The following is a 115,343-nucleotide window of genomic DNA, read 5'->3' as shown; positions in this document are numbered from 1 at the left end:
TGAAACCGCGTACGTCTTCGTCCTGGGCCAGCTCGGCGAGCGCCACTTGCTGGGGTGACGGGGCGATGCCTTCGATGAGGGAACTGGCGATCGCTTCGGAGCGCAGGAGGAAGCGGGCGAGCCCTTCGAGGGCTCGCGCTCCTCGCCCCTTGTCCAGCTCTCGAACCGCTCGTTCGGCCACCGTCGCGGCGTGAGTGGCCTCGCGCGACATGCGCAGGGGGCGGGCGGTGACGCCGTCAGGCCCGTACGTGCAGTAGGGGCCGGACAGCCGGTCGGCGCGCGGCACCATGGTCACGTCGGAGTGCTCCCAGACGGCGTCGAGCCAGCGTGCCATGCGGGAAACCTTTCATGACCGGGATCGCCATTGAACTTTGACACGCGATCCTTTGGTCGGCGGTGTCGCGATTCAAGGATGTGCCGACCCGCGGTCGACGATCGCGGCACCGTGCTCGACGTCGTCGGACCTGCGATCGAGGCGCGCCCCGGTCAGCTCGGCCAGCGGCGCAGACCTCGTCCAGTGCGCGTAGGGGCGCAGAAGGCGTCGGCGGACGCAGCGACCGCCGCGAGGGCGTCGTCCGTGAGTCCTCGCCCGAGGCCGTGCTCGGTATGGCCGTAGCGGATCAGGTCGCAGAGCCGGTCCGGTGCGGGGTCCAGGTGCGGTGTCATGCCGTCGAGGTGCCAGAGCTGGGGGTCAAGCAACGGGCCGGACGTTGTACCGGCTCCGGAGAAGCGGATCGCCGATGCCGTTGGCGCTGCCTGCGGCCAGCACCTTGCTGCGGCAGCTGACCCTCGACGCCTCGCTGGTCGACGTGGCCTGTGCTGGCATCGGGTCGAGCAAGGTCGGCGGGTTCGGGCTGAACCTGACCGAGGACGACTACGTCTTCGTGCTCGACCCGTGGTGGAACCCGGTGGCGGATGCGCAGGCCGTCGACCGCACACACCGGATCGGGCAGGACAAGACCGTGATGGTCTACCGGCTGGTCGCCGCGGACACCATCGAGCAGAAGGTGCTGGCGCTGCAGGAGCGCAAGCGCGACCTGTTCGCCCGGGTGCTGGACGACGACGACGGCGGCGCGCTGTCCGGTGCACTGACGGCCGAGGACATCCGCGGCCTGTTCGCCTGACGCCAACGCCGGCGCGACCGTCGAGGTGGACCCGGCCCGCTCCGGCGTGGGTGCCGATCCTCTGCTGACCTTCGACGGGACCCGCTGCCTCCCTGCCTCTCGGGTCGAGGAGGACTGGGCACCGAGCAGGACGCGCTCGAGCTGACCTCGTTCTCCCCTCGAGGCGCGACCCGGGCGTGCTGGCCGAGCTGGTGAACGGGCAGAGCACCCTGCTGCCGCAGGCCCGGCTCACCTCGCGTCGGACCGCCGCCCTCTCCCTGTGCGGGTCGACACAGCAGCGGCGCTCGGGGCTCCTGAGGCACGTGCGCCCGGTCCGGAGGACTGCTCCGCGCAGGTTGCGTCACAGTGGCGTTCCGCTCGGGCAGAGTGCATCGCAACGCGTGCCAGCCGCCAGTGAGTGCCTGGCCGGCGCCTGTGAGGAGCCCGACTCGCTGCCTCCTTCGCAGGGCGTTCCCCTACCCGCGTTCGAGGAGCCCACGGTGGATGCCGACGTTCAGCTGATCAGTGACGGCGATGGCTTGGCGGTCATCGGGAATCCGACTGCCGTCGACCTCTTCCTCGCCGCTGAGCGACTGGCGTCGAAGGATCTCGGACTGCCTCGTCTCGGAGCCGTCTTCAAGGCGGGTGCCCAGGTCGCCCAGGTGTATCCCGAGATCGCGGAGATGGCGGGTCGCTGGGTGGAGCTGACCAAGGAGTCCAAGCACCTGCTCGAGAAGCACGGGCTGAAGAAGAGCCCGGCGTCCGGTGTCAGCACCGCCGTGGTGAAGGCCGGCAAGGGCAACGGGCAGGCCGGTGGACTCGTCGGCTTCGCGAAGGACTCCGTGTCGCAGCTGTCCAAGAACCCGGCTGTGCTCTCCGGTGCGGCGGGGCTCATGGCGCAGCTCGCGATGCAGCAGACCATGGACGAGATCACCGACTACCTCGCCACGATCGACGCCAAGCTCGACGACGTGCTCCGCGCCCAGGAGGACGCCGTCCTGGCGGACATGATCGGCGTGGGCTTCGACATCGACGAGGCGATGACCCTGCGCGAGCACGGGGGCCGGGTCAACGAGGTCACATGGTCGAAGGTGCAGGGGTCTTCGGCGACCATCGCGCGCACCCAGGCGTACGCGCTGCGTCAGCTCGACGCGCTCGCCGAGAAGCTGGAGCGCACGACCAAGGTCGGTGACCTCGCCGAGACGGCGAAGAAGGCCGAGGCCAAGACTCAGGACTGGCTCGCCGTCCTGGCCCGGTGCTTCCAGCTGCAGGACGCGATCGCCGTGCTCGAACTCGACCGGGTGCTGGAGGTGGCCCCCGACGATCTCGACGGACATCGTCTCGGGCTCAAGGCCGTCCGGCAGAAGCGTCTCGAGACCATCACGCAGTCGACCCAGGAGCTGCTGGCCCGCATGGATGCGGCAGCGGGCACGGCGAACGCCAAGGTGCTGCTGAACCCCCTCCAGTCGCCGGCCATCGTGCGGGCGAGGGAGCAGGTCGCGCTCGCCGTCACCGACTTCCACGGTCGGCTCGGGATCGAGTCCGGTGGGCAGTCGGTGGAGGCGAGGGCCTGGACGTCGGCCGCCACGGAGTTCCGGGACAGGGTGTTCGAGACCGGCGCCGAGGGCGTCGATGCCTCCATGCGCCTGGGGAGCGAGACCCTCGGCCGAGCGAAGTCGGTGACGGACAAGCTCTCCAGCGGCATCGCTGGGCGCGCGCTCCGCTGGCGCGGCAACGATGAGGAGCCCGCGCAGGCGGCGGACTAAGCGACGTCGCCTGTCCGGGTGACCCTTCTGCCACCGGGGCTCGCGCCCACCGACTCGTGTCGGAGGCGTCCGCTGTCCCTGGGTCGGCAGAGGCGGGCTGCCGGGCGACGGTGATCGAGATGCACGGAGCTGTGCAGCGACTCGACGGACGGCTGGTGCCCAGCCCGACCTACCTGACCTCCCACCCACCATGTCGCACCTGACCCGGCTCGACCTCGGGGTGGCGGCGGGGAGTGGGTGGCGCCGGACATGGAGACGACGGAGCGCCGCAGTTCGTCTTCGACAGCGGCCTGCTCACGCGCAAGCTGAAGGTCGCCGCGTTGCTGCAGCCGGCCACGTACGCCGAGCGGCTGACTGCCGTCCCGGGCCCGGGACGGGCGTTCGTCAGACGTGGACGACGCGGAGCCCGGCGAGGTCGGCGAGGACGTCGAAGTCGGCGTCCTGGCTGACGACCGGGACATCGTGGGCGAGCGCAGTGGCAGCGATCCAGGTGTCGTTGACGTTCATCCGCCTGCCCGATCCGGCGAGGCGCAGACGGAGCTCGGCCCAGGCGTCGGCGACCGGTAACGGGTTCAGGTCGCCGACGGTCTGCAGGGTGGGAAGCCCACGGGATCGCACCGACAGGTCCGAGGCGGCGAGGACGCCGGCCCGCAGCTCCGCGTAGGTGATCACCGAGACGGCGACCTCGTCGGGCATGCGTGCGACGTCGAGTCCACGACCCTCGCGGGCGATGAACACGCTGGTGTCCAGCAGGCCGCGGGTCACTCGATCGGTCCGAGCTCGTCCGTTCCGCCGGAGAGGGCCCGCAGCTCCTCGCCGAGAGCGGGATCGGCCTGGATGTTCGCGAGTCGCTCGACCAGGAGCGAACTGGCGGTCCAGTGCGACCGGTGGGTGCGGAGCGGCCCGAGCTCGGCGACCGGCTCGCCGTTGACGGTGATCTGCACGGACTCGCCCGCGGCGGCGCGGCGCAGCACGCCGGCGGTGTCGTTCCGCAACTGGCGCGAGGTGACCTCCACGGCTACGAGCGTGGCACTTCCGCAGCACACGGTGCGCTGCTGCTGAGCGGGTGATGCCACGAGCACCCGGGGGGTGACACCGGGGCGCTGTCGCCGCGCTGCGTCACCCGACGACGAAGGCGGTGGTCCGGCGGCCGGCCGTGCCGAGACAGGCGCCCGCGACGGTGAGGCTGCCGTCGGCGGACGGGGCGACCGCGCCGAAGACGCCCGCGCCTCCGCACAGCGAGACGACCCCCGTCCGCTCGCCGGTGTCCAGGTCGACCGCGGTCAGCTCGGCCGGGGAGTAGCTGGCCGACAGCACGACGTAGGCGACGCGGCCGCCGGTGTCGACGGCGAGGTCGAGCGCGGTGTCGTCGGTGCCCTCCAGGTCGACCGCGGTGCGCACCCGGCCGTCGACGACGGTGACCAACCGTCCGTCCTCGAGCGCCTCGCCGACGTAGACGGTGGCCACGGCGGTGCCGTCGGCGGTGACCTGGAGCGCCGTGGGGGTACTGACCCGCTCGGGAACGAGTTCCACCGGGGCGCCGTCCGGGCGGAGGTCGGGGGTGAGGCGGGCGAGGGCGGCTCCGGTGCCGCCGCCCACCCTCGGCTCGACGACGAGCGCGACGAGGCCGTCGTCCGGCGCCGTGGCGAGGTGGGTGACGGGCGCCGCGGTGACAGCGGTGGTCCGGACGGCCCCGGTGGTGGCGTCGACGGCGGCCAGGCGGGTGTCGCGGGCGACGTAGAGGGTGTCGCCGTCGAGGGTGACCGCGGTGGGCGGGCCGCCGAGGGGGAGCGGGACGGCGGTGGCGGTGTCGGTGACCCTGGTCAGCTCTGTGCTCACGATGAGGGCCGCGCCGTCGTCGTCGATCACGAGCCGGCTGTCCGGGGCCACCGCGGGGACGGCGTCGACCGTGGGGGCGGCGGTGCCGGCCAGCCGGACCAGCCAGCTCCGCTCAGCGTCCTCGGCGCCGACCAGGGCGACCGGTGGGCCGTCGGGGCTGGGCGCGAGGTCGTAGTAGACGACGTCGGTGCCGACCGCGTCGTCCAGGTCGACCGTGGCGAGCACGGTCCGGGGAAGGGGAGGGGTGTCGTCCGGCCGCACGTCGTCTCCGGCAGTGCAGGCGGCCGTGAGGAGGATGGCGAGCACCGCCGCCGGGGTGCGGGACACGGGAGCTCCAAGGGCGAGCTGCGGTCGAGGTGGACGACTCCGGCCGAGGGCTCGCGGTCGCCGCGACCTCCCGGCGGCGCCCAGGCACGGTCGGTGTCCGGCGGGCGACCGGTAGGGAGGATCGCCGGGACCGGCTGCCCGCCGCATCGATCGGGCTTGAGGGCGGGGACCCGCGGCGGGACGCTCCCGGGTGCTCCGCGCCGTCGCCCGGGGCCCCGGCCGGCACCAGCGGCCGGGTCTCGAGTGGACCGGCAGGAGCCCTGTCCACCGAGGGAGGCTCGCGATGAAGTACCTGTTGGAGTGGAAGAGCCGTAGTGGCGCGTCCGCGCAGGAGAACCTGGTGTCGCTCAAGCGCTCGCTCGAGGTGTTCAGCAAGTGGACGCCCGCCACGACCGTCCACCAGTTCCTCAGCCGGGTCGACGGGTCGGGCGGCTTCGCCGTGCTCGAGTCCGATGACCCGACCGCGGTCGGGAAGGACTGCGCGATCTTCTCGCCGTACCTGGAGTTCACCCTGCACCCGGTCGTCGACGTCCGGGAGGGGGCCGCGCTGCTCCAGCAGGCGGTCGACTTCAACGAGACCGTCTGAGACACCCGGCTGAGGGGTCCGGCGCCGGCCGGGCCCCTCGGGCGCGCGGGGGTTCGACGGGGTCAGACGGTCTCGGGCACCCGCAGGTGGGCGAAGACCAGCTCCATCTCCGCGACGTCGAGGATGTCGACGCCCATGACGTTGACGCTCTCCTCCCGCAGCATGCGGGCCTGCTCCCGGGACCCCTCGAGGGCGGCGCGGCTCTCGAACACCGTCGTGCCGACGGCGCGGCCGCTGTCGCGGTCGACCAGCATGCTGAGGCTGCAGAAGCCGCGCATCTCCTGGATCCGCGGCATCAGCCTGGTGCGGTACACGTCGAGCAGCTGGTCGACCCGGCTGGGGTCGGTGCGGACCCAGGTGATCCGGCAACAGGCGCCGTCGGGGGCCTGGTGCTCGCGGTGCAGGACGGCGATCTCCCACTCGCGGACCTCCGGCTCGGCGACGCCGGCGCCGAAGCGGTCGACCATCGCCTCGCGCATGGGATGGACGTGCTGGTCGCTGGCCTGCATGGCCTGCCGGTCCTCCCAGGCCGAGGTGGCGATGTACTTGCCGCTCTCGCGGTCGCACATCATGGACAGGCCGATGCAGCCGTCCATGTCGCGCATCGCCGGCCAGACCTCGTCGCCCATGTAGGCGATGGCCTCGTCCATCGACGCGGGGAAGATCATCAGGGTGGTGGAACGGGCGTACATCTCCCGGCTCCTCTCGTGCCGTGCGGCCGTGGTGTCGTCGCATGCGTGAGCGTCCTCGTGCTGGACGGCGGACGACGGTGCCGAACGTCCCGCGCTACGTGCTCGCGGCGACGTAGCCGGGCAGCCAGCGCCGGGCCTCGGCGTCCACGGCCACCGTGGCGGCGAGCGAGCAGAGGACGCCGACCAGTTCGGCGGCCACCCGCTGCAGCAGCAGCTAGGCCCTGTTCGATAAGTCGCGGAGATAGGAGATAGATGTTGATGTTGGTGATCTCGACGGTGGCGTCGTAGCGGACGGCGAGCTTGTCGTATCGGGTGGCGAAGGCGCGGTTCTGCTTGTGCCGGTTGATGCCGCATTCGACGGCGTGCCGCTGTCGGTAGCGGTCCCGGTCAAACGCCGGTAGCCGGCCGCCGGCCGAGCCCTTCGCCCGGCGGTGGGCCAGCTGATCGACCTTGTTCGGGATGGTCGCCGGGACCCCGCGTCGACGCAGGTAGGCGCGGTTGCCGCGGCTGGAGTACGCGCGATCGGCCAGCACTCGGTCCGGCCGAGTCCGGGGCCGTCCGGGCCCGGATCGTCGCGGTACTCGGATCCGGCCGAGGACCACGGTGAACTGCGGGCTGTCGGCGGCCTGGCCGGCGGTGAGCGCCGTGGCCAACGGCTTGCGGCCGGCCTCGACGGCCAGGTGCACCTTGGTCGTCAAGCCGCCGCGGGAGCGGCCCAGCGCATGGTCGGCCGGTTCGCCGACCGGCGGCTGGACTTGCCCTTCGGGATGGCGGCGAGCACCGGCGGCGTGCTGGTGGGCCCGGTTGACGGTGGAGTCCACCGACACCGTCCAGTCGATCAGCCCGAGCTCGTTGGCCACCGCCTGCAGCGCGGTCTCGATCGCTGCCCAGCGGCCGGCCAGCTGCCAGGCGCGGAACAGCCCGTAGACGCACTGCCAGGTGCCGTAGCGCTCGGGCAGGTCCCGCCACGGGCAACCGGTGCGGGTGCGGAAGCGGATGCCGTTGATCAGCTGGCGCAACGTCCAGCGACGAGGTCGGCCCGTCCGTGGCCTGCCCGGGAGCAGTGCCGCCAGGATCATCCACTGCTCGTCGGTCAGGTCGTGGCGGGCACCGGCCGGTAGGGTGCCGTCCACGAGGTCTCCGTGGTGAGGGTCTTCTTGGTCGTTGATCCCTCTACCGGAAACCTCGCCTACTTCCCGGCACCAACACGCCCGATCGGCGCGGCGAGCGACTTCTCAAACACGGCCTAGACGCCGGCGTGCCGAGGTCCGGTGGCCGACAGTTGGGCGCCGAGCAGTCCCACGGACTCGGCCACAACCCCCATGACCTGGCTCCGCAGCTCGGCGGAGTCGAGGGACTCGAAGTCGACTACGGCTCCCAGTCGGGAGAGGCGCTTGAGGACGTCGACGAGAACCTCACGCTCGGGAACTCCGCCACGATCGACGGAGGGCCAGACCTCCGCGATTATTCGGACCATGGCGCGGCTCCCGCCGATGGACCGCCGGCGCGCGAAGATCTGGTCGAACGCGGCCTCGCCGAAGGTGTCCAGCAAGCGGTACCGCCTGTACTGCTGAGGGACGGCCAGCAAATGCGCGCGCCACCACAGCCGGCCCCAGACGTGACGGGTGATGTCGGTGCCGAGCACACGGTCCCCGGGAGGACGCGGGTATCGCCAGTACGAGACGTCGGGCAGCAGGACAAGCGCCAGGAAGGCCCAGATCGGCCTCACGGCGGCTTCGCCCGCGACCAACCCACACCGCTCGTGCAGGAGTTGAGCGATCTCCAGGTCGAAGGTGACGCGGTCCTGTCGGCGTACTCCCTGGGGGAAGCCTGCTCGTGTGGCGACCTCGAGGACGTCGTTGCGGAGGCGGTCCAGCTCCTCGGGGGTGACGCGCCGACCGCCTGTCGCGGCGAACACCGCCGACGGGTGGCGCAAGGCGTGCCGGCTGCTGAGCTCTGTCACCGATGCCTCGAGGTGTTGCTGGTGCAGCTCACGAGCCGCGTCGCCAAGCAGTCGGGGATAGAGGACGCTCACGGGTCCACCAACAGCTGTGACGTCTCCTGCAGTCGGCTGCCGAAGAGCGCGGGCGCCGTCTGTCGCTCCCGGCGCAGCGCCTCCATCGAGAAGGCAGGAAAGGCGTTCCGCACGACAGTCGTGAGCAGCGCCCCGAGCGAACCGACTGAGTAGTCGGTCTCCTCCTTCAGGTCCTCGTCGGTGAGCGCTCGTTCCACCAGCAGTCTCAGGACGTCGGCCCGCAGGACCGAGAGGACGCGACGGTCCGCCTCCGTCGGTGACCCGGCGGCCTCCACGGCGCGCATGACCACCTCGTGGCGCTCGTTGACCAGCAGGAGGATCGAACCGAGAGCTGCGCCGTCGAGGTCCTCGTCGATGTGCAGGTACCACCCCGCGCCGGTCGGATAGGGCAGGTCGTGGAAGTCGGCGGTCGCGATGGGGAAGAGGGTGTTCTCACCCTCGAGGAGCACGCGCTGTCGGTCCGACCAGAGCACGCTCCCGGGCCGGCTCGCGGCTGCCCGTGACCGCCCGGACCCTGGCGTCCGCAGCGTGATGTTGGTGATCAGTTCCAGGGTGCCGCCGAGGTCGTCGCCGGGCAGCCGGAAGTCGATCGGGGCCTCGAATCCGTCCTCGGCGGGCAGTGGCATCCGCCATGCGAGACCGCGCAGGAGGGAACTGGTCGCGTGCCACTGGACGCTCAAGTCGACCTCCGCGTCCTCGGTCAGGCCGCTCAGCCGTCGGAGCCGGAGGCCGTCCACCGACGTTGGCCGGTGGAGGGACAACGTGGTGCTGTAGTCCCAGTCGAGGAGCGTGTCCGGCAGGAGCTCGCTCCCGTCCGGCGTGAGACGCGACCACGGGCCGGCCGTGACGACGTCGTCCGGTGGCCGCAGGAACGGGAACACCCGCGTCACGGTGAACTCGCGGTACTGACGTCCGTCAACGAGGTGGCGACGACGCTGACGTCGGTCGCCGTGTCCGGCACGGGGAGCACCACGAGTTCGACCTCGGCGGGTCCATCGACGGTGCAAGCCTCCTCGGCGATCGTGCTCTGCGCGGTCCGCCAGTGCACGACCCGTGGCCGAGCGGCGCCGGCAGGAGGATCGTCCTCGCGGCCCTCCCAGGTCACAATCGCCAGGCGCGCCTCCAACCGGACGGGACCTTCGGCCGCGACACCGTAGCGCGCGACCAGGACGATCGCTCCTTCCGACTCCTGGATGCGAGGTTCGCTCAACACCGTGACCCGCGCTCTGGGCGACGGACCCGAGGTGGTGCCGTCGGATCCGCCCGTCCCGCTGCCGCCGTCGCGGTGTCCCGCGGTCCTGGTCCCTGACGCACCCGGACGGCCGTTGACCGCCAGGCTCCCTCCGCTGCCGTCGGAGCCGGCGAACGCCGCAGCGACCAGTCCACCCAGGTAGTTGCTGGCGGCCCCCAAGGCCGCCCGTGACGTGGTCGACACCGCTCCCTGCACCGGTGCGCGGAAGACGGCCAACTGCTCCCTGAGGCGCGTGAACGTGACTCTGACGAAGGTGCGCGCGTGTCCCGTCAGCTGCTCGTAGACCCAGTGGTCGTGGGTGGGCGGTTCCGAGGCCGCATAGACAGCGTCCATCTCGTCGTCGGCCCGGAAGACACCCGCATAGACGCTGTGGACGGAGCTCGTGGTGGGGCCTTCGTGGTAGCGGACGACGAGCTCCGGTGCCCGCATCAGGCAGACGTGGTGGGGGTCGCCCTCGACTCCCGCGTAACTCGCGGCGGCGGACGCGTCACCCGGGGACATCGGGACGACGACCGCTCGCTCGAGGGCGAAGCGGCCCAGGCGCTTCTTCGGGTTGCCGCTCTCCAGCGTCGTCGCGGAGTCGGTCGGCAACCGGCGGTAGGCGTTGACGAACATCCGCAGTGGGTAGAGCCGGGCGGGGTCCGGGACGGGGAACGAACGACCGGCCGCGGTGACGTCGGGGAGAAGCCGCTCGGTGCCTCGCTCGGGCAGCATGATCGGCCACAGCTGCCACGCGATGGTCTCGGCCAGGTGCCGGGCGGCGTGTTCCACGTCGTCGAAGTCGTCCAGGTCGGGGTCGAGGACGACCAGGGTGGTCCCCGACTCCTCCGGGCCGAAGGGAGTCAGCCCCAGTGCCCGTGCGATGTCGTCCGCCTCGCTACCTACCAGGGGCTCGACGTGGTCGTCGCGGACGTCGCCCCACCAGTGACGTCCGGTGAAGGGCCTGCTCTCCGCGTCGACCCGCTCGTGGCTGTCGAAGGAACTGCCCAGGGCGATGCCGATCAGCCGGGAGGAGAGGACGCCGGTCTCCTCGTCCAGCGTCCTCGTGTAGACAAGGATCGTCCCCACACGGGACAGGCGGTACAGCACGGCCTTGCCGTAGCCGTAGGTGCCGCCTCCCATCGCCGTGTCCCGCTTCTCCCCGACGTTGAGGACGAAGGAGATCCAGTCGCGGCGGCCGGCGGCGAGCTGGTCGGCCCGAGTGGGTCCACCGAGCCCCTTTGTGCCCCGGTCGACCACCGACAGCAAACGCAGGTTCGGCGTCCGGACGGCGCGCCCGACGCCCAGGTGCTCCTGTGCGCCCGCGGGCGGGGTGAGCAGCCGCTCCCAGGTCGGCCGGTGGGTCGGCGCGACGGTGGTCAGCTCGAGGCGGTAGACCGTCTCCATCCCCGGAAGGCGGGCGTCCCACGAGTTCTGCGCCGTCTCCCGGACGAACACGGTGAGCGGGTCGACCGGAGGGCGACCCAGCTGGTTACGGATGCCTTCGGAGGCGATTGCTCCGGTCGGCGGAAATGGCTGGGACCACCATCGCGGCGTCGTCACGAGCGCTCCAGCAGGAAGACCGCCGGGTCCATGTCGGTGCGGTGCCCCTCCGCCGCGGCGGCGTCGAGGTCCACCGTGTACCCGATGGGCCCGACCCCGCCGAGAACCGCGTCCCCGGACAGCCCGGCGGGCACGATGCGGGGGAAGCCCGGACCGACGAGGTACGTACGTTGCTCGACCACCTCGAAGCGATGACGGCCGTACAGCTCGCTGTCGGCCTCGTCGTAACCGACGGTGCGCAGCAGTCCCCGAAGTCGACCGGCGTCGTCCGTGCGCCCGAGCAGCTCCGCCACGAGCTCGGGGAGCGAGACCCCCTCGCCCGACTGCAGTCGCGACCAGTGCAGGACCAGACGACCGGGCGGCGCGACGTCGAGTTGGTCCGCGCCGTGGACGGTGACGACCCTGCCCTCGGGGGACGTCGTCGTCTTGACCTCCACGGCACGGAGACCACGGTGGAAGTCCTGCGCCGAACCGGTGGGTCCGGTCCAGAAGGCGACGGCGCCCGGGTTCTGTTCGAGCAGCGACCGCAGGAGCTGGAGCTCGCCGAAGAGGCCGGCCAGGGCGGACGGGCCGAGGACCTCACGGTTGCCGGCGAGCAGGGCCTTCCAGTCCTTGAGTACCTCACGCAGTGCCCCGACCGCGCGCTCGGGTTCAGCGGCGACGCGATCCGACACCTCGACGCAGAGGGCGGTGAAGAGCTCGTCCAGGCGCTCGTCGACGAGCTCGAGCGAGGCGTACTCCTGGTAGCGCCGTTCGTCCTCGAGGGCGCGCCGTCGGAGAACGACGGCCTTTCCGCCCAGTTCCTCCCGCAGCGTGTGCCGGCCGGCGATCGGGACGAGCAGGTGTCGGCGCCCGTGTGCGTCGACACCGGCGAGGAGCGGGCCCTGTGCGGTGTCCACCCCGACGGCGGCTGTCCGGAACGCCGAGACGACCGGCCGTCCGGCCGCCGCCGTCCAGAGGCGATCGAGTTGTTCGCCGTCGACCGTCACGCGGCCTCGTCGTCGTAGTCCAGTACCGAGGTGTCCTCTTCCTCGACGGCGACACCGGACAGGTCGGCGCTCCAGTACTCGACGTCCGAGTCCGACGTCCCGGGCAGGGGCCGCGGGAAGACGAGCGCGACACCGACCACGACGTCGTCGGTCGGCGCGTTCAACGGAAGGCGTCCCTGCGTGCCGGTCCGCGACTCCGGTTCGATCGGGTAGAGGAGCAGCAGGCCCTGGTCGGGTCGCTGCTCGGCACGCAGGCCGAGGATGTCGTCGCGGTTGCCCACGTCCCTGCCGTCGACGTCCAGGTCGATCGTCTCGTCCCGCCGGCTGCTGAGCGTCTTGATGTCCGCGACCCCGTCGAAGACGACCTCAGACTCCTGACCGAGTCGAGCGCGCTTCACCATCCGCACCTGCACGCCGCTGCCGAGGTCGCAGCGCTCCGTCTTGGCGGCGGGGGACGAGTTCCCCACCACGGCCACGCTCCAGTGCTTCAGCGCGCCGCTCCGGACCCGCTTGCCGATGTAGTCCAGGAGGCGTCCGCGGTCGCCGTCCTCGGAGCGCTCGTGGAAGGAGTACGTACCCAGAAACGCGGTGATGTCCTCGTGCGGGACCCGGGTGAAGACGGCGGTCTCGGAGCGCGGCGCGGTCTCCCGGAGGCCGTGTCGTTCCGCGTTGCCGATCAGGGCCCGAGCGGCGGCGGCATTGGCCTGCAGGGCCGCCTTTCCGCCCGGTGTCACGTCGAAGAAGCGGGTTTCCACCAGAGTCCCGCCGTAGGCGGCGTGGGCGAGGACCGCCGACTTCATCTTCGCCTTGGAGGTGATGCTCATCTTCGGGTGCGAGCGCAGCCGGACCGCGAAGGTCAACGGCGTCTCTGCCGGATTGTGCATGTACCGGTCGATGTCCCGGCGCATGTCGGCCTCGACCGTCGCGAGGTGGCTGAACCACTCGGCCAGCTCCTCGGTCATCCAGATCCGCGGCAGGTCGGCATATCCACTGCGGTAGCCAAACCACCGACCCATCTGCAGAAGCGTGTCGTAGGCCGACACGGCACGCACGAAGAGGCTGGACACCAGGCCCTCGAGGGTCAGCCCGCGCGAGAGGGTGTTCCCGCCCACCGCGATCGCGGTGACCGGACCGGACTCGTAGTTCAGCCGGTCCGTGCTGCGGTAGTTGTCGATCACCACCTTGGTCTCACGAACGACGGCCGGCAGGTGCTGCGCCACCACCTCGAACGGGACCTTCTCCTCGCCGAAGTCCGCAGCGCGCACCAGCTCCGTCTCACGGTCCCAGGTGGCGCGCAGACGGTCGAGCGTTCTCTCGTCTCCCTCACCGAGTCGGCGCATCACCGTGGTGCGGAGGTGGAGCAGCGGCTCCTTGAACGCCTCGTGCACGGCCGTCTCGGTCGTCGTGTGCACCAGCATCGTCGAGTGCGGGTTCCCACTGCCTCGCGCCCGCCGAGCCGCGGTCGCCAGCCAGAACCACTCCACCGCTGCCTGCAGGGAGTGCGTCACCGCCGGCTGGAAGGTCCCGGCCTCCTTCTTGTTGCGCGGCTTGAGGTCGTCCACCTCGTCGTCCGGGACGGTCCGGACCATGTCGTAACCGCCGGGCAGGTCGGCGGCGTCCTCACCGTCGAGGAGATCTCGTCCGAACAGGACCTCCGTGCCGTGGTACCCGTGCGGCTGGGGGAGGTTGACGATGAAGTCCCGGGGATAGAAGTCCTCCTCGACGGACGGGTCGATCAGCAGGTTGGCGAACGGCGTCGCCGTGTAGCCCACGTAGCCGACCTTGGGGAACTTGTCGAGGACGTCGAAGAGGAGGGGATTGATCTTCGTGGTCGCCACCGTCGACTGATCCGCCTCGTCGTCGATGATCAGCGTGGGGCAGTTCTCGAGGTACTCGCCCGCCTTCGCGAGCCACGTGCGCAGCTTGCGCAGGACGGCGGCGTTCTTCTTCACCACCAGGAGGAGGGACTGGTCGCTGGAGGCGAAGAAGGCCTTGGGGTTCGGCGGCGGCACGAAGTCATGGGTCTCGTTCGTGACCTGGTGCCACTGCGCCGGATTGGCCTCGACGAGGTCCTTGACGAGGCGGATCTGGGTCTGCCGCCGGAGGGTGTTGTGGATGCCCGAGAGGACGATGAACAGCTTGTAGCCACGATCTGCTGCCTTCGCCATGACCGCGGTGAAGTTCGTGGTCTTGCCCGACTGGACGAAGCCGACCACCAACCCGCGGGTGCGGAAGCTGTCCTGCTTCGGGTGGTCGAGCAGGGCCACGATCTTGGTGGAGGACTTGTCGATCGAGGCGATGTTCTCCTCGCCGAACCCCTTGCGCCGCATCGAGGACGCCAGCGCCGGCCAGTTGCGGTCGTTGTCCATGTCGGGGCCCGTGTACCACGTCCGCCGACCGTCCAGGAACACTGACGTCGGTTCGTCGAGGTTGCGGATCTTGAGGCTCTCCGCCTCATGTCGCTCGCGGACCGCCCGGATGATCGACTCGTCCGCCCCGAACAGTTGGAGGTTCTTCACGGCGTCATGCGGCGTCATCGACTGCGTGAACTGCAGAAAGACCTTGTAGAGTTGGTCGACCTGTTCCGCTGAGCTGGTTGTCACGGGGTTCCCTCCGTTGGCGTGCCCCGAGAAGGGTAGTAACGCGAGTCAATCACGCTGCGTCTCGGGTCCGAACGCCTGCGTGATGCTGGCCGCCTGAAGATGTTCGTGGGCGCCGGGTGACCCCGGTGCTCTTGGTGGCTCATGTCCCGTGTGAGGGGCGGCGAGAACTGCATCTACGCCAGAGAAGCACGACTGCCCTGCACTGTTTGGTCCGAGGCTCGACGCAGGGATTTTCGGGCCGACTCGCGTCCGATACGTCGGTCCGTACGGACCGTGGCGGCCCAGGGGGACAAGACTTGCGTGCTGTCCCGGGCTCCCGGAGAGGTCCTGTGTCAGGCAGGGTCTCGCCGGATGGCGTCCGCGCAAGATGGCGGCGGGGTACCCCGTTGCGCCATCGGTCACCAGTGGACCGGCCGGCGGGTCGGAGCTGTCGTACCCCTCGTTCAACCTAGGCTCCAGGTGACGTACCAAAGGGGGGCCCGGTGAGCGGCACGCTCGATGAGATCCGCACGCTCGATCTGTTCGCAGGGGCGGGTGGACTGAGCCTGGGCTTCGAGCTGGCAGGACTCGGGTTCAAGCCGGTTCAGGCCGTGGAGGTCGACCCCGCCGCCGCTCGAACGTTCAAGCAGAACTTCGGGTGCCCTGTGCACGATGGCCCCATCGAAGACCTGTCCGAGTTCGAGGACGCGGACGTCATCCTCGGTGGCCCGCCTTGTCAGGGGTTCTCTCCGCTGGGCAAAAACCGTGGCGCGGATGCGCGGGCCAAGTTGAACGCCTTGTGGGAGCAGTATCTGCGGGCCGTGCGGCTGGTGAAGCCGCGTGGCTTCGTCATTGAGAACGTGCCTCAGTTCCAGAAGTCGGCACAGTTCGCGAAGCTCCTGCAGCTCATGGTCACCGACCCGGAGCTGTCCAAGTACAAGTTCAACTTCGGCGTGCTGAACGCCGCCGACTACGGCGTTCCGCAGAACCGGCGGCGGGGGATCTTCATGGCGGTTCGAGGTGATGCACCCGTTCCGTGGCCGCCGCGTAAAACGCACGGGCCTGATTCTGAGAGTCTCACTCCTTACAGAACCGTGGCGGATGCGTTCCAGGGCCTGGAGTCGATGCCCGAGCGGACGGCCCCGGGTGTCGATGAGACGGGGCGGCAGGATCTTCACTTCGTGCGGGAGAAGGTCGACCCCACATCACTGCGTCGATATCGAACGATCCCCTACGGAGGAAATCGATTCGACCTGATGCGCGAGGCGCCTGAGATCACCCCTCGTTGCTGGAAGGAGAAGCCGACCGGTACGACGGACGTCATGGGGCGTTTGTGGTGGGAGAAGCCGAGCGGCACGATCAGAACCGAGTTCAACAAGCCGGAGAAGGGGCGCTACCTGCATCCTGTTGCGCATCGCCCGATCACGCACCGGGAGGCCGCTCGCCTGCAATCGTTCCCTGACGACTTCTCATTCGTGGGCACGCGGACTCAGATTGCGCGACAGATCGGTAACGCCGTGCCACCCGGACTGGCGAGGGCGATCGCGCTCCACCTGCACTCGCTGCTCGAGTCGCAGGGTTGTGACTGACGGGACGGCTGAACGACCCAGCGCCAGCTCACCGGGTGTCGCGGCCCGGATGAGCAAGCAGGCGCGCGCCGACACGGGTCCTGAGTTGGTGTTGCGACGTTTGCTGCACAGGCGGGGAAAGCGGTACCGGGTCGGCTGGCCGGTCCCTGGCATGCCGAGACGGAAGCTCGACATCGCGTTCACCAAGGCGCACGTCGCGGTCAACGTCCACGGCTGCTTCTGGCACGGCTGCCCGATTCATGCCAGCTGGCCCGCCTCGAACGCCGACTGGTGGCGCCAGAAGATCGAAAAGAACAAGTCGCGCGACGAAGAGACCCGCGCGCACCTCGAGGGCCTCGGGTGGACCGTCATCGAGGTGTGGGAGCACGAGGCGCCCGAGGAGGCACTGGCGAGAGTGTTGGCTGCGCTGGAGGCTCCTAGGTGACGTCGATCATCGCGGCGCGTCGTCAGCGGTGACTGTCGGTGGCGCCGGCTAGCGTGAGCTCGTGCGGGGGATCAGGTTCACGATGCTCGACCTGTTCGCCGGTTGTGGGGGGATGACCCGCGGTTTTCTCGACCAGGGCGCTTTTGTCGGCGTCGGCGCCGTGGAGATCGATGGCGCTGCCGCGGCGACGTACGCGGCGAACTTCGACCCGGAGGGACGCCACACCTTCGCTGGGGACATCGCCGACTACAGCGACGTCCCCAAGGTCGACCTGGTGATCGGCGGTCCCCCCTGTCAGGGGTTCTCTGCCCTCGGCAAACGTGACCCCGCGGATCTGCGGAACCAGCTGTGGCGAGAGTTCATTCGCGTCGTGCGGGCATCAGGTGCGCAGATGTTCGTCTTCGAGAACGTCGACCGCTTCGCCAAGACACCGGAGTTCGGGCTCCTCAGGCAGTCCGCGAGTGAGGACGGCGAGCTGTCGGACTTCCGCACGCGTGTGTTCAGGCTCAACGCGGCCGACTTCGGCACGCCACAGAAACGGATTCGCACCATCATCGTCGGCTCACGCGTCGGTCCCGTGTCTGACCCCTTCGCCACTCATGCGAAGACACCGGTCGAAGGTCGGAGTCGGTGGGTGGGCCTGAGAGAGGCGTTCCTGGGGGGGCCAGTACTCCTTGAGCCCCAGGTTCGAAGAACTTGGCTACCGGAGAGCCGGATCGACTTCCAGGGGCACGAGGTCCCGGGAGCTTTCAAGCTTCGGGACCTGCACGTGACCCATGACTACAGCCTCACCTCCCAGATCCGGTACGCCCACATCGCGCCAGGCCAAAGCAGGCTCCATCTCCCTGAGGACCTTCAGTACCCCTGCTGGCGAAGGCACACCAGAGGTGCCGGTGACGTCCTCGGTCGGCTCAAGTGGGACGAGCCCGCGGTCACCATGCGAACGGAGTTCTTTCGGCCCGAGAAGGGTCGTTTCCTGCATCCCCAGTGGGAGAACGGGGGAGTGCAGATCAACCGCGCCCTCACCCATGCCGAGGCGGCGGTCGTCCAGGGATTCGACGACCGGCACCTCTGGTGCGGCACCAAGGCCGAGATCGCGCGACAGATCGGCAATGCGGTCCCGCCGCCGATGGCTCGGGCGGTCGCGGATGCGGTCGCTCACCGTCTGACGGCCTGAGCGGGCCTCAGAACGGCTGCAAGTCTCGGCGGCCGGTCCGGCGGGTCACCACGGCTCCGAACCAGCCGGCGCCCGCCTGGTAGTCGTCGCGGACGCCCTCGTGCAGAAAGAGACTCAGACGGACCCGTGCCCGGGTGCACGACACGTAGGCGTGACGACGGTCGGGCACCCCTCCCAGCGAGTCGAGGTCGGCCACCACAACCGCCACCGCTTCCAGCCCTTTGAACTGCTCGGCCGTCGCCACCACGACGGCGTCCGTCCGTCGATCCTCGAGACCGGCCAGCGGGACCCCCGCCGCGCGAGAGAGCTCTGCACGCCTCTCTGCCGCCATCTGGCGCCGCGTCAGCACCGCAATCCGCCCCGGTGGCAGGGACTCCGCGAGATCCTGCAGCTCGGCGGTCAGGAGGCGCTCCTGTTCCGCCGGGTCGCTCCACCAGTGCATGGCCACCTCGGGGCCGAGCACCGGCGCCTCGGCATCAAGCTCCGTTCGGGTCAGCATCGAAGCCATCACCGCGATCTGCCGCGTGTTGCGGCAATTGAGCGTCAGGCTCATCCGCGTCGTGGACCGGGGCAGAGTCGAGCGCATGTCGACGTCCGCGCCGACCAGGTCTTGCGCGGGGTCGAGGAAGAGCCGCCACGTGCCCGCCTCGACACCGCCTCGTAGTTGTCCGTCGACGATGTCGCGCCAGCCGGCGCCCAGATCTTGGGTTTCGTCCACGATCACCGCGTCGTATCGGGCGGGGCCTTGGGCCGTGACCAGTTGAGAAGAAGTCCGGACGTCGATCGCAGGGACGTGCTGAACGGCGTGCCCCAGCCTCCCGGCCAGCGGAGCGCTGCTGCAGGACAGCAACACCCGATCACCCTCGTCCGCGAGGCGTCGGGCTTCGGCCAGGGCCAGCATCGTCTTGCCCGTGCCGGCCCTGCCGGCCACCGCGAGCCGTGGGTTGTCTGCCGCCGCGCGCAGCACCCGCTCCTGTTCGGCGGTGACGCGGGTCAGCTCCTCGTCCACCTCGTCGGCCAGCAGGGACAACGACGGGCGGAGGTCAAGGTCGCCGCGCAGGGTCTCGACGACCGCGGCGACGTCATCGGGGCTCAAGGGAGACGCCGCACGTGACCGCCTTGCCCAGTGGCGACACCACCGCGTCAGCACGAGCTCGGGTGCCGACCACTCCGAGCTCGCGTCGAGGAGCACCTCCTCGACCACGTCGGGTGCGCGTCCGGTCAGCGTCACGTCCGGAAGCGCGACGGCCCACCCGGAGCACTGGTCGGGGCGCAGGGCGCCCTGGTCGACGAGGTGCCGCCGGATGGCCCCATGGGCGCCGCCGGCCTGGTCGAACGGGCCTTCTCGCTTCCGCGTCACACGTCCCGACCGGTCGGTGAACTCCCAGACGCCCTGTCGCCGTGCCACGCGACCGCCTTTCACCTCCAGGACGACGAGCCCCGGAGGACCGACGATGAGGGCGTCCGCCTCGGCCCAGCGCTTGAACGGGTGGTTGAGGACGCCGAGCGAGTGCAGGACCGTCCACTCGTCACCCAGCCTGCTGAGCCACTGCAGCACTCGGGTCTCGGCGAGACTGCGACCCGACGAGACCCGTAGCGGCGGGACGAACCTCGCCATCAGACCCGGCTCAGCAGCGCCGAGAAGAAGCCGGCTTCCGGCTTGTCCGGCGTGCCGACCAGGGTCGCGCGGTCGAGGAAGGTGTTGTTCCGCTCGCAGCTCGTCTCCGGGACCAGCAGGCACGCGTGGCAGGCCGCCAGGTTGAGCGCGTCCGCGCCGGAGCCGACCGACTCGATGCACACGGGGTCGGAGGAGCACCAGGAAAGCCGGGCGATCGCCCCTAGGACCGCCTGCTGCATCCGCCCCTCCTCCGACTGGGCGGCCACGCCCCCCAGGCTCCCGCCCGAGTCGGACGTGGCGGTGTAGACGAGCACACCTGCCATGTCGCCGTCACTGAAGACCCGCTCACGCAGGGAGGCGGACGGGTAGCCCGCGTCTAGGCTCAGCTGCTCCACCAGGGCGTGCCCCAGAGAGTGCAGTAGGAGGTCGCGGGCAGTGACCACCGGCTGTTGGCCAAGCCCACGGTCCGCAGCGCGTTGGTCGACGATGCGCTGGAGGAGTTCCGCCCGTCCGCGCGCGAAGTCCCCGTTCTCCCAGGCTGCGAGCCGATCACCGTCCAAGCGGAGGAAGACGCCCTCGCCGGTGACCTCGATGGCCGGCAGCCAGAACGATCCCTCCCGTGCCAGGGGTGCCACGTGTTCGTCCGGTGTCTCATGGGTCCGGGGGAGGATCCGGGTGAAACCCCGCAGCGCCCGGACCTCGCGCAGGCGGGAGACCTTGGCGACCTGGAAGACGTGGTCGGACAGCGATGGTGGGACATCAGACGGCTCGCAGACGAAGTCCTGCTTGTCCTTGCTCTCCGGTCGACCTGCGACGAGGGCCTTGTACTCGCCGAGGCGCAGGTCGTCGTCCTCGTCTCCCGGCGTCTCGCCGCGCCGGCGCAGAACCGCATCGGTGAGTTCGTCGAGGGTGTACTGGTGGGCCGGTAGCGCCATCCCGCTCAACGTTGCCCGGACGGCGTCCGGCGGGATCGCGGCGAGCACGGACCAGTGCCGGTCGAGCAGGCGGTACACGCCCTCGGACCACGGCGGGATGGAGATCGCGGAGGCGACGACCGGGAACCATACGTTCGAGGAGCCCCGCTGCAGGGTCCGCGGAACCTCGGTACACGACTCGCGGGAGTCCGCCCCCAACCAGGGGCGACGTCCCGAGCAGCTGCGCACCGTGCGCAACGCGTCGGCGGCGAACGCTCCCTCCAGGCTCATCGGCGTGGTCCCGCACGAGCACGACACCCGGATGTCGCTGAGCGAGGAACTCCTGCCGAGGGCGTGCAGGCGCAGGCGGTGCTCAGGTGCGCCGATGCCGGTGTTCGAGCCGTGCAGCCAGGCGTGGTACGGGAAGTCGTCGATGTGCCCGCGCGGACAGCAGACCACGAAACGGGAGGGCACCAGGTCGGCGTCGCATTCCTTGCAGACGTGTTCGTTCCACCCGCCGAACTCCCACACCGGTGCCAAGCGACGGCACTCGGGGCAGAACTGGAACTCCGGGAAGCGGATGACGGGTACGTCCCGCGCCTTCTCGCTGCCTGCGGCCGGCGCGTGGAAGGACGAGACGCGCAGGTTGCGCGCCAGCCGGGCTTCCAGGATCTCCGGGCCCAACCCTGCGTCGGCCCACTCCTCGAGCCCCATCACCATGAAGCTCTCGTTCTGGGCCGGGAAGAGCGCACCCACCCCATAGGTGGTGACCAGCTGGGAACGCCGGGCGGTGGGCACCTGGCGCGGGCTCATCGGGATCTCCTGTCTCGGTTGGGGACCAGGTGCAGTGACGAGGTGGCGTCGACATCGCGGAGGCTGGTCAGGGTCGGCCAGGGGACGTCATCCGTGTCGAGGTCCAACCTGGTGTCCGTCACCGCCTGATCCGCCTGGACCAGCAGTGACGTCTCCGGCTTCTTGTACGCCGAGTAGCGCAGCGGCTTTCGGGCCTCGGCCTCGCGGACCCACGTGTCGATGAGCGACTGGACCTGCCGGTCCGTGTCATCGGCGGACTCGGGCTCCACTTCCTTGGCCCGCTCGACGATTCTCGCGGCCAGCATCTCGAGGTCTCCGACGAACCGGTCCACCTCCCCGGCTGCCGTGTCCGAACCGGCACCGGGGGCGAGCAACCGGGCCATGGCGACCAGCACGCCGTGCAGGCCCCGGTCCCGAGCCCGGGCCGCGAACGGCGTCGCGCTCGTGGCCTCGACCTGGCGGTACAGCGTCTGGTGGTACGGCAGAAAGTCCTCGTAGTGGGACCTGTCGCGGGAGCGCGCGCCGTTGTACATGACCACCACCAGGCCGGGGTGCTTGCGGCCGACCCGGCTCGTCGCCTGGATGTACTCGGCTGTCGCCTGCGGCTGCCCCATCACGGCCATCAGCCCCAGGCGGTCGACGTCGACACCGACCGAGATCATGTTCGTGGCCAGGACGACATCGGGCGTGTCCGGGTCGGGGAGGCCTCGGGCCAGGCGGGTCAGGTGCAGTGGGATGTCCGACGAGTCCGTCCGGCTCGTGAGCTCCATGGGTTCCTGCGTGATGCTGCGCGGCTCATGTCCGCTGCGCTGCGCCAGGAGCTTGAGTCGGTCGGGGACGTCGTCGAGCACCTGCATGTACGCGCCGCCGAGGACCCGCAGGCTGTTGAAGTACCCGACCAGCGTCCAGTAGGGGTCCTTCACCTCGTCCGCGGCGGGCCGGTCGTGCGTGCCCTGGAGCAGCGCTGCGTAGGTCCGGATCATGAGCGTCGTCTGGCTCGTGCCCGGCGCCATGATGCCGACGTAGCGCCGAGTGCCCTTCTCGTTGCGGTCGGCGTCCTTGGAGAAGAACGTGTTGCCCACCGTGAGCCCGGGCGGCGGGAACTGGGCGGACGTGCGGTCGAAGACCGCTCGCACCTGGGCCTTGGCCCGTCGGATCGTGGCCGTCGAGGCGACGACCTTCGGACGGTGTTCGCGGGCGCAGGCGGCGTCGATCGCAGCCTCGTACAGACCCACGAGGGTGCCGAGCGGGCCGGAGATGAGGTGCAGCTCGTCCTGGACGACGAGGTCCGGCGGCAGCCCCTGTCCGTCCGTGGAGAAGATGCTGCCGGCCCGCTCCTGCCACGCGAGCATCGCGAACTTGTCGACCGTGCCTATGAGGAGGGACGGCCGCACCCGGTAGACGTCGTCGTCGACGAGGTGGACGGGCAGGCCGGCCGCGAAGGCGCAGTCCCGGTTGCGGCAGCAGACCCGGAGCTCGGGGACGCGTCGGTCGACGATGTAGTCGTCGGCGTCGAGGTCGATGCCGCACCACGGGCAGCGGGTCAGCTGAACCGGGTTCTCGGTGGCGAGCTTCTGACCTCCGCGGATCTTGTTGAGTGCCGCGCGGGCCTTGTCCACGGTGTTCGGAGTGGCGCTCTGACCGACCCAGAGGCCCAGGCTGATCGGTGCGGCGCCGGGCAGGTGAGACGTGGTCTTACGCAGTACCTCGAGGGCGCAGATGAGAGAGGCCGCGCGCTCGAACTGCTGGAGGGTCAGCAACCGCAGCGTGTACCGCATCAGGACGCTGACCCCGCCGGCGCTCGGAGCTGTGAGCCGACGCATCAGGATCGTGAAGGCGATGAGGCCCAGGTACGCCTCGGTCTTGCCACCACCGGTCGGGAACCAGAGCAGGTCGGCCCGCTCCCGGTCCTCGTGTTCCGGCTCGACTATGCCCCTCAGCGCGAGCAGGACGAAGGCGATCTGGAAGGGACGCCACGTCTGCTCGGCTCCGACCGGGGGCTCTCCGTGGGCGCCGGACCGGATCCAGTCCTGACGAGCACGTTGAGCCTGCATGGCCCGGTTCATGAGGCGGAACGCGAGCATGGCGTCGGGACGATCCGCCAGCAGGTCGATGCCCGAGAGGATGCGGCGGGCGGCTGCTTCGGCGTCGTCCATGTGGCGGGCCGCGGTCTCCCGGAGGGGCGTGGGGAGCCCGTGGCCCTCGGTCCGCTGCTCGGCGATCCACCGCCGGTACTCCTCGACGAGCCGGCGGAGTCCGCCCAGCACGACGTCGTCCGGGGCCTCCGCCAGCGTGCTCATGCGTAGGTCGACCGCATCAATCTCACGGGGTGTGGCCAGCTGCAACTCGTGCGACGGCAGGAACGTCGTCGCGAGGCGGGACACCGTCGACCGACCTGTCTCCCACTCGACCGCGCAGCCGTGGCCCACGGCGAAGGTGCGCACGTCGCGGAAGAGCAGGTCGTACGACTCGAGGTCCTCGTCGTCGATGGCGATCTGCCGGCCGGACCGGCGGTCGACGAACGCATCTTCAGGCCCGGACACCTCCAGCGACGGTTGGAGGAAGCAGTACCCGTCACGGAGCTCCCCGCGCGCCACACTGAAGGTGTTGCGGAGGACGGCGGTGACGGGGACGACGCCGTCCTGCTCGGGACGGACGACGCAGTAGAGCTCGAGGCCCTCCGCGACGGGGAAGGCCTCGACACGAGGGCGGGTCACGTCCAACGTCGTCGTCACGGGTCCCACGGCGACGCGGCGCCATGCCTCGTTGCCGCGAGGCCGACGCGACCGACTGTGCGCGACCGGCTCCTCCCTGGCGTCGACCGGCGTCTCGGCGGCGTATCGGGCGGCCACTGACGTGAGGGTCACCTCGTCGGCGACAGACCGGTCGACGGCGAAGGAGAGACCCATCGACGACGGGTGCCGCTGCCGGGACAGGGCCACCCCGGGGTCGTAACCGGCGTCCGCGCCGGAGCCGGTCTCGGCGTCCGGCTCGTCGCGCTCCTCGTCCGTCTCTGCGGCCGTCGTCGGGAACAGCACCCCGGTCACGTAGCGGTCCAGTGGGCTCTCGTCGAGCACCTCGTCCGGCGTGGCCGGCCCGAGGAGGTCGCGACACAGCGTCTCCACGAGGTCCTCGCGGAACCCGTATTGGTCGGCCAGCGTGGTCATCCCCGGTCCTTTCTCTCGTACTCCAGGTGAGCCAGTCCGCCGATCCGCGGAGCGAGCCACAGTCCCCATCGACCGACCCCCAGCCGGTCGCCCGCCAGGGGCGGTCCTGCTGCCGTCTCCACCCCATCGGTCCGCAGTCCGTGCAGAGCCACCGGGGGACCGGGGTGGTTGCGCCAGACCCGGTCCAACCGCTGCATCAGTGCCGCCCCGAAACCGGCCGAGGTGATCGCAACGGAGTGTCCGCAGACCGACAGCTCGTACACCGGGGCGGCCGGGGTGCTGCGGCGGGGATCCAGTCGGCCTTCCACCGGCAGACCGGTGGCGCTGAGCTCCGACCCGAGGAGCCGCTGCACCTCCTGCGCCGTCTCGGGGTCGTCGCCGTACGGACGCTTCCGCTCGACGTCGGGGAGTCGGAACTCGAAGGCGTTGGTCTGCCAGGGTTTGTACCCGTGCACCCACCGACCGGGCGGTCGGCTGTCGGAGTAGAGGCCGCGAGTGCTCGGTGACCGCACGACGGCCAGGCGGTACCGAGCCCGCGAGACCGCGACGTAGAGCGCTCGCGCTCGTTCATCGTCCTCGGCGTCGTCCGGCTCCTCCGCCTGCCGTTCCGGCTGCTCGACGACCACGACGATGTCGAACTCCAGGCCCTTGGCCCGGTGGATCGTGGAGACGACGACGTCCGCGTCGCTCGCGTCCGCCATCTCGACGGGCACGTCGCCGGCTGCGATGTGGGCGGCCAGCTCGACGAGGTCGAGTTCGCGCGGCGTGCGGCGTCTCCGCTCGGTCGCCTTGAGAAGGCGCCACGAGGTCTCGGGGACGGTCATCCCGGACTCGTCGACCATGCGGTCGAACGTCGCGCGGTCGACATGGCGGGTCGGCGACTCCGCCAGCACACCTGCCACCCACGGGGGAACCGACAGCTGTTCGGCCGGTCGGCGCAGCCGGTGCGGGATTGACAGTTCGTCGAGCCGGCGCGAGACAAGCATGGCCTGGCCGTTGGTGTCGCACAGCAGCGCCGTGCGACCGACCCACCGCGGGAGGAGCCGGACGAGGTCATCGAGCGTCCCTACGGAGGGCAGACCGTCCACGTAGTGTCTGACCTTGTTGAGCCGGCTCCGACCGGAGCGGGCCGATCGCATCCGCTCACCGAGGCCGACGACGGCCCGGGTCTCGGATGTCAGCGCGCGGTAGTGGTGCTCGAGCCGCACGTCGACCGCCTCGCGGTCCGCGCGCAGCCGGTCGAGCAGTTGCGCGCTCGTCATCGAGCTCGTCGAGTCGTTGAGCTGGAAGTCGTAGACGCCCTGGAGCGGGTCGCCGAGCACCGTGAATCCGGCCTCGAGCTCGAGCTTGTTGAGGAGTGCCAATACCAGCTCGGCTCGATCGCCCACCAGGTCCTGTACCTCGTCCACGACGACGTGGCGGAGCAGGTCGACGGTCGGGACATCCGAGTCCTGGTCCTGGAGCAGATCGGTGGCAGCGCGGATGCGGGGATCGAACCGAAGCCCCTCGACATCCCGACCTGCTTCCAGCAGGAGCCGGGAGGCCAGGCTGTCGAAGGTCCTGACGGTGACGGCAGAGAGAGAACTGTCACCGCGGACACGACCCTGGACAGCAGCGACGGCGGCACGCGAGAAGCTGAGAACCAGCAGTTCGTCGGTCCCGGTCAATCCCTCGACCTCGATCAGATGGCGCAGCCGCGCCGCGACGACCTCGGTCTTCCCCTGGCCAGCACCGGCCGTGACGATGAGTCTGGCTTCTACAGGTGATTCGACCACTCGCCGCTGTGAGTCATCGAGCTCCGGCTCGTGGTGGGCGTCGGGTTCGCGCGTCATGGACGGTGCCTCAAGCACGGTTTCCCTTCCACAGGTGCTCGAAGTCGTAGAACGCCAGGCGGTCGCCGAACTGGTCGAAGTTGTCCTGGACGTTCACGATCAGCACCTCGTCGGAGCCACCGTTCAGGCGCCCGCGCAGGCCACGGCCGATCATCTGCTGGTAGACGTTGGGGCTGAACGTCGGGCGGGTCACGTACACCGCACGGACCGCCGGGGCGTCGAAGCCCTGGGCCAGGACCGCGTAGTTGGTGATGACCCGGATCTCGCCCTTCCGGAAGCGTTCGACGTAGTACCGCCGCTCTGCAGGGTCGGTCCCACCAGAGATCGCGACGGCCGGAACGCCCCGGACGGCGAGCATCGCCGCGAGGGTCTCCGCGTTCTCGACAGAGGACGCGAAGAGGAGCACGGTCCAGTCCTCCGGCAGTCCGAGGACGGATTCCACGATCACGTCGTTGCGGTCCTGATCGGCGCCGAGCCGTGTCTCCAGTTGGCGCGGCACGCGGCGGAATCTCTGCATCTCGTCGAGTTCGTCGCGAGTGAGCTGGACGTCCGCACCGTCGAGCAGGCGGTGTTGCACCCGGGCGAGGACCCCGCGCTCCTGGAGAGCGGTGTACGGGTCGACGTCCCCGAACGCGGTCCGGTCCAACCGGTTGTCGTCGTAGCGCGAGACGAGACGACGGGTCTCTTCTTCACTGACGCCACGGAACGGCGTCGCCGTGAGCCCGATGAGCGGCCGCTGCCGGCGAGCACGTCCACGACCGAGCCAGTCCAGCAGACGCGTGTACGTCGGGGAGATGGAGGTGTGGGCCTCGTCGACGACGACGACCTCGGCGTCCTTGAGCCAGGCGTACTCGTCCCGGTCCAGGATCGAGCTGAGCTTGTCATCGATGGCGACGACGAGGTGGAAACCGTCGTCCACCCGGCTGGCACCGTTGTCGCCCCACAGGCGGCTGATGCGCAGCCGCTGCGGCGGCCCGGCCGCGCGCCAGACGAAGGACCACGTCTGGACGGCCTGCTCGCACAGCTCGTCGCTCTGCGCGATCCACAGGACCGGCCCGGTCAGCCCCTCCTCACGGACGTGACGCACGAGCGCCTCCACGGCGACCCGCGTCTTCCCCGCTCCGGTCGGTAGGGAGATGAGACCTCGCGGCTTCCCCTGGCCGCGGAGCAGGTCGCGGGTCTCCTCGAGCACTCGTTCCTGGTAGTCGTGCAGCGGGGGCAGCGGTGCCGGGCCGTCGACCTCCATCAGGGAGGGGCGGCTCGCCGCGGGCATGCCGGCGAACTCGGACGAGAAGCCGAGATCGGTGACGAACCGGCGTGCGCGGGAGCTACCGGCCCACCGCTCCGGCGGTTCGAGGCCGGAGTCCGCCAGGCCCTGTCGGAGCTTGCTGAGCACGGAGATCCCGTGCACCGCGCGGGCGATCTCTGCCAGCTGCGGGCCTTCGAGCGGCTTGCCGTCCGTCTCGAGGGAGGACAGCGCCAGCTGCGGGATCGACCGACGCAGGGCGGCCTCCCCGACGGCCAGCAGCAGACGCTCGTCGTCGTCCTCCGCGTCGCGGATGGCCACGGCCCTGTTGCGCGCGGCGTGGTCCTCCGTCTGCCGGATGATGTGGTCGACGTCGGAGTCGCTCAGATCGAGATCCAGCTCCGCCGACAGGCGTCGGAGAAAGGCGGTGTCCGTGCCGAGCACGGCGTGCACCCGCCCCTCGTGCACGAGGAAGTCGCGGTACTCGGTCGACCGCCCGGCCGGCGTCACGGTGCTGACCTGGATGTCCTGGCAGGGGACGAGCTCGAGCGCCTCCTGCTCCGGCGCCAGGTAGAGCCGCAGCGGCGGGAAGCGGTCGACCAGCGGGCCGGACTCCCCGGCCGCGGTGAAGGCGACCTCCGTGTCCAGGAGCGCGCTGCCGTGCGACAGCCCCCAGGCGTCGACCAGCCGATCGACCGTGTCCTGGTCGTCCACGAGCAGGACCGGGATCGACTGACCCATGAGTGCGGCGTGCTCGCGGGGTTCCGCGACGACGTACACGTCCTCGGTGTCGACCTCGGCCACGCGTTGGCCGATGCGGACGTGCAGGGTGTCCGGCGCGGACGTGTGGCGGGCCGCCACGCCGTACAACTTGCTCCGCCGGCCGTCGTCGCTCCACTCGCCGGCGTCTGCGAGGACGCGACGCCACTCCCGGTCGCCGAGCTGGTTTATACCGCGGCGCAGTCCCAGACGCGTCGCCTCATCGGGCGTGATCCGTGCGACCGGCAGCACGTCGGAGGCCTCGCCAGTGGGCGCGAGGGCCTGCGTGATCGGAAGGGGACCCAGGGCCGTGTCGACCACCCCGTGGCGGCTGAGGTACCACGTCAGAGGGCCCGTGACCTCGAGTCGGGGGTAGTGGGCCACCGTCGCGTGCGCGACGGTCCGCTCCCGCTCAGGGCCGAGATCGAGCGCTGCACGGGTGAGTGCCGCCTGACCGGCCAGGGAGAGGGAGGGCATCAGGCCGATGGGATCGGGCACCGATCCCGTGTGCACACGCAGGTAGCCCTCGGCCGGGCGGGGGCCGCCGCGGGGCAGTCGCTCGTAGTAGTTCCGGACCGCCCACTTCTCGTAGTCGTCCACCCAGTCCTCGCGCTGACGATCGGGGTGAAGCGCCGGCCCAGCAGCCGCGCCGAGGAGGGTCAGCAGTGTGCGGTCGTCGCGGTGCCACGAGAGATTAATCGTGTAGACGGCGTCCCGACTCCCGTCGGCGGGCACGACCGCTCCGGGGAAGAAGGTGTCCCAGAGGGCTGCGCGCCGGCCGTCGACGGTGCGAACCTCGAGGCCGGCCACCTGGTCGCCCAGTTCCTCGCGGAGGATCCCTGCGGCCACAGAGGGTTCGACCGAACGGGACGTGACCCAGAAGCGCGTCCATCGATCGTCGTCCCAGTCGCCGCGGTCTTGCTTGACGAGCGCGCGGAGGAGCCCGGACTGGTCGACGGTGTTGATGCCCAGCCCGCGCAACGCCTCTTCGACGCCGGGGAAGGCCATCAGGTCTGGGTGGACGAACGCCAGGTCGCCGCTGTCGTCGAGTCCCTCGGTGGGCAGGAACAGCGACCCACGGACGATGGGGGCGAGCTGGTTGTCGCTGGTGAGGACCACGGCGGCCTCGCGGACGGCCGACTCCAGCTTCGGGTCGTCGGCCACCATGCGCGCCGCGAGCAGGACGGCCGAGGCGGCGCCGACCAGCTGCTTGCTCGCGCTGAGGGCCTCCAGCCACTCCGCGATCTCCCGAGGGCGGCGGCCGGCTTGATCGACGAGTCGCTCGGCCTTCAGCCGGCGCTCGTTGTTCTTGTCGACCGAGTGGTGGACCCAGTCCCGAGGGCGCGTCGGACACTCCGCCCAGGCCTCGAGCCACTCCGAGCGGAGGTCCTTGGCGTGCAGCCTGAGGCGCTCCGGTGAACCAAGAGCACCGTTGCTGTCCGGCAGGCAGTCCACTGCCGCGACTGCCCTGAAGACGGCATCGTTGATGACGTCGTCGGCCCAGGACCGGTTCTCTCGGCCACGTGCCGGGAGCACGTCCAGGAAGCTCGCCGGGTCCTCGGGGTCCACCAGGGACGGCAACCCGCGCGCCACCATGACCGGCAGGACGAACGTCAGGATTTCCTGGTTGAAGGCGCCGGCCAGCAGGTCGTGGCGATCCTCGTTGGTCTTCCAGGGCGCGTTGACGATGCCGGACAGCGTGGTGCGGGACGCAGTGGGGAAGAAGGCCCAGAAGGAACCGAGCCGGCCGCGAGCCTTCTCCGGGACCGCCCAGACAACGGGGATCTCATCTCGCCGTGCCTGCTCACCGGCGTCTCGTTGCGCTCGCTCCGACGGACGGTGCACCCGACGGAAGACGTGGTAAGCCGTCCGTGCGCCTGCCTCGTCGAGCACCACCGCGCCGTCGTCTCGGGTGCTCGTCCGCACCTCCTTGGTGAACATCTCTTCGAGGTGGTGCAGCTCCAGCTGCGTCACGTGCGGGGAGAACAGCAGGAACTCACCGGGGAAGTCCTGGACGTCGGACGCCAGCCAGTCCGAGCCGGGAAGCAGCGGCAGCTTGATGACGGTGTCCGCCCAGGACATCAACCCGGTCAGCACCTCGTCCCTGGTCGCCTCGACGGCTGGATTCAGAGGCTCGGCGAGACGAAGCGTCGGGTACTTCTCGGCGTGGGGGACGATGCGCTCGATCCGCTCACGAGAGGCGACTCGGTCGAAACCGAACGACCCGGAGCGGCTGAAGACCTGCGGCGCGGAGCTGATGCCGACGACGGACTTGAACCCGAGTCCGAAGCGGCCGATCTCGGTACCGCGCTTGACCGACATGTGAGAGGTCATGAGGGCGTCGACGCCCTGCGGTGTGAGAGGAGCGCCTTGGTTGGCGCAGTAGAGCGTGTCGTTCATCAGGACGACGGAGATTCGGCCGGTCCGGCCGACAAGGGCGTCGGCTCCGTTCTGGATCAGCTCGTACAGCTGCTTGCGGCCGTATCCACCCTCCGCCGTGGAGATCTCGATGGCGCCGTCCTGGGCGACCAGCAGCGGGTTCTCCCGGTAGGCGGCGAGGCACCGCTCGGACTGCTCGCGGACGTGCTTCGCCAGCGGGCTGTCGAGGCCCGCCCAGTCAGACGTGTTCACGTCGCCCCGTCACCTCTCAGACACAGCGCAGCCGGCGCACCGTCGACGGCTGCAGGGACAAGTCCGCCCGTGGCCGTGGTCGGGTCACGCGGAACTTCTGAGTCCGGACGTTAAGGAGCCGAAACCCCGGGTGTCATACTCGGCGCCCGCGAGTCGCGCCAAGTGGTGACGAGTGAGTGGCGTGGGACTGGTGCGGCGGATCAACCCCGTACCGAGCGCGGTGTTGCATGAGCCGGCGCCTCGAAGGTGGGTGCCAACGCCCGGGTTGCCTCCGGCTCAGCGTCGTCCGTAGGCGGCCTGAGCGTCATTGTCAGCGTCGACGCCTGGCACGTAGTCAACGGCACAACCAGCGTCCACCCAGGACAGTCGGTCGTCCTCCCAGTGAGGAGGCGGCCCCACCGCCCACCAGCTGATCTTGGAGTTGTACGACCACCGGCCTGTCGCCGGTCCGTCGTGGTACAGGATGTCGCCACGCTTGGCCATCGTTGCGAGGTAGCCCGCCAGAAAGGCCGAGGCAGTGTTGCCCTTGTCCGCCAGGGCGGTGTGGCCGAAGCGGTTCACCAGGCGAGCGAAGTCTGTCGGCCGACGGCCGGCATAGGCGCGCTCCACCAGTCCGTACTCGACCCAACGACCCGCGAATGTCTTGAGGGCTGCCGGCAGCTCCGTGGAGAGCCCGAGTTCGGCGGCCAAACCGCTTCCTCCACTCCCTGCTTCGACCTCGGGAACCCGTAGCCAGGTGTGGGGGCCGCCCAGTGGGTGGCCGCGTTGCGTGCAGGCGAACACCAAAGACCCGTCCCCGTACCCCGTGGGCACGCCGCGCACGTCTTCGTCGGCGTGGAATGGGCAGACCTCGCGTACGACCGGCACTCGGAATAGCTCCTTCATGCGTGGTGCCCCTGCTCGGGCTTCCTGCCGGAGCAGGTTAGGTAGCCCGACGCAGAGTCAGTCGTCGACACACGGTGGGTCACGTGATGCCGGACCGATCGCCGGTCGGCGCGGGAAGTTCCGGGACAGCGTCGTCCGTGGCAGCCTCCTTGAGGCTCTGCACGCTGCATCACGGGGGAACGTTGCTGCACTCATCCCTGCCCGTCGCCGGCCGCTCGACGGACGGCTGAGTCGTGTACCGCCTCGACGGACGGCTCGTCCTGAGCCCCAGTGACCTGACCCGGCACCAGGAGTGCCACCACCTCACCGCGCTGAACCTCGCGGTGGCCGGGGGCACCCTGCAGCCGCTCGCCGAGGGGGTGAGCGACCAGACGGTGCTCGTCGCCGACCTCGGCATCGCTCACGAGTTGCGCTACCTGGAGTCGCTGGAGGAGCAGGGCCTCGAGGTGGTCCGCCTCCACCAGAGCCGGAGCGAGGCCGCCACGCTCGTGGCGATGCGGGCCGGGGTCGACGTCATCCACCAGGCGACGCTCTTCGACGGCACCTGGGGCGGCCAGGCCGACTTCCTCCTGAAGACGGCCACGCCGTCCGACCTCGGCGACTGGTCCTACGAGGTCGCCGACGCCAAGCTGGCCCGCCGCATCAAGGTGCCGGCGCTGCTGCAGATGGCCACCTACGCCGACCGGCTCGCCACGCTGCAGGGCCGCACGCCCGAGCGCATCTGCGTCGTCACCGGCGACGGCGAGTCCCGCCCGTGGCGGCTGGTCGACGTCGCCGCCTACGCCCGCCGCGCCCGCACCCGGCTCGAGGGCTTCGTCGCCAACCCAGGAAGCACCGCGCCCGTGCCCATCGCGTACTGCGGCCAGTGCACCTGGCAGCCGCGCTGCGAGGACGAGCTGCGCATCGGCGACGACCTCAGCCTCGTCGCCGGCATGCGCCGCGACCAGCGCGCCGCACTGATCGACGTCGGCGTCACCACCCTCGAGCAGCTCGCCGCGGCCGACGACGACACGCTCAAGGCCACCGGCATCAGCCGGGGCACGCGCGAGCGGCTGCGCGACCAGGCGCGCGAGCAGCTCCGCGGCCGCCAGGCCGGAGCCCCGACCCGCACGCTGCTCCAGCCGCAGCAAGCACACGGGCTGCTCAAGCTCCCCGCGCCCTGCCCCGGCGACCTCTACCTCGACTTCGAGGGCGACCCGCTCTCCAGCGAAGGCCAGGGGCTGGAGTACCTCGCCGGCCTCGGCGACCGGCAGGGCCGCTTCACCGCCCTCTGGGCGCACGACGCCGCCGAGGAGCGCCGCATGGTCGAGGAGCTGATCGACCACGTCGTCGACGCCTGGCGACAAGACCCCGGCATGCACGTCTACCACTACGCCGCCTACGAGGTCAGCGCGCTCAAGCGGCTCACCGGCCGGTACGGCGTCCGCGAGGCCGAGCTCGACCAGCTGCTGCGCGCCGAGCGGTTCGTCGACCTCCATCCCGTCGTGACGCAGTCGATGCGGATCAGCAAGGAGTCCTACTCGATCAAGAAGGTCGAGGCCTTCTACGGGCGCGAGCACACCGGCGACGTCGCCGACGCGATGTCCAGCGTGGTCGAGTACGAGAAGTGGCTGATCGACCGCGACCCGGGCCGACTGCAGGCCATCCACAACTACAACCGGGACGACGTCGACTCCACCCGCGAGCTGCACGACTGGCTGGAGACCCAGCGCGCCGAGCTGGAGGCCGAGCACGGCGAGCTGCCGCGCCCGGTGCTGTCCGAGATCGACGCTCCGAAGCCGCAGTCGGACGCCGAGGTCGCGGAGCTGGCGCTGGTCGAGCAGCTGCAGGCCACGGGCCACGACCTGCTCGGCGACCTCGTGCAGTGGCACCGCCGCGAGGCCCGGCCCGGCTGGTGGGAGTTCTTCAGCCGCGGCGACCTGGAGGACGAGCAGCTCGTCGAGGACCGCACCGCGCTCGGCGGCCTCTCCGTCGCCGCCGAGATCGGAACCGAGAAGCGCAGCAAGCTCTACGAGTTCACCTTCCCGCCGCAGGACGCCAAGCTCGCCGTCGGCAAGCCGGCCTTCGACGTCGACACCCAGGCCCGCATCGGCGAAGTGCGCGAGCTCGACGCCGTCGGCGGGCGGATCGTCGTCAAGAGCACGAAGCAGCCGGGCGCCGTCCGCGGGCTCGGTCCCGAGGGACCGCTCGACGACAAGCAGATGCGCGCGGCGATCGTCGCCACGGCGGACGACGTCCTCGCCGGCCGGCCGTGTCTCGGCCAGGCGCTGCTCGACCGCGTCGTCCCGGCGGACTGCCGGCGGCTGCCGGGGGAGGAGGCCGGGGACGCCGTCGTCCGGCTCGGGCTGCAGTTGGACGGTGAGGTGCTCGCCGTGCAGGGGCCGCCCGGCAGCGGGAAGACGCGGGCGGCGTCGCGGCTGATCCGCGCGCTGCTCGACGCCGGCAAGAAGGTCGGCGTCACGGCGCAGTCCCACGCGGTGATCGGCAACGTGCTGCAGGCCGTGGGCCGGCCGGCGCTGCAGAAGTGCGAGGAGCACCAGGCCTGCGGGGCGCCGGGCGTGGAGTGGTCGAAGGACGCCGCCGAGGTGGCGTCCCGGCTGCTGGACGGGTCGGCGAACCTGGTCGGCGGGACGTCGTGGTTCTGGACCCGGCCGGAGCTGGCCGGGGCGGTCGACGTCCTGGTGATCGACGAGGCGGGGCAGTTCTCGCTCGCCAACGCGGTCGCCGTCGCGCGTGCCGGGAAGTCGCTGGTGCTACTGGGCGACCCGCAGCAGCTGGCGCAGCCGACGCAGGCCGTGCACCCGGGGGAGTCGGGACTCTCGGCGCTCGAGCACCTGCTCGAGGGCCACCCGACCGTGCCGGAGGACCGCGGCGTCTTCCTCGACCGGACCTACCGGATGCACCCGGCGCTGACCGCTTTCGTCTCCGACCTCGCGTACGAGGGGCGGCTGGAGTCGGCGGCCGACCGAGAGCGGATCGCGGTGGACGGCTGGACCAGCGGCCTGGCCGTCCGGTTCGTCGAGCACACTCGCGCCGCCGCCGCTTCGTCGGACGACGAGGCGGTCGCGGTTGCGGAGCTGTGGCGGTCGCTGCAGGGCGTCGGCTGGGTCGACGCGGCGGGGGAGCGGTCGGTCATCGGCGCGGACGACGTGCTCGTGGTCGCGCCGTACAACAACCAGGTCGCCCGCATCCGGAGCCTGCTGCCCGATGGCGCGCGGGTCGGGACCGTGGACAAGTTCCAGGGCCAGGAGGCGCCGGTCGTCCTCTACTCGATGACGTCGACGAGCGCCGAGGACGCGCCCCGCGGCGTCTCGTTCCTCTACGACCTGCACCGGCTCAACGTCGCGGTGTCGCGCGCCAAGGCTCTCGCCGTCGTCGTGATGAGCGAGCAACTGCTGGACGCCGCAGTGCGGACGCCGGAGCAGCTGCGCCAGGTCAACGCCCTGTGCCGGCTCGTCGAGATGGCGACATCGATCGGCTGCTGAGGTCCCGAGGGCAACCGCCATCGCTACGGGACGATCACCTGGTTCTGCGAGGGGTCGTAGTCCTTCGCGTCCTCCTCGATCTGGCGGATCTGCTCCTCCATCCACCTCCGGTTCTCCTCTTCGATGCGTCGATTGAGCGCCTCAACGTCGATGGAGAACCCGATCCCACCGGACGGCGCAGGCGCCGCCTCGGGCGCCGGTGCGGGAGCCGGGGGAGGAGTCGGAGCCGTCCGCGGAGCCGGGGAGGGCTCGACCGGTTCCGGCACCACGATGTCCGCCTCCGGGCGTGCAGCCGCCTCGTGGCCGCCGGACGGCTGACGGCCGCGGTCGGCGGTGCCGGCCGGTGCCCAAGAATCGACAGCAGGAGGGACGACAACCGAGTCCGCCGGCGGGACTGCCGACTCGACGGCCGGCGCAGGCGCCTCGGCCGGAGGGACGGCGAACTCGGGAGCCGGCGCAGTCACCTCGGCCGGCGGGATCTGCTCCTGGCTCGGCTCAGCGGCGTCCTGGGTCGGCTCGGCCGCGCGGGTCCCCACAGTCACCCGTGCGTCGTCGCGCTGCGGGGCAGTTCCGGCGTCGGACGGAACCGTGACGAGCAGGCCCGCTGCCAGAGCGGCGGTGATGCCGACCAGGACGACGGTGCGCCGGCGACCCGCCGTCCGGTCGGCGGACTCCTCGTGGGACGGGATGGCCATGACGACTCTCCTCCGGTCGAACTGCGGGACACGAAGGACTGTCCGGACATCTAGGACACGGGTCCCCGAACGGGCGAGAGCCGACGTCGACGGAGCTCGGCCGGTGCGGCCACCGGGGTCAGCGCACGGCGGACACGCTGTCGAGGAGGCTCCGCCACTCCATGAGTTTCATCTCGGCCGCCTGGAGCCAGGTGATGTCGCCTTCCGGCGTCCCGTCGTCGAACAGGGCCTTGCTGATCAACTCGAGCCGCTCATCGGTCTCGGCGAGCGTGTAGGCGAACCGGCCGAAGTGGTCCAGACCGTGGCCCGCCGTGGGGCTCGGGCTCAGCCCCTCGGCCGACCGGACGTGCGCGAGCCGGCGCTCCCGCTCGTCCTCGCCGTCCAGCGGCCTGTCCCGGTGCGGCTGCGGCCTCCGGAGCAGGACGAGGAAGTCGCGGAGGGTGTCGTCCTCGTCGATGTCCTCGTCCTCGATGTCGAGGTCCTCCAGCGCCGGCTCGTCCTTCATCTGGTTCGACGGGTCCGCTGCCGGGTTGAAGACGAACGCGCCGAGGACGGCGTACAGCGCGTCCACCGAGATGCCGAGATGGCGCGCGAGGGCGCTGCCACGGGCTTCCCCGTCGCCCTCCTCGAGGTAGCGGATGACGGCGAGCGCGACGTCGAGGTGCCGCCCGCGCCCGGAGCGCACCTCCACGACCGCCGGCCCCGGCCGAAGCCGCTGCCGCGCCCGGGCGAGCGCCGCGTGCTCCCGGCGCGTCAGGTGGAGCCGCCGGTGCTTCGTCGGGACCGCCAACCTCACCCCCGAGAGGTGCGGATGGTCCGACAAGCCGGTCTCCACCAGCCCCCGGTCGCGGAGTTCCTTGAGGTCCCGGCGCAGCGTCCGGTCGCCCTCGTCGCCCGCGTAGTCCTTCGTGATGGCCCGCAGGTTGGCCGAGGCCACCGACGCCGGGTACCGGAAGGAGAGGTACCGCAGGATCGCGGCCATCCGTTGGGTCGGGGTCAACCCGGTCGGCGCGTCCTCGGGGTACGCGTCGGTGTCCATGCTGCCTCCGTCAGAGATGGGTGTCGCGCCGGCCGCGTGGGTCAGACGGTCAGAGTTCCCCGGGTGAAGGCCCCGAGGATGCGCTGGTGGGTCTGCCGCGGGAGCGAGCGCGGGCCCGGCTCCCCGAATGGTGTCCCGGGCCGGGCCGGGGCGACGCTGAGCAGGTCGTCGAGGCCGGCTCGGGAGACCATCAGCAGCCCGTGGGTGGCCCGGGTGCAGGTCACGGCCAGCCGCCCGAAGGCGGAGTTGAAGTCGTCGAGACCAGCGGCTCCGGACAGCGGGTGGATGGCGACGGTGATCCCGTTCGTCTGCCCCTGCCAGGAGTCCACCGTCGAGGCGACGATGACGCCGTCGGGCAGGTCGTACTGCTTGCGCAGCCGCTCCACCATGTCGGTGGCGTCATCCACGGCCTGGTTCCGGGTGGCGAGGACCACCACCATCGGGTCGCCCGATGGCGCTGACGAGTCGACTCGTTTCTCCTCGCCCAGCGGATCCCCGACCCCGTCGTAGCGCTGCCTGCGCAGGGTGAAGCCACCCTGCAGCAGCGGGGCGAGCAGGTCCTCGACGACCTCGAGGAGCGGCTGGTCGATGTCGGCCGCCTCGGGGTCGCGCAGGCCGTCGACCTCCAGCAAGGTGGGCTGCCCGGTGGCCACTGCGGCCCACACGTCGGCTGCCGGGCCCGTGAGGTGCGGCAGGTCGATGGACCGGTCACCGGGGGCGGCGACACAGTCCAGCCGGTCCCAGTCGGTGTAGAAGGCACGCCACAGGGGGAGTTGCTCGCCGGTCGGGCGCCACACGGCCGGCAGGTCGACCTGGAACGTGGTGGGGGAGTCCTCCTCGTACACCGTCGGCCAAGCGCGGTACGGGTTGTAGACGGGGTCCCCACGCCACGGGTTCTGGCTCGAGTCGATGGGCGGCAACTGGCCGACGTCGCCGACCCCGACGACGACCGGCGCCAGCCCCTCCACGGCCGCGAAGCGGTGCAGCGCGAGTTGCCACGCCTCGTCGACCATCAGCACGTCGAACGGCGTGTCGCCGTTGGCTGCGGCTCCCAGGTGCTCGGTCAGCCGGCCCCGCTCACGGGGCGCGCCGAGCCGGTGTGAGGTACCGAGCACCACGGTCGCGCCGGCCGGGATCTCGCTGGCCTTCTCAGCGATGGCAACGGACTCCGCCACGTCCGGCGGGACGTCGGCGCGCCGCTTCGAGGAGACGAACAGGCAGACCCGCTCGGCCCCCAGCGCCTCGCCCAGGTCCCTGGCGAGCGGGAAGACCTGCTTGTTGGCGAAGGCGGTGATGCCGACCCGGGAGCACCACGGGTGGGCGAGAGCCTCGCCGACCATCCGCACCAGGGCGTAGGACTTGCCCGCACCGGCGGCGGCGCGGAGCAGGATCTTGTCGTGGCTGCTCCTCCCGTCCAGGACGGCGAGCAGGGCCTCGATCGCCTGCGCGGTCGCCGCGGTGTTGCCGACTGCCGCCTCCGTGTGGTGGCGGGCGTCATCCGCGGTGGTGAGGGGAGGGGTGAAGGAAACGGTCATCGCTGCGCTCACTCGTGGTCGTCCATGGTGCGGCCGTCCGGCGGGGTGGTCACGGTCAGCGGCACGGCGAGGTCGGTCTCGGCGGCGACGATGTCGAAGCGCTCGTCGTCCACCACCGGGGGCCATGCCTGCGGGTTGAGTTCGCCACGCTCCCGCCGTTCGGCGAGCAGGTCGGCGAACTCCGCCTCGACGGCGACGTGCGGGCGGCAGCACCACCGGTGCTCGTCGGGCGAGTTGGCGTAGGACTCCGGCTCGCAGTCCGGCTTGGGAGCCGAGCGGGTGTCGACGGCCGGCCGGTTGACCTTGATCTCGTGCCCGGAGCTCAGCGTGCCGCCGAACCACTCGACGTCGGCGAGCACCAGCCGGTCGCCGACGGCGAGGTCCAGGCCGCCGTCCGGGGGCGTCCAGCGCAGCCCGTCGACGCCGTCCTCGGCGACCAGCATCCCGACGGGGAGGTGCTGGACCTTGAAGGAGCCCTTCTGGATCCTCAGCGTCGTGGGGTTCCGCTCGACCACGGCCTCGCCGTTGACGTGCAGGGCCACGACGGTGCAGCCGTGGACGAGCCGGCGGGAGCCGACCGCCAACCGGACGGGCTCGACAGAGACCACGGTGGCGACGGCGAGATCGCGGACGCCGGCGTCCTGCGCCCGGTCGAGCGCCGCGGCAGGGTCGGCGAGCGCCGACAGCTGCGCGAAGCAGGCCTCGTCGTCGGCCATCATGTCCACGTGCGCGTTGCGCCACGTGCGGTACGTGCGGGAGAACCGCACGAGGTCGGAGGCCTGGAGGCTCATGCGGCGGCGCCACACGGTCTGCGCCGCACCCTCGAGGTGCCGGTGGGCCTCGCCCAGTCGCGAGTCGGGCAGCGTCGCCAGGAAGGTCAGCGCCCGCTCCAGGACGTCGATCTTGTAGTCGACCGCGGCCCGGACCAGCGCGGTGTACCGCTCCGGCTCCTTCTGCGCGCGGTGGATGTCGTCGGACTCGACGTTGGACAGCCGCGCCCCCGGCGTCGACCGCTGCTGCGCGATCTCGTCGGAGACCTCCTGGTGGTCGAGCCGCTCGCCGGCCACTGCCCACCGGAGCAGGTAGTCGAGGCGGCCGCTGTCCGACGCGGGGCCACCGGGGACGAGGTGTGACACGAGGACGGTGCGCAGGTCGATGATGGGCTGGCGCAGGCTCATCGCCCGCGCCCGGTCCTCCTCGAGCAGGAAGCTGACGGCCAGCCGCTGCTCAGGCGTGAGGGCAGGCGGGATGGTGGCCCTGCCCCCGTCGAAGGTCTGCGGTTCGCGGCCCATCTCCTCGTCGCGCTGCCACCGCAGGCGACTGATCTCGACGCCGGCGAGGGAGTCGGCCATCGCGACCAGCAGGTCGGCGGTCGGCTTGTCCGGCACGACGACGTGGACGGGCTCCGGCTCTCCGTCGAGCCCGGCGGCCGCCTGAAGTTCGGCCATGGCACTGCTGAGTTCGGACCCGAGCAGCCCCATGACAGCACGCCGCGTGTCCGGCGACTGCGGGTCGTAGAACTCGCGCCGTACCCAGGCGCCGGGTCCGGTGGCGGTGACCCGCTGCAGGGCGATCCCGTACACGCCCAGGGCGGCCGAGTCCGACTTGGCCAGGACGACGTTGACCGTGCCGGGGAGGCCGGCCGGGTCGGTGCGGCGACGGGCCGCCCGGACGGGGAACCCGCTGAGGGTCGCCTGCACCTGGGCGATCGTGGCGGCCGGGGCCTCACCCGCAGGGCCGGTTCCCTCGACCAGCGGGACCAGGGCCGGGTGGAGGAGGCGGTCGACGCCGATCTCGATCAGCAGGGACTCCGGCGAGACCCCGCTGCGCAGTTCGTCGCGGCAGTAGGAGAAGAGGTTGCACGTCGTGCAGGCGGCAGGGTCGAAGGCGGCCTCGAGGTGCTCGAGGTGGTCCCGGATCCGGTCGGCGGTCAGCGAGTGGAAGTCGACACCCTCCCCGGCCTGGAGGCGCTCCTGCGCCCGGGCGCGGACTTCGGCGCGGTGGTCGTCGAGCCGCTCGACCAGGGCCTCGGGGCGCAGGAAGTTGTTGCGGGGGACGGCGAGGGCGCCGCAGCGGTGTACCTGCATGCCGGCGGGCAACCTGCTCCAGTTGGCCGCGGACTCTGCGCCGAGCGCCACCTGGAGGAAGCCCTTGAGGAGGCGGCCGTCGTCGATGCGGGAGCGCACCCGCTCGTAGTCCTTGGCGTCGCCCATGATCAGCCAGGAGCCGACGATCTCGTCGTCCTCGGTACGGGGGCAGACGATGGCGAAGTCGGGCTTGACCTCGGTGGCGCCGCCCTCGACGTGCTCCAGATGGAGGAAGGGGACCGCAAGGGAGGAGAGCATCGTCGCCGCGCCGTCGGTGACCGCCGCGGCGTGAGCCAGCGCGAGTTCCTCGGCGGTGACGGCGACGTTCACCCTGCCGGAGCGGATGCGCACGGCTGTGGGACGGGGGAGCCGCAGCCGACCGACGGCCGTGGTGAGCAGTTCGGAGACGAAGTCCTTGTGCCGAACGAGGGCCTCGAAGGTCATCGCTCGCATCCAGCGGGCCTCGGGGATGCCAGCGCCGAGGTCGGGGGCGCCGACCTTCGCGGCCAGTGCCCGCCGGTTCATGCGGGTGACCAGCGGGTCGGTTCGACGGAACCGCTCGCAGGCGGCGTGGGCGGAGGCGGCGACGGCGCTGGTGCCGCCACCGGTGCTCAACGGGGTCGTCAACGGTTCTCCCAACGGGTGAGGGCCTCGGGCCTTCGGGTCTGCCGGCTACGCGTTCGGAGCGTCGGCCACGGGCGAGAGTCGCGGCGCCGAGTAGTCCTGCCACGCCGGTGCATGGTCGCGGTGGGTCTGCTCGGCGAGGGCGGCGGTGACGGCCTCGTCTGAGGCATCGGCGAAGTCGTCGTCGGTGATGCCGGCGACGAGACAGGGACCGACGATCCGGTCGACGCGGGCGAACCCGGGGACCCAGCGGTCTACGAAGCGGGTGGCGCGCGGGTTGGGATCGAGGCCCTTCGCCTTGCCGTCCTCATTGCAGACCAGCACGGTGCGGGGCAGGTCGGGAAGGTAGACGGACTGCGGCCGGCCGTTGCCGAGGGCACGCCAGAGGCCGAGGTCGGAGTGCTCGATCGTCGTCACCGCGACCCGCTCGTCGGGGTCGGTGGGGAAGACGACGACCCGGAGGGAGCCGGGGGTCTCGACGGTCATGCGCGTGTACTCCTGACGGTGCTGGCGTTCGGACATGTCATCGGCGGCCGCCGGCGGTTCCTGAACGCGAGCGTCACGCCGGCTCCTCCGTCCGGGTGGCGGCGGCGACCCGCAGGGCCACGCCGGCGGTCTGGGCGGCGCGGATCTGCGCGCGGGTGACGCAGCAGGAGTCGAGCGTGGTGACGACGGCCTGGGCCCATTCGCCGAAGATCCGCGCGACGTCGTCGGCCTGCTGCACGGGGAGCGGGACGATGACCCCGAAGTGCCGTTCGGTCGGCGTGACCAGCGACTGGAGATCGTCGCGGTCGACCAGGGACTCGGGCACGACCACCCAGAGGAAGGCGAGCATCCCTTGGGCCAGCAGGTGCTCCGGGCTTTCGGCGTCGAACAGGACCGGGACGGCCGGCCGCTGGTCGGGGACCAGCGAGTGGACCGTCCACGTGGCGCGGGAGTTCGTGGTGAGGGTGAGCAGGTGGCGAGCCCGGAGCGGGTTGCCGTAGAAGTCCTCGGGGGCTGTGGGGCCGACCAGAAGCGTGGCAGTGGTCTGACGGGGCACGGGGGCTCCCTCGCATCGACGTCGTCCGGTCGACGCAGATGGTCAGGAGATCTAGGACACGGGCGTCGACCGGGCCTCCCGCCGGCTGCTCACCCTGCTCGGTCGCGGGAACAGTCACCCTGCCGCGTGGAGGTCGGGCGCCCTTGCTGGGAACCGGTCGGAGCAGCCGGCCACCGCTGAGGAGTCAGCGCCTGGGGATCGAGAAGACCACGTCTCCCCGGCCGTCCACGCACACGCCGCAGCGGATGCAGGCGGAGCCCTGCTCGCTGATCAGGTGGACGCCCTCAGCCATCCACAGCCGCGGACGGGCTAACCCGGGACGCCCGGACTCCGCATGTCGCGTGAGCGGAGGGCGCGACCGGACACCCGCTCCGGCGGGAAGCGCTGCTCGTTGCGGTCGATCCGCTGTGCCACGACCTCGAGCAGGTCGATGTCCAGGACGTCGCAGAACCGGAGCAGGTAGATCGCCGCGTCGGCCACCTCGTCCACCAGTCGGTCACGTCGGTCGCCGGCCGTGGTCAGGCCGGACGACTCCTCCTCGGTGAGCCACTGCAGTTCGGCGACCAGTTCGCCCACCTCACCGGCCAGCGCCATCGCCAGGTTCTTGGGGGTGTGGAAGCGGGTCCACTGCCTGGCTTCCGCGAAGGCCCTGAGTCGGTCGCGCAGGGTGTCCAACGTCTGGTCCGACGGCACGGAAGTGAGCCTCCTACACCGCTGAGGCTCTCGCGGAGGCGGCTGTTCGGAGGCTCGTCACAGGCGCGGACGGGGTTGCTCCGACGGGCCGTGTCCTAGATGTCCGGATCGTCCTCGGCATCGTCAACAGCGGCCGGTCACGGCCCACCGAGCAGAGGAGTCCCCATGCCGACCTCATCGAACCCCTCGTACCTGTCCCTTCCGGCGCAGAGCGCACTGATGCCGGCGGAGGTGGCCCCGCCCCAGGCCATGCTGGTCACCGCGGCCATCGCCGTCCTCCGCGAGCACCGCTACGAGGTCCGGCGTGGCACCTACGCGGATCTCGACACCGCGGAGGTCGCCATCGCCGGTGGTCGCCACCTGGTGCTGCTGCCTATGGCCGAGACGATGTGGGGCGGCTTCGAGGACCCCGACATCGACGTGTGGCACTTGATGGTGCTCGACGCAGAAGGGGAGTACCTCGAGTTCCCGCTCGACGTGGACTGGCCGTGGCACTGCCCGTCTGTGCTCTGGGCTCACTCCCTGGGATTGGACCCTGCCGTGGCGGTGTTCATGGTCCAGGCCGCGCTTGCCGATGACCACCTCCGGGCCCACTTCGGGCTCTCCGCCTGAGCCACGGAGGACGGGCCATGAACCTCGACGAGCCGCACACCTCGTGCGTCCTCCTACCGCACGGCCGCACGCCCCCGCACCAGGGGCCGAGCCTGCGTCTCACCCGCGTTCCCGGTCCGGCCGGTGGGCTCTGGCTCCGGCCGGAGACGAGCAGCGGAGGTGACGAGTGGAGCCCGATCGGACGGGAGAGCCGCTGGTCGCCCAACGACCTCGTGCTCGCCGCGGACTGGTTCGACGCCGTCGCCGCCGGCGAGGAGTACGGGGGTGACCGCTGTAGGTGGTTCGCCAGCCCGACGGTGGCGTTCGGACTCGTCGAGTGGAACGACGACGAACACCGGCTGGTGATCGACGTCTGCCTCATGCAGGACCGGCTGGCTCCGTGGCCGACCTTCCGCGAGGGAGGCATCGACGACCCGGCCGGCGACGCCTGCTACATGACCGTGGACCTGACGGTGCAGGCGTGCGAGGAGGCCTCGCTGGCCTGGCGCTGCTGGGCTGAGTTCTACGGCCGCACGCCCTTCGTACGCGGCTGACCTCGAGCGAGAGGCCGGCGCCATCCCGTCCCACCGGGCGTGCGCACGGCACTGACCAAGGACCGACGAGAACCAAGACGAGCCACGTGGCTCGACGGGGAAGGTGGAACACGAACATGTCTCGTTGCCGCTGGCACGGCTCAGCGCAGGACTTCATCACTGCGACCGAGCCCGGGATCATCGGCCGCCTCGTCCAGCGCCTGGCCACACCGGGCGCGTTCGCCCGGGAGGACGCGGCCCGGCGCGGCGAGACCGGCAGTTGGACCCAGAGCCTGCCCCGGGTCGCCGCAGTGCTGCAGCGCGCCGGCCTCCAGAGCGTGCACGTGATCCTCGAGTACAACCCGTACCAGTCGGGCAGCGCGCGGGTCGACGTGATCGTGGCGGGCCTGTCGCCGTCCGGCACACCGACGTACGCCGTGATCGAGGTCAAGCAGTGGTCCGCAGGGGAACGCGATCCCGAGAGCGGCCGCATCCGGGGAACCGGAGCCCGGTACGAGAAGCCCGAGGGCCTGCGGGACCCGTTCGAGCAGGCCCGTGACTACGCGGCCTTCATCCGCAACTACACCGACGGGATGCACGACGAGGAGCAGGTCCTCATCCACCCCGTGGCCTACCTGCACAACGCCACTGTCGATTCCGTGGGCACGCTCCTCGGCGGCGGCCAGCGCCACGTCTTCACGGGCGACGCCGAGGGGGAGGCGCGGTTCGCCGAGACGCTGAAGTCCTGGTTCGCGGTGGAGGGCGCCCACGCGCCGGTCGCGCGGGCCCTCGTCCAGGGGCGCTACCGCCAGGCGCCGGCGCTGCTGGACGCGGCCAGCACGATCCTCACCAACCCCGAGCGCTACCCGATGAGCGACGAACAGGGGGAGGTCCACGCGAAGGTCCTGCAGGCCGTCCAGGAGGCGCTGTCGGACCCGGCGCACCCTCGCGCGGTCATCGTGGTCAACGGCGGCCCGGGTACGGGCAAGACCTGGATCGCCATGCACCTGCTCGGTTCGAACGCACAGGCGCAGCGTCAGATCAGTTACGCCACCAACTCCTCGTCGCTCCGGACGGCCCTGTCCCGGCGGGCGCGTGAGGGCGTCCGCCTGCTCGGGCGGCCGGTCGATGCGCTCATCACCTCCGCCCGCACGTTCTGGGACGAGGAGCGGTGGCGCACTCCGCTCGACGTCCTGCTGGTCGACGAGGCCCACCGGATCACCGAGTACACCGTCCGCACCGGTCACGCCAACTCGCGTGCGCTGCAGCAGAGGCTGGAGCAGCGCAGGATCACCCAGCTCTACGAGCTGGTGAACTCGGCGAAGGTCCTCGTCCTCTTCATCGACGAGGACCAGAGCATCACGCCGAAGGACGACTGCTCCATCACCCGGATCAAGGAGGTCGCCACGCGTGTCAAGGCCTCCTACCAGGAGTTCGAGTTGACCGAGCAGCACCGGTCGGGTGGCAGTGAGGCCTACGAGGCCTGGGTCGACGCGCTCGTGGCCGGCACCCCGAAGGTCTGGAACGACGAGCAGGACTTCACGGTGCGGGTGGTGGACTCCCCCGAGGAGCTCGAGGAGGTGACGTTCGACCCGACGGGGCGCGGGGCCGACTCCGGGGCGCGGCTGCTGGCGGGGTTCTGCTGGGACTGGAAGCGCTGGCCGGACGGGGCCCGCAGCATCCAGGACGTCCCGTTCGACATCGAGATCGGGCCGTGGAAGAAGCACTGGAACCTGCGCAACGGTGTCGACGGGTACCCGGCGGACTCGTCCTGGGCGTCCAAGCCGAGCGGCAAGGACCAGGTCGGATCGGTGTTCACGGCCCAGGGCTTCGAGTTCGGCCGCTGCGGCGTCATCATCGGCCCCGACTTCCGGTGGGACCCGGAGTCCGACGAGTGGGTCGTCGACGTGTCACAGACCAGGTACGGGCAGTTGCTGCGGGCGGCACGGCGGGCCGGCGACCCGGAGGCGGCAGCGGACGCCGAGGACCTGGTGCGCAACCACTACCGCGTGCTCCTCACCCGCGCGATGTCGGCGACCACAATCTACGCCACAGACGACGCGACGCGGGAGAAGCTCGCCGAACTCGTCAACCCCTGAGGTCACGACCTCCCCGTAGCCGTGCGCCGTCCTGCTGCCGGGCAGGGCGGCGCACGGCTCCTCGTCGTCCGGCCGGACCGCATGGTCCTGGCCCTCCGACGCCGGCAGCTGGTGCCCACCGGCTCCCCACCCTCGTGAGAGGCCGGGCGCGCCCGGCGGTTCGCCCCTCGGGGTGAGACATGACGCGTCGGGCTGGAGTACGTGCCCCTCGATGCCGACTCCCGGGGGACCGATGGGGTGTCGAGAGACGGGATCCCGCCGCGGCTGGACAGCCGCCAGGAGATCGAGGATGGGGTGCGACGTGAAGGCAGTGCTGTGGCGGCTGGCCGGTGCTGGCCTGGTGGTGGCAGCAGGCTGGGCGCTGCTCTCGATCCCGGAGAGTCCCCTGTGGCTGCTTGCGATCCCGCTCTGCCTGTGGCTCTCGCGCCGTTGCCGCCGGGCAGCGGCCCGAGCGCGCGCGCAGGCGGCCGAGGCCCGCGCGGCGGCGCATCGGCAGCGAGTGCAGGACGAGCAGGAGCGAGCGCGGCAACAGCGGGAGGCCGAGGCGCGAGCTCGGCGGGACGCGGAGATCGCCGCGATCGACGAGTCCCGCCTGACGAGCCTGCTGTCCGGCGATCTCCCGCGGCTGCCACTGCCCCCGAACCGCAGCCTGCCGGCGGACGAGTGGGTGCACTTCCTCGAGCCCGCCCGCTACGTCACGGGGAACGCGGTGCACGTCGGCGACCTCATGGTCACCAACCGCGGCTTGTACTTCACCGGGGAGGTCGGCCACGAGGTGACCTGGGCGCGTGTCCAGGGCGTGGACTCGGCACGGGACCTGTTGGAGGTGCGCAGCACCACGGCGAGGGGGACGCTGCGCTTCCAGTTCCGCAGCATGACCACGCTGGCGTACGCGTGGGGGAGCGCCTACGGAGCCCTCCGCGTCGCTCAGCGGCTCGCCGTCGCAGCGCAGAGCGGCGAGCGGGACTCGCGCCACGTGACTGCGCTCATGGAACGGGAGGTCTACCGCCGGGACGGTGGCAAGTGCGTGTCCTGCCATGCCACCGAGTACCTCGAGTTTGACCACAAGATCCCGTGGAGCAAGGGTGGCGCGACGTCCGTCAACAACCTCCAGCTGCTCTGCCGCCGGTGCAACGCGCAGAAGGGCAACCGGATCTGAGTCTGCGCCGACGAGGCGTGACGCCGGCCTCGTCAGATGGGGCCGGCCCGACGTCACCGATCCCAGCGAGGCTGGCACTGACCCGTCTGCCCGGAAGACGGCTCAATGGCCAACGCCCGAGATCGTCGTCGGCGGGGGAGGGACCTCGCTCGGAGCGGTGCCGCAGAAGCCCGTGCCCATCGCCATCGCACCGGCGAAGAACACGACGGCGACCCGGCGCCGAGCCCGTAACCAGGCTTCGGTCACGATGGCCGCCCACGTGGACGGGGTCACCAGGCACCTTCGACGGCGGCGAAGCCGGCGGTGGCGCCTGGCCAGCGGTAGGTCCAGCACAGCGTCCCGTCCGCCGTGGTCACCCGAACCCGCTCGAACAGGCCGCTGGCGACCCCTTCGATGAGGTCCAGGCGGGCCAGCACCTCGGGGCAGCGAGCGGGGTCCAGCGGGACGACGACGCCCGGGACGTCGTCGCCGCCGTCCGTCATCGCGGGCCAGCCGTAGGCGGTGTCCCACAGGCGACCGTGGACGGTTGCCACCCGCGGGCCGTTGGAGCGGTCGACGAAGGGCGCCAGGGCGGGCCAGCGGGCCCGGCCGGGCTTGAGCGTGCCGTAGACGAAGACGGCCGCCGGGACGTCGTTGTCGTGCGGTGCCATGGGTTCAGTCCTCTCGAGCCAGGCGTGTGCATCGGGAGCCCATGGTCCGGACAACTAGGACACGGGCCCGGCCCGACGGCGGGAGGTCGTGTCCTAGTTGTCCGGACAGTCGGCGGCATGAGCACCACCGACTGCATCCCGAGCCACCCTGTCGCCTCCTGGGACGACGCCCCTGCCACCGACTTCCCGGCCGATCCCTACCCGGGCCGCCGTCCCGACGGGTCGTTCCTGCTGATGGGTGGTCGCGTCCGCCAGGTGCTGCCCCTTCCGTCTGCACGGTCGGGCTGGACGACCACGGACGGCTCGGACGTCGACGCCCTCCTCGGCGGCGTGGGCGAACCCGGCCTGGCCGCCGAGCGGGTCCCGGTGCTGGCCTACGGCAGCAACGCCAACCCGGCGAAGCTCGCCGGCCTGCGCATCGGCCCCGTCGTCGCCCTGCGGGCCACCACCACCGACCTCGCGGCCGCGTGGTGCACCGACCCGCGCAGGGACGGGCAGATCCCCGCGACGCTCATCGCCGCGCCGGGCACGGTCGAGACCCACCACGTCCTGCTGTGCACGTCCGCCCAGATGACGCGCTTCGACCGGGTGGAGGGTCGCGCGGCCGGGATCTACCACCTCGGCGTCCTCCGGACCGGCACGGTCACGACCGAGGACGGACAGCGGATCGACGACGTCCTGGCCTACGCCGGCGGGTGGGGACGGCAGCCGCTGGCCGGACCCGCGGGTGGGCCGGTGCTCGTGACGGCGGTGCCGCAGGCGCAGGCCGCCGCCTGGGCTGCCCGGCGTCCCGGTGCCTGCGCCACCCCGGCCGTGGTGGAGCGGCTCGGCTGACAGGGCGCACGTGGACACCACCGCCACCTGCTCGCGCCGCTCCGGGCCGAGCGTCGGCGCGGCGACGGCGGCCGACCTGAACCGCTCATCCTCGCGACCAGTGGGGGCTTCGCGGCCCACGGTCCTGCACGGCGCGCCGCGGACCTCGTCGACCACCTCCTGGCTGTGGGGCTCAGGACACACGACGGGTGCTACGGCGTGATGCTCCTGTCGGCTCCGGAGAACCCGAACACCGTCCATCTCCCATCGCCGGTCGAGAACGACACCGTGTCCCCGTCCGGGACGAGGGTCGCCTGGACGCAGTGGCGCCACTACGTCGACCTGGAGAGGCTCCTGGACGGGGCGGAGGTCACCAGCCAACTCGCCTCGTCCTGACCGCGGGCAACGGCCTTCTCAGGCGCGGACTGGCATCTCCGGCGGGACGGCGTCCCGCTCGGTGCCGGCCGCTGCGAGCAGCTCGTCGACCGCTCGGTGCAGGGCATCGGCGATCGAGCTGCCCGGGAGCCGGTCGGCGACCGCCCGCTCGACGCTCGTGTAGTACCAGAGCAGCTCGTCGCGCCTCGCGTTGAACGTCGACCAGAAGCCCTGCCCGTAGCGGCGGACGTCGGCGGCGATGCAGAGCCCGTTGTGGGTCTTGTCGGCCGCGGTCACCAGCAGGGCGTCGAGCGGCTTGTGCGCCAGGCCGGCCACGTACGGGATCTTGCGCTCGGCCCACGTCCCGCTGCGGTTGCCGTCGGCGTCCAGGCCGTCCGAGCACGCGCGCACGATGTCGGCGACGGCGTCCCCGAACGTCGTCCGGATCTCGGCCAGCACGTCGCCGCCGGTCCCGGCCTTCGCGTCCTCCACCGCGTCGTGCAGCAGCGCGGCGATCGCCTGGTCCTCGCTGCCGCCATGCTCCATGACCAGCGCGCTGACGCTCATCAGGTGCGACATGTACGGCACCTGCGAGCCCTTGCGCGCCTGCTTGCGGTGGTGCCGCGATGCGTACGTCAGCGCCTCGTCGAAACGCTCGCTGAGCGGTCCGGCCCCCATCGACCGGCGGTCCTCCAGGGTCGTGGTCACTCGTTCTCCTCTCCTTTGAGTGCGGCGGCGACGATCGCCGGCACGGTTGGTCAGCGGTGAGCGGCGAGCCGCTCGAGCGCGGCGGTGAAGCTGTCGTTCCACAGCCCCAGGTGCTCCCACCTCCGGGCGACGTAGTCGGTCGCCTCGTCGACGGACATGCCGTGATGGCGCACCAGCCAGCCGCGCAGCACGAGGCCGGTGCGCGAGGCGCCGCCGTGGCAGTGCACGAGCAGGCGGTGCCCCTCGGCGCGCAGCGCGGCCATGTCGTCGAGGACGTCGGCCAGGACGGCGTCCAGGCCGTGGTTGTGGTCGTTGTCGGCGATGTAGGCCATCCGGTGCGTCCGGTGGGGGAACGGCTCGCCGAGCCGGCACAGCGAGATGACGGCGAAGTCCTCCTCGCTGTACCGGGCGCCGTCGAGGTTGCCGGCCCAGATGCCGGGACCGTCCTCGTCGGCCGGGATGACCTCGCGCGGGCCGATCCGCGGGATGACGCCCGGGTCGTACGGTCCGCCGTCCTTGCCGTCGAGCGCCGCCGCCAGCTGCTGCAGGTCGGCGAGGCGCCACGCCTTCTCGCCGTGCCCGGGTACCCGGCCGTGCACCACCGACGCCCACCGCATCGGGATCCCGCCCATGCCGTACACCGCGCCGGCCAGCCCGCCGGCGACCGCGGCGACCGTGTCGGTGTCCCCGCCCAGGTCGATGACCAGGCGCAGCACCTCGGCGAAGTCCCGGCCGCGCCGCAGCGCCCACACCGCCTGCCCGAGCGTCGGCCACACCGCGCCGTTGGACTCGGTCGCGTCCTCCGGCGTCCAGTCCGGCGCGAGGACCGTTGCAAACCGCTCCCGGTGCTCGGGCACCACGTGCTCCAGAGCCGACGGGATCGCGGCCAGCGGGTCGCCGCCGTCCAGCGCCACGCGCACCAGCTCGTGGAAGACCGCGCAGCCCTCGCCGGTCGACGGGTCGCCGTGGGTGAGCGCCGAGATCCGGCGGGCGGCGTCCATCGTGGCCGCGCGTCCCTCGTGGGCGAACCGGACGGCGGTGGGGGTGGCGCGCATGAGCGAGCCGTTGCCGGCGGCCCGCCCGGTGCGGCGGAAGTGCTCGGCGGCGGCGACGTCCCACGGCCGGCCGGAGGCCAGCACGGCGCGGGTCTGGACGCCGACGTCCGGCGGGCCGGCCTGCGCCCAGGTGCGGAACCGGTCGAAGACGTCGGCCTCGTCCAGGTCACCGCGCTCGACGAGGGACGTCGCGACGAGCAGGGCCATCTGCGTGTCGTCGGTGAACTCGCCGGGCTCCCACCCGAGCGAGCCCCCGCCGCACATCTCGGTGCGCGCGCCGCGGGCCGGTCCGGGGAAGCGGGCGGAGAAGGCCCCGGCAGGGCCGAACTCGAAGGGGGCGCCGAGGGCGTCGCCGACGGCGGAGCCGACCAGCGCGCCGGCGACGCGGTGCGAGCGGTGCATCGGGACGGTCACTCGGGCCTCCTGCGGGGGACGGGGCGGTCGGGACGCCTATCGTCGAGTTAGCGCATCCCTGCGCCAACTCCAGGTTAGACGGGATCTGCGCTAATGTCCACCGGGTGTACCGCGACAGCTCGGGCAGGCGCCTGGTCGACTACCCGCGGCCGTCGGTCGCCGTCGACACCGCCGTCCTGACCGTGCCGGACGACGACCCGCGGCTCGCCGTCCTCCTGGTGCGCCGGGCGGGGGAGGACCGGCGTGCGGAATGGGCGCTGCCCGGGACGTTCCTGCACGAGGGGGAGACGCTCGCGGTCGCGGTGCAGCGGTCGCTGCGGGAGAAGGCCGGGCTGACGCCGGAGGTCGCGCCGCGTCAGCTGCACGTGTTCGACGACCCGGGCCGCGACGACCGGGGGTGGGTGCTCTCCGTCGCCCACGCCGCCGCGTTGCCGTGGCGTGCGGTCGAGGCGGTGCTCGCGGACCGGCCTGATGGCGTCGTCGTGCGGCCCGTCGAGGAGGTCCGCGGACTGCTCTTCGACCACGACGAGATCGTGCAGCGGGCTGCCGCACGTCTGCGGACGGCGTACCGGGAGCGGCCCGACCCCGAGGGGCTGCTCGACGAGCCGTTCACGATGCGCGAGCTGTTCCGGCTGCACGACGCCGTGGCCGGTGGTCTCCGGTTCTCGGCGGACACCTTCCGCCGCGCGATGCTGCCGATGCTCGAGGAGACGCAGCGCAGGTCGGAGGGGACGGTCGGCAAGCCGGCGCAGCTCTACCGACGAGCGCAGTCCCTCGTCGGCGACTGACCTACGACGAGGGCGTCCGACGGTTCCCGCGACTCCTGTCAGTGGTGCGTGTCAGCATCCGCGCCCGGCCGTCGCGGGGACGGTCAATGACACGGGGAGTGGCATGGCGGAGCCGGTCGGCGTCCAGGTGGGGCGTGGCTGCCCGCAGTGCGGGCGGGAGGACTCGGTCCCGCTGCGGTGGGGCCTGCCCGCGGTCGAGGACATGCGGCTCGCCGAGCGCGGTGTGGTCGCGCTCGGCGGCTGCATGCTGCCCGAGGAGGAGCCTGCCTTCACGTGCCGGTCGTGCGGGCTCGAGTGGGGGCACGAGGGCGACCCGACCACCGACGAGCAGGCGCTGGCCGATCTGCTGGGCGTCGGGTACGTCGACGTCGTCCGTGCACTCGGCACCGGGTGGCGGCGGGAGGGCACCGGCGAGGACCTGGTGCAGTGGTTCGTCAGCGGCGAGCCGGCGCAGGTGGCTGTCGGCGTCGAGGGGCCGTGGTTCGTGCTGGCCCGTCCGCTGACCCGCTGGGGTGAGCGGACGGAGTTGCAGCCGGCCGATCGGCGCGAGTTCAGCCGCGACGACCTGCTCTGGACTCCGGAGGTCGTCGCTGAGGCGGCTGAGGCCATCGCCGCGCGGCGGCGCCGCTCGTTCCGCTGGTGCCGCTCCTGCCGCCGTGCCCATGCGCCCGAGTGGTTCGTCGGTGCGTCGGCGACCTGCCGGCGCTGCGCGTCGGTGTTCGGCGACGCGAGGGTCCTGGGGTGATGGCCGCGCCGTCCCGCCGTGGCCACGTGCCAGACAGGGGCGAGCGTGCCGATACAGAGGAGGCACCACCCCGCTGACCCAGGAGTCCCGCCGTGCCCAGGTCCACCGCGGCCCGGCCGCGCTCCGGGTCGACGAGGGGTGTCCGCACGACGAGGGGCGCCCGCACCACGAGCAGCGCGCGCCCCCCGAAGCGCACGCCGGCGAAGCGGAAGCCGGTGAAGGGGTGCCCCCGCAGGAAACCCAGACGGGGCCTCCGAGCCGCCCTGCTCGTCGTGCTGGTGGCGGCCGGCGTCGTCGCCTGGCCGACGCTGCGGCAGCACCTGTCCGCGGTGCCGTTCCTCGACTCGGTCGTCTCCGCCCTCTCGCCGCCGTCCGCGCCCACCTGGCCGCTGACCGGCGTCCCGGCCGACGCGGTCGCCGACCGGCCGGCGCTCGCGGTGAAGATCGAGAACTCTGTCGACGCCCGGCCGCAGACCGGGCTGGACGCCGCTGACGTGGTGTGGGAGCAGGTGGTCGAGGGCGGGATCACCCGGTTCGTCGCCGTCTACCACTCCGCCCTGCCGCCCGAGGTCGGCCCGGTGCGCTCGATCCGGCCGATGGACGCCGCGATCGCCGCACCGCTCGGCGGACTGCTCGCGTTCTCCGGGGGCGTGCAGACCTACGTCACCGCGGCTCAGGACGCGGGACTGCAGGTGCTCAGCCAGGACACGGGCGCCGACGGCTTCTCCCGGACCTCGACCCGCGCGGCGCCGCACAACGTCTACGCGGTGCCGCAGACCCTCGTCGACCAGGCTGACGCCGCCCACCGCGCCGCACCCGGCGTCCAGCTCGACCACGCCGCGGACGGCCTTCCCACCGCCGTCGCCGCGGGGCAGCCGGCGACGAGTCTGGATCTCACGCTGTCCGGGGTCAGCTCCCCCCGGTGGGAGTGGAGCGCGGCGGACGGCCGCTGGCTGCGTAGCGAGGGGAGCACCCTGGCCGTCGAGGCGGACGGTCGGCGGATCGGTGCCACCAACGTCGTCGTGCTGCGCGTCGACGTCGTCGCGACCCAGGCCCGGGACCCGGCGGGCAACCCCGTCCCGGAGACCATCCTGACCGGCACCGGCCGAGCCCTCGTCGCCTCCGGCGGGCACACGGTCGAGGCCACCTGGTCCAAGCCCGGGATCGGTGACCGGGTGAGCCTGACCGGAGCGGACGGCGACCCGGTGGCGCTGGCGCCCGGGAGCACGTGGGTCGAGCTGGTCCCCAACGGCGGTGGCGCGGTCGCCACCCGCTGACCACGCGGACGGCGACGCTGACAGGCCCCTCGGGCGCTCTGTCGACCGCAGCTCCGCCGCGAGCGTGCGGCTCGACGGCCTCGTCCGGGCGCCGGAGGCCCAGGACGGGCGGTACCGGTGGCCCTGGGGCGGGTGGGATGGATGCGGACGCCATCCGTCCGAAACGCCGGGGTTCCGGCCGGCCCCGTGTCATCGTCCGTCGGACGCCGTACCGGAGGGACCGCCGTACAGCGCGGCTGTGAGCACAGAGGAGTCGTCGTGACCGTTGACGCGGAGACGCGCCCGTGACGGCGCGCGTCTTCCCCGACGAGCCGCAGTTCGCCTCGGCGTCCGAGGAGCTGTTCGTCCGGACGCTGCAGGAGCAGCTGCCCGACGACGCCGTCCTCTTCTGCAACGTGCGCTTCAGCGACCGGACGGAGGACCGCGAGGCCGACCTGATCGTCGCCTGGCCCGGTGTGGGCGTCGCCGTCGTCGAGGTCAAGGGCGGCAGCGTGTCGCTGCAGGGCGGGGAGTGGCGCCAGGTCGGCGACGGCGTCGACCGCGAGATCCACCCGGTCGACCAGGCCACCGCCTGCAAGTACCTGCTGTGCGACTACCTCGCCGAGCACCCCCGCTGGACCGCCGGCCGCCCGCGCCTGGCGCACCTCGTCGCCCTGCCGGCCACCACGCTGCCGGCCGCCTTCCGCGCGCCGGGGCTCGCCCGGTGGATGGCCATCGACAAGACGGACGTGTCGCACGCGTCCGCGCGGCGCTGGAGCAGGTGCGCGACGAGCCGGATCCCCCCACCGCCGAGGACGTCGCGGACCTCGTCGACTGCCTCGCCGGCACGGCGATCCCGCAGCAGCACCTGGTGGCCTGGCTCGCCGAGCGCGAGGCCGCATGCGAGCTGCTCACCCGGGACCAGGCCAGGGTCCTGGACATGCTGGCCGCGTTCTCGCGGGTCGAGATCCGGGGTGGCGCCGGCTCCGGCAAGACCTGGCTCGCCGTCGAGAAGGCCCGCCGGCTCGCCGCCGAGGGCAAGCGGGTGGCGCTCATGTGCTACTCGCGGGGCCTGGCGGAGTTCCTCAAGCGCCGGGTCGAGGGCCTGCCGAAGCGGCAGCGGCCGGACTACGTCGGCACCTTCCACAACCTCGGCATCGGCTGGGGCGTCCCGCCCGGCTCGGACGACGACAGCGGGTACTGGGAGGAGTTCCTGCCGGCGCGCATGGTGTCGCTGGCCGCCGACCTCCCGCCGGAGCAGCGCTTCGACGCGATCGTCATCGACGAGGGCCAGGACTTCGCCGACAGCTGGTGGGACGCCGTGCTCGCGGCCCTGCGCGACCCGGACGCGGGCTCGCTCTACGTCTTCGCCGACGAGGGGCAGCGGGTGTTCGCGCGGCAGGGCCGGCCCTCGGTCGACCTCGTGCCGATCCCGCTCACCGAGAACCTGCGCAACACCAAGCAGATCGCCGGCACCTTCTCCAGCCTGGCGCCCGAGCAGATGCGGATCCGTGGTCTGCCCGGCGTGCCGGTGCGCTTCGTCCAGTGCTCTCCGGAGGACGCGGTCGACGTGGCCGACGGCGTGGCCAGCGCGCTGCTCGAGGAGGAGGACTGGCCCCCGGAGGCGGTCGCGCTGCTGACCACCCACCGGCGGCACCCGGTCCAGGTGGAGCGGCAGTCCGGCGGCCAGGACGCCTACTGGGCCACCTACTGGGAGGACGACGACCTCTTCTACGGGCACGTGCTCGGGTTCAAGGGGCTCGAGCGGCCGGCCGTCGTCCTGGCGGTCAACGGCTTCCGCGACGAGGCGCGTGCCCGGGAGATGTTGTACGTCGGGCTGTCCCGGGCGCGCGACCTGCTCGTCGTCTGCGGCGACCTGGAGCAGATCCGCCGGGTCGGCGGCGAGGCCGTCGCCCGGCGGCTCAGCCCGTGACACGACTCGCCCGAGTTGAGGAGTCCGAGTGAAGGAACCGTGCGCCCTGCCTCTGCCCGACTGGCTGGCCGAGGCGGTCCGGACGACGCCCGCCAGCACCGTGCTGGACCAGACCGTCGACGTGCCACCCCAGTGGTGGGGAGGAGCGCTCGAGAGCCGCGGACTGGCCGATGAGTGCTTCGAGGCGCCCCACGACCAACTCACCCGTGCGCAGCTGTTCGAGCTCGGGAAGCAGGCCACCGATTCCGCGGAGGACGCGAGGCGCCTGCTGTGGGCGACCCTTGCGTGGGGGACCGGTCGGCGACACAGGAACAACCGCGCCCGCATCAGCGCCGTCACCACGTCGCTCGACGCTCGGAGCGAGAGACTGCGCAAGGCCGCGGAGCTCGGACGAACCGATCCCGAGACGGCTTACCTGGAGTTGCGCCCTCACTGGAACGCCGTGCCGTACCTCGGGCCGCCCTTCTTCACGAAGTTCCTGTACTTCGCGGGCGGGGGTAGTTCCTCCCACCGTTGTCTGATCCTCGATTCGATGGTGGCACGGAGTCTGCGCCGGCACTGCGGATGGGCGTCCCTCACCGGCCGCTACGCCTGGTCCTCCGGCGACTACGCCGCCTACTGCGACCTCCTGGTCTGCTGGTCGGCACAGCTGTCCGACGCGACCGCCGGGAGCCTCGTCACCCCAGACCGCCTCGAGTACGCCCTCTTCCAGCGGGGGAGGGCCGAGTGAGCGCTCCGGACATCACCTTCGTGGCCTCGGACGACCGGGTGACCCGACGTGAGCGACGCCGACGGTCCGACCACCGGCAGCACGTGCTCCGGTTGCGGGCCGGAACCGACCGGCGCGGCCGGCCCCTCGGCAACCACCTGCGGCCCGACCACTGGCGGTCCAGCTTCCTCAGCCAGGAAGCCGCCGAGTACGCCAGGACACGGGCCGACGAGGTGGTGCACCGTGAGGGGGGTCAGCTGCGTCAGGCCCGCATCTTCACCGACATGCTGAGCTGTCGCGCTGGAGTCAGGACTTCCGGAAGCGTCACCTCGGCGGCTGACGCCCCGGGCCTGAGCGCAGGGTCACCGTCGCACCCCAGCGTCACCCGGCCCGGCGCCGCAGTGCCCCGACCGGGGGCGCAGTCTCCGCCCGCCGCTGCCCCGCGGAGCGCCGACACCGCAGGGTGACGACGTGCTCGACAGCGACCCGGCAGCCCAGGACCTGGCGAGCCGGCGTGCCGGGGATGCCGCGAGAGCACGGGCCGAGGCTGCCCGAGCTGCCGCTCCCGTCCGCTCGGTGCTGGCCTGCTTCGTGGGCGTCCACACCGACGAGCGCGCGTGGAGACTCGGCGCCGAGGGTGAGGTGGCCGTCGGAGCCCAGCTCGACAGGCTGATGCGCCGAGACCCGCGCTGGCGCTGCCTGCACGCGGTGCCGGTCGGCGAGCGAGGCTCGGACATCGACCACCTCGTCATCGGACCCGCCGGTGTCTTCACCCTCAACGCGAAGAAGCACCCAGGTGCCCGCATCTGGACGGCCGGCGACGTGCTCCTGGTGTCCGGCGTGCGCCATCCCTACATCCGCAACAGTCGCCACGAGGCCGAGCGAGCGGGCCGGCTGCTGACCGAGGCGTGTGGCTTCCCGGTCGAGGTCACGGGGGTGGTCGTTCCGGTCGACGCAGCCGACCTGGTCGTGAAGAGACCGGCTGAGGACGTGGCGGTGGTCAACCGCCGGCGTATCCGGCGCTGGTTGAGCACGCGTCCCGAGGTGCTCCCCGAGCTCGGTCGTCGAGGTCATCCACGAGCGTGCACGCCGACCCGGCACCTGGGGCTGCTGAGCCGGTCAGCGACGACCATTCCTGGTCACTGGCGGGACGGCTGTGGCTGCAGCGAGCGCCGCCTCCGCGAGCCGTCCGTGATGGCGCAGCAACCCTCGGTAGCGTCCGCGCCATCCGAGGGGACCGGGCTCGACCGACGCCGGTCACCCCCTCCGGGCCTGGGCGTCCTCGCCGCCGCAGCAGGCAGGCCGCGAGCACCGGACTCGATCACTCGACACAGGGACTCAGATGACGACCAAGCGCGCACGTGCAGCACTACTGACCGCCGGCCTGACCGCGGGGGTCGTGGCCCTCGGTGGCGTGGTGTCCCCGGCCGGGGCTGCCGAGCCGACGACGGTCTGCGCCACCGGCTGCGACCACACCACGATCCAGGCGGCGGTGAACGCGGCCGAGGCCGGCGACCACATCACCGTGAGCGGCCACCTCACCGTCAGCGGCACGACCACCATCAACAAGGACGTCACCGTCACCGGTCTGGACGGCGCCACGGTCACCCAGACCGCGACCGCCATCACGTTCCTCATCAACGGCGCCGGCGCCACGCTCTCCGACCTCACGATCACGAGCGACAAGCCGTACGCCCGCGAGTTCGTGCAGATCGGCGCCAACGACGTCACGCTCGACGGCAACACCATCTACGGTCCGGAACAGACGACGCCGATGGACAAGTGGGTGAGCAACCGGGGCTTCGTCACGCAGGGCTCGATCACAGGCTTCTCCGCGACCGGCAACACGATCCACTCGATGCGCTCGGGTGCCTACCTGAACCCCCGGAGCGGCGGCACGATCAGCGACAACACGCTGTACGACACCAAGGGCGACTTCCTGATCGACAACGCCGACTTCACCTTCGTCGGCAACCGCCCGGGCGACCTGACCGCGCGGAGTGAGTGGACCTTCGTCGTGTTCCCCACCACGGACCCGGCCCTCTACACGGACCTCGCTGCCCTCAGCCAGGCCAACCACGGCATGACCGTCGTGGACCAGCGGACCGGTGAGTCCTACGTCGTGCCTCTGACGGCCGACGACTGCAAGGACGGCGGCTATAAGGACCTCGACCCCGGTTTCAGGAACCAGGGTCAGTGCGTCAAGTCCGTCACCGCGCGGAAGTAGGCGCCGCACGCTGATGGACCAGAGGGGCCCCGTGCGATCCGCCGGGGCCCCTCTCCCGTCCCGCGACACGCGTGCCGGCACGAGATGACGCATCGGAGGCACTAGACCCCTATGGCGTCCGCCTCGCCCTAGACGAACTCCGACCGGCGGAGCCAGATGAATGCGGCCCAGCCGGGCAGGATCGGCAGCCAGAAGGTCGCGATCCGGTACAGGAAGACCGCCGGGACGGCGATCGTGTGATCCATCCCGGCGGCCACCAGCCCGGCGATCAGCGCGACCTCCACGGCACCGAGGCCGCCGGGCGTCGGGGCTGCGGCCCCCACCGCAGCGCCGACGAGGTAGACGGCGCCCACGGTGGCCAGGCCGACGTCCCCGCCGAAGGCGCGCGTGGACAAGTAGAGGCAGAGCATGTAGCCGAGGGTGATGACGGCCGAGCCGCCCAGCAGCAGCGCGACCTTCCCCGGCTTCCGCAGCGCGGAGCCGAGCCCGTCGACCGAGCGGCGCACCACCGGGACCAACCGGGTTCCCAGCCGCCGTCGGACGGCCGACCAGGCCAGCATCACCGCAGCCAGGGCGAGCACGGCCAGGACGCCCCAGAGGAAGACCTGCGGGTCCGGCAGCCGGAGTGAGCCGAAGGCCGAGGTGCCGGCCCAGACGGCGAACACCACCATCAGGAAGACGTGGACGACGGATCCGGCCACGTAGTCCAGGCCGACCGCCGAGGTGGCCACCGCCGGGTCGACGCCGCTCCGCTGCAGGTAGCGCACCTGCAGGGCCATGCCGCCGAGGCCGGCCGGTGCCAGCTTGGACGCGAACGAGGAGGCGAGCTGCGCGACGAACGTGGGCAGGGCGCGCAGCCGGCCGGGGACGGCGCCGGCCAGGCTCAGGGCGGCGCCTGCGTAGGTCAGCGCGGACGTCGCCAGGATGGCCGGTGCCCAGGCCCAGTCGGCCTCGCGGACGCGGGCGATCATGCCGGGCACGTCGCCGAACTGGGGCGCGAGCAGGTAGGTGGCGACGACCAGCAGGACGACGGTGAGGACCGTCTTGGGGTGGACGCGTTCCAGGTCGGCCAGCCGCGGCTCCGGGACCCCGCACCGCTGCGCCACGGTCGCCCGCAGCTGTCCCACGAGCTGCTTGCGGGAGTGGAGGGCGTCCCGCGTGGCGCCGCTGAACGAGTTGGGCTGCAGCCGGGGCAGCGCCGCGGCCACCGCCTCGGGCCCCAGCTCGGCGATCGCGGCGTCGACGGTGGGCTCGACCCCGACCTGCAGCGCCAGCGCGACGAGGAGCTGGGCGACGTCCGCGTCGAGGAGCGGCGGAGCGGCGGCCACCTCGCTGAAGCCCCAGTCGATGAGCCACGGACGACCCTCCTCGTCGAGGAGGACGTTGGCGCGGCGCAGGTCGCGGTGGGCGACGGAGTGGCGCCGCAGCACGGCCACCTGCTGCCAGATCCCGTGCAGGACCGCCGTCGTCACGGCGTCGTCCGGCAGCCGGTCGAGGGTCGTGCCGTCGATGAGGTCGTGGGACAGCAGGAAGGAGTCACGCCCCACCGGCGCGATCGTCCGCAGCCGCGGCGTCCGCACGCCGGCGTCCCGGGTGAGCAGCGACACCAGCGCCTCGTGCTCGACGGTCCGGCGCAGCGAGGAGAACGGGCGCTCGTCCCCGACGTTCTTGAGCCGGACGAACCGCCACGCCCGGAACAGCAGGTCGGCGGCCCGGTTGTCCGCGCCCATCACCTTGGCGAAGACGGAGCTGCCGTCCCGCAGGGTGGCCACGTAGGGGACCGAGCCGCGGGCGTCGACCGAGGCCGGCTGCAGGTGCGCCACCGGGAGGCCACCGCCGGTCAGCGCGGCGGCGACCGCACCCGCTGTCGGCCGGGTGCTGGGCCGGCCGAGCAGCAGGAGCGTCCCGGAGCCCGCGAGCGGCCCGAGGAGTAGCGCGAGCACCAGCGCGGCGGGGAACGTGACCGGCACCAGCAGCCGCAGCAGCGTGACCACCGCCAGCAGCACCGCCCCGGCCCGCCGCCACCGGCGGGACACGAACGGCGCGAGGACGACGAACGAGGCCGCGACCACCGCCAGGCCGTCCACGGTCAGCGTGCCGTCGACCGCACCTCGTCGCGCGTCCTCCCGGTCGACCGCCCACTCGGCGCCACGCAGGAGCGCCACGGCGAGCACGCCGCCGACGAGGAGGTGACCGAACAACCGGTGGTGGCGGGTCACGAGCGGGGCGACCCACGCCGCGGTGACCGCCGCCAGCAGGAGCAGGCCGGCCGTCCCGACCAGGACCCGCTCGGCGGCCGGCGTCAGGAAGGACAACCGCCCGGCGAGGTCGTCGTCCAGCGACGTGACCGCGTCGCGCGACCACCGGGCGAGGGCGACGAGCACCAGGCCGACGACGGCGAAGACGACGGTGCGGAGGACGTCGCTCGGGGACCGGACGTAGCCGGTGACCTCCTCCTCGGTGTGGTCACCCACCACCGGGGCGGTGCTGCCCGGCTGCGTCGGCCGGGCGACCGTTGTGCCGGGACGCGTCCGCGCCATGCCGACCACCTCCTCGGCCGTGTCACCCGAGCCCTCGGCGTGGGAGGTGGACGGGTGCGGCGGGCACCGAGGGTAGGGGTGCACGTGCCGCGGCGGGCCACCCTCGACGCGGTGATCCCCCCGATGCCGGCCGCCCCCTGGCGGTACTCCGCGCACCGGTCTGCGGGGTCAACTCCTGCCTCTCGTCGGCTCAGGGTGGGTCGGGGCCGGGCTCGGGGGAGCCGGTGGTGCGACCCACTGTGCCGCGGCCGCCCTCTCGGCTTCCCGTCCGATCGGGCGGTCCTGCGGCCGGTGGATCCGGCGGCCGGCGGCCAGCAGGGCGGTGAGCAGCGCGAGAGCGGTCACCATCTGCCACGACCAGTCGCCGCCCTGCACCGCCTCGATCTTCTGGGCGGCGTTCCAGGAGGCGTGCTGGACGCCGACCGCGAGGATGCTGCCGCCGGTGTCCAGCAGGTGCATGCCGACCAGGTACCGGGCGACGAGCGCGGTCAGGAACAGGAACCCGATGCTGGCGAGCAGCCGGAACGCGCTCGGGTTCCCTGCGAACTGGAGCGGCAGGTGGATGGCCGCGAAGAAGACCGCGGTGAGCAGGGAGGCGGTCATCAGGCCGTGCCGGGCCATCCACCGGGACTGGACGAAGCCGGCCCAGGCGGTCTCCTCCCACAGGTTGAGGCTGAGCGCGCCGAAGACCAGCGTGTTGAACAGGTACCAGCCGATCTCGGCGGCCCAGCCGCGCTCGGGACTGGTCAGCGTCCCGGAGACGGCAGCCAGCGCCACGGTCAGGACCGGCACCCCGAAGAGGACGATCGCCCAGCGCCAGGCACCGAACCGCCACTGCACCACCCGGGACAGCAGCTTCCTCACGCCGGCCGGGCCGTCGGCCAGCCAGGTGACCAGGAGCGCACCGCCGAACAGGGCGACGAAGACCAGCAGCAGGAGGAAGGGCGCCTGCGGGATGCCGACCAGGAGCGGGATGACCAGTCCCGGCACTGCGATGGCGAACGCGAGCAGCAGGAAGGCGGTGAGGGGGTGACGTCGGGCGAGGGTCCCCCGGTGCTCGGCACCCCTCGGGGACGGAGCGGCACGGGTCATGACTGCTCCTTGGCGCCAGGCTCCGTAGGAACGCGACTGCTGCCTCGTCGGTGAGCGTGGACCCGTGGTCCTGGGCGGACAAGGGGTTCAGGAACTGCGCCGACCAGGTGACCGCATCGGGGTCGCTCCCGCGAGACCAGGGTCCGCGGCATCGAGATCCCTGACCGTCACCCCGGTCGCGCCGACGCCGGCCGCCGGCAGGCATGGGGACGGCTGTGGTCCCGACGGGTCCTCGGCACGACGCGACGAACTCGGCAGGGAGTGTTCCCGCACGGGTCAGGACGTCAGGCCGTGGCGCTCGATGATCCGCTGCGTCCCGTCGGGATCGGCATCGCACTGGTAGGGGGCGGCCATCTCGGCGAGCTGCTCCGGCGTCGGGGGTTCGGCCAGGCCGCCGAGCCAGCGGAAGAACTGCTCGAGCCCCGCGGGGGAGATGAGCTCGAGCACCGCGGCCGGCTCCTCACCTGCGTTCCAGGAGGTGTGCCACTGGTTCCGCGGCTTGAAGACCAGATCACCGGGCCCGGCGACCACTTCGTCCTCCCCGAGGATCGCGCCGATGCGCCCCGACAGCACGAAGGTGTACTCGTCCTCCCGGTGGTGACGGTGCAGCGGGGCGGCCAGTGCCCGGGGCGCGAACAGGTGCTGGACGAGGGCGAACCGGCCGTCGGAATCCTCGCCGTCGATCATGAACCGGTCACGGACCCCGGCGGGGTCGCCCATGACCACGCCGTCCGCGGCCCTGAGGATGCGCGGCGTAGAGGAGGCCGCTGGCCGGTCGTCCATCGTCGTCTCCTCGATGGCAGGCGGGCGAGCACGGTACTGCCGAGGCATCCCGGATGGCGGCCGGGCGCGCGCGGCCGGACGACACGGACGCAGGAAGGCTGATCCGGCCTCGTCAGGCGCTGAGTTCGGCAGCAAGGGGTGATCCGGGTGGGGAAGTCGTCAGCGCCTCCCGGCTCTGCGCGCACGCCGTGCCGTGCGCGCAGATCGGCGTCCGGTTCTCACGAGCACAGTCAGGGAACGGAGTGGACGACGAGCGCGGAGATCCGGCGTCCCTCTGGCCGGTCGGTGATCAGGTAGGTCACCTCAAGCCGAGAGATCTCGCTACCGTCCGCGCGTAGGCGCACGAACCTGGCCCGGTGACCGGCGCAGCTGTCGTTGAGTACGACCGTCGTCGCGTCGAGCTCCTCGGTCCGGTCATACCCGGCCGCCCGCATGCCGTCCACCTGCTGACGTGCCATCGCGAGAACCTCGGCCTCGTCGGTCAGCGCCGTCGTTCCCGCGTCAGTGCTGATGAGGAACGGAACGCCGTAGTGGAGGAGCAGCCGCTGAACGTCGTCGGTGTCTCCCCGCCCCAGCGCGATGAAGTCGCTCAGGTAGGCCCCGAACCACTCCCTGACTCCGTGCTCGTCCACGCCTCGATGGTGTCGGCGGCCGCTCTCTCGGGTCCAGACCTTTGTGCTAGCCGGCGCGTCGTTGTGCCTCAACCGCCGGGAAGCAGGGGTGCGGCGAGCGATGCAACGCTCGGTCCTCCGACCCCAGGCCCGGGACGCGCAGCGACCCGGACGGCTTTCCCACCCCTTTCGCCCCTTGCTGCCGAACTCATCAGGCGCTGACCTCCTCGTGGGTGTTGACCCCGGGGATGCGCCGCACCGACCCCCAGCCGAACCGCGCCCACACGACCAGCAACCCGGCGCCGACGAGCGAGCCGAGCGTGTCGCGCAAGAGGTCGCCGTTGGTGTCGTCGTTGTCCTCCGACAGGTCCGTCCCGAACCAGACGTCCGACCGCCACTCGAACAGCTCCCACAGCGCCCCGACCGCGATGCCCAGCGCCGCGGTCACCACGCCGATCCCGATGTAGTGCTGCAGGTGCGTCTCGTCACGCGGGTCCGGCACGACCTCCACCCGGGCGAGGGCGATGTAGATGACCGGCGCGGTGAGCATGGGCAGCGTGAAGTGCACCAGGTCGTCGAAGCGGACGAACTCGTCGTACAGGCCGAGCGTCTCGCCGAACCCCTGCAGTGCCATGCCGAGGGTCAGCGACAGGTCGTAGAGCCGCGGCAGGTTGACCAGCCGCGCGATGAGCGTGATGCCGCCGAGCGCGGCCAGCAGGGCAGCCGACCCCCACTCTCCACTGGCCGCGTACACGACCGCTCCACCCAGGATGACCAGCCGGAGGACGTCGATGCCGTCTCGGATGATCGGCGTCCAGTCGCCCAGGAGCAGCGTCCGCGCGTCCACCCCCGCTCCGTACCCGTCTCCCCGTGCACGTTGCACGGGATGGGCGGGCCGTGCGCCGGGCGACTGGTGGTCGTCGACGTCGAGGGTGACCGAGGGAGACAGGCGGTGGTCGCGGTTGCTCGGGCTCTGAGTGCTGTGGCACCCAGAGCCCGAGCAACCGGGCGGCGGTAGGGGAGCCCGCATCGGGCGAGGCCGTGGCGGTCATGGCGCTGCGCCTCGTCCTCGCCGTGTTGGTCCCTCCGTTCCGCCGCGGGGAGCGGGCCGTGTTCGGAGGCTGATGCGGCGACGGACGAGGTCCGGCGCTCGACCCCTCGAGGCGCACCCGGGGGCGTGCCGCGGAACCTCCGGCGGCGTCGAGTCGCCGGTCCTCACGCGGTCCCGATGCCGATGTTCAGCGGAGCGGTGAGCACGGCTGGGCCCGTGCCCTGCGAGCGCCGACGGAGCACGTCGTCGAGGACCCGCCGCACGTCGGCCTGCTGCTCCGACGTGAGGTCACCGACGATCGTCCCGGCGATCGGGTTGCTGCCCAGCATCCAGTTCCACAACTGCTGTCCCGAACCGATCTCGAGTCGTTCCTCGTGGGCGGTGTCCACGGTGACGTCCCTCAGGCCGGCGTCGGTCAGCCGCCGGTGGAGCACGTCGGGGTCGGCCACCTGGAACTCCAGGGGCGGGGGATCGTCAGGCAGTCCCTCGATGCCGGGGTCCACGGCCTGCAGCGCGGCGAGGAAGACCTGCAGGGCCTGGAACTCCGCCGGTGCCCCGTACGCGATCAGCAGGACCCGTCCTCCTGGGCGCGTCACGCGGACCATCTCCTGCAGGGCCAGCGCCTGGTCGGGCACGAGCATGACGCCGAACTGGGATCCGGTGACGTCGAAGACGCCGTCCTCGAGGTCGAGCGCGTGGGCGTCCATCACGCGACCCTGGGCGTTGGTGAGCCCCTCCTGCCGGACCCGTGCCCGGAACCGTTCGATCATGGCCGGGGACCAGTCCGTGGCCACGACCTCGGCGCCGAGGCGCGCGGCGGGCAGACTCAGGCCGCCCGGCCCTGCCGCGACGTCCAGGAACCGGTCGCCCGGTCGCAGGCCGGCGAGGTCGAGAGCTGCCTGCGCGATCGACTTCTCGCCGGGTGCGACGAACACGTCGTACCCCGCTGCGATCGCGTCCCAGGCCTCCGGTGGTGCCACGTCGTGGTCGGTGGCCGTCGCTGTTCCGTGGTCGGTGGGCATGGCTGCGTCCTCGATGTCGTGCGTGCCGGCGAGCTGTGGTGTCTCGGCGTCGGCTGATGGCGAAGCTAGGACGACGCAAGCCGTCGCCGCATCGGGCAGATCACCGAGATCGAGGTCCGCGGGGGTCAGTGGTCCTACCGAGCGAGTGGGTGCACCAGGTCGTGCTCGTAGGCATAGGCCGTGGCAGCCGAACGGGACGACAACCCGAGCTTCGTGAAGATGCTGCCCACGTGGGTGGCGACCGTCTTCTCGCTGATGAACAGCTCGGTCGCGATGGCCCGGTTCGTCCTGCCCGTCGCGAGCAACGTCAGCACCTGCACCTCCCGAGCAGTCAGCCCGCCCGGCGCACGCTGCGTCGCCTGCGGCGACAGTGCTGCCACCGAGGCCAGGTCGGGTCCCGCCCCGAGGCCCCGGAACACCGACCGTGCCGCGTCCAGCTCCATCTGCGCGCCGGCCTCGTCCCCTGACGAGCGGCAGGCCACGCCCATCAGCACTCGTGCACGCGCCGCCTCGTACGGCGCCTCCAGCTCATACCACGCCGTCACCGCGCGGCGGAGCGCCGTCACGGCGGCGCGCGGGACCCCCTCGGCCAGGCGGACCGCGCCGGTCGCGTGCAGGGTCAGGGCGCGAAGCCAGGGCGTCCCCCACGCGGACGCGAGCGCCGACAGCTCGTCGACCGCTGCCTGCGCGGCGGCCACGTCGCCACCGGCGAGCACGATCTCGACGTACGGGCCCAGCAGCCTCGACCGCGAGACCGGGTCCTCGGCCTCGTCCAGGGCGGTGCGCACGGCGGCGACGGCTTCGGCCACGCGGCCCTGAGCCAGCCGCAGCTGGGCCAGACCGGGTTCCGGCTGCCGTCCCCATCGATGGGCCTGCCGGTACGCCTCCTCCGCTTCGGCGAGCTCACCCCGGAGCCGGTGGAGCTCGGCCCGCACGTAGCACGCGGCGCCCAGGACCGGCTGACCGGTGGGTCGGACGAGCCGGTCGAAGGCCCGCTGCACCTCGATGCCGGCGTCCGGCCACGCCCCGTGCAGCAGCATGAGCTCGGCACGGTGCACCAGGCACTGGCCGCGGTACAGCACGAGCTGCGGCTGCGCCTCGCACCAGCGGCTGAGCGCCGCAGTCCACTCCCGGGCTCGGCGCACGTCGAAGACCTGCTGGCACCCCTCGATCACCGTGCAGTACAGGTCGCCGACCGCCGGCGGCGAGACCTCCTGCGCCGTCACCGCCACCATGGCGTCGTCGAGCAGTGCCATGCCCTCGGCGACCTGTCCCAGGAGGATGAGGCAGCGGCCTCGACCGACCCGGGCGAGCGCTCCGAGCTGGGGATCGTGGAACCGGTCACCGACGTCAGCGGCCTCGGCGAACCCGACTGCGGCGCCGGCCGGATCTCCCTCGAAGGCCGAGCGGAGAGCGGTGGCCCAGCGGAGGTACCCCCGTTCCACGCAGTCCCCGGCGCTCTCGTCCAGCAGCCGCTGCGCCCGGTGGACCCACCCGCCGCCGCGGGCCAGTTCTCCCTTGTTCAGCAGGATGAAGGCCGACCAGAACGCGCAACGGCCGGCACGGGCGACGTCGCCGAGCCGGAGGCAGAGGTGGTGGGCTCGCGCCCAGACGTCGACGCTGTCCTCGTCCCTGCCGATCAGGAACGCGGCGACGGCGAGCCGCTCCAGGTCCTCCAGCTCGAGCGGTGCCTCGGACTCCGCGGCCGACAACTGCGACCACGCCTCTGCCCATGCCCGCCGTCCGAAGGACTCACGGCCCCGCTCGACCGCACCGACCACCCGCTCAGTCTCGCGCTTCCGAGGCGGCGGCTGACCGCTGCAGGTCCTGGCTCGTCAGACCCCGACGGCGGCCAGCTGCGCGACCGGTGGCCCCGCGGGCCAGCTCCAGCGCCTGCGCGCTGGTGGCAGCGGTCCGGGCGTCGTCTACGCCCTCCACCTCACGCACCAGCAGACGACCTCGGCAGGGGCATCTCGGGGACGGACGCAGCCATGGCGCGCAGGACCCAGCCGATCGCAGCGGGGATCCCCGGGCACGCCGACCGGCGGGCAGGGCGGACTCGGCCTGGATGGGCGATGGGAGCATCAGATTGCTGCTCCTGCTGCTATTCTGCATGCATGCCGGTGTCGATGACCATCCGCGACGTCCCTGACGAGACGCGCGACGAGCTGGCCGCCCGCGCCGCCCGCGCGGGTCAGTCGCTGCAGGAGTACGTGCGCGCCCAGTTGACCGAGCTGGCCAGGCGACCGAGCCCTGATCTCCTGTGGGACCGGGTGGAGCACCGCGTGCGCGCCACCGGCACCCGGCTGCCGGCGGCGGAGATCCTCGAGCTGCGCGACTCCGACCGCGCGTGACCATCGTCGTCGACTCCTCCGCGGTGGTCGCCGCGCTCCTGGACGACGGCTCGGACGGCGCGTGGGCGCGAGCAGGGCTGCGTGGCAACGTCCTGGCCGCGCCCGCTCACCTGTACGTCGAGGTGTCCGACGTGCTCCGGCGCGCGGTCCTCGCCCAGCGCCTCGGGCGGGACGCGGCGGCACTGGCCCACCGCGACCTCGTGGACCTGCCCGTGACGGTCTTCCCGTTCGAACCGCTCGGCGACCGCGTCTGGGAGCTGCACCCCACGGTCACCGCCTACGACGCCGCGTTCGTCGCGCTCGCCGAGGAGCTGGACGCGCCGCTGTGGACCCTCGATCGCAGGCTGGTCGACGCGCCGGGTCCACGGTGCGCGTTCCTCACCCCGAACCGCTGAGCCGTGTCCGCGCGGCTCCGCCCCCGTCGCTGAGCCATGTCGACTCACAGACCGCCGTCGTCACTCCGTCGGGTCATCCGAGGTGTCGACCGGCTGAACGGCTGCCGAAGCGCCGTCGCACGCCTTGCGCCGCCGCGGCGCGGTCGGAGAACCTCCTCGTCCGGAACGTCCGAGGGGGAGAGCGGCATGCGGTACGTCGTCACGTGGCAGGACCGGCCGACGGGGTCGGTCGAGGAGTACGCAGCCGCGCACGAGCGCATCCTCGACGTCCTCACCCGCGAGCTGCCGGCGAGCCTCCGGCTACGGGAGGCCGTGGTGCGGCTCGGCGACCTCGGCGGTCACGCCGTGATCGAGGCCGACGAGCCGAGTGACCTGCACTCCCTCACCGCCGTCTCCGCGCCGTTCAACGTCACGGTCGCGCCGGTCGTGGACGCCGTCGCCGCCGGGCAGCGCCACCCCGAACCGCAGGACGCACTGCAGCGCACAGGGTCCTAGGCACCTGGCGACCGGATGCGCCCGCTCCTACGGTTCGCGGCGTGCCCGGCAACCCCACCGCGCCGGCCGGCACGAGCGCGCCCCTGCTCGTCGCCGTCGACGACGACCCCGGCCTGCTCGCCGACGTCGAGCGCGAGCTGCGCAACCGCTACGCCTCCGACTACCGCGTCTGCTGCCTGAGCTCGGCGGACGACGCCCGCCACACGCTGGAGGAGCTCGCGGCAGACGGTTCGGAGGTCGCCCTGGTGCTCGCCGCCGAGGAGCTCGCCGGCGCGCCGGGCACCGAGCTGCTGGCGAGCGTGCCCAACCTGTTCCCGCACGCCCAGCGGGCCCTGCTCCTCCCGTGGGTCCACGTGGGGGACCCGGCCACCGGCGACGCCGTCTTCGAGGCCATCGCCCGCGGCCGCATCGACCAGTACCTGATGCGACCGGCACCGCCACCCGACGAGCTGTTCCACCAGGCGGTCTCCACCTTCCTGCTCCGGTGGGCCGAGGCGCAGCGCCGCGCGCCGTACACGATCGACGTGGTCGGCGAGACCTGGTCCGGCCGGGCGTACGAGCTGCGCGAGAAGCTCGAACGGTGCGCGATGCCGCACCGGTTCTGCCTGGCCGGCTCCGAGGAGGGGCGCACGCTCCTCGCAGATGCGGTCCCGCGGCGGTTCCCGCTCATGGTCATGCCGACCGGGAAGGTCGTGGAGGACCCCAGTGACGTGGACATCGCGAGATCCGCGGGAACGGCGGTCGACCCGGATCGGGACCAGTACGACCTGGTGATCGTCGGCTGCGGGCCGGCCGGGCTGTCCGCCGGGGTCTACGGCGCCTCCGAGGGGCTGCGCACCATCGTCATCGACTCGGGCGCGCTCGGCGGGCAGGCCACGGCGAGCTCGTCGATCCGCAACTACCTCGGTTTCCCCCGCGGGGTCAGCGGCGCGGACCTGGCCCGCCGGGCCTACGAGCAGGCGTGGGTCTTCGGGGCCCGCTTCGCGTTCATGCAGCAGGTGACGCACCTGGCGCGGGAGGACGACGGCATCGTCGTGTCCCTGAACACGGGCGGGGTCCTGGTGGCCGGCGCCGTCGTCCTGGCGACCGGCGCCAGCTACGTCCGCCTCGGCGTCGAGCCGCTGGAGCAGCTGCGCGGTGCCGGCGTCTACTACGGCGCCGCCGCCTCGGAGGCGTCGCTGGTGGCGGGGGAGGAGGTCTACATCGTCGGGGGCGCGAACTCCGCCGGGCAGGCCGCCGTCCACCTGGCCCACTACGCCAAGCGCGTGACGCTCGTGGTGCGCGCCGAGTCGCTCGCCGCCGGGATGTCGCACTACCTGGTCCGCCAGGTCGAGGAGACCCCGAACATCGAGGTCCGGACGGCGACCGAGGTCGTCGACGGCGGAGGCGACGGCCGGCTGGAGCACCTGGTGCTGCGCGACCGCGCGACCGGGGCGCGGGAGACGGTCGACGCCTTCGCCCTCTTCCTGATGATCGGGGCCCGCCCGCACACCGAGTGGCTGCCCCCGACCATCGAGCGCGACGACGCCGGCTTCATCCTGACCGGGACGGACCTCAGTGCCGAGGCGCTGCGGGCGTTCGGGCGCCCGCCGGTTCCGCTGGAGACCAGCATCCCGGGGGTCCTCGCGGCCGGGGACGTCCGGCACGGGTCGGTCAAGCGCGTGGCCTCGGCCGTCGGCGAGGGGTCGATCGCGATCCAGCAGGTCCACCGCCTGCTGGCGACGTGACCGGGACGCCGTGCGGTATCAGCATGATACCATCGACGCCATGGCGCTGACGCTGCGGACCGACGACGAGCTCGAGAAGGCACTCACGGCGCTCGCCGCCGCAGAAGGAACGTCGCGGCAGGAGGTCATCCGGCGCGCCGTCCTCGAGCGGTACGAGCGCAGCGGTCACGCCGCGCGGGTCCAGGAGAGCTCGGCCCGGCTGATGGAGAAGTGGGGCGACGTGCTCCACCGGCTGGGCACGGTGTGAGCGAGGTCGAGCACCTCGATCTCGACGACCTCCTCGGCCTCGTCCGGGCCCTGCGTACCGGTCCTGTCCGCGACGTGGGCCTGCTCGACTCCGCCGCTGCGCGACCCGGGACCCACGTCTACGGGCAGGAGGCCTACCCGACGCTGCCGTTGAAGGCCGCCGCGCTGCTGCACTCACTCGCGCGGAACCACTCGCTGGTCGACGGCAACAAGCGGCTCGGCTGGCTGGCCACCGTCGTGTTCCTGGACCTCAACGGCTCCGCACCGGACCTGACCGACGACGCCGCCTTCCAGCTGGTCATGGACGTGGCCGCCGGCTCCGCCGACGTCGAGGAGATCGCCGACCGGCTCCGGGTCGTGCCTCGCTGACCCGAGGTCAGGACGGCGGCTGCGCGCCCACCACCCCGGCGACGACCCCAGCCGCCGCGTGCCCCTGCGGACGGCGTCGACCACGTCCGCCCCGTCCCGCCAGCCGGCCAGGACACCGGCGGCGAAGGCGTCCCCGCAGCCGGTGGTGTCCCGCAGCTCCGGCACGGGCTCGACCGCCACCTCGTCGACGCCGGCCCGGGTGACCACGCGCGTCGGCCGGGCACCCGCGTGCACCAGCACCAGCTCCGGCGCCCACCCCGGCAGGTCGCCGTCCAGCCCCAGCACCGAGGCCTCGTCCGCGTTGCTGAACAGGACCTCCGCCCGCAGTCCGGCGAGCAGCTCGACGTACCGGTCGGTCCCGAACCGCCGTACCCGCGCGGCCGCCGCCACGTCGACGCTGACCGGCACGCCTGCCTCGTGCGCCAGCGACGCCGCGGCTCGCTGCGCGTCCGGGAAGCGCAGCAGGTCGTAGCCGTCCAGGTGGACGACGGCGGCATCGGCCGGCCAGATGAGCGGTACGTCGGCCGGCTCGAGCCCGCCCTCCCCGCGGTCGGCGAGCAGCGTGCGTTCGCCGTCCGGGTGCGCCAGCACGGTGGTCAGCGGCGTCCGGCCGCGGCGCACCACCGCCGTCCCGACCCCGCGCCCGTCCAGCGCGGCCAGCAACCCGTCGGCGACCGGGTCGGCACCCGCCCAGCCCACCAGCCGCGCGGGCACGCCCAGCCGGGCCAGGTTCGCGGTCACGTTGGCCGGCGCGCCGCCCGCCGTCGTCGTCCGCACGACCCGCTGCTGCCCGCCGACGACCAGCGGCTCGGACAGCTCCAGCACCTGGTCGGCCACCAGCTTGCCCAGCGCCACCACCGGGCCCGTGCCTGCCGGGCGGGGCCAGAGCGGCACGTTCACGAGATGGCCACGACCGGGCAGCGGACGCCGGTCGCGCGGGCCAGTCGGGTGTCGGCCGTCAGCAGGGACGCGCCGAGCAGTTCGGCCAGCGCGACGTAGACGGCGTCGTGGGCGCTGACCGTGTCCCGGAGGTCCAGTGCGCGGTCGAGGAGCGGGTCGTGTGCGTGGCGTGCGACCGCCAGGTCGCGCAGGTCGCGGAGGGAGGACCGTGCGGCATCGATCGTCAGCCGGCCGGAGCGGACCCACCGGCGGATGGCCGACGTCGCCTCCACGTCGAGCAGGTGGGGAGCGTGGGCCTCCTCGGACCGCAGCGCGTCCCGGGCGGCGTCTGCGGTCGGCCCGCTCACCAGGAGAGCCGCCACGACGGCCGACGCATCGGGGACGATCACCGGTCCGGGCGGTCGGCGTGGATCGTCGCCACCAGTTCCGACACCGACAGGTCCAGCCGTCGGGAGGCGGAACGGGCGAGGACCTCCTCGACGGTCGGGCGGGCAGCCACGCGTTCGAGCTCCCGCAGCACGTACTCGGAGAGCGACAGCCCGGCCGCCGCCGCTCGCCGGGTCAGCTCCGCGTGGACGTCGTCCGGTACGTGACGGACCTGCAGCATCTTGCTCACGCGGAGAACGCCACATGCGATCTGCATGTGCTGGCAGGAGTCAGATCCGTCGGGGGACCGCTCGTCGAGACGCGCAGACGACGGCCGCGGAGTGGGACGCTGGGGAGCCCCGCCCACCGCGGCCGAGGTGATCGCCGATGTCCCTGTCGTGCCCCGAGGAGCGACGGTGGCGGACGGCGCTGGCCTGCCTGGCGGCCTGCCTGCTGGCCGGGTGCACCGCCGCGGACGGCAGCGCGGCCGCGCCGAGCCCGGCGACCGCGCCCGACCCGCGCAACGCCACCTACCGAGTGACCTGCGACGAGATCGTCCCCGACGGTTTCCCGGCCGAGCTCGTGGACGGTGCCGCCCGGGTGCCCGCCGACCCGAGCCGGCCCCCGTACTACGACCACTACGACGTCCGGTTCGTCGCCGAGGCCCGGGGTGACGTCGACGGGGACGGCGGGCCCGACACCGTCGTCCTGCTGCAGTGCTCGCCGCAGCCGTCCAACGGGATCCTCGAGGAGGTGCAGGTGCTCGACGCCTCCGGCCGGCTGCTCGGCTCCCTGCCCAGCCCGCGCACGCTGCGGGAGGCGACGATCCTGGCGCCGCTCTACGACCCGGCCGGGTTGTCGGTGCAGGACGGCGACGTCGTCGCCGGGATGCGCGCCTACGCGCCGGAGGACTCCCGCGCCACCGGCCCGTCGGTCCCGCTCACCGTGCGCTGGCACTGGGACGGGCGCGACTTCGTCCGCGTCGCCTAGCGGCACCTCACAGCCACGCCTCGACCTCGTCGAGCTGGTCGTGGGTGAGCCCGCGCCACAGGTCCGGCGCGACCACCAGCACGTGCGGGTGGGCGGCCAGCCACTCGCCGGTGTCGTCGGCCTGCTCGGCGAGGTCGTCGTCGATCCAGACGATCCGCCGGTCCGGCTCCGCCTCGGCGACCGCCCGGGCGGCGTCCAGCTTCCACCAGCCCGACGCGCCGCCGAGCGGCCCGAGGAAGCCGGTCGGCGCGGCGTCCTCCCGGGCGTGGACCCGCAGCCCCCGCGGCAACCCCATCGGCTCGGCCAGCAGTTCGTCGGCGTGCGCCGCCCACGTGGTCAGCCACTGGATCTCCACCCGGGCCGACTGGTGCAGCTCCCGCAGCCGGGTGGTGATCGTCGGGTCCCACGACAGCACGAACCCGTTGAACGTCCCCCGCTGCCAGCCCTCGGGCAGGTCGGCGCACGCCGCGTTGAGCACGCCGTCGACGTCGAGCAGCAGGATCGGGACGTTCTCGGTCGCGGTCACGGGACGACGACGGCGCGGCCGCGCACCGTGCCCTCGTGCAGCTTCCGGTAGGCCGCGGGCGCCTCGTCCAGGGAGTAGCGCTCCACCTCGACGTGCACCGCGCCGGCCCGCGCGAGGTCGAGCACCTCCATCAGCTCCGGCCGGGTGCCCCAGTAGGGGGCCCGCACCGACGCCCCCATCGGCGTGGAGAAGAAGCCGGTCGGCAGCACCCCGCCGCCGATGCCGACGACCTGGACGACGCCGTCCATGGCCACCGACTTCCGGGCGACCTCCACGGTCGGCGCGGTGCCCACGAAGTCGAACACCGCCTGCGCGCCCACCCCGCCGGTCAGCTCGCGGATGGCCCCGACGGCCGAGGCATCCGACGGCAGGACACGGTGGGCGCCCACCTCCGAGGCCAGCGCCAGCTTCTCCTCGGAGATGTCGAGCGCGACGACGGTGGCGCCGGTGATCGCCCGCAGGATCTGGATGCCGACGTGCCCGAGCCCGCCGGCGCCGATCACCACGGCGGTGCTCCCTGCCCGCAGTGCCCCGAGGCTGGAGACGATCGCGTGGTACGGCGTCAGCCCGGCGTCGGTGAGCGACACGGTGGCCACCGGGTCCAGGTCACCGAGCGAGACGAGGTGCCGGACGTCGTCCACGATCAGGTACTCGGCCAGCGCGCCGGGCGCACCCAGCCCCGGCGGCCGGATCCCCAGCGCCGCGGCTCGCGGGCAGTAGTTCTCGGCCCCGCGCGCGCACTCGAGGCAGAGCCCGCAGCCCCACGGTCCGTAGACGGCGACGGACTCGCCCACGGCCACACCGGTGACGCCCTCGCCGAGCGCGTCCACGACCCCGGCGCCCTCGTGCCCCAGCGTCAGCGGCAGCCCGTAGACGTACTGCTCGGCGGGCAGGCCCATGACGAAGGAGTCGGAGTGGCACAGCCCGGCCGCGGTCACCCGCAACCGGACCTGCCCGGGGCCGGGCTCGGGCGTCGGGACCTCCACCACCTCGGGTTCACCGCCGATGGTCCGGTACTGCACGGCTCGCATGCGGACTCCTCCGTACTCGCGGTCGCCGTCCCGGTACCCAAGGGATGCCGTCAGGACCCCTGCTCGGGAACCTGCCCCCGCCCGGCGCGGGCGAGCAGGCGGCGGGCCCGCGTCGCCATCGGCGTGTCCACCATCCGGCCGTCGACCGACACCGCCGCCGTCCCCGCCCGCTCTCCCTCGGCGAGCGCGTCGAGCACCCGCTGGGCGTGCGCGACCTCCTCGGGCGCGGGGGAGAAGGCCTCGGTGAGCACCGGGACCTGCGCCGGGTGGATGCACAGGGCGCCGACGTAGCCGAAGGACCGTGCCGCCCGGGCGTCGCGGGCGAGCGCCGGCAGGTCCCGGAAGTTGGCGAGGCTGCGCATCAGCCCGTACGGGGCCAGGCCGTGCGCGCGGGCGGCGCACACCACCAGGCCGTGGGCCCAGCGCAGGTCGAACTGCTCGTCGGTCGGGTCGACCTCGAGCTCCGCGGCGAGGTCCTCGGTGCCCAGCATGAGCGCGGTCGTCCGTGCGCTCGCGCCGGCGACCTCGTCGATGCGCAGCAGCCCCCGCGGCGTCTCCACCAGCAGCTGCGCCTCGACCGAGCCCTCCGGTCGGCCGCAGCCGCGCTCGGCCGCGGTGACCAGCGCGTCGACCAGCCGCACCCGCTCGGGGTCCTCCGCCTTGGGGACGAGCACGCCGTCGGCGCCCGCGGTCACCGCCGCCTCGACGTCCCGGGCCAGGTCGGCGTCGGAGTTGACCCGCACCAGCACGTGCCCGCCGGGCAGGGACCGCACCGCGTCGGCCAGGCCGGCGCGGGCGTCGCTGCGCGCGCCCGCCGGGACGCTGTCCTCCAGGTCGAGGATGACCGCGTCCGCACCCGACGCCGCCGCCTTGGGCAGGAACGCCGGCTTGTTGGCGGGCACGAACAGCTGCGTGCGGCGGCGCAGCGCCGCCTCGCGGTCCGGCCGGGTCACACCGCGTCCTTCTGGTGGCTCGCCGGCACGGTGACCGGGCCGGTCGTGACGCCGGCCGCGCGCAGGGCCGCGAGCTGGTCGGGATCGAGGCCCAGGTCGGCGGCGAGGACGTCGTCGGTGTCGGCCCCCACGGCGGCGGGACCAGGGCGGCCGACGCGGGTGCCGCCGTCCTGGAAGGCGGGGTAGACGCCGGTCATGGCCAGCGGCCCGAGGTCGGGGTCGTCGACGGTGACGATCGACCCGCGGTGCCGGACCTGCGGGTTGTCGAGCATCGTCGCGACGCTCTCCAGCGGCCCGACGGCGCAGCCGCCCGCGGTGAGCTCGGCGATGGCGTCGTCCCGGTCCCGGGTGCGGCACCACCCGGCGATCAGCTGGTCGAGCTCCTGCACGTGCTGCACCCGGTCGGCGTTGGTGCGGAACCGCGGGTCCTCGACCAGCTCCTCGCCGCCGATGGTGCGCAGCACGTGCTGGGCCATCGGCTGGGTGCTGCCCGACAGCGCGATCCACAGCCCGTCCCGGCACTGGTAGCTGCCGCGCGGGGCGGCCGGCCCGTACCGGTTGCCGGTCCGGCCGTGCTCGTGCCCGGTCTGCTGGTACTCCAGCACGTTGATCTCGACCAGCTTCAGCGCGGCCTCGTAGATCGCCAGGTCGATGGTGTCGCCGGTCCCGGTGGCGTTGCGGCGCATCAGCGCGGCGAGCACGGCGGTGGCCCCGAGGTTGCCGGCCATGATGTCGGCGAGCGGATAGGCCGGCAGCAGCGGGGGACGGTCCTCGTACCCCGACACCGAGCCCAGCCCGGCCAGCGCCTCGGCGAGAGTGCCGAAGCCGGGCCGGTCGCGGTAGGGCCCGTCCTGGCCGTACGCCGTCACCCGCAGCACCACCAGCCGCGGGTTGGCCGCGCGCAGGTCGGCCGGGTCCAGGCCCCAGCGCTCCAGGGTGCCCGGACGGAAGTTCTCGACCAGGACGTCGAACTGGGGGATCCACCGCAGCACGAGGTCGCGGCCCTCGGGTCGGCGCAGGTCGAGGGCCACGGAGCGCTTGCCGCGCGACAGGGCCTTCCAGTACAGGCCCTGGCCCGCCACCTGCCGGCCGAAGCGGCGGACGAAGTCCCCGGTGCCGGGCATCTCGACCTTGACCACGTCGGCGCCGTAGTCGCCGAGGATCGTCGCGGCGGTGGGCGCGGCGATCATCGTGGACAGGTCGAGGACCCGGGTCCCCGCGAGCAGCGGCGTGCCGGTGTCGGGTGCGGTGCTGTGCGTCATGCGGTGTCGGCCTGTCCCATCTGGTGCGGCGGTGCGGAGGTGGTGCGGATGCCGGGCCAGGCGTGGCGGGCGGTCAGGTCCCTGACCGCGTCGACGACGGCGTCGCGCACGGCGACGACCGCGGCCCGGGGTTCGTAGAGGTCGGTCGAGAGGCAGACCGACACCCAGCGGCGCAGCTCGGGGTCGACGACCGGCCGCATCCGCAGCGGCGGGCCCGGGACCCCCTCGACGCTGGAGCGGGGCAGGATCGCGCACGCCGTCCCGGACTGCGCGATGCGCACCATCGCCGGCAGCGAGCCGACGTCGGCGACGACGTCGGGCACCAGGCCGTGGACGGCGAAGGCGCGCTCGACGAGGTCGCGCAGGTTGCTGCGTGCGCCGGGCGCGACGAGCGGGACGCCGGCGAGGTCGGGCACCCGCACGGGGTCGGGGTCCTCGTCCGGGTCGTCGGGGCGCGCGGCGCGGACCAGGAACAGCTCCTCGCGGTAGAGCACGACCTCGCCGGGACGCGGGCCGGCGTCCTCGCGGAACAGCACAGCGAGGTCGAGCCGGTGCCGGCCGAGGAGCTCGGCGACGTACCCGCTCATCGACTCGAAGACGTCCAGCCGGATCCCGGGGTGGCGCCGGCGGACCAGCGCGAACAGCTCGGGGGTGAGCAGGCCCGCGACGGTCGCGGGCAGGCCGACCACCACGGTGCCGCGCAGCTCCTCGCCGCCCGCCGCCAGGGCGCTGGTCAGCTGGTCGTGCCGGCGCACGAGCTCCTGGGCGCCGCGGTAGAACACCAGGCCCACCGCGGTCGGCTCGATCCCACGGGGGCCGCGCTCCAGCAGCCGGGTGCCGACCGCGGCCTCCAGCTGGGCCATGCGCTGGCTGACCGCCGGCTGGGAGATGCCCAGGACCGTCGCGGCGCGGGTGAAGCTGCCCGCGTCCACGACCGCGATGAAGTCGCGCATCTGGGTCATCTCCACGGCCGGCTCCCGCACCTCAGGCCGGGACGAGGAAGCCGAGGACGATGATGATCGGCATCGCCACGACCGAGGCCAGCGCCGTCACGAAGGTCAGGGCCTTGAGTGCCCCCGAGGTGGAGATCCCCAGCAGGCTCTGGAACATCCAGAAGAAGTTGCTGTTCACCTGCAGCGCGAACAGCGCGCCGGCGCCGATGGCGAGGCCCACCACGACGGGCGCCACGTCCAGTGTGCCGAGCACCGGCGCGAGGATGCCCGACGCCGCGATGGCGGCCACCGAGATCGACCCGATGGCGAAGTGCAGCAGCGCGGCGACCAGCCAGGCCAGCAGGAGGGTCAGGATCACCGAGGTGCCGGTGCCGGCCGAGAACAGCGCGCCGAGGCGCTGGTCGAGGTCGGTCTCGCCGATGACCGCGCCGAGCGAGCCGCCGACGCCGGTGATCAGCAGGATCTGGCCGGTGGTGGCCAGGCCCTTGCCGACGGCGTCGTCGGTGCGGTCGCGGCCGAGGCTCCGGCGCGCGAGGACGTAGGCGCCGGTCATGCCGAGGAACAGGGCGAAGACCGGGTTGCTGAGGAACGCGATGACCGAGTTCTCCACGCCGGCGGCACTCGTTATCGCCCCGGTGGCGATGAGCAGCAGCGGCACGATGACCGCCAGCAGCGAGATGCCCAGCGGCGGCATGGCGGCCTCGTGCTCGTCGTCCCGCTCGCTGGCCGCCTGCTCCTCGTCCCGCAGGGCCTGGGTCTCGTGCTCGTCGCTCTCCGGCTTCCAGAAGCCGCGCTTGAGGACCAGGTTGAACAGGTAGGTCGTGACGACGGCGGTCACCGGCCCCACGACCAGGCCGTAGATGAGCATCGTCCCGAGCGGGATGTCGAGCAGGCCGGCGATGGAGATCGTCCCGAGGCCCGGCAGCACGAACACGTAGCCCACGAGGATGCCGGCGGTCAGCGACCCGGCCATCAGCGGCAGCCCCCTGCGCCCGACGTGCGGGGCGGCCGAGCGGGCCAGCGGCGAGGCCAGCACCAGCTGGACGTCGACGTAGATCGAGGGGAACAGCGTCGTGAGCGCCGCGCTCATCGCGTAGGGCAGCCGCCGGGCGCCGAGCAGCCGCAGCAGCAGGGCGACGAACTTCTGCAGCGCACCGAGGGCGTACAGCAGGGCGCCGAGCAGGACGCCGAAGCCGATGAGCAGGCCGACCTCGGCCATGATCTCGCCGAAGCCGGTGGCGATCGTCTCCACCGTCCCGACCAGGCCCACCCCGCCCGCGATCCCCAGGTACAGCGAGCCCACGACCAGGGCGATGACCGGCTCGACCTTGAGCCAGATGATCAGCAGCAGGACGGCGAGGATGGCGATGCTCGCGTGCAGGATGATCACGGCGGTCCCCATTCCGCAGCCGCACCCCTGTGTGGCGGCCGCCACTCGTCCTCGCCGATGTGACCACGCGCGGTGGAACCCGCGGTAGAGGGCCGACGCGGATCGCGCCATAAGGACGGCTTATGGCTCAGGGTGTGGGTGACGCGGCCGCCGGCACGGTGCGAGCCACACCGCACGCGGCAGATCGGACGTCAGAGCGTCTCGGTGACCTTGTGCAGGCCGCGCGGCTGGTCGGGGTCGCTGCCGCGGAGCAGTGCAGAGTGCAACGCCAGCTGCTGGAACGGCAGGATCTCCAGCAGTGGGCTCACCACCTCGGGGATGCCGTGGGGGAGCACCAGCCCGGCCGTGGACGCGATCGCGGCGTCCTCCGACCCGACGGTGAGCAGGTCGGCACCGGTCTCCCGCAGCCGGGGCAGCACCGGCCCGAGCGCGTCGCCGGCCGTCCCCACCGGGGCCACGGCCAGCACGGGGACGTTGGCGTCGAGCATCGCCAACGGCCCGTGCAGCAGGTCGGCCGCCGAGAAGGCGTGCGCCGACACGTAGCAGGTCTCCATCAGCTTCAACGCGGCCTCGCGTGCGGTCGGGTACGCGTAGCCGCGCCCGGTCACCACCACCCGCTGCGCGTAGCGCAGCCGCAGCGCGGCGCGTTCCACCGCCGGCTCCAGGGCGAGCACCTCCCGCCCCCAGTCGCAGAGCCGGTCCAGCGACGGTTCGGCGCCCCGCAGTCCCTCCACCAGCAGGAGGAGCGTGAGCAGTTGGGCGGTGTAGCTCTTCGTCGCCGGGACCGAGCGCTCCGGCCCGGCCATCACGTCCACGGCGAACTCGGCGGCCGTCGCCAGCGGTGAGCCGGGCGCGTTCGTCACCGCCACCGTCGTCGCGCCCTGCTCCCGGCTGACCTCCAGGGAGCGCACCAGCTCCGGCGACTCACCGGACTGGCTCACCGCGACCACCAGCACGTCGGCCAGGGCAGGACGGGCGCCGTAGGTGGTCGTCGTCGACGGCGACGCGAGCCCCGTCGGCAGCTCCAGCCGCACCTCGACCAGGTACTTGGCGTACAGCGCGGCGTGGTCCGACGTCCCCCGTGCCACGAACAGGACGAACCGCGGACGGCGGACGCGCAGCTCCGCGGCCACCTCCGCGATCGGGTCCCGGCCGGTGGACAGCAGCCGCTCCCAGACCTCCGGCTGCTCGCGGATCTCGCTCGCCATCAGCGCTCCGGGCGCACGTCCCTGACCCCGGGTCCCGTCCACGCCTCGACGGTAGGCGCGCCCGGGCGGCTGGCCGACGGGCACCGGGATCGACCGGCCGTCACGATGCCCGCATGGGAGGGGCCGGAGGCCCGGGGGGCTCGCTGCTGCTCACCGGCGGGGACGTCGTCACGCCCGAGCGGGTGCTCGCCGGCGGCTGGGTGCACGTCGTGGGGGACCGGCTGGCCGCCCTCGGCACCGGTCCGGCCCCGGCCGCCGAGCGGGTCGTCGACTGCGCCGGGCACACCCTCGTCCCCGGCTTCGTCGACGTCCACCAGCACGGGAGCGGCGGGGCCTCGTACGACGGCGGCCCGGCGGCCGCGCGCCGGGCGCTGGTCGCGTCCCGCGCGGCCGGGACGACGACCGTCGTCGCCTCCCTGGTCTCGCTGCGGCCGCCGGACCTGGACCGGGCGCTGGACGGCCTGGCCGGCCTGGTCGAGGAGGGCGAGCTGGCCGGTGTGCACCTGGAGGGCCCGTGGCTGGCGCCGTCCCGCCGGGGTGCCCACGACCCGGCCGCACTGCGCCCGCCGTCCGCGGAGGAGCTGGTGCGGGTGCTGTCCCGCGGGATCGTGCGGGTAGTCACGCTCGCGCCCGAGCTGCCGGGGGCGCTGGACGCGGTCGCGGCGCTGGCCGACGCCGGGGTCGTGGTCGCCGTCGGGCACACCGAGGCGTCGTACGACGTCGTCCGGGCGGCGGTGGACGCCGGCGCGCGGATGGCCACCCACCTGCTCAACGCGATGCCGGCGCCCGCCGGCCGCGACCCCGGCGCGGTGCTGGCCCTGCTCGAGGACCCGCGGGTGACGGTGGAGCTGATCACCGACGGCGTGCACCTGCACCCGGCGTGGGAGCGGCACGTCCTCGGCGCGGCCGGCCCGGGGCGGGTCGCGCTGGTCACCGACGCGACGGCCGCGGCCGGGATGCCCGACGGCCGCCACGACCTGGGCGGGCTGGCCGTGACGGTGGCCGGCGGCACCGCCCGGCTCGCCGACGGTGGCGCGCTGGCCGGTGGGACGGCGACCTCGGCCGCGCTGTTCCGGCGGGCGGTCACCGACCTCGGCCTGTCCCTGGTCGACGGGGCGCGGGTGACCGCGACCACGCCGGCGGCGGCGCTGGGCCTGTCCGAGGTCGGGGCACTGGGAGCGGGGCGGCGGGCCGACGTCGTCCTGCTCGACCGGAGCCTGGAGGTGCGGGGCGTGCTGCGGGCGGGGGCGTGGGTGGTGCCGCCGTCCTGATGCCCGACCGCCGCTCACCGTGCGTGACCGGCCTCCGGCGTCACCCACGCCCGCGGGGGACTTCGGCGTCCACCGCGTTTGGTGCGGGATGGGAGCGGGACACCTGGGTGCTCCACTGGACAGCCGGCCGGCTGACCGACCGCGCACGGAGCAAGGGGGAGCACATGTCCGACCACCTCGAGCCGCACCCGGGGCCGAGCCGGGTCGGGCAGCCTCCGCGGTGCTCCCGCTACGCCCGCGGCCACGCGCCGCACCCGGCGCAGGTCCAGTTCTGCCAGAACGACGCCGCCGAGCACTGGCAGCCGGTGGTCGTCATGGGCGCCGTCGGGGACGTGGTCACCCTGGCCGCCGGGGACGAGCTGCGGCGCTACCGCAACCACGATCCCGACCAGCTGACCGCCCGGGTGGGCAGCGCCGGCGCGGAGGCCTTCCTCAACACCCGCGTCGGGCTGCTCTTCCTGCACGCCTGGCCGCGCGACACCGGCGCGGTCTTCTCGCTGCAGCCGGCCGAGCAGGCCCCCGAGCCCTGCCGAGGGTGATCGAGGGCCGCCCCGCTCACCCCATGGGATGAGGCCCCCGGTCGACGCCCACCGGAACAAGATCGACCTCAATAGCATCCAGACGTCTCCCGCACCCGGTGCGCACGCTCCTGCGCGGTGCCCGTCGGGAGACCGGGGGACCACCGCGTCGTCGCGCCTCCGTGATGGATCTGGCTGATGATCGGGCGCTGCGCCCGTGACGGGGGAGTGGTCGTGGCCTCGACGGGTGCCCAGCACCTCGACCGCCGCTACCGCCTGGTGCGCATCCCACTGCGGACCCGGTGGCGGCTGCAGTGGTACGCGCGATCAGACCGGCGCGCCGGTCTCCCGGTCGGTCTGAGCGCGGACTCGACGCCCGTCCTCTCCGAGCTGGTCGCCGAGTACCGCGAGGTCTGCGAGCGCGAGTGGACGGGGTGCCTGCGCGACAACCAGTCGCGTGAGGTGAGCATGGATCGGATCGACGCCGAACTCGACCACCTGAGGGCAGCGTTGCAGCGCGAGGCCAACGACGTGGGTCGGCTGTCAGAACCGCTGTCGGAAGACTGGTTGTCGCTCCGGTACCCCGGTGAGGAGCAGCTGACCGAGTCCGCGGTCCGCCGGCGGCGCATCGTCGCCCATCAGCGGGCTGTCGAACGGGCCCGTTCGGTCGTCCAGGAGACCCAGGCGAGCATCGACGCTCGGCTCTCCGAGCGGGCTGAGCTGAAGGCGCAGTGCGACACCCGCACGGACGTCGCTCGCTCGCACGTCGTCCACCACCAGGCAGTCGCGAGCCGCAAGGCCGCCATCTACCGGCGGGCTCTCGTTCGTCGTCATCCGGAGCGTGACGAGCTCATCCGGGGCTGGACGACGGAACTCTGTCCTCTGCCCGCGTGGGCCGATCCCACCATGGCTGCCGCACCGTCTGGAGTCGCCGCGTGAACCGCTCGAGCCTGCCCGTGCAGGAGCCCTCCCCGGCACCGCCCACGTCGGTCGTGGAGTCCGAGCTCCGTGGGGCGCGTGACCAGGTGGTCGCGCACGTCGCCCAACTCGCCCAGGCGGGTTCCCTGGACGCCGGCAACGGCGACGTGATGGACGCGTGGCTCGAGGGTCTGCGCCGGGAGATGCACGCCCGCCGTGCCAGCGAGCGGACCAACTCGGCCGCTGCGGCACAAGGGCGAGTCGCCGAGCTCGAGGCGGAGGTCCTCAAGACACGAAAGCTCTCCGACGCGGCCACCGCCGCCGTCGAGGACGCGGAGCGCGAGCTCACCGCTGCCAAGCGGCGGGTGCTCGAGCCTGCGGAGAACCATGCGATCGACCAGCGGGAGCGCAGGCGCAGGCCCCGTGCCACCTCGGATCCCCTGGAGGGACTCGTCCGGCCGCGGTTCCACCGGTTCCTCGTCATCGCGTTCCTGGTCGTCGCGGCACTGGGTGACGTGGCCACGTTCCGCCTCGTCATCGCCACGACGTTCACGGACGGCGAGGAGTACGTCGTCTGGATGCTCACACTCGCCTTCGCCGCCGCCTCGGTGGGCCTCATGCACTTCGTCGGGCGGGCCTGGAAGGAGCTGCGCCAGGCTCGGGGAGGCCTGGGGCGACCGTCGATCTTCCTCATGCTGGGCGGATGGCTGCTCCTCGGAGCAGTCGCCTTCGTCTTCCGCGTGCAGAGCCAGGACTCGACCTCCGCCGCGTCGGACGTCTTCGGGTCGGCCGGGGCTGCTCAGGCGCAGCACGACCCTCTGCTGTCCGCACTCCTGCTCGCTGGGCTGTACGTGGCCTCGGGGCTCCTGGCCTTCTACTCGGGGTTCACCGAGCACCACCCCCACATGACGACCTATTTGGCGCTACGGGAGACGTTGCCGGCCCACCGGAGGGCGGCTGCCGAGGCTGCAGCAGTGGCGACTGCCCGACAGCAGGAGTTGGCGCTTGCCCGCACCGAGGAGGCGCGAGCACATCAGCGCGCTGCTGATGCCTCCACCGAGATCGACGCCGGCATCGATGCGTTGAAGGAGTTCGTCCGCGTGGAGGTCGCCCGCTACATCGGGCTGCCGGAGGCCACCAGCGGACTGACCGCCGGGCGTGGCGCGGACGTCTCCTCGGAGCCGACTGCGCGCCGACACGGCGTGAACCTCGTCCCGACCTCGCGGGACGCCCACGACCGCTTCCACGGCAACGGCACCCACGCCGGCAGCCACTGACCACTGCGGTCCTCACCACATCCGAGAGGCCTCCCTGTGCGAAAGAGCGCCATCCCCCGCGGTGTCTCCGCGGTGGCAACCGTCCTGACCCTGGCCGGTGTCCTGGCCGGCTGTGGGGGTGACGAGGCGGTGGGGGACCCGACCGGTGCGGTGGCCCTGGTGGCCGGAGCACGCAGCAACATGCCGCCGCCGCAGCTCGACGGTCCGGCGGCCGCGGTCTTCGATCAGGCTCTCCAGGACCAGTCACTCGTGACCATGGTCGTCGCTGACGGCGAACCCGCGGTGCAGTTCTCGGGGCAGATGCTCATCACGGGCAACAACGGACCTGCACGCGAGGAGAGTCGGGAGCGGAACAGGGAGACCCTGGCCGCAGAGATCGAAGCGCTCCGTGCGGAGGACGAAGAGGCCGATCTCCTCACAGCTCTGGAGGAGGCAGCGCGCAGCATCTCAGCGGTGGAGACGCCGCCTCGGACGATCGTGGTCGTCGACTCAGGCCTCTCCACCGTTGCGCCGCTGGACTTCACCCAGCCCGGCCTGTTGGAGGCGGACCCGGAGGAGGTCGTCGACAACCTGGTGGCGCTCGATGCCCTGCCGGACCTAGGTGGAGTCAGGGTCATCCTGCAGGGAATCGGCGACACTGCCGAACCTCAACAGCGGCTGAGCATCGCGCAGCGGAACAACCTCATCGCCATCTGGAAGGCGATCATCGCCGCCGCCAATGGGGGCGTTGAGCCCGAGGTCGAGGACACACAGCTGAGCCGGGAGCTCCTCGATGAGGAGCTGCCGAGAGTCACGCTTGTGCCGGTGCCCGAGGGGCCGGTCTGCGTCAAGGGAACCATCGTGCTCACCGGGGCCGACGTCGCGTTCCGGCCGGACTCGGCCGAGTTCGTCGACGAGGCCGAGGCCCGGACGGTCCTGGCACCCATCGCCGGGCAGTTGGTCGGGAACGGCGTGACGGCGACCCTGACCGGGACCACGGCGGACGTCGGTGACATCACCGGACAGAAGGACCTCAGCCGACTACGTGCCGAGGCGGTCCGGGACCTGCTCGTCGACCTCGACGTCCCGGCCGGCAACCTGACCCCTGACGGCGTCGGGAGCGAGTTCCCCGGCTATGTCCAGGACCACGACGCTGAAGGCAACCTGCTCCCTGGCCCGGCGGCGCAGAACCGGAAGGTCATCATCACGCCGTCGATCGGGACCGCGGGCCTGGCCTGCGACTGACGGACGGTGCCCCGGCCGCCCTCAGGACGGCCGGGGCGCCGCGACTCACGCGACCCGACGGGCCCCGACGTAGCTCGGCATCGAGTCGAGGTTCACGACCTTGACCGGCTGGCCGGCGGTGGAGGCGTGCACCATCTGGCCGTTGCCGATGTACATGGCCACGTGCGAGACCGGGCTGTAGAAGAACACCAGGTCACCGGGCTTGAGGTCGGACTTCGCCACCGGAGCGCCGAAGGTCGACTGCGCCCGCGAGGTGCGCGGCAGCTCGACGCCGGCCGCCCGGTAGGCGAACGTCGTCAGCCCCGAGCAGTCGAAGGCGTTGGGACCGGTGGCGCCCCAGCCGTACGGGTCGCCCTGCTGGGCCAGGGCGGTGTCGACGGCCTTCTGGGCGGCGCCGTTGGGGGCGGCGGCCGCAGCGAGGGCGACGGCGCCGGAACCGGCGTCACCGGCGTCAGCCTGGGCGGTGGCCGGAGCGAGGGTCACGGCGGCGCCGGCAACGGCGGCGATCGCGATCCCACGGAAAGAACGGCGTGCGAAAGACGTGCGTGCAGTCGTCATGGACGACGGGGTCTCCTGTTCTCCACGGCCGCCTACCGGGTTAGCTGACGGGTTCGGACGGGGGAGTCGCCCGGCGCGAGATGCGCTTCACCCCAGGGATGCGGTGGGTCCCCGGTCCGGGCGCGGCGGGTACCGCGTCCGGTTCGGCGTAGTCCGGCCGGTGTCACGCGGTTCGGTGACGAGAGGCCCGGCAGGACCGCGGACGACCGTAGGAGAGCGCGACGGCCGTCGCAGGCGGCCGGACGGTCGCGCGGCGGCGGCGTGTCCGGATGGCGACACGCCGCCGTGACCACGGAGGACTACGGAGCGCGCAGGAATGTCATGGGTGCGTTTCCGCAGGTCAGAGGCGTGGGACCAAAGTATGTGGAAGGCGGAGTGTTCTCACACGGCGTGACGTCCGTATCGCGGACAGCAGCTGGAACCCGGGGGTTGGCGCAGGCGTTGGGCGGGCACGACCACAGACGACCGAGAACGAGGAGGGACACACCCCATGGCCGGAATGATCCGGAAGCTGGTGGCGTCGGGGATCGCGGCGAAGGTCATCCAGGAGGCCCGCAAGCCGCAGAACCAGGCCAAGATCAAGGAGTTCATCGCCAAGATGGGCGAGCAGAACAAGAAGCGCGGCGGCGGCAAGGGCTACGGCCGCGGCCCCGTCCACTGACGGCTCCGCTGGGGAGCCCCCGCCCGGCACCGGGCGGGGGCTCCCGGTGAGCACCCACCGGGTCGCGGTGCTCGACGACCACCAGTCCGTGGCGGCCGAGTTCGCCGACTGGTCCCGCGTCCCCGAACCGCTCGACGTCGTCGCCTTCGCCGACCACCTCGACGACGAGGACGCCCTGGTCGAGCGGCTCGCCCCCTTCGACGTCGTCGCCACCGTGCACCTGGTCCTCGGCGAGGGCACCCGCGGCATCGTCGGGCGCGCCGAGCTCGGCCGGATGAAGCCCACCGCGATCCTGGTCAACACCTCGCGCGGGCCGGTCGTCGACGAGGCCGCCCTGGTCGAGGCGCTGTCCGACGGGCGGATCGCCGGCGCCGGCCTCGACGTCTACGACCGGGAGCCGCTGCCCGCGGACTCCCCGCTGCGCAGCGCGCCGCGCACGGTCCTCACCCCGCACCTGGGCTACGTCACCCGCCGCGGCTACGAGGTCTTCTACCGCGAGGTCGTCGAGGACGTCGCCGCCTTCATGGCCGGCTCCCCGGTCCGGGTGCTCGACCCCGCGTGACCGCTGCCCGGCGCGGGTACTCCCGCGGCATGACCGAGGGCAACCTGACCGGCCGGCCGGCCGGTGGCGTCAACGAACCGACCGACGGGGTCCCGGGCACGCGTCCGGAGGAGGACCTGGTCGGGCCGCCGTCGCAGCAGGAGGAGCCGCGCGCCGCCCGGGACGGTGAGATGTCGACCAACCCGGGCGAGAGCGCCAGCGGCGTCCCGGACACCGACCACCCGCTCGGCGGCCGGAACGGCTGACCTCGCGGCTACGGCCGGCCGGCGTGGGGGACGTCGACCTCGGTGGCCACCAGGACCGCCTCGCGCACCGGCGCCCGGTTGTGCTCGTAGAAGTCCGGCGCGCAGCACATCAGCAGCGTGCGGCCGTCGTCCCCGCCGAGCATGCAGGCGTAGACGCCCAGGCCGGACGGCGCGGCGACCTCGTCGAGGACCTCCCCGCCCTCGGCCACGCGGACCACCCGGCCGCCGACCGCGTCGGCCGCCCAGATCCGCCCCTCGGTGTCCAGCGCGCAGCCGTCAGGGGCGACCGTCAGCTGGCCGAGCACCTCGTCGACCGTCGTCCCGGTGACCTCCGGGCCGAGCGACGCCCACACCCGCCGGTTGGTCAGCGACCCGTCGGCGCCCAGGTCGAACGCGGTGTACCGGTTGCCCAGCGTCTCGCCGACGACGAGCGTGCCGCCGTCCGGGGTGATGACCGAGCCGTTCGGGAACTGCAGCCCCTCGGCGGCGACCGACACCGTGCCGTCCGGGTCGATGCGCTTGAGCGACGCGGTCGCGGCGTTCCCGCCGCCCATCAGGTCGAAGCCGAAGTCACCGACGAACACGTGCCCGCCCGCGTCGACCACCAGGTCGTTGAGGTGCCCACCGCAGTGCTCGGCCAGGTCGGCGTGGGGAGTGAGCGACCCGTCGGCGTACCGGAGCACCCGGCGGTCCTTCATCGACACGACCACCAGGGAGCCGTCGGGCAGCCAGCCCAGCCCGGACGGCTGCTGCTCCACCTCGACGACGACGGTCTCCGCACCGTCGGGGGTCACCCGGCTGACCGTGTGCCGGTAGAAGTCCGAGATCCACCACGTGCCCTCGTGCCAACGCGGCCCCTCGAAGAACCCGCCGCCCTCCAGGACCGTCCTGAGCTGCCGTTCCGCCATGCTCGGGCACCCTAGGGGGACCCGCCCCCTCAGCGAGGAGTCACACGTGCCCGGACCCGTGATCGCCGTCGTCGGAGCCACCGGCCAGCAGGGCGGCGCCACCGCCGCCGCACTGCTGGACGCCGGCGCCCGGGTCCGCGCCCTCGTCCGCGACTCGGGCAGGGCCCGGGACCTCGCCGACCGCGGCGCCGAGCTCGTCCCCGCCGACCTCCAGGACCCCGACAGCCTGCGGACGGCGTTCCGCGGCGCGCAGCGGGTGTTCGCGATGACCACCCCCTTCGGCCCGCGGGGTGTGGACGGCGAGGTCGCGGACGGCACCGCCCTGGCCGACGCGGCCGCCGACGCCGGCGTCGAGCACCTGGTGTTCAGCTCCGTCGGCGGCGCCGAGCGGGGCACCGGCATCCCGCACTTCGAGAGCAAGCGCCGCGTCGAGGAGCACATCGTCTCCCTCGGCCTGCCCGCCACGTTGGTGCGGCCGGTCTTCTTCATGGAGAACCTGCGGTGGATGGCGTCGGCCGAGGACGGCGCGGTCGTCGTCCGGATGGCGCTGCCGGCCGGGGTGCCGCTGCAGATGATCGCCGTCGCCGACATCGGCGCGGTCACCGCGGCCGTCCTGCTGGACCCCTCCCGGGTGCCCGGCGGCAGCATCGAGATCGGGGGCGACGAGCGGACCGGCGAGCAGGTCGCCGCCGCCTTCGGCGAGCGCGCCGGGCTGCCGGGCCGCTACGAGGCGCTGCCGCTGGACGCGCTCGGCGACGACGAGGACTCCCGGGCGATGTTCGCCTGGTTCGCGCGGCCGCCGGCCTACCGGGCCGACGTCGCCGCCACCCGCGCCCTGGCGCCCGGCCTGCAGGACCTGCCCACCTGGCTGGCCCGCACCGGCTGGACCCCCTGACGTCCCGGCGCGGACCGATCGCGGAGGGTCACGCCCGCCGCGTGTCGGGACGGGATCCCCGCGACACGGCCGGGGGAGCGGCGGGCCGCGGGTCCGGCTGCCCGAGGCTCCGTCGTCATGACGGGCAGAGTGGGGGTCCCCGGGCTGGCGTTGCCGATGGTCACGGCGGCGACCCGGCTGGACTACCTGAGCCGGCGGGACAACGCGACGGCGTCCTCGCGGCGGCGCGCCCCGGCACCCACGCACTCCTGGACGGCCCACCTGCGCGGCGAGGTGGACCCCCTCGACCAGGAGGAGTCCCTGGAGCTGCTCGACCTGGGCGTCGTCCTCGCCCGCCGGGCCTACGACGCGCAGCACCTGGGCATCCGCGCGGCGCTGCGCACCGGGGCGTCGTGGGCGCGGATCGGGGAGTCGCTCGGCACCACGCCGCTCAACGCGTGGAACCGGCACCAGCGGTGGATCGAGGAGCAGGTCGAGCTCTTCGAGGCCAGCCGCGGCCGGGACGGCCTGGACGACGCCGGCGCGATGGAGGCGTTGCGGCTGGCCGGTGACCGCCCGATCGGCCTGGGCTACGTCCGGCGCGCCGGGGACGCGGACCCCGGGAGCTGACCGCGGCGGCCGGTGCCGCCCCGGCGAGTCGTTTCCCCCCTCCGCACCCCGGGCAGGCCCCGGGGGACCGAGGGGATCCACGGAGGGACGACGACATGCAGGTCGGCTACAAGCTCGCCACCGAGGCGTTCGGGCCGGAGGAGGTCATCCGGCAGACGGTCCGCGCCGAGCAGGCCGGCTTCGACTTCGTGGAGCTGAGCGACCACTTCCACCCGTGGCTGGACGACCAGGGCCACAGCGCGTTCACCTGGTCCCTGCTGGGCGCCATGGCCGCGCGGACCGAGCGGATCGGCCTGGCCACCGGCGTCACCTGCCCGATGATCCGGTACCACCCGGCGGTGATCGCTCAGGCCGCGGCCACCGTGCAGATCCTCTCGGGCAACCGCTTCACCCTCGGGGTCGGCGCCGGCGAGCGACTCAACGAGCACGTCGTCGGGCAGGGCTGGCCGGCGGTGCGGATCCGGCACAAGATGCTCCGCGAGGCCCTGGAGATCATCCGGCTGCTGTGGCAGGGCGGCTACCGGTCCTACGACGGCCAGTACCTGCAGCTCGAGGACGCCCGCGTCTTCGACCTCCCCGACCAGCTCCCGGTCATCGCGGTGGCCAGCGGCGGACCCGAGGCCTCCAGGCTTGCCGCGGAGCACGGCGACGGGCTGTTCGCCACCGAGCCGCGCGGGGACCTGGTCGGCGCGTACCGGGACGCCGGCGGCAAGGGGCCGCACTACGCCGAGGTGCCGATGGCCTGGGCCGCCGACGAGGAGTCCGCCGTCCAGGCCGCCCTGGAGACCAGCCGCTGGGCGGTCACCGGCTGGAAGGTGATGAGCGAGCTGCCCAACCCGGTCAACTTCGCCGCCGCCAGCGAGACGGTGACGCCCGACGACATCCGGCAGCAGTTCTCGTGCGGCCCCGACCTGGACGCGCACGTGCAGCAGGCCCAGCCCTACGTCGACGCCGGCTTCGACCACCTGGTGCTGCAGAACACCGGCCCGGACCCGGACGGTTTCCTCGACGTCTGCGAGCGGGAACTCATCGGCCGGGTGCGCGCGCTGACGCCGTCGTCCTGAGCCCGGACCCGGGACTGCTCGGCCGACCCTCGGTCGGCGGGGTCACCACCTGCGGGTGCTCGTGCTCTGCGTACCGGGGGCATGCAGAGCACGAGCACCCGCAGGTGAGCACCCGCCCGGCGGCTCAGTCGCCCTTGACGTTGACCACCTGGCGCAACGTGTGCCGGACCTCCACCAGGTCGGCGGCGTCGGCCATGACGACGTCCACCGGCTTGTACGCGTCGGGGTGCTCGTCGAGGAACGCGTCCGAGCGGCCCCAGGCGATGCCCTTCATCCGGCGGTCCAGGTCCGCGCGGGTGAACAGCCGGCGGGCCTGGCCGCGGGAGTGGTTGCGGCCCGCGCCGTGGGGTGCGGAGTGCAGTGACTCGACGTTGCCCCGGCCGACGACGATGTAGGACGCCGTGCCCATCGACCCCGGGATGAGCCCCCACTGGCCCGCCCGCGCGGAGATCGCCCCCTTGCGGGACACCCAGACCCGCGTGCCGTAGTGCTCCTCGCGCTCGGTGTAGTTGTGGTGCGCGTTGACCACCTGCAGCCGCTCGACCTCCGTGGTGAGGAAGCGGGAGACCTGCTCGGCGACTCGGTCCATCATCTCCTCGCGGTTGAGGTAGGCGAACCGCTGTGCCCAGTGCAGCGCCTCCATGTAGGCGTCGAACTCCGGCTCGCCCTCCTCCAGGTAGGCGAGGTCGCGGTCGGGCAGGTCGACGTCCCGCGCTCCGGTGAGGTCCTTGGCCACCCGGATGTGCCGGGACGCCAGCCGGTTGCCCACCCCGCGCGACCCGGAGTGCAGGAACAGCCACACCCGGTCGGCCTCGTCCAGCGAGACCTCGATGAAGTGGTTCCCCGACCCGAGCGAGCCCAGCTGCAGCGGCCAGTTGTGCGCGACGCCGCCGGCCTGCGCGGCACCCGGCAGGTCCCGGAGTTCGTCCACCCGCGGCGCCGCCGTCTCGCGCAGCTTCTTGTTGTAGCGGCCGGCCGACAGCGGGATCGCCCGCGAGATCTGCTCGTGCAGGGTCGCCAGGTTGCGGCCGCGCAGGTCGTCGCCGGTGAACTGGGTGCGGACCGCCATCATCCCGCAGCCGATGTCCACCCCGACCGCCGCCGGGATGATCGCGCCGTCGGTCGGGATCACCGAGCCCACGGTCGCCCCCAGGCCCAGGTGCGCATCGGGCATCAGTGCCATGTGCGGGTTGATGAACGGCATCGAGGCGGTGCGCTCGGCCTGCATCCGGGTGGTCGGCTCGAGGATCGACGCCCAGTTGAGCAGGCGGTCGCTGATCTTCTCCACGCCCGACCGGTACCCCGCGCGGCGGCCTCAGTCCTTCTTGCCCTCGTCCTTCTTGTCGCCGTTCCCGTTCCCGTTCCCGTTGCCCTGGTTGCCCTCGTTGCCGTTCCCGCCGCCCTGCTTGCCGTTGCCCCCGCCCTCGTTGCCGTTGCCCTCGTCGGGCTCGGCCTCGTCCTCGTCGGGGTCCTCCTCGGCCGGCGCGGAGGACGGGGCCGGCGGGGCGACGGCGTGCGTGACGGTGACCGTGTCGCCCGGCTGCAGGGTGCCGAGCGGGTCGAGGGCGATCACCTGCCCGGCGGGCACGTCACCGGTCTGCAGCGGCCGCGGTCGCACGGTCAGGCCCAGCGCGCCGAGCTCGTCCGCGACCTCGGACACCGGGCGGCCGACGTAGTCCCCGGAGGCGACCTCCACCCCGGCCGGCGCCGACGGCGAGGGGGCCGGCTCCGCGGTGGGGGAGGACGTGCCGCGGGTGCCGAGCACCACCGCGCCCACCACGACGGCCAGCACGAGCAGCGCGACCAGCGGCACGAGCAGCCGCCGCGCCGGCCGGCGGCCGGGCCCTGACGGCAGCACGCGGGTCGCCGGTGCGGCGTCGGCGGTGGCCAGGACCCGGGTCCGTTCGCGCTCGGGTGCTCCGCCGTCCAGGGCGTGCAGCAGGGCGGCGCCGTCGGGGAGGCGGTCCGCGGGGTCCGTGGCGAGGGCCCGCTCGACGACCCGGCGCAGCTGCGGCGGGACGTCGGGCGGCAGGGGGCCGAGGCGCTGAGAGACCTTCTGCGCGACGACCTGCAGGGGGTTCTCCCCGTCGAAGGCCCGGCGGCCGGTCAGGCACTCGTACGCCACCACGCCGAGCGCGTAGACGTCGCTGGCCGGCGTCGCCTTGGCCCCCTGCGCCTGCTCGGGGGAGAGGTACCGCACCGTCCCGATGACCTGTCCGGTCCGGGTGATCGACGCGCTCGACGCCGACCACGCGATCCCGAAGTCGGTGATCTTCACGGTGCCGTCGGCGGCCACCAGGAGGTTGGCCGGCTTGACGTCCCGGTGGACCACCCCGGCGGCGTGGGCGGCGGCCAGCCCGGCGGCGGCCTGGCGCAGGACGTCCCGCGTCCGGTCGGGGCCCAGCCGGCCCTCCCGCGCCAGCACGGCCGAGAGCGGTTCGCCGTCCACCAGCTCCATCACGAGGTAGGCCAGCCGCTGCCCGCCGGGGCCGGTGGTCTCCCCGTAGTCGTGCAGCGTCGCGATGGAGGGCGCGGTCAGACCGGCCGTCAGCCGGGCCTCGGCGCGGAAGCGGGCCAGGAAGCCCGGGTCGTCGGTGTACTCGCTGCGGAGCAGCTTCACGGCGACCGGCCGCTCCAGGACGACGTCCCGGGCACGCCACACCTGGCCCATGCCCCCGGTCGCCAGGAGGGCTCCCAGCTCGTACCGGTTCCCGAGGACCGAACCTGCCAGCTCCACCGGTCACCTCCGTGCTCGTGGGATCGCGCCGCCGTACCCGGTATCGGCGTCCCGTGCGGCCGACCGGAGCGTGCCGGGGGGGCGAGCCGGCGTCAGACCGGGTCGACCAGGCGCAGCGGCGGGGGAGAGGTCAGCCGCTTCACCAGGGTCACCCGGTGCCGGCCGTCGGGGTCGTGCGCGAAGTCCAGCCGGTCCACCAGCGCCTGCATCAGCTGCAGCCCGCGCCCGCCGCCGTCCAGGAGGGAGCCGTCCCGGTCCTGCGGCGGCGCGTCGGGGTCGAAGCCCTGGCCGTCGTCGAACACGCTGATCCGGCAGGTCCCGGAGTCGATGGCGACCTGCACCTCGTAGCCGCCGTGCTCCCCGGCGTGCTGGACGACGTTGGCGCAGGCCTCGGTCAGCGCCAGCGTGATCTCGTCGATCACTCCCCGCTCCACGCGCAGGTGCTCCAGCGCCTGCCGGCACAGCCCCCGGACGAAGGGGACGCTGTTGCTGTCCACCGGAAGGCGGACGCTGAACCCGATGTCCACGCCTGGCTCCCCTCTCCTGTCCGGTGGCATCTACCCTGCGGAGGGCCAGTGGACCACGACGAGGGGACCGATTCCCTTGCTCTTCGAGATCGAGCGGACGACGGTTCTCGGGCGACCGGCGCTGAGAGTACGCGGAGAGCTCGACATCGCGACCTCGCCACAGCTGGCGGAGGCCGTCGACGCCGTGCTGGCCACCGAGCCCCGCTCGATGGTGGTGGACCTGACCGACACCACGTTCCTGGACTCCTCCGGCGCCCGCCAGCTGGCCTGGTGCGCGCGGCGGGCCACCCGCAGCGGGGTGCGGCTGCAGGTGGTCTGCCCCCGCGACAACCGACCGGTCCGGCTGGTCGTCGACCTGCTGGAACTCCAGGCGCTCGTGCCGATCGTCGAGGCGGCCAGCCTGACCGAGGGGGAGGTCGGCCCGTAGGGTCGCGGCGGTGAGCACATCGCCCGACGACAGCCGCGGGAGCATCGCAGCGAGGAACGAGCGAGGAGCGGATCGCGGCGCGGAGTCGGGCCGGAGTGCACCACCCACGGAGGTCGGCGACGAGGCGCTCGCCCGCTGCGCCGACGAGCCGATCGCCGTCCCCGGGGCGATCCAGCCGCACGGTGTCCTGCTCGCCGTCACCGAGCCCGACCTCCGGGTCGTCGTCGCCTCGGCCAACGCCGCCGAGCTGCTGGGGACCGAGCCGGCGTCCCTCGCCGATGTGCTCACGTCGGCCGACCTGGACCGGCTGCGCGACGGGCTGGCCGGTGACCTCGCGCTGCTCAACCCCCTGCGGGTGACCGTGGCCGGCGGCGAGGTGGACCTCGTCGTGCACCGCGCCGAGGGGCTGCTGGTCACCGAGTGGGAGCCGCTGACCGGTGCCGAGCAGGGCGGCGCCGACTGGCACCGCCGGCTGCCCGTCGTGCTGCAGCGGCTCTCGGCCGCGGCCACGCTGGAGGAGCTCGCCACGACCCTCGCCCGCGACGTCCGGGCGCTCACCGGCTTCGACCGCGTGATGGTCTACCGCTTCGACCCGGAGTGGAATGGCGAGGTGGTCGCCGAGGACCGCCGGGAGGACCTCGAGCCCTTCCTCGGTCTGCGCTACCCGGCCAGCGACATCCCCGCCCAGGCGCGCGCCCTCTACGCGACCAACTGGCTGCGGCTGATCCCCGACGCCACCTACCGCCCGGTGCCGCTGCACCCGGCGGTCAACCCGCTCACCGGCCGGCCCCTGGACCTCTCCGGCGCGGTGCTGCGCAGCGTCTCCCCGGTGCACCTGGAGTACCTGGCCAACATGGGCGTGGTCTCCTCCATGTCGGTCTCGCTCATCGACCGCGGCCGGTTGTGGGGTCTGGTCTCCTGTCACCACTACGCCGGCCCGCACCGCCCCTCCTACGCCGACCGGGTGGCCGCCGAGTTCCTCGGCCGGACGGCGTCCCTGCTGCTGCACACCACTGTCGAGGCCGCCGAGCGGGGGGACGCCGTCCGCGTGGCGCAGCGGCAGGCGGAGCTGGTGGCCGCGCTCGGCCGGAGCCCGCGGACGCCCGCGCGGGCGCTCACCGGGGGCAGCCCGAGCGTGCTGGACCTGGTGCCCGCCTCCGGCGCCGCGGTGCGGCTGGGCGGCCGGCTGCACCTGCTCGGCAGCACCCCGCCGGCGCAGCGGGTGCCCGGACTGGTGGCCGGGCTGCTGGACACCGGACACCCGGCGACCGACGCACTGGGTCGGGTGGTCCCCGCCGCGGCCGACGTGGCGGCCACCGCCAGCGGGCTGCTCGCCGTCGAGGTCGGCAGCGGGAGCGGGGACTTCCTCGCCTGGTTCCGGCCCGAGACGCCGCGCGAGGTGACCTGGGGCGGCAACCCGCACACCCCGAAGACCGTGCCGACCGACGCCGGCCCGCGGCTGTCCCCGCGCCGATCCTTCGCCGCCTGGCGCGAGACCGTCCGCGGGACGGCGACCCCGTGGCGGGAGCACGAGGTCGCCGCCGCGCAGGCGCTGGCCGCCCACGTCACCGAGTTCGCGCTGCAGCGGGCCGGCGAGGACAACCGGCTCGCCGCGGCGCTGCAGCGCACCCTCCTGCTCGAGGAGCTGCCCAAGGTCCCCGGCCTGGCGTTGGCCGCCCGCTACCGCCCGAGCGCCGCGGACGTCGTGGGCGGCGACTGGTACGACCTGGTCCCGCTGCCCAGCGGCCGGGTGTCGATCGTGCTGGGCGACGTCGCCGGGCACGGGCTGGCCGCCGCGGCGATCACCGCCCAGCTGCGGCACGCGCTGCGCGCGCACCTGCTCCGCGACCTCGGTCCGGCCGCGGCGCTGCAGGGGCTGGGCGAGGTGGTCGCCGCGCTGCTGCCCGGTGAGCTCGCGACCGCCGTCGTCGCCGAGGTCGACCCGGCCACGGGGGCGGTCGCGCTGTCCAGCGCCGGGCACCTGCCGGTGCTGCACGCCACGGCCGGCGGGGTCGACCTGCTGGCCGGCCGGCGCGGGCCCGCGCTGGGTCTGCTCGACGACGCCGAGTACCCCGAGACCCGGCTGCACCTGGCCGGCGAGGACCGGTTGCTGCTGTTCAGCGACGGCCTGGTCGAACGCCGCGACGTGCCGCTCGAGGAACGGCTGGGCGCGCTGCGCTCCGCGGTGGCCGCCGGCCGCGACCCCGAGACGCTGCTCGACGACGTCCTCGCCGCGCTGGACCCGCCGGACACCGACGACGTCACCCTGGTCGGCCTCGGCCGCACCTGAGGGCGCGGCCGGGCACCGGTCCTACTCGGCCCGGTCGTCGCCGTGCCGGCGGTGACCGACCGGCGGCTGCCGGCGGGCGATCCCGTCCAGCCGCTGGGTCAGGTCGGCCTGGGCGTCCTCGTCGTCAGCCGCATGCCGCCCGAGGGTGGGCATCCGGAACTCAGCGGTCTCGTCGAGCAGGTGTCGGGCCACGATGATGTCCTTCCGCGCGTGGTCGACCCCGAGCGTAGAAGCCGGGCCCGGTGCCCCCGGGGTGGCTGGGACGGGTGTGACCGCTGGGTCGGCCGGAGCCGAACAGCACAGCGTTCGTGCTCTGCCCACACACGCTCGGCCCACCCCGGAGGCATGGGGTCCGGGCACGCTCGTGCTCTGCATGCCCACGGCACGCAGAGCACGAGCCCCCGGAGAGGAGGTGGACCGGGCAGGGGTCGGTCCCGGCGTCCTCGTGCTCTGCATGGCCACGGCATGCAGAGCACGAGCTCCCGGAGAGGGAGGTGGACCGGGCAGGGGCCTGTCCTGGCGTGCTCGTGCTCTGCGTGCCCACGGCATGCAGAGCACGAGCTCCCGCCGGGGTACCCGGTCGACCGGGACGGCGGCGGCGCTGGGCTACCCGGTCGGTCGGGACGGCGGCGGCGGGGGACCCGCTCGGTCGGGACGGCGGCGGCGGGGGACCTGCTCAGTCGGGACGGCGGCGGCGCCGGCGGGGTAGCTCTTCGTCGGCGCCGCGGCTGCGGGCGAAGGACTCCGCGAGGTCGGCCGGCCAGCCGTCGTCCACCAGCAGCAGGGCCAGCTGGCGGGCGAGGATGCCGTCGACGTCCGCGGCCGGCAGCTCGGAGCCGAAGACGACCTCCCGCAGCGCCCAGCCGTTGCCCGCGGTGCCGCCGGTGGCCACCGCGGCGGCGAGCCTCTCGACGCCGGGGACGTCCATCCGCAGCGCGGCCCAGCGCAGCACCGGCGGCAGTCCCGACTGCGGAACGGCGCCCTCCAGCCGGGCCAGCCAGCCGACGTCGGCGAGCAGCAGGTGCCCGAGCAGCGTCCGGTGCGACTCCTCCCACGGGACGCCGGCCCGCCGCCACTGGGCCACGAGCGCGTCGCCGACCACGCGCCGGCGGGTCGCGAGCAGCGCCAGCTCCCAGGCGTCGTCGGTCAACTCCAGCAGCGGCAGCGCGACGCCGAGGCTCAGCGCCTGCTCGACGAGCAGGCCCGCCGCCCGGTCCAGGGTGGCGATCCGCCGGCCGCGGGCGACCTCGGCGGCCAGGGCGGCGCACAGGTCGCCCTGGGTGATCCCGGCGATCTCCACCGCCCGCTCGGCGGGGCCCTCGGCGCCGTCGAACACCTCGTCGAGCAGCGCGGTCAGCACACCGCCGCGCACCCGCTCGGCGGCGACCGGCGACTGCCCGACCGCCGCCTTCAGGGACGCGGCCACGGTCCGGTCGCCGGCGGCCAGCTCCAGCGCGGCGGCGGCGTTGCGCCCGCGGGCCAGCCACCGCGGGCCGGCCTCGGAGTCCAGCACGCACGCCACCTGCTCGCCGGTCAGCTCGGGGGCGTCCTGCTCGGCCCAGGCGTCGGCGAACAGCCACGCGTCCAGCCGGCGCAGGTCGCCGACCGGGTCCGGCGCCAGCTCCCCCTTGCTCGCGGCCTCGAGCAGCGTGCGGGCCCGATCGGTGTCGGCCGCGCGCGCCGCCGACCGCGGCAGGGCGTCGGAGAGCTCCACCCGCACCGGGGCGGTGTCGCCGTCGTCCGCCCGCGGGCCGGCCGTCAGCGAGACCCCCGCGGTCAGCGCCCGCGGCAGGACGTCGAACAGGACGTCGGCGACCTCCCGGCCCGACGGCGTCCGGCGCGGCAGCGGGCAGACGCCCTCGCCGGCGGCGAGGACCGCGAGCAGCCGGGCCAGGCTCGGGGTGAGCGCGTCGACCTCGTCGGTGGTCAGCACCGGCACGGTGCGATCGGTCGCCGGCACCCGCAGCGGCGGCAGCTGGTCGGTCGGGGTGGCGCCCTCGGGCAGCCCGTCGAGGAACCGCCCGGCCCGGCGCAGCGCCAGCAGCTCGCGGACCCCCAGCCGGCCGCCGTCGTCCCAGAGCAGGTGCACCAGGTAGTTGCCGGGCCGGCCGAAGCCGTCGGCGCTCGCGGCGACCGTGCGGTGCAGCAGCCGGCCGCCGGGGCGGTGCACCAGCCCGAAGGTCTCGGTGGCGTCGGGGGTGAACCCGACCAGCGCGCCGAGCGCCTTACGGGTGCGGCCCACTTCGGCCGGCCAGTCCGCCGAGTGCGCGAAGACGCCGAAGCCCGGCCCCTCCAGCGTCCGCGGGGCCGAGGTGTAGATCGCTTGCGCGCAGGCCCGGACGCTCATCCGGACCACTCGCGGTACGGCGCCGAGCCGGCCTCCTCCGGGTCGAGGCCCTCCTCGGAGAGGAAGCCGTGGCGGGCCAGGAGGACCAGCAGCGGGTCCAGGCAGCCGACCGGGGCGATCTCCGGGTAGCCGCCGTCCTTGGCGTCGGCGCCGGTGGCCGACACCGCGTGCACGGTCGGCCGCGGGAGCCGGTTGAGCACCGCGGTGAGCAGGTTGGAGCCGCCGCTGAGCTCGAGGAAGTCCACCAGCCGGGAGCTGGTGTCCCGCACCTCGCCGAACCAGTGCGCCAGCGGCCGCGCCGCCAGGTCGGTGTCGCGCAGGGTGTCGGTGGGGAAGTCGGGGAGGCCGCGCAGCTTGTCGGCCTTGGTGAGCACCACGGCCGCCGAGACGCCGGTCAACGGGCTGTCCTGGTGCAGGTTGCGCGCGCTGCGCAGCAGGTTGGCCAGGTTGACCACCATCTGCGTGTGCCGGGCCAGGCCCATCGACTCCTCGCCCGGGTCGGCCAGGTGGCGCAGCCGGGGGAAGACGCCGGGGGAGAGCAGCACCAGCACCGAGGACGCCGCGTAGAGGAACTTCCCGTACTGGCCCATGTCCTCGGCGCGGTAGAGCTGCTCGCCGGAGGCGTCGAAGAAGACCAGGTTGACCGCCCGCTCCGCGCCGCTGCGGCCGGTGCCGCGCAGGACCAGCATGAACGGCTCCGGTGAGCTGCCCTCGCCGAGGAGCGGCAGGGTCAGCGGCAGCTGCCGGCGCTGCACCATCAGCCGGTAGCGGTAGTCGTCGAACCGGGCGGCGCTCTCCTCGTCCATCTCCACCGAGATGCCCAGCGGCGCCAGTGCCCCCTCGTGCAGCAGGTCGATGAGCACGGTCAGGTAGGTGCTCTTCGACGCGCCGGTCAGCCCGACCAGGCCGACGACGATCGTGGGCCGGTCGAGGTAGTCCGGCGGCAGCCGGTGCCCCCGCGGGCAGGTGGGGCTGACGTTGGCCGCGGCCGCGCCGGCGGCGTCCTTCGGGGTGGGTGGCGGCACCGGGTCGGCGCGCAGCGGTTCGAGGAACCGCTGCCACCGGGTGCGGCGCTCGACCGGCGGCCGGTGCGCGACGCCGTGGGCGTCCCGCCACACGGGGGTGGTCAGGGGCTCGAGACAGCGGGGGCAGACCCGGCGCTTCATCGCCATCAGCGGACGAAGACGACGAAGAAGAGGACGGCGACCGCGCAGAACACCGCCAGCAGCACCCGCTGCCGCTCGCGGTAGCGGTGCCGCCGCGCGTCGAGGCGCTGCTGGGCCAGGGCCCGCTCGTACAGTCCGGACACGGTCGGGGAGACCTCCTTGCGCTAGAAGACCAGGTGGTAGGCGACGGCGAGGACGAGGCCCGCGAGGATCCCCAGGACCACCGCCACCGCGATCGCCGCGGCGAAGCCGGCCCAGGTGTCGGCGACCGCGCGTTCCAGCCGGCCCAGCTCGTAGCGCGCCGCCTCGACGACCGCCCCCACCGACTGCAGGTCGCGCATCGTCGTCCGCGGGTCGGCGATCTGCGAGGTCCCGCCCAGCCACCGGGTGTGCTGCTCGACCTGCTTGGCCAGCCTGGCCACCGACGGGCGCTTCTCGGGGGCGAACTTCAGCGCGGCGGAGACGCTGTCGAGCAGGTTGGGCGGCACGAGGGACAGGTTGAGCCGGCCCGCGCGCAGCGCGAGGAAGTAGTCGGAGTCGGGCATGGTGTCGTCGGGGTCCACCGGGTGGACCGCGCCGGCGGCGTAGGCGATCACCATGCCCCAGCTGTAGACGTCGCTGGCCTCGGTGAGCACCGCGCCCTGCAGCTGCTCGGGGCTGGCGAACAGCTTGGTGCCCAGCGCGGCGATGCCGGTGGTCGAGGTGCCCGACGGCGGCTCCGGGCCGATGTAGCGGCTGATGCCGAAGTCGACGAGCCAGACGTCGGCGCCGGAGATGATGATGTTGCCCGGCTTCACGTCCCGGTGGACGACGCCGGCGGCGTGGACGTCCCGCAGCGCCCGGAGCAGGCCGATCGCGATCCGGCGCAGCTCCTCGGCGTTGAGCCCGGCCGAGCGGCGGGCCAGGAACTCGTCCAGCGGCGTGCCGGTCACGTACTCCTGCACGTAGTAGGGCGCGTCGGCGGTGAGGTCCTGGTCGACGATGCGGGCCACCCGGGAGCTCTTCACCCGGGCGGCGTTCTCCACCTCCCGCGCCAGCCGCTTGCGGGCCAGTTCGGGCGCGGCCTCGGGCAGCCGCTTGATGACGACCAGCGGGCTGTCCGGCCCGGTCGAGCCGACGAAGACGTCCGCGCCCTGGCCGCCGCGCGGCAGCCGGCAGAGCAGCTCGTAGGGCCCGATGGAGGAGGGGTCGCCGGGCTCGAGCAGCTCGACCTGGCGGGTCCCGGCGAGGTCGGCGACGGCTCCGGTGGGGTCGAGTGCCTCGTCCACGTGCGGGGCCCTCCCTGTCGTCAGCAGGCGGACCCCGACCGTAGATCGCGAACCTGTGAACATCCATGGAGTTCCGCCCCACCCCGCACGGCACCGGGATTCGCGGGTACAACCGAGTTGTTGCGGGAGCGAACGATCTCAGCCAGGTCAGGGGCGTTGATGAGCAGTGTCGGCACCGGCTCCCGGCCGGACACCGCCCGCACCTCGCACCGGGCGCCGCGGCGGGGTCCCTCGCCGTCGGTCGTCCTCGGCCTCGGCGCGGCCGGGCTGGCGGTGCTGCTCGTGCTGCTCGTGGTCGTCGTCGCCCGCGTCGGCGGGGAGCCCGACGCCGAGCCGGCCCCGACCGCGGAGGCGAGCCCGACGCCGGTGGACACCTCCGACCTCACCGCCCCCGCCAAGCGGGACGTCGCGATGCAGCTGATCTCCAGCGCGGAGAACTCGACCCTCGACTGGCGTGGCCAGTACGGCTACATCGAGTGGGACGTCGAGGGCGTCCCCGAGGAGAACCGCGGCTACACCGCCGGCCTCGTCGGCTTCTGCAGCGGCTGCGGCGACATGACCCGGCTGGTCGAGTACTACACCTCGATCGCGCCCGGCAACCGGCTCGAGCAGTACCTGCCCGCCCTGCGCGTGCAGGAGGAGCTCGGCATGGGCCACGTGACCCGCGAGGGCCTCGGGTCGGCGTTCGTCGCCGACTGGCGGGCGGCCGCCCGCGACCCGCAGTTCCAGGCCGCGCAGGACCACGTGGTCGACCAGGCCTACTTCGACCCGGCGGTGCAGCAGGCGCTCGCCGACGGCGTGCACGCCCTGGGCCAGTTCGCCTACTTCGACGCCATGGTCGTGCACGGGCCCGGCGACGACCGGCTCAGCTTCGGCGGCATCCGGGCGGCCGCGCTGGCCGTGGCCAGCCCGCCGTCCCAGGGCGGCGACGAGACCGAGTGGCTCGAGGCCTTCCTGGACGCGCGGGTCGAGGCGATGCAGGCCGAGCGCGCGCACCGCGACACCAGCCGGGTGGACGAGGCGCAGCGGGTCTTCCTCGAGGAGGGCAACCTCCACCTCAACGTGCCGCTGCGCTGGTCGACCTACGGGGACGACTACCGCATCCCCTGACCCGCGGTCAGCCCACGGTGAGCAGCCCGGACTCCTGGCGGGTGAGCCGGCCGGCGTCGAGCACCCGGGTCAGCGCCGACTCCAGCAGCGGAGCGAGGGACGGCGTCCGGCGGCGGTAGCCGAAGACCTCCGCCGTCCGCAGGATCAGCTCGTCGGGCGTCATCCCCGCGCTCGCCCGGCACAACGCGACCATCGCGTTGCCGACCTCCTCCGGCGCGACGTGCTCCAGCGGCCGGTCGGTGCTGGCGGCCTGGCGGCGGAAGGCCGCCCAGGTCGCGCGGTCGGTCGCCTCGGGCCAGACGAACTCGCCGTCGAGGGTCCCCGGCGGCAGCAGCCCGAGCAGCGCGTCGCGGCGGGCCTCGCTGACGCGGGTGAGCCCGAAGGCGCTCCCGGTCAGGCGGGCCAGCCGGTCGCGGTGGATCGGACCCTCGGCCCGGATGCCGGCGTTCAGCACGCGCTTGACCGTGCGGGCCACGCGCGCGTCGGAGAGCTGGTCGAGCAGCTTGCGCTCCCCGGCGGTCTTGGGCACCCAGGGGACGAAGGGGACCTCGCCCTCGAGCAGGGACTCGGCCGGGACCTTCCTCAGCGCCCGGCGGGCGGGCCGGGCCGGCGCGGCCTCGGCGGCCGGGGTGGCGTCGGCTCCCGGAGCGGACTCGGCGACCGGGGCCGGGTCGGTGATCGGCACGTCGAGCACCGCGGGCGCCGCGGCGCGCAGCGGGGCGACGGACCGCACCTCGGAGGCCGGTGGCCCCGCGGGTGCCGGCACGACCACCGGCGCCGCGACCTCCTCGGGCTCCGCGACGTCGAACGAAGGAGCCGCGACGGCGACCGAGGGAGCCGAGGCCGCCGGGGCGGCCAGCGCGGGCGCCGGGACGGCGGCGACGGCGGCGGCCAGGCGGTCGAGCACCTCCTCGCGGTCGCGCAGCCAGGTCGGCAGCCAGACCCGCTCGACGGCGGGCCAGCGCAGCATCCCGGACAGCACCTCCACCGGCAGGCCGTCGCGGTCGCCGACGGTCCGCCGCCGCGCCCACGCCGGCCCGTCCAGCAGCACCGCCATCACCGGCGCGTCGGGGGCGTCGGCGCGGGCGACCGAGAGGTCCACCCGGAACTCCGACAGGCCGACGTCGGTGCGCACCACCAGCCCGCGCTCGCGCAGCGCCGCCGCGATCTCCTCGCGGTGCCGGTCGGGGACGGCGACCGGACGGGCGTCCCGAGGCAGCGCGTCGGTGCCGAGTGCGGCCAGGTCCAGGTAGGCGCGCAGGTGCTTCACGCCGACCGACGAGGTCTGCTCGGCGCGCAGCTGGGACGGGTCGAACGAGGTGAAGACGACGACCTGCCGGCGGGCGCGGGTGACCGCGACGTTGAGCCGGCGCTCGCCGCCGACCCGGTTGAGCGGGCCGAAGTTCAGCGGCAGGAACCCGCGGTCGTTGACGCTGAAGCCGGTCGAGAAGAGCACCACGTCGCGCTCGTCGCCCTGCACGTTCTCCAGGTTCTTGACGAACAGCCCCTCGCCGTCGGTGCGGTCCAGCGCCTCGACCAGCCGTTCGTCGCCGGCGTCGCGGAGCAGGCCCTCGATGTAGGCCCGCTGCTGCGCGTTGAACGTGACCACGCCGATCGAGGGGAGCGCCTCCGGAGACGCGTCGAACCGGCGGCGGATCTCCGCGACGACCGCCTTGGCCTCCATCGGGTTGGTGCGCAGCAGCCGCCCGGCGCCCGAGCGGTGGAAGGTGCCGTTGACCCGGACCAGCGAGATGCCGCGGCCGTCGACGTCCGCCGACGGCCGGCCGTGGGTCGGCGCGGGGAACGAGGAGAGCCGGTTCTCGTAGTAGTTGGCGTTGCTGAATGCGATGAGCGACTCGTCCTGGCTGCGGTAGTGCCAGGACAGCCACTGCCGCGGCACCCGCGCCTGGACGCACTCGGAGAGGATCGACTCCTCGTCCTCCACCGCGGTGCCGAGAAGCTCGATGGCGTCGTCCTCGGCCGAGCCGGACGACGGCTCCATGAACGACGTCGGCGGCATCTGCTTGCTGTCGCCGACGACGACCGCCGCCTTCGCCCGGCCCAGCGCCCCGACGGCGTCGGCCACCCGGATCTGCGAGGCCTCGTCGAAGACGACCAGGTCGAACAGGCCCGCCTCGGCCGGGAAGAACCGCGCCACCGAGTCGGGGCTGACCAGCACGCACGGCATGACCGCGGTGACCAGCTCCCCGTACTCCGCGAGCAGCCCGCGCACACCCAGCCGGCTGCGGGACTTGGCCAGCTCCCGCTGCAGCGCGCCGACCTGGCCGTTGCCGCTGGCGGCGTCGAAGGGCCGGGAGGCCAGCACCGAGCCCGGCAGCGCGGTCCGCAGGTGCTCGCGCACCGCTCGGGAGGCGGCGGTGAACCGGACGATGGCCTTCTCGTGGACGTCGGCGTCGAACCCGTCGAGGCCGGAGGCGCCGCGGCGCTCGTCCACCGAGGCCCGGGCCATCCCGTGCTCGAAGGCGCGGACGGCGTCGTCGGCGAGCAGCTCCCCGCGCACCAGCAGCGCGCGCGCCTCGTGCAGGCCGGCGGTGCGCAGCGGCTCGAGGGTGTCGATGAAGTCCGCCCAGCGGCGCAGCGACATCAGCCCGGTGTGCTCCACCCCGCGCTCGGGGCGGGTCATCTGCCAGCGCAGCACCAGCCCGTCGTCCCCGGCCCAGTCGGCCAGCCGGCGCTCGTCGCTGCTGCACACCCGCAGCAGCGCGGCGACCGCGCCGCGCAGCCGGGCGATCGCGGTGGCCGCGGCGGCGTCCGGGCCGGGGCCCTGGACGACCCAGCGGCGCAGCGCGACGGCGAACTCGCTGGCGCTGTCGGTGGCGGTGCCGGCCCGCTCCAGCCACTCGACCTGGCCGACCAGCAGCTCGGGCTCGGCCAGCGGGTTCCAGGTGGGCGGGACGGACAGCCCCGGGATGACCGAGGCGCGGGCGACGATGCCGGCGGCCGCGGTCTGCACCCGCCACAGCGCGGCGGTCAGCTCCGGGACGTCCTTGAGCTTCACCTTCACGCCCGGCCGCAGCACGGGGGCCAGCCGGTCGCGGACGGCGCGCAGCCCCTTCCGGCGGGCCAGCCAGCGGCCGGCCTGCGCGGTCTGCGCGGCGACGTAGAGATCGGCCAGCGGCAGCTCCAGCGCGGCCGGCGTGGCCAGCTCCATGCCCGGGTGGACGGCGGAGGAGAACGCGGCGACCTCGCCGAGCACGGTCGTCGTCGCGACGGTCCACCGCTCCGTGGGCACTTCGTCGAGGACGTCCAGCGTCGTCCGCGGGCCGGAGAGGACGTGGGCGAGCGCGTCGAGGTCCGAGGGCTTGCGCACCTCGCGCAGCACCCGGGCCAGGTGCGGCTCGACGGGCAGCTCGCGGATGGCCTGGTCGACGGCGGCCGCGGCCTGCTGCGCGGCGAGCAGGTCCACCCGCGCGGTGTCGACGAACGCCCAGGCGTGCCGCGGGGAGGGGCGGACCAGGTCGGCGATGTCGGGCAGCAGGGCCAGCGCCCGGCGCACCGCGGTCAGCGTCTCGGCCGACGCGGCGGCCACGAACGGCGTCGGCAGCGGCAGCGCCGGGACGCCGTCGCGCACCGACAGCACCGCCGTCCGCGCCGAGTAGAACGACAGCCCGGCGGCGTTCTGGGCGTGCAGCCGGTCGGCGTAGCGGGCCAGGGTGCGGCGGGCGGAGCGGAGGTCCTCGCCGTCGGCGGCCAGGCCCTGCTCGTCGACGGCGACCGCGTGCTCGAGCGCGGCCTGGATCTGCGCCCGCACCACAGAGGCCCGGCTGCCCTTGTCGTGCAGGTCCAGCGCGAACGGGCCCATGCCCACGGCGTCCAGCCGGCGCGCGACGACGTCCAGCGCCGCCCGCTTCTCGGCGACGAACAGCACCTTCTTGCCGTCGGCCACCGCGCGGGTGAGCAGGTTGGTGATCGTCTGCGACTTGCCGGTGCCGGGCGGGCCCTCGAGCACGAACGTGCGGCCGGCCGCGGCCTCGGCGACCGCGCGCAGCTGCGAGGCGTCGGCCGGCACGGGGCAGGAGGCGGCGAGCTCGTCGAGGTCGACCCGGCCGGCGGTGTCCGGCACCGGGTCGGCGAAGGGCTCGGTCGGCTCGTGCACCAGGTGGGCGACCAGCGGGTTGGCGGTGAAGTCGGCCCAGTGCTCGTCGAGGTCCTTCCAGAGCCGGTACTTGGCGAACTGGAGGACGGCGAGGTCGGCAGTGGGCTCGACGCGGTGGGGGAGGGCGGCGTCGGCCAGCGCCTGGCGCATGGCCTGCAGGGCACGGTCGAGGTCGATGCCGGCGCCGTCCTCGGCGGGTTCGATGAGCCCGGGGACGGTCAGCCCGTGCACCTGCCGCAGCTTCTCCAGCAGGCAGTAGTTGGGCGTGCTGCTGCCGGTCTCGTCGAGGGTGAGCTTGTAGACGCCGTTGCGGCTGGTCGGGGTGAGCGTGACCGGCACCAGCACCAGCGGCGAGCGCAGCGGCCGGCCGTCGAGCTCCCAGACCAGGCTGCCCAGTGCCAGATACAGGTTGTTGGCGCCGGTCTCCTCGCGCACGGTCTTGGCCTTGTAGGCCAGGTTGCGCAGCCGGGGCAGGTAGCCGCCCTCGGTGACGTCGGCGTGCACGCCCTTCCGCTCGAGCAGCAGCTCGGCGAGGGAGTCGGCGGGCAGCTCGGCCGCCGACCGCAGGCCGCGCTCGCGGTGGACCGCGGCGATCCGGTCGCTGGGCAGCAGCTGCACGGCCGTGCCGGTGTGCAGCAGGTTCTCCAGGGTCGCCAGCGAGTCGGCCGGGACGGTCAGGGGCAGGCCGGCGCGCTCGGTGTAGTTGATCAGCCGGTTGCGCAGGGAGAGGTCGAGCAGGCTGTTCTTCCACTGCTGCACCCGCGCGGGGATGTCACCGCGGCCCGGGGCCGACGGCACCGCCACCCGCTCGACCGGCGTGGCGGCGACGCTGTGCACCGCGGGCCGGTACTCGAAGACCTGCACCGCGCCGTCCAGGCCGCGGGTGCGGGCCGGCAGCGGCACGATGCCGTCGCGCCGGGCGCGGTGGACGTCGGTCACGCCCAGCACCCGGTCCAGGTCGCCGGCCAGCCAGGCGTCGTACGCACTCCGGTGCAGGTCGGCCTCGGCCGAGCCGCGGCTGGTGAGCAGGGTGGTCTCGACCAGCCGGATGAGGCCGAGGTCGACCAGGTTGACCAGCGGCGCGACGTCGGTGGTCGCGGCGCTCTCCGCGCTGCGCTCCTCCCGCCAGTAGCCGAGGAAGGCGTGCCCCTCGGCCAGCCACAGCAGCGGCCGGATGCCCGCCTGCTCCAGGGCGGCGGCGAGGACGACCACGGTGTCCAGGCAGGTGCCCACCCGCCCGTCGAGGACGTCGCCTGGGGTGCGCACCTTCTGGCCGACGTCGGCCCAGCTGGCCGGCGGCTCGCTGTAGCGGATCTCGCGGCGCCGCATCGCCTCGGTGATCGCGGCGACGATCTCGTCGACCCGCTCGGGGCCGGACTGGTAGCCCTGCACCGACCCGCTGCCGGTGCGCTCCTCCAGCAGGGCGCCGGCCTCGGCGATCAGCGTGGTGATCGTCGGGTGGTTGGGCAGGACGTGCGCGGCGAGCATCTCCAGCGCCAGCGGGACCGGCGCGGCCAGCCACTGGTTGGCGGCCAGCACCTGCACCGGCACGGCGGTCCCGCCGATGTCCTCGCCGTCGGCCAGGAGGTCGATCTCGATCGAGCCGGGGCGCTGCTCCTCGATCTGCAGCATCGCGGCGGGGTCCATGACCAGGCCGACGTCGCTGAGCACCGTCGTCTGGCCGGCGTCGAGGTCGACGAGCACCTCGACCGCGCTGCCGATGGGGCCCTCCGCGTCGCGGACGCCGAGCTTCACCGTGGCCGCGCGGACCGGCCCGCCGTGGTTGGTGAACGCCAGCCGGGAGACCACCGGGACCCGGTTGTGGGCCAGGGCGTAGCTGAGCACCGGGGTGGAGGTCGCCTGGATCGCCACGGCCGGCCGGGTGCTGGGATCGGTGGGCCGGAGGTCCGTGGTGCTCATGGCGTCCTGTCTACCGGCCCGGACGGACCGGTCCGGTCAGGCGGCGGAGGCGTCTGGGGCGGGTGTGACGGGTGCTGCCCGTCTGACCACGGATCACATCCGAGACACCTCCGGAGGGTCACGAAGCCGTCTCGGGGCGCCGATACGGGCCGGTTCCGATCGACCTCGTCGGTCGGGAGTGCACCCCGCCGGTTCGTGAGAGGTTGGCCGGCATGAGTGGAACGCAGCGGCGGGAGTCGGGACTGGTCGTCGAGGACCGTGGGCACGTCCGCGTGCTCACCCTCGACCGGCCCGAGCGCCGCAACGCGCTCTCCAGCGCCCTCCAGGCCGACCTGGTCGAGGAGCTGCTGCGCTGCGGCGAGGACGGCGACGTGCGGGCGGTCGTGCTCACCGGCACCGGCCCGGCCTTCTGCGCCGGCTTCGACCTCAAGGAGATCCGCGAGGGCGACCGGCGTGGCGAGCGCTTCCGCCCGCCGATGAACCGGCCCACCCGCTCGCTGTTCGAGGTGGTCAGCGAGACGCCGGTCCCGATCGTCGCCGCGGTCAACGGCGCGGCGGTGGCCGGCGGCTTCGAGCTGGCCCTGGCCTGCGACCTGCGGGTGGCGGCGACCGGCGTCCCGATGGGCCTGCCCGAGGCGAAGATCGGGATGGGTGCCAACTTCGGCTCCGTCGTCCTGCCCAAGCGGATCCCCATGGGGATCGCCCTGGAGATGCTCTACACCGGCGAGTACGTGACCAGCGAGGTCGCCGAGCGCTGGGGCCTGGTCAACCGGCTCGTGCCGGCCGACGACGTCCTGCCCACGGCGCTGCGCCTCGCCGAGACCATCGCCGCCAACGCCCCGATCTCGATCCGGCGCATGAAGGAGACCGCGGTCAAGGCCCTGGAGCTGCCGCTGTGGCAGGCACTGCGGCTCGACGTCGGGCCCAACCCGTACCTGTCCGAGGACCGCCGGGAGGGCATCGCCGCGCACCTCGAGAAGCGCCCGCCGCGGTGGACCGGGCGCTAGGCCGCGAGGGGCCGGAGGCGCCGTCGACGGGCGCCTCCGGCCGCTCGGGGGTCAGGCCTGGCCGGCGCCGGCCTCGGCGAGCCCGAACTCGGGCATGATCTCGGTCGAGAAGAGCTCGAGCATCTGCAGGCCCTCGTCGCGCGGGATCATCCCCCAGTGGAACAGCCACACGAAGTAGTCGATGGGCAGCTTCGTGAGGAAGTCCCCGACCTGGCGCTTGACGTCGTCGACCGTGCCGCCGATGAGCAGCCCGCTGTTGATGAGCCGGTCGGCGAGGTGCTCGCCGGGCTTGGGCACCGGTCCCTCCTCGCCGTCGTAGCGAGCGCCCTCCATGAAGCCGAACTGCTCGTACCAGCCCTGCCAGACGGGCTTCTCGTAGCGGTCCACGCTCTCCCGGATGCGGGCGCGCACCTCGTCCTCCGGCGTCCCGTTCGGGTAGATGTAGAAGGTGCGGCAGACGCCGATGCCCTCGCCGAAGCGGGGGTTGCGGCCCCGTGAGGTGGCCCCCTCCACGTAGATGTCCATGAGCTGGCGCAGCTTCTCGTGCGAGCCCATGAGGATGGTCGGGGTGACGTCCTCCTCGCCGCACCAGCGCAGCGTCCCGGGGCTGGCGCCGAAGGCCTGGAACAGCTGCGGGTGGGGGCTCTGGTAGGGCCGCGGCACCACGCTGACGCCCTTGATCGTGCCGTGCTCGTCCACCTCGCCGGGCTGCCCGTAGGGGCGGGTGATCGTGTCGGCCGGCGGCCAGTTCGGGATGCCCTCGACCGGGAAGGGGACCTGGTAGGTCGGGCCGTCGTACTGCAGCAGCGGCTCGGTCCACGCCTTCTTCATGATCGCGAAGTTCTCGGAGAAGAGCAGCCGGTTGCGCTGGTCGGCCTCGCTCATGTCGGAGGCCGTCGAGGTCACCCCGAACCGCTGGCCGAGGATGTTCTGCCACCGCGCCTGGTAGCCGCGGGCCATGCCGACGAACAGCCGGCCCTTGAGCATGTGGTCGACGATGGCGATCTCCTCCGCCAGCCGGATCGGGTCGTGAGCCGGGAGCACCAGGCCGAGTTGCCCGTGCCGCAGGCGCTTGGTGTGCTGCCCCAGGTACAGGTTGAGCATCAGGGGGGCCGGCGAGATCTCCATGCCCTCGGAGTGCATGTGGTGCTCGACGTGGGTGATGCCCCAGTAGCCGAGGTCGTCGGCGGCCTTCACCAGTTCCACCAGGCCCTCGAGCATCCGCTGGTAGGCGTCGTTGTCCCGGCCGATCGGTCGGCGGGCGGCCATCTCCTGCTCGTCGCCGAGGGTGGGATAGACCTGCAGGATCACTTCGGGCACGGGGACCACTCCAATGCTTGCCGGACGGCGGTCTGCCGGGTGCAGGCCGCGACGTGCAGTCGGGACCGACGGTCAGCCGGCGCGGGGACCGAGGTCGATGCCGAAACCGGGTGCCGGCCGCTTCTCGCCCACGGGGTTGCGCAGGACGCCGATGCCCTCGACCTCCAGTTCGACGACGTCCCCCGGTGCGATCCACCGGTCCATCTCCAGGCCACAGCCGCGGCCGATCGTGCCGCCGCCGAGGACGTCGCCGGGCTGCAGCGGCTGGTCCACCGAGAGCGTCGAGATCACCTCGGCGAAGCTGAACACCATCGCGCCGAGGTTGCCCTCGGACCAGGTCTCGCCGTTCACCCGCGCGCTCATCCGGGCGGTCGTGATGTCGATCGAGTCGGCCGTGGTCAGGGTGGGGCCCAGGGAGGTCGCGAAGTCCTTGCCGAACGCCGGGCCGAGCCGCACCTCCATCTCGCGGAACTGGATGTCGCGGGCGCTCCAGTCGTTGAAGATCGTGTAGCCGGCGATGCAGTCCAGTGCCTGTTCCGGGGTCACCCGGGAGGCCGGCTTGCCCAGGACGGCCGCCACCTCGAGCTCGAAGTCCAGCTTGTCGGTGTAGTGCGGCCAGGGCACCTCGTCGTCCGGGCCGATGACGGTGTCGGGGTTGCCCTTCCAGTGGATCGGGAGCCGGTACCACTCGGCCGGCACGGTGCCGAAGCTGTTCTTGACGTGCTCCTCGACGAGCATGAAGTCGCGCATCGAGTTCGGGCGGGGCAGCGGCGCGGCCAGGCGGACCTCGCCGGCGGGGACGGTGGAGTCGCCGGTGGTCCGCGACCGGTCGAGGCACTCGCGGGCCAGGTCCAGCCCCGCCTCGCCGAGGCGCAGCAGGGCGAGCACCGAGTCGGCCACCGGGCCACCGCCGGGGCGGTCGGCGGCCGCGTCGACCAGGTCCACGATCCGATCGCCGTCGAGGACGCCGGGGCGGAGGGCACCCTCCCCGGTCCGGTAGGTGACCAGTTGCACGGCGCCGCCTCCGATCCGGTCGTCCACGGTGACCACCGACGGGGCGAACCTACGATCCGGGGTTGTGACGTGGGTAACAGTCTTTCCTGGTCGATCCACCATCTAGCGTGGTGGATCCACGGCGCGGAGGAGACGGGTGTGGCCGACGACGTCCAGCTCCGGCACCTGCGCGCGTTCGTCGCCGTGGCCGAGGAGCTGAACTTCTCCCGTGCGGCCCGCAGGCTGCACCTGGCCCAGCAGTCGTTGAGCGCGCAGGTGCAGCAGCTGGAGCGCGAGCTCGGGGTCCAGCTCTTCCGTCGCACCACCCGCCGCGTGGAGCTGAGCGAGGCGGGGACCGCGCTGCTCGGCCACGCCCGGCCGATCCTGCAGCTGGTGACGACCGCGGCCGAGGAGACCCGGCGGGTCGCCGCCGGGGAGAGCGGACGACTGGTCATCTCCTACACGCCGACCCTCGTGCACGAGACCCTGCCCCACCTCGTCGCCGCACTGCACGAGCGGGCGCCGGGCCTCTCGCTGCAGATGTGCGAGATGTGGCAGACCGAGAGCCTCGAGGCGGTCCGGGCCGGCCGGGTCGACGCGGGGCTGGCCCGGCCGGCGACCGTGGACGACGACCTGGAGTCGGTGCGTCTGCGTGAGGAGCCGATCGGCGTCGTGCTGGGGGAGCGGCACCCACTGTCGGCCGAGCCCGTCCTCGCCATGGAGCAGTTGGCCGACAGCACCCTGGCCATCTGGCCCCGGCAGTTCTCCCCGGACTTCTTCGACCAGGTGGTGGACTCCTTCCGGGGCCACGGGTTCCGGGGTCCGATCTCCGAGTTCGAGTACCTGACCTCCGCGCTGTTCCACCGCGATCCCGCCGCCCGCGCCGAGATCGCCGCCGGCCGGGCGTTCTCGGTGGCTTTCGCGACCCAGTTCGACCCGGTGCCCGAGGGGTTCGTGTGGCGGGCGGTCGAGCCGGCCACGCTCATCCCCGTCCAGCTCTACTGGCGACCGGGCGCCGGGGCGGCGGTCCGGCGCTTCGTGGAGACCGCGCTGGAGGCCGCCGTGGCCGAGGGCTGGCTCTCCCGGGGGTCTCCGCACCGGGCCGGCACGCAGTCCGGGCGCTAGGAGTGGGGCGCGCAGCGGCTGGACGAACGGCGACCAGCGGATACCGGGCAGGTGTGTCGGTTCCTACCCTCGGGGACCTCAGTGCAGGCTTGCCGTCCACCGGACGTGCACACGGGCAGGGAGGCCGGATGACGACGATCCTCGGACTGGTGGGCGGCCCCGAGGCGGGCGGGCGGACCGCCACGGCGGTGGCGGGCATCCTCGCCGGCGCGGAGGAGCAGGGTGCCGCCACCCGGCTGCTCGAGCTCAGCGAGACCCCCATGGCCGAGGTGACGGCGGCCATCGACGCCACCGACGGCGTCGTCTTCGGCAGTCCCGTGTACCGAGCCACGTACAGCTCGCTCCTCAAGGGCGTGCTTGAGGGCACCGAGCGCGGCAAGTGGGGGGAGACGACCGCACCGTTGCAGGGCAAGGCGGCGGCCGTCGTCCTCACGGGGGCCAGCGGCCACCACTTCCTGGCCGTCAACGACCTGCGTGACGTGCTCTCGGGCTTCTTCGCCGTCCAGGTGCTGGCCCCCGGGCTGTACCTCGACCACAGCGGTTACGTCGACCGCAGCACCCTCACCGAGGACAGCGTCTCGCTGACCGCCGCGCACGGCGCGGCGCTGGCCGACCTGACCGCCGCGGTGCGCGCGTCGGCAGCGTTGGGCGGCCTGCGGCCACAGGTCTGAGCAACCGCACGGGGGACCCGGGAGCCGGCAGGGTCGGCGGCTAGCGGTGCGGGGGCGCGCCCTTCCCGTCGGGTGTCGCGCCGGAGTGCGCCGAGCGCAGGACGACCGCGGGGTCCTGTCCGTAGCGAGCCTGGTACTGGGCGGCGAACTGCTCCACGGCGGGGAACCCCCAGCGTGCGGCCAGCACGCTGAGCGACCTGACGGACGGGTCGCCGCCGAGGAGCTCAGCGCGCGCCCGCGCCAAGCGCACCGCGCGCACGTACTCGGCCGGAGTGGTGCCCAGCTCGTCCCGGAAGGCGGCGCGCAGGGCGCTCGCCGTGG

General features: G+C 72.9%; 99 protein-coding genes, 4 pseudogenes and 1 riboswitch (2 of these 104 running past the window's edge). Of the genes and pseudogenes, 45 read left to right on the top strand and 58 right to left on the bottom strand.

Annotated features, from left to right (window positions below; genetic code table 11):
* Window positions 1–334 carry the 5' end (the start) of a Fic family protein gene (locus ACI79C_RS03275; RefSeq protein WP_456944173.1) on the bottom strand. 959 nt of this gene lie to the left of the window's left edge, so 334 of the gene's 1,293 nt are visible here — the first part of the coding sequence; its start codon is at window positions 332–334; its stop codon lies beyond the left edge, outside the window.
* 406 nt (window positions 335–740) lie between these two features.
* Between ACI79C_RS03275 and ACI79C_RS03270 the strand changes: the two genes are divergently transcribed.
* Together ACI79C_RS03270 and ACI79C_RS03265 are read left to right on the top strand one after the other, a co-directional pair.
* On the top strand, window positions 741–1,124 hold the full coding sequence (locus tag ACI79C_RS03270; RefSeq protein ID WP_456944172.1) for a helicase-related protein: 384 nt from the start codon (window positions 741–743) through the stop codon (window positions 1,122–1,124).
* A 479-nt stretch (window positions 1,125–1,603) separates the two neighbouring features.
* Window positions 1,604–2,869 carry a hypothetical protein gene (locus ACI79C_RS03265; RefSeq protein ID WP_456944171.1) on the top strand — a complete coding sequence of 422 codons (1,266 nt, stop codon included), beginning with the start codon at window positions 1,604–1,606 and terminating at the stop codon, window positions 2,867–2,869.
* Between the two features lie 384 nt (window positions 2,870–3,253).
* On the opposite strand, the gene ACI79C_RS03260 is transcribed toward ACI79C_RS03265, so the two are convergent.
* The 3 genes from ACI79C_RS03260 to ACI79C_RS03250 form a co-directional block, all read right to left on the bottom strand.
* Window positions 3,254–3,634 carry a PIN domain-containing protein gene (locus ACI79C_RS03260; protein ID WP_456944170.1) on the bottom strand — a complete coding sequence of 127 codons (381 nt, stop codon included), beginning with the start codon at window positions 3,632–3,634 and terminating at the stop codon, window positions 3,254–3,256.
* Complete coding sequence (locus tag ACI79C_RS03255) at window positions 3,631–3,885, bottom strand: type II toxin-antitoxin system Phd/YefM family antitoxin (protein WP_456944169.1); 255 nt, start codon at window positions 3,883–3,885, stop codon at window positions 3,631–3,633. Before ACI79C_RS03255 ends, ACI79C_RS03260 begins: the two co-directional genes overlap by 4 nt.
* A 103-nt stretch (window positions 3,886–3,988) precedes the next feature.
* Window positions 3,989–5,035, bottom strand: a complete 1,047-nt coding sequence (locus ACI79C_RS03250; RefSeq protein WP_456944168.1) for a hypothetical protein — start codon at window positions 5,033–5,035, stop codon at window positions 3,989–3,991.
* A 283-nt stretch (window positions 5,036–5,318) separates the two neighbouring features.
* On the opposite strand from ACI79C_RS03250, the gene ACI79C_RS03245 reads away from it, so the two are divergent.
* Window positions 5,319–5,621 (top strand): DUF3303 domain-containing protein, encoded by a 303-nt coding sequence (locus tag ACI79C_RS03245; protein WP_456944167.1) that lies wholly within the window; start codon window positions 5,319–5,321, stop codon window positions 5,619–5,621.
* 62 nt (window positions 5,622–5,683) lie between these two features.
* On the opposite strand, the gene ACI79C_RS03240 is transcribed toward ACI79C_RS03245, so the two are convergent.
* The 7 genes and pseudogenes from ACI79C_RS03240 to ACI79C_RS03210 form a co-directional block, all read right to left on the bottom strand.
* On the bottom strand, window positions 5,684–6,313 hold the full coding sequence (locus ACI79C_RS03240; RefSeq protein WP_456944166.1) for an antibiotic biosynthesis monooxygenase: 630 nt from the start codon (window positions 6,311–6,313) through the stop codon (window positions 5,684–5,686).
* A 245-nt stretch (window positions 6,314–6,558) separates the two neighbouring features.
* Window positions 6,559–7,446: pseudogene (locus tag ACI79C_RS03235) on the bottom strand (IS5 family transposase); the annotation flags it as partial.
* 113 nt (window positions 7,447–7,559) lie between these two features.
* Entirely contained in the window at window positions 7,560–8,348 is a 789-nt protein-coding gene (locus tag ACI79C_RS03230; protein WP_456944165.1) for a DUF6339 family protein, read from the bottom strand.
* Window positions 8,345–9,229, bottom strand: a complete 885-nt coding sequence (locus ACI79C_RS03225; protein ID WP_456944164.1) for a hypothetical protein — start codon at window positions 9,227–9,229, stop codon at window positions 8,345–8,347. Before ACI79C_RS03225 ends, ACI79C_RS03230 begins: the two co-directional genes overlap by 4 nt.
* A gap of 5 nt (window positions 9,230–9,234) precedes the next feature.
* Window positions 9,235–11,037, bottom strand: a complete 1,803-nt coding sequence (locus ACI79C_RS03220; protein WP_456944163.1) for a hypothetical protein — start codon at window positions 11,035–11,037, stop codon at window positions 9,235–9,237.
* 101 nt (window positions 11,038–11,138) lie between these two features.
* Window positions 11,139–12,131, bottom strand: a complete 993-nt coding sequence (locus tag ACI79C_RS03215) for a PD-(D/E)XK motif protein (RefSeq protein WP_456944162.1) — start codon at window positions 12,129–12,131, stop codon at window positions 11,139–11,141.
* Window positions 12,128–14,734, bottom strand: coding sequence for a Z1 domain-containing protein (locus ACI79C_RS03210; protein ID WP_456944161.1), 2,607 nt, complete (start codon window positions 14,732–14,734; stop codon window positions 12,128–12,130). The genes ACI79C_RS03215 and ACI79C_RS03210 overlap by 4 nt, the downstream gene beginning before the upstream one ends.
* Before the next feature lie 482 nt (window positions 14,735–15,216).
* On the opposite strand from ACI79C_RS03210, the gene ACI79C_RS03205 reads away from it, so the two are divergent.
* The 3 genes from ACI79C_RS03205 to ACI79C_RS03195 all read left to right on the top strand — a co-directional run bounded on the left by ACI79C_RS03205 (window position 15,217) and on the right by ACI79C_RS03195 (window position 17,903).
* Window positions 15,217–16,302, top strand: a complete 1,086-nt coding sequence (locus tag ACI79C_RS03205) for a DNA cytosine methyltransferase (RefSeq protein WP_456944160.1) — start codon at window positions 15,217–15,219, stop codon at window positions 16,300–16,302.
* A 49-nt stretch (window positions 16,303–16,351) separates the two neighbouring features.
* Window positions 16,352–16,726, top strand: a complete 375-nt coding sequence (locus ACI79C_RS03200) for a very short patch repair endonuclease (protein ID WP_456944159.1) — start codon at window positions 16,352–16,354, stop codon at window positions 16,724–16,726.
* Window positions 16,727–16,808: 82 nt separating this feature from the next.
* Window positions 16,809–17,903 (top strand): DNA cytosine methyltransferase, encoded by a 1,095-nt coding sequence (locus tag ACI79C_RS03195; RefSeq protein ID WP_456944158.1) that lies wholly within the window; start codon window positions 16,809–16,811, stop codon window positions 17,901–17,903.
* Between the two features lie 7 nt (window positions 17,904–17,910).
* Here ACI79C_RS03195 and ACI79C_RS03190 read toward each other — a convergent pair whose 3' ends face one another.
* The 6 genes from ACI79C_RS03190 to ACI79C_RS03165 all read right to left on the bottom strand — a co-directional run bounded on the left by ACI79C_RS03190 (window position 17,911) and on the right by ACI79C_RS03165 (window position 31,768).
* Entirely contained in the window at window positions 17,911–19,521 is a 1,611-nt protein-coding gene (locus ACI79C_RS03190; RefSeq protein ID WP_456944157.1) for an NERD domain-containing protein, read from the bottom strand.
* Entirely contained in the window at window positions 19,521–21,248 is a 1,728-nt protein-coding gene (drmB, locus tag ACI79C_RS03185) for a DrmB family protein (protein WP_456944156.1), read from the bottom strand. The genes ACI79C_RS03190 and drmB overlap by 1 nt, the downstream gene beginning before the upstream one ends.
* Complete coding sequence (locus ACI79C_RS03180) at window positions 21,245–24,415, bottom strand: helicase-related protein (protein WP_456944155.1); 3,171 nt, start codon at window positions 24,413–24,415, stop codon at window positions 21,245–21,247. The genes drmB and ACI79C_RS03180 overlap by 4 nt, the downstream gene beginning before the upstream one ends.
* Window positions 24,412–26,247, bottom strand: a complete 1,836-nt coding sequence (locus ACI79C_RS03175; protein ID WP_456944154.1) for a UvrD-helicase domain-containing protein — start codon at window positions 26,245–26,247, stop codon at window positions 24,412–24,414. Before ACI79C_RS03175 ends, ACI79C_RS03180 begins: the two co-directional genes overlap by 4 nt.
* Before the next feature lie 10 nt (window positions 26,248–26,257).
* On the bottom strand, window positions 26,258–30,883 hold the full coding sequence (locus ACI79C_RS03170; protein WP_456944153.1) for a DEAD/DEAH box helicase: 4,626 nt from the start codon (window positions 30,881–30,883) through the stop codon (window positions 26,258–26,260).
* A gap of 276 nt (window positions 30,884–31,159) precedes the next feature.
* Complete coding sequence (locus ACI79C_RS03165) at window positions 31,160–31,768, bottom strand: hypothetical protein (protein ID WP_456944152.1); 609 nt, start codon at window positions 31,766–31,768, stop codon at window positions 31,160–31,162.
* A gap of 233 nt (window positions 31,769–32,001) precedes the next feature.
* Here ACI79C_RS03165 and ACI79C_RS03160 point away from each other — a divergent pair, with 233 nt between their 5' ends.
* Window positions 32,002–35,253, top strand: coding sequence for a TM0106 family RecB-like putative nuclease (locus ACI79C_RS03160; RefSeq protein WP_456944151.1), 3,252 nt, complete (start codon window positions 32,002–32,004; stop codon window positions 35,251–35,253).
* 23 nt (window positions 35,254–35,276) lie between these two features.
* Here the strand turns inward: ACI79C_RS03160 and ACI79C_RS03155 are convergent, their stop codons facing one another.
* The 7 genes from ACI79C_RS03155 to ACI79C_RS03125 all read right to left on the bottom strand — a co-directional run bounded on the left by ACI79C_RS03155 (window position 35,277) and on the right by ACI79C_RS03125 (window position 42,968).
* Window positions 35,277–35,948, bottom strand: coding sequence for a hypothetical protein (locus ACI79C_RS03155; protein ID WP_456944150.1), 672 nt, complete (start codon window positions 35,946–35,948; stop codon window positions 35,277–35,279).
* Window positions 35,949–36,066: 118 nt separating this feature from the next.
* Window positions 36,067–36,987, bottom strand: a complete 921-nt coding sequence (locus ACI79C_RS03150) for a hypothetical protein (protein WP_456944149.1) — start codon at window positions 36,985–36,987, stop codon at window positions 36,067–36,069.
* A 41-nt stretch (window positions 36,988–37,028) separates the two neighbouring features.
* Window positions 37,029–38,522, bottom strand: a complete 1,494-nt coding sequence (locus ACI79C_RS03145; protein WP_456944148.1) for a hypothetical protein — start codon at window positions 38,520–38,522, stop codon at window positions 37,029–37,031.
* Window positions 38,523–38,530: 8 nt separating this feature from the next.
* The gene (locus ACI79C_RS03140) at window positions 38,531–41,236 is read right to left on the bottom strand and encodes a hypothetical protein (protein ID WP_456944147.1); all 2,706 of its coding nucleotides are present in this window, start codon (window positions 41,234–41,236) and stop codon (window positions 38,531–38,533) included.
* A 45-nt stretch (window positions 41,237–41,281) separates the two neighbouring features.
* On the bottom strand, window positions 41,282–41,719 hold the full coding sequence (locus ACI79C_RS03135; RefSeq protein ID WP_456944146.1) for a DUF3846 domain-containing protein: 438 nt from the start codon (window positions 41,717–41,719) through the stop codon (window positions 41,282–41,284).
* Between the two features lie 73 nt (window positions 41,720–41,792).
* Window positions 41,793–42,275, bottom strand: a complete 483-nt coding sequence (locus ACI79C_RS03130) for a hypothetical protein (RefSeq protein WP_456944145.1) — start codon at window positions 42,273–42,275, stop codon at window positions 41,793–41,795.
* A 309-nt stretch (window positions 42,276–42,584) separates the two neighbouring features.
* Complete coding sequence (locus ACI79C_RS03125) at window positions 42,585–42,968, bottom strand: nucleotide pyrophosphohydrolase (RefSeq protein ID WP_456944144.1); 384 nt, start codon at window positions 42,966–42,968, stop codon at window positions 42,585–42,587.
* A 165-nt stretch (window positions 42,969–43,133) separates the two neighbouring features.
* Between ACI79C_RS03125 and ACI79C_RS03120 the strand changes: the two genes are divergently transcribed.
* From ACI79C_RS03120 to ACI79C_RS03105, 4 genes are all read left to right on the top strand, one after another.
* Window positions 43,134–43,580, top strand: a complete 447-nt coding sequence (locus ACI79C_RS03120; protein WP_456944143.1) for a hypothetical protein — start codon at window positions 43,134–43,136, stop codon at window positions 43,578–43,580.
* Between the two features lie 17 nt (window positions 43,581–43,597).
* Window positions 43,598–44,113 (top strand): hypothetical protein, encoded by a 516-nt coding sequence (locus ACI79C_RS03115; protein WP_456944142.1) that lies wholly within the window; start codon window positions 43,598–43,600, stop codon window positions 44,111–44,113.
* A gap of 116 nt (window positions 44,114–44,229) precedes the next feature.
* Entirely contained in the window at window positions 44,230–46,191 is a 1,962-nt protein-coding gene (locus ACI79C_RS03110) for a DNA/RNA helicase domain-containing protein (protein WP_456944141.1), read from the top strand.
* 301 nt (window positions 46,192–46,492) lie between these two features.
* Window positions 46,493–47,350 carry an HNH endonuclease gene (locus ACI79C_RS03105; RefSeq protein ID WP_456944140.1) on the top strand — a complete coding sequence of 286 codons (858 nt, stop codon included), beginning with the start codon at window positions 46,493–46,495 and terminating at the stop codon, window positions 47,348–47,350.
* 269 nt (window positions 47,351–47,619) lie between these two features.
* Here ACI79C_RS03105 and ACI79C_RS03100 read toward each other — a convergent pair whose 3' ends face one another.
* Entirely contained in the window at window positions 47,620–48,000 is a 381-nt protein-coding gene (locus ACI79C_RS03100) for a gamma-glutamylcyclotransferase family protein (RefSeq protein WP_456944139.1), read from the bottom strand.
* A 117-nt stretch (window positions 48,001–48,117) separates the two neighbouring features.
* Here ACI79C_RS03100 and ACI79C_RS03095 point away from each other — a divergent pair, with 117 nt between their 5' ends.
* A complete protein-coding gene (locus ACI79C_RS03095) occupies window positions 48,118–48,834 on the top strand; it encodes a hypothetical protein (RefSeq protein WP_456944138.1) in 717 nt (238 codons plus the stop codon).
* Between the two features lie 393 nt (window positions 48,835–49,227).
* Here ACI79C_RS03095 and ACI79C_RS03090 read toward each other — a convergent pair whose 3' ends face one another.
* Both ACI79C_RS03090 and ACI79C_RS03085 read right to left on the bottom strand, forming a co-directional pair.
* Window positions 49,228–49,896 (bottom strand): HD domain-containing protein, encoded by a 669-nt coding sequence (locus ACI79C_RS03090; protein ID WP_456944137.1) that lies wholly within the window; start codon window positions 49,894–49,896, stop codon window positions 49,228–49,230.
* A 50-nt stretch (window positions 49,897–49,946) separates the two neighbouring features.
* Window positions 49,947–51,365 carry an ADP-ribosylglycohydrolase family protein gene (locus ACI79C_RS03085; RefSeq protein WP_456944136.1) on the bottom strand — a complete coding sequence of 473 codons (1,419 nt, stop codon included), beginning with the start codon at window positions 51,363–51,365 and terminating at the stop codon, window positions 49,947–49,949.
* Between the two features lie 104 nt (window positions 51,366–51,469).
* Between ACI79C_RS03085 and ACI79C_RS03080 the strand changes: the two genes are divergently transcribed.
* The 9 genes and pseudogenes from ACI79C_RS03080 (at window position 51,470) to ACI79C_RS03040 (ending at window position 59,023) form a co-directional block, all read left to right on the top strand.
* The gene (locus ACI79C_RS03080; protein WP_456944135.1) at window positions 51,470–52,153 is read left to right on the top strand and encodes an NUDIX hydrolase; all 684 of its coding nucleotides are present in this window, start codon (window positions 51,470–51,472) and stop codon (window positions 52,151–52,153) included.
* Between the two features lie 103 nt (window positions 52,154–52,256).
* Complete coding sequence (locus ACI79C_RS03075; protein ID WP_456944134.1) at window positions 52,257–52,898, top strand: hypothetical protein; 642 nt, start codon at window positions 52,257–52,259, stop codon at window positions 52,896–52,898.
* Window positions 52,899–53,170: 272 nt separating this feature from the next.
* Entirely contained in the window at window positions 53,171–54,175 is a 1,005-nt protein-coding gene (locus ACI79C_RS03070) for a DUF3048 domain-containing protein (protein ID WP_456944133.1), read from the top strand.
* A gap of 284 nt (window positions 54,176–54,459) precedes the next feature.
* Window positions 54,460–54,729 (top strand): annotated as a pseudogene (locus tag ACI79C_RS03065) (nuclease-related domain-containing protein); the annotation flags it as partial.
* A 206-nt stretch (window positions 54,730–54,935) separates the two neighbouring features.
* Complete coding sequence (locus ACI79C_RS03060; RefSeq protein ID WP_456944132.1) at window positions 54,936–56,087, top strand: ATP-binding domain-containing protein; 1,152 nt, start codon at window positions 54,936–54,938, stop codon at window positions 56,085–56,087.
* A gap of 28 nt (window positions 56,088–56,115) precedes the next feature.
* Window positions 56,116–56,817 carry an 8-oxoguanine DNA glycosylase OGG fold protein gene (locus tag ACI79C_RS03055; RefSeq protein WP_456944131.1) on the top strand — a complete coding sequence of 234 codons (702 nt, stop codon included), beginning with the start codon at window positions 56,116–56,118 and terminating at the stop codon, window positions 56,815–56,817.
* Window positions 56,814–57,263 (top strand): hypothetical protein, encoded by a 450-nt coding sequence (locus ACI79C_RS03050; RefSeq protein ID WP_456944130.1) that lies wholly within the window; start codon window positions 56,814–56,816, stop codon window positions 57,261–57,263. Before ACI79C_RS03055 ends, ACI79C_RS03050 begins: the two co-directional genes overlap by 4 nt.
* Window positions 57,264–57,267: 4 nt before the next feature.
* Window positions 57,268–57,729 (top strand): annotated as a pseudogene (locus tag ACI79C_RS03045) (nuclease-related domain-containing protein); the annotation flags it as partial.
* 409 nt (window positions 57,730–58,138) lie between these two features.
* Window positions 58,139–59,023, top strand: coding sequence for a right-handed parallel beta-helix repeat-containing protein (locus tag ACI79C_RS03040; protein WP_456944129.1), 885 nt, complete (start codon window positions 58,139–58,141; stop codon window positions 59,021–59,023).
* Between the two features lie 128 nt (window positions 59,024–59,151).
* Here the strand turns inward: ACI79C_RS03040 and ACI79C_RS03035 are convergent, their stop codons facing one another.
* From ACI79C_RS03035 to ACI79C_RS03005, 7 genes are all read right to left on the bottom strand, one after another.
* Window positions 59,152–61,563: a flippase-like domain-containing protein gene (locus ACI79C_RS03035; RefSeq protein ID WP_456944128.1), complete on the bottom strand. Its 2,412-nt coding sequence runs from the start codon at window positions 61,561–61,563 to the stop codon at window positions 59,152–59,154.
* Window positions 61,564–61,731: 168 nt separating this feature from the next.
* Window positions 61,732–62,655: a CPBP family glutamic-type intramembrane protease gene (locus ACI79C_RS03030; protein ID WP_456944127.1), complete on the bottom strand. Its 924-nt coding sequence runs from the start codon at window positions 62,653–62,655 to the stop codon at window positions 61,732–61,734.
* A 276-nt stretch (window positions 62,656–62,931) separates the two neighbouring features.
* Entirely contained in the window at window positions 62,932–63,438 is a 507-nt protein-coding gene (locus ACI79C_RS03025; protein ID WP_456944126.1) for a cupin domain-containing protein, read from the bottom strand.
* A gap of 230 nt (window positions 63,439–63,668) precedes the next feature.
* Window positions 63,669–64,070 carry a DUF6841 family protein gene (locus ACI79C_RS03020; protein WP_456944125.1) on the bottom strand — a complete coding sequence of 134 codons (402 nt, stop codon included), beginning with the start codon at window positions 64,068–64,070 and terminating at the stop codon, window positions 63,669–63,671.
* A gap of 190 nt (window positions 64,071–64,260) precedes the next feature.
* Complete coding sequence (locus tag ACI79C_RS03015; protein WP_456944124.1) at window positions 64,261–64,896, bottom strand: hypothetical protein; 636 nt, start codon at window positions 64,894–64,896, stop codon at window positions 64,261–64,263.
* Between the two features lie 368 nt (window positions 64,897–65,264).
* Entirely contained in the window at window positions 65,265–66,122 is an 858-nt protein-coding gene (locus tag ACI79C_RS03010) for a class I SAM-dependent methyltransferase (protein WP_456944123.1), read from the bottom strand.
* A gap of 134 nt (window positions 66,123–66,256) precedes the next feature.
* Entirely contained in the window at window positions 66,257–67,903 is a 1,647-nt protein-coding gene (locus ACI79C_RS03005; RefSeq protein WP_456944122.1) for a LuxR C-terminal-related transcriptional regulator, read from the bottom strand.
* Window positions 67,904–68,239: 336 nt separating this feature from the next.
* Here ACI79C_RS03005 and ACI79C_RS03000 point away from each other — a divergent pair, with 336 nt between their 5' ends.
* The 6 genes and pseudogenes from ACI79C_RS03000 to ACI79C_RS02975 all read left to right on the top strand — a co-directional run.
* The gene (locus ACI79C_RS03000) at window positions 68,240–68,476 is read left to right on the top strand and encodes a FitA-like ribbon-helix-helix domain-containing protein (RefSeq protein ID WP_456944121.1); all 237 of its coding nucleotides are present in this window, start codon (window positions 68,240–68,242) and stop codon (window positions 68,474–68,476) included.
* Window positions 68,473–68,871, top strand: coding sequence for a type II toxin-antitoxin system VapC family toxin (locus tag ACI79C_RS02995; RefSeq protein WP_456944120.1), 399 nt, complete (start codon window positions 68,473–68,475; stop codon window positions 68,869–68,871). Before ACI79C_RS03000 ends, ACI79C_RS02995 begins: the two co-directional genes overlap by 4 nt.
* 186 nt (window positions 68,872–69,057) lie before the next feature.
* Complete coding sequence (locus tag ACI79C_RS02990; RefSeq protein WP_456944119.1) at window positions 69,058–69,366, top strand: DUF3303 domain-containing protein; 309 nt, start codon at window positions 69,058–69,060, stop codon at window positions 69,364–69,366.
* A 41-nt stretch (window positions 69,367–69,407) separates the two neighbouring features.
* Window positions 69,408–71,093, top strand: coding sequence for an FAD-dependent oxidoreductase (locus ACI79C_RS02985; RefSeq protein WP_456944118.1), 1,686 nt, complete (start codon window positions 69,408–69,410; stop codon window positions 71,091–71,093).
* Between the two features lie 40 nt (window positions 71,094–71,133).
* A complete protein-coding gene (locus ACI79C_RS02980) occupies window positions 71,134–71,340 on the top strand; it encodes a ribbon-helix-helix protein, CopG family (protein ID WP_456944117.1) in 207 nt (68 codons plus the stop codon).
* Window positions 71,304–71,525: pseudogene (locus ACI79C_RS02975) on the top strand (hypothetical protein); the annotation flags it as partial. The gene ACI79C_RS02980 and the pseudogene ACI79C_RS02975, both read left to right, overlap by 37 nt.
* Here the strand turns inward: ACI79C_RS02975 and ACI79C_RS02970 are convergent.
* From ACI79C_RS02970 to ACI79C_RS02960, 3 genes are all read right to left on the bottom strand, one after another.
* Window positions 71,514–72,485: a carbohydrate kinase family protein gene (locus tag ACI79C_RS02970; protein WP_456944241.1), complete on the bottom strand. Its 972-nt coding sequence runs from the start codon at window positions 72,483–72,485 to the stop codon at window positions 71,514–71,516. The pseudogene ACI79C_RS02975 and the gene ACI79C_RS02970 overlap by 12 nt on opposite strands.
* A 119-nt stretch (window positions 72,486–72,604) precedes the next feature.
* Window positions 72,605–72,997 carry a type II toxin-antitoxin system VapC family toxin gene (locus ACI79C_RS02965; protein ID WP_456944116.1) on the bottom strand — a complete coding sequence of 131 codons (393 nt, stop codon included), beginning with the start codon at window positions 72,995–72,997 and terminating at the stop codon, window positions 72,605–72,607.
* Window positions 72,994–73,215 carry a FitA-like ribbon-helix-helix domain-containing protein gene (locus ACI79C_RS02960; RefSeq protein WP_456944240.1) on the bottom strand — a complete coding sequence of 74 codons (222 nt, stop codon included), beginning with the start codon at window positions 73,213–73,215 and terminating at the stop codon, window positions 72,994–72,996. The genes ACI79C_RS02965 and ACI79C_RS02960 overlap by 4 nt, the downstream gene beginning before the upstream one ends.
* A 146-nt stretch (window positions 73,216–73,361) precedes the next feature.
* Here ACI79C_RS02960 and ACI79C_RS02955 point away from each other — a divergent pair, with 146 nt between their 5' ends.
* Window positions 73,362–73,964, top strand: coding sequence for a hypothetical protein (locus ACI79C_RS02955; RefSeq protein WP_456944115.1), 603 nt, complete (start codon window positions 73,362–73,364; stop codon window positions 73,962–73,964).
* A 7-nt stretch (window positions 73,965–73,971) separates the two neighbouring features.
* On the opposite strand, the gene ACI79C_RS02950 is transcribed toward ACI79C_RS02955, so the two are convergent.
* The 7 genes from ACI79C_RS02950 to ACI79C_RS02920 all read right to left on the bottom strand — a co-directional run bounded on the left by ACI79C_RS02950 (window position 73,972) and on the right by ACI79C_RS02920 (window position 81,329).
* On the bottom strand, window positions 73,972–74,490 hold the full coding sequence (locus tag ACI79C_RS02950; protein ID WP_456944114.1) for an HAD domain-containing protein: 519 nt from the start codon (window positions 74,488–74,490) through the stop codon (window positions 73,972–73,974).
* Window positions 74,487–75,521 (bottom strand): NAD(P)-dependent alcohol dehydrogenase, encoded by a 1,035-nt coding sequence (locus tag ACI79C_RS02945; RefSeq protein ID WP_456944113.1) that lies wholly within the window; start codon window positions 75,519–75,521, stop codon window positions 74,487–74,489. The genes ACI79C_RS02950 and ACI79C_RS02945 overlap by 4 nt, the downstream gene beginning before the upstream one ends.
* A gap of 50 nt (window positions 75,522–75,571) precedes the next feature.
* Entirely contained in the window at window positions 75,572–76,474 is a 903-nt protein-coding gene (locus ACI79C_RS02940) for an HpcH/HpaI aldolase/citrate lyase family protein (protein WP_456944112.1), read from the bottom strand.
* Window positions 76,471–77,736: a CaiB/BaiF CoA transferase family protein gene (locus ACI79C_RS02935; RefSeq protein ID WP_456944111.1), complete on the bottom strand. Its 1,266-nt coding sequence runs from the start codon at window positions 77,734–77,736 to the stop codon at window positions 76,471–76,473. Before ACI79C_RS02935 ends, ACI79C_RS02940 begins: the two co-directional genes overlap by 4 nt.
* Complete coding sequence (locus tag ACI79C_RS02930) at window positions 77,733–78,698, bottom strand: LysR substrate-binding domain-containing protein (RefSeq protein ID WP_456944239.1); 966 nt, start codon at window positions 78,696–78,698, stop codon at window positions 77,733–77,735. The genes ACI79C_RS02935 and ACI79C_RS02930 overlap by 4 nt, the downstream gene beginning before the upstream one ends.
* 22 nt (window positions 78,699–78,720) lie before the next feature.
* The gene (locus tag ACI79C_RS02925) at window positions 78,721–80,079 is read right to left on the bottom strand and encodes a GntP family permease (protein WP_456944110.1); all 1,359 of its coding nucleotides are present in this window, start codon (window positions 80,077–80,079) and stop codon (window positions 78,721–78,723) included.
* A 191-nt stretch (window positions 80,080–80,270) separates the two neighbouring features.
* Window positions 80,271–81,329 carry an SIS domain-containing protein gene (locus ACI79C_RS02920; protein ID WP_456944109.1) on the bottom strand — a complete coding sequence of 353 codons (1,059 nt, stop codon included), beginning with the start codon at window positions 81,327–81,329 and terminating at the stop codon, window positions 80,271–80,273.
* A gap of 71 nt (window positions 81,330–81,400) precedes the next feature.
* On the opposite strand from ACI79C_RS02920, the gene ACI79C_RS02915 reads away from it, so the two are divergent.
* The 5 genes from ACI79C_RS02915 to ACI79C_RS02895 all read left to right on the top strand — a co-directional run bounded on the left by ACI79C_RS02915 (window position 81,401) and on the right by ACI79C_RS02895 (window position 86,495).
* Window positions 81,401–82,558, top strand: coding sequence for an N-acetylglucosamine-6-phosphate deacetylase (locus ACI79C_RS02915; protein ID WP_456944108.1), 1,158 nt, complete (start codon window positions 81,401–81,403; stop codon window positions 82,556–82,558).
* Between the two features lie 107 nt (window positions 82,559–82,665).
* Window positions 82,666–83,097 (top strand): hypothetical protein, encoded by a 432-nt coding sequence (locus tag ACI79C_RS02910; protein WP_456944107.1) that lies wholly within the window; start codon window positions 82,666–82,668, stop codon window positions 83,095–83,097.
* Window positions 83,098–83,310: 213 nt separating this feature from the next.
* Complete coding sequence (locus ACI79C_RS02905) at window positions 83,311–84,015, top strand: hypothetical protein (RefSeq protein ID WP_456944106.1); 705 nt, start codon at window positions 83,311–83,313, stop codon at window positions 84,013–84,015.
* Complete coding sequence (locus ACI79C_RS02900; RefSeq protein WP_456944105.1) at window positions 84,012–85,271, top strand: hypothetical protein; 1,260 nt, start codon at window positions 84,012–84,014, stop codon at window positions 85,269–85,271. The genes ACI79C_RS02905 and ACI79C_RS02900 overlap by 4 nt, the downstream gene beginning before the upstream one ends.
* A 72-nt stretch (window positions 85,272–85,343) precedes the next feature.
* Window positions 85,344–86,495, top strand: a complete 1,152-nt coding sequence (locus tag ACI79C_RS02895; RefSeq protein WP_456944104.1) for an OmpA family protein — start codon at window positions 85,344–85,346, stop codon at window positions 86,493–86,495.
* Between the two features lie 45 nt (window positions 86,496–86,540).
* On the opposite strand, the gene ACI79C_RS02890 is transcribed toward ACI79C_RS02895, so the two are convergent.
* On the bottom strand, window positions 86,541–86,978 hold the full coding sequence (locus ACI79C_RS02890) for a C40 family peptidase (RefSeq protein ID WP_456944103.1): 438 nt from the start codon (window positions 86,976–86,978) through the stop codon (window positions 86,541–86,543).
* An 88-nt stretch (window positions 86,979–87,066) separates the two neighbouring features.
* Window positions 87,067–87,212, bottom strand: a riboswitch (cyclic di-AMP (ydaO/yuaA leader).
* Between the two features lie 331 nt (window positions 87,213–87,543).
* On the opposite strand from ACI79C_RS02890, the gene ACI79C_RS02885 reads away from it, so the two are divergent.
* The 3 genes from ACI79C_RS02885 to ACI79C_RS02875 are packed head-to-tail and all read left to right on the top strand — an operon-like array spanning window position 87,544 to window position 88,521.
* Window positions 87,544–87,714 carry a hypothetical protein gene (locus ACI79C_RS02885; RefSeq protein ID WP_456907530.1) on the top strand — a complete coding sequence of 57 codons (171 nt, stop codon included), beginning with the start codon at window positions 87,544–87,546 and terminating at the stop codon, window positions 87,712–87,714.
* Between the two features lie 46 nt (window positions 87,715–87,760).
* The gene (locus ACI79C_RS02880) at window positions 87,761–88,276 is read left to right on the top strand and encodes an NAD(P)-dependent oxidoreductase (protein WP_456944102.1); all 516 of its coding nucleotides are present in this window, start codon (window positions 87,761–87,763) and stop codon (window positions 88,274–88,276) included.
* The gene (locus ACI79C_RS02875; RefSeq protein ID WP_456944101.1) at window positions 88,273–88,521 is read left to right on the top strand and encodes a hypothetical protein; all 249 of its coding nucleotides are present in this window, start codon (window positions 88,273–88,275) and stop codon (window positions 88,519–88,521) included. Before ACI79C_RS02880 ends, ACI79C_RS02875 begins: the two co-directional genes overlap by 4 nt.
* Window positions 88,522–88,529: 8 nt before the next feature.
* On the opposite strand, the gene ACI79C_RS02870 is transcribed toward ACI79C_RS02875, so the two are convergent.
* The gene (locus tag ACI79C_RS02870) at window positions 88,530–89,429 is read right to left on the bottom strand and encodes an SMP-30/gluconolactonase/LRE family protein (protein WP_456944100.1); all 900 of its coding nucleotides are present in this window, start codon (window positions 89,427–89,429) and stop codon (window positions 88,530–88,532) included.
* Window positions 89,430–89,475: 46 nt separating this feature from the next.
* On the opposite strand from ACI79C_RS02870, the gene ACI79C_RS02865 reads away from it, so the two are divergent.
* The 3 genes from ACI79C_RS02865 (at window position 89,476) to ACI79C_RS02855 (ending at window position 91,997) form a co-directional block, all read left to right on the top strand.
* Complete coding sequence (locus tag ACI79C_RS02865) at window positions 89,476–90,324, top strand: NmrA/HSCARG family protein (protein WP_456944099.1); 849 nt, start codon at window positions 89,476–89,478, stop codon at window positions 90,322–90,324.
* A 117-nt stretch (window positions 90,325–90,441) separates the two neighbouring features.
* Window positions 90,442–90,933 (top strand): hypothetical protein, encoded by a 492-nt coding sequence (locus ACI79C_RS02860; protein WP_456944098.1) that lies wholly within the window; start codon window positions 90,442–90,444, stop codon window positions 90,931–90,933.
* 95 nt (window positions 90,934–91,028) lie between these two features.
* Complete coding sequence (locus tag ACI79C_RS02855) at window positions 91,029–91,997, top strand: TIGR03557 family F420-dependent LLM class oxidoreductase (RefSeq protein WP_456944097.1); 969 nt, start codon at window positions 91,029–91,031, stop codon at window positions 91,995–91,997.
* A 124-nt stretch (window positions 91,998–92,121) separates the two neighbouring features.
* On the opposite strand, the gene ACI79C_RS02850 is transcribed toward ACI79C_RS02855, so the two are convergent.
* From ACI79C_RS02850 to ACI79C_RS02840, 3 genes are all read right to left on the bottom strand, one after another.
* Window positions 92,122–93,285: an RtcB family protein gene (locus ACI79C_RS02850; protein ID WP_456944096.1), complete on the bottom strand. Its 1,164-nt coding sequence runs from the start codon at window positions 93,283–93,285 to the stop codon at window positions 92,122–92,124.
* 27 nt (window positions 93,286–93,312) lie between these two features.
* Entirely contained in the window at window positions 93,313–94,734 is a 1,422-nt protein-coding gene (locus tag ACI79C_RS02845; RefSeq protein ID WP_456944095.1) for a serine/threonine protein kinase, read from the bottom strand.
* A 92-nt stretch (window positions 94,735–94,826) separates the two neighbouring features.
* Entirely contained in the window at window positions 94,827–95,261 is a 435-nt protein-coding gene (locus ACI79C_RS02840) for an ATP-binding protein (RefSeq protein WP_456944094.1), read from the bottom strand.
* 76 nt (window positions 95,262–95,337) lie between these two features.
* Here ACI79C_RS02840 and ACI79C_RS02835 point away from each other — a divergent pair, with 76 nt between their 5' ends.
* Both ACI79C_RS02835 and ACI79C_RS02830 read left to right on the top strand, forming a co-directional pair.
* Entirely contained in the window at window positions 95,338–95,688 is a 351-nt protein-coding gene (locus ACI79C_RS02835) for an STAS domain-containing protein (RefSeq protein WP_456944093.1), read from the top strand.
* Between the two features lie 10 nt (window positions 95,689–95,698).
* Window positions 95,699–97,978, top strand: coding sequence for a SpoIIE family protein phosphatase (locus tag ACI79C_RS02830; protein WP_456944092.1), 2,280 nt, complete (start codon window positions 95,699–95,701; stop codon window positions 97,976–97,978).
* Between the two features lie 21 nt (window positions 97,979–97,999).
* On the opposite strand, the gene ACI79C_RS02825 is transcribed toward ACI79C_RS02830, so the two are convergent.
* The 5 genes from ACI79C_RS02825 to ACI79C_RS02805 form a co-directional block, all read right to left on the bottom strand.
* A complete protein-coding gene (locus ACI79C_RS02825) occupies window positions 98,000–98,170 on the bottom strand; it encodes a hypothetical protein (RefSeq protein ID WP_456944091.1) in 171 nt (56 codons plus the stop codon).
* A gap of 484 nt (window positions 98,171–98,654) precedes the next feature.
* Window positions 98,655–100,325 carry a GAP1-N2 domain-containing protein gene (locus ACI79C_RS02820; protein WP_456944090.1) on the bottom strand — a complete coding sequence of 557 codons (1,671 nt, stop codon included), beginning with the start codon at window positions 100,323–100,325 and terminating at the stop codon, window positions 98,655–98,657.
* Window positions 100,322–101,491, bottom strand: a complete 1,170-nt coding sequence (locus ACI79C_RS02815; RefSeq protein WP_456944089.1) for a TRAFAC clade GTPase domain-containing protein — start codon at window positions 101,489–101,491, stop codon at window positions 100,322–100,324. Before ACI79C_RS02815 ends, ACI79C_RS02820 begins: the two co-directional genes overlap by 4 nt.
* A 5-nt stretch (window positions 101,492–101,496) precedes the next feature.
* The gene (locus tag ACI79C_RS02810; RefSeq protein ID WP_456944088.1) at window positions 101,497–101,634 is read right to left on the bottom strand and encodes a hypothetical protein; all 138 of its coding nucleotides are present in this window, start codon (window positions 101,632–101,634) and stop codon (window positions 101,497–101,499) included.
* Window positions 101,635–101,655: 21 nt separating this feature from the next.
* The gene (locus ACI79C_RS02805) at window positions 101,656–102,759 is read right to left on the bottom strand and encodes a serine/threonine-protein kinase (protein WP_456944087.1); all 1,104 of its coding nucleotides are present in this window, start codon (window positions 102,757–102,759) and stop codon (window positions 101,656–101,658) included.
* 159 nt (window positions 102,760–102,918) lie between these two features.
* On the opposite strand from ACI79C_RS02805, the gene ACI79C_RS02800 reads away from it, so the two are divergent.
* Complete coding sequence (locus tag ACI79C_RS02800) at window positions 102,919–103,869, top strand: chitosanase (protein ID WP_456944086.1); 951 nt, start codon at window positions 102,919–102,921, stop codon at window positions 103,867–103,869.
* A 7-nt stretch (window positions 103,870–103,876) separates the two neighbouring features.
* On the opposite strand, the gene ACI79C_RS02795 is transcribed toward ACI79C_RS02800, so the two are convergent.
* Window positions 103,877–109,906 carry a DUF4011 domain-containing protein gene (locus ACI79C_RS02795; protein ID WP_456944085.1) on the bottom strand — a complete coding sequence of 2,010 codons (6,030 nt, stop codon included), beginning with the start codon at window positions 109,904–109,906 and terminating at the stop codon, window positions 103,877–103,879.
* A gap of 212 nt (window positions 109,907–110,118) precedes the next feature.
* On the opposite strand from ACI79C_RS02795, the gene ACI79C_RS02790 reads away from it, so the two are divergent.
* Window positions 110,119–110,913, top strand: a complete 795-nt coding sequence (locus ACI79C_RS02790; protein ID WP_456944084.1) for an enoyl-CoA hydratase/isomerase family protein — start codon at window positions 110,119–110,121, stop codon at window positions 110,911–110,913.
* A 51-nt stretch (window positions 110,914–110,964) separates the two neighbouring features.
* Here ACI79C_RS02790 and ACI79C_RS02785 read toward each other — a convergent pair whose 3' ends face one another.
* Window positions 110,965–112,233 carry an LLM class flavin-dependent oxidoreductase gene (locus ACI79C_RS02785; RefSeq protein WP_456944083.1) on the bottom strand — a complete coding sequence of 423 codons (1,269 nt, stop codon included), beginning with the start codon at window positions 112,231–112,233 and terminating at the stop codon, window positions 110,965–110,967.
* Window positions 112,234–112,305: 72 nt separating this feature from the next.
* Window positions 112,306–113,274: a fumarylacetoacetate hydrolase family protein gene (locus ACI79C_RS02780; protein WP_456944082.1), complete on the bottom strand. Its 969-nt coding sequence runs from the start codon at window positions 113,272–113,274 to the stop codon at window positions 112,306–112,308.
* A gap of 111 nt (window positions 113,275–113,385) precedes the next feature.
* Between ACI79C_RS02780 and ACI79C_RS02775 the strand changes: the two genes are divergently transcribed.
* Together ACI79C_RS02775 and ACI79C_RS02770 are read left to right on the top strand one after the other, a co-directional pair.
* Window positions 113,386–114,351 (top strand): LysR substrate-binding domain-containing protein, encoded by a 966-nt coding sequence (locus tag ACI79C_RS02775; protein WP_456944081.1) that lies wholly within the window; start codon window positions 113,386–113,388, stop codon window positions 114,349–114,351.
* Between the two features lie 128 nt (window positions 114,352–114,479).
* Window positions 114,480–115,022: an NAD(P)H-dependent oxidoreductase gene (locus ACI79C_RS02770; RefSeq protein WP_456944080.1), complete on the top strand. Its 543-nt coding sequence runs from the start codon at window positions 114,480–114,482 to the stop codon at window positions 115,020–115,022.
* A gap of 40 nt (window positions 115,023–115,062) precedes the next feature.
* On the opposite strand, the gene ACI79C_RS02765 is transcribed toward ACI79C_RS02770, so the two are convergent.
* Window positions 115,063–115,343, bottom strand: the end of a protein-coding gene (locus tag ACI79C_RS02765) for an AraC-like ligand-binding domain-containing protein (RefSeq protein WP_456944079.1). It continues 745 nt past the right edge of the window; only the last 281 of its 1,026 coding nucleotides appear in the window; its start codon lies off the right edge, out of view; the stop codon is at window positions 115,063–115,065.

This window comes from Geodermatophilus sp. SYSU D00697 (genome assembly GCF_054050175.1).
The sequence above is the reverse complement of the archived record's forward strand: the minus strand, read 5'-3'. Positions and strand labels throughout refer to the sequence as shown.

Coding starts and splice junctions, on each gene's coding strand:
- ACI79C_RS03075 (WP_456944134.1), top strand. CDS start 52,257: ATGGCGGAGCCGGTCGGCGTCCAGGTGGGGCGTGGCTGCCCGCAGTGC.
- ACI79C_RS03165 (WP_456944152.1), bottom strand. CDS start 31,768: ATGAAGGAGCTATTCCGAGTGCCGGTCGTACGCGAGGTCTGCCCATTC.
- ACI79C_RS02990 (WP_456944119.1), top strand. CDS start 69,058: ATGCGGTACGTCGTCACGTGGCAGGACCGGCCGACGGGGTCGGTCGAG.
- ACI79C_RS03010 (WP_456944123.1), bottom strand. CDS start 66,122: ATGCCCACCGACCACGGAACAGCGACGGCCACCGACCACGACGTGGCA.
- ACI79C_RS03195 (WP_456944158.1), top strand. CDS start 16,809: ATGCTCGACCTGTTCGCCGGTTGTGGGGGGATGACCCGCGGTTTTCTC.
- ACI79C_RS02815 (WP_456944089.1), bottom strand. CDS start 101,491: ATGAAGCGCCGGGTCTGCCCCCGCTGTCTCGAGCCCCTGACCACCCCC.
- ACI79C_RS03035 (WP_456944128.1), bottom strand. CDS start 61,563: ATGGCGCGGACGCGTCCCGGCACAACGGTCGCCCGGCCGACGCAGCCG.
- ACI79C_RS02930 (WP_456944239.1), bottom strand. CDS start 78,698: ATGACCCAGATGCGCGACTTCATCGCGGTCGTGGACGCGGGCAGCTTC.
- ACI79C_RS03200 (WP_456944159.1), top strand. CDS start 16,352: ATGAGCAAGCAGGCGCGCGCCGACACGGGTCCTGAGTTGGTGTTGCGA.
- drmB (WP_456944156.1), bottom strand. CDS start 21,248: ATGAGCCCGCGCCAGGTGCCCACCGCCCGGCGTTCCCAGCTGGTCACC.
- ACI79C_RS03145 (WP_456944148.1), bottom strand. CDS start 38,522: ATGACCGTTTCCTTCACCCCTCCCCTCACCACCGCGGATGACGCCCGC.
- ACI79C_RS03150 (WP_456944149.1), bottom strand. CDS start 36,987: ATGGACACCGACGCGTACCCCGAGGACGCGCCGACCGGGTTGACCCCG.
- ACI79C_RS02915 (WP_456944108.1), top strand. CDS start 81,401: ATGGGAGGGGCCGGAGGCCCGGGGGGCTCGCTGCTGCTCACCGGCGGG.
- ACI79C_RS03115 (WP_456944142.1), top strand. CDS start 43,598: ATGAACCTCGACGAGCCGCACACCTCGTGCGTCCTCCTACCGCACGGC.
- ACI79C_RS02980 (WP_456944117.1), top strand. CDS start 71,134: ATGGCGCTGACGCTGCGGACCGACGACGAGCTCGAGAAGGCACTCACG.
- ACI79C_RS02960 (WP_456944240.1), bottom strand. CDS start 73,215: ATGCTGCAGGTCCGTCACGTACCGGACGACGTCCACGCGGAGCTGACC.
- ACI79C_RS03030 (WP_456944127.1), bottom strand. CDS start 62,655: ATGACCCGTGCCGCTCCGTCCCCGAGGGGTGCCGAGCACCGGGGGACC.
- ACI79C_RS03270 (WP_456944172.1), top strand. CDS start 741: ATGCCGTTGGCGCTGCCTGCGGCCAGCACCTTGCTGCGGCAGCTGACC.
- ACI79C_RS02800 (WP_456944086.1), top strand. CDS start 102,919: ATGAGCAGTGTCGGCACCGGCTCCCGGCCGGACACCGCCCGCACCTCG.
- ACI79C_RS02955 (WP_456944115.1), top strand. CDS start 73,362: ATGTCCCTGTCGTGCCCCGAGGAGCGACGGTGGCGGACGGCGCTGGCC.
- ACI79C_RS02855 (WP_456944097.1), top strand. CDS start 91,029: ATGCAGGTCGGCTACAAGCTCGCCACCGAGGCGTTCGGGCCGGAGGAG.
- ACI79C_RS03175 (WP_456944154.1), bottom strand. CDS start 26,247: ATGACGCGCGAACCCGACGCCCACCACGAGCCGGAGCTCGATGACTCA.
- ACI79C_RS03120 (WP_456944143.1), top strand. CDS start 43,134: ATGCCGACCTCATCGAACCCCTCGTACCTGTCCCTTCCGGCGCAGAGC.
- ACI79C_RS03135 (WP_456944146.1), bottom strand. CDS start 41,719: ATGACCGTCGAGACCCCCGGCTCCCTCCGGGTCGTCGTCTTCCCCACC.
- ACI79C_RS02770 (WP_456944080.1), top strand. CDS start 114,480: ATGACGACGATCCTCGGACTGGTGGGCGGCCCCGAGGCGGGCGGGCGG.
- ACI79C_RS02860 (WP_456944098.1), top strand. CDS start 90,442: ATGACGGGCAGAGTGGGGGTCCCCGGGCTGGCGTTGCCGATGGTCACG.
- ACI79C_RS02935 (WP_456944111.1), bottom strand. CDS start 77,736: ATGACGCACAGCACCGCACCCGACACCGGCACGCCGCTGCTCGCGGGG.
- ACI79C_RS03025 (WP_456944126.1), bottom strand. CDS start 63,438: ATGGACGACCGGCCAGCGGCCTCCTCTACGCCGCGCATCCTCAGGGCC.
- ACI79C_RS02790 (WP_456944084.1), top strand. CDS start 110,119: ATGAGTGGAACGCAGCGGCGGGAGTCGGGACTGGTCGTCGAGGACCGT.
- ACI79C_RS03040 (WP_456944129.1), top strand. CDS start 58,139: ATGACGACCAAGCGCGCACGTGCAGCACTACTGACCGCCGGCCTGACC.
- ACI79C_RS03190 (WP_456944157.1), bottom strand. CDS start 19,521: ATGGCGAGGTTCGTCCCGCCGCTACGGGTCTCGTCGGGTCGCAGTCTC.
- ACI79C_RS03245 (WP_456944167.1), top strand. CDS start 5,319: ATGAAGTACCTGTTGGAGTGGAAGAGCCGTAGTGGCGCGTCCGCGCAG.
- ACI79C_RS03155 (WP_456944150.1), bottom strand. CDS start 35,948: ATGGCCATCCCGTCCCACGAGGAGTCCGCCGACCGGACGGCGGGTCGC.
- ACI79C_RS02870 (WP_456944100.1), bottom strand. CDS start 89,429: ATGGCGGAACGGCAGCTCAGGACGGTCCTGGAGGGCGGCGGGTTCTTC.
- ACI79C_RS03240 (WP_456944166.1), bottom strand. CDS start 6,313: ATGTACGCCCGTTCCACCACCCTGATGATCTTCCCCGCGTCGATGGAC.
- ACI79C_RS03095 (WP_456944138.1), top strand. CDS start 48,118: ATGAGCACCACCGACTGCATCCCGAGCCACCCTGTCGCCTCCTGGGAC.
- ACI79C_RS02795 (WP_456944085.1), bottom strand. CDS start 109,906: ATGAGCACCACGGACCTCCGGCCCACCGATCCCAGCACCCGGCCGGCC.
- ACI79C_RS02945 (WP_456944113.1), bottom strand. CDS start 75,521: ATGCGAGCCGTGCAGTACCGGACCATCGGCGGTGAACCCGAGGTGGTG.
- ACI79C_RS03110 (WP_456944141.1), top strand. CDS start 44,230: ATGTCTCGTTGCCGCTGGCACGGCTCAGCGCAGGACTTCATCACTGCG.
- ACI79C_RS03180 (WP_456944155.1), bottom strand. CDS start 24,415: ATGACCACGCTGGCCGACCAATACGGGTTCCGCGAGGACCTCGTGGAG.
- ACI79C_RS02885 (WP_456907530.1), top strand. CDS start 87,544: ATGGCCGGAATGATCCGGAAGCTGGTGGCGTCGGGGATCGCGGCGAAG.
- ACI79C_RS02820 (WP_456944090.1), bottom strand. CDS start 100,325: ATGAGCGTCCGGGCCTGCGCGCAAGCGATCTACACCTCGGCCCCGCGG.
- ACI79C_RS03000 (WP_456944121.1), top strand. CDS start 68,240: ATGCCGGTGTCGATGACCATCCGCGACGTCCCTGACGAGACGCGCGAC.
- ACI79C_RS03100 (WP_456944139.1), bottom strand. CDS start 48,000: ATGGCACCGCACGACAACGACGTCCCGGCGGCCGTCTTCGTCTACGGC.